This window comes from Pseudomonas sp. JQ36 (genome assembly GCF_053851495.1).
Window position 1 is genome coordinate 2342198 of sequence record NZ_CM132642.1, and the last position, 112721, is coordinate 2454918.

The 112721-nt window shown below is 59.6% G+C and carries 108 protein-coding genes and 4 pseudogenes (1 of these 112 cut by a window edge); 54 read left to right on the forward strand and 58 right to left on the reverse strand.

What is annotated here, in order from left to right; translation table 11 throughout:
- Window positions 1-295 precede the first annotated feature (295 nt).
- The 3 genes from ACS4NR_RS10285 (at window position 296) to ACS4NR_RS10295 (ending at window position 2981) form a co-directional block, all read left to right on the forward strand.
- Window positions 296-1204 carry a MurR/RpiR family transcriptional regulator gene (locus ACS4NR_RS10285; protein WP_007966905.1) on the forward strand — a complete coding sequence of 303 codons (909 nt, stop codon included), beginning with the start codon at window positions 296-298 and terminating at the stop codon, window positions 1202-1204.
- 62 nt (window positions 1205-1266) lie between these two features.
- Window positions 1267-1872, forward strand: a complete 606-nt coding sequence (locus ACS4NR_RS10290; RefSeq protein ID WP_456019981.1) for a glutathione S-transferase — start codon at window positions 1267-1269, stop codon at window positions 1870-1872.
- 2 nt (window positions 1873-1874) lie between these two features.
- Window positions 1875-2981: a DNA alkylation repair protein gene (locus ACS4NR_RS10295; protein WP_456019982.1), complete on the forward strand. Its 1107-nt coding sequence runs from the start codon at window positions 1875-1877 to the stop codon at window positions 2979-2981.
- 159 nt (window positions 2982-3140) lie between these two features.
- On the opposite strand, the gene ACS4NR_RS10300 is transcribed toward ACS4NR_RS10295, so the two are convergent.
- From ACS4NR_RS10300 to ACS4NR_RS10315, 4 genes are all read right to left on the reverse strand, one after another.
- Window positions 3141-3509, reverse strand: coding sequence for a hypothetical protein (locus tag ACS4NR_RS10300; protein ID WP_083387108.1), 369 nt, complete (start codon window positions 3507-3509; stop codon window positions 3141-3143).
- Window positions 3510-3815: 306 nt separating this feature from the next.
- Window positions 3816-6752: a KAP family NTPase gene (locus ACS4NR_RS10305; RefSeq protein ID WP_456019983.1), complete on the reverse strand. Its 2937-nt coding sequence runs from the start codon at window positions 6750-6752 to the stop codon at window positions 3816-3818.
- Between the two features lie 45 nt (window positions 6753-6797).
- Window positions 6798-7658: an SEC-C metal-binding domain-containing protein gene (locus ACS4NR_RS10310; protein WP_456019985.1), complete on the reverse strand. Its 861-nt coding sequence runs from the start codon at window positions 7656-7658 to the stop codon at window positions 6798-6800.
- On the reverse strand, window positions 7658-8050 hold the full coding sequence (locus ACS4NR_RS10315; RefSeq protein ID WP_456019987.1) for a hypothetical protein: 393 nt from the start codon (window positions 8048-8050) through the stop codon (window positions 7658-7660). Before ACS4NR_RS10315 ends, ACS4NR_RS10310 begins: the two co-directional genes overlap by 1 nt.
- A 568-nt stretch (window positions 8051-8618) precedes the next feature.
- Here ACS4NR_RS10315 and ACS4NR_RS10320 point away from each other — a divergent pair.
- The gene (locus ACS4NR_RS10320; protein ID WP_456019988.1) at window positions 8619-9059 is read left to right on the forward strand and encodes a GNAT family N-acetyltransferase; all 441 of its coding nucleotides are present in this window, start codon (window positions 8619-8621) and stop codon (window positions 9057-9059) included.
- A gap of 185 nt (window positions 9060-9244) precedes the next feature.
- Here ACS4NR_RS10320 and ACS4NR_RS10325 read toward each other — a convergent pair whose 3' ends face one another.
- The 7 genes from ACS4NR_RS10325 to ACS4NR_RS10355 form a co-directional block, all read right to left on the reverse strand.
- Entirely contained in the window at window positions 9245-9904 is a 660-nt protein-coding gene (locus tag ACS4NR_RS10325) for a DUF2931 family protein (RefSeq protein ID WP_456019990.1), read from the reverse strand.
- Between the two features lie 11 nt (window positions 9905-9915).
- Window positions 9916-10572, reverse strand: coding sequence for a DUF2931 family protein (locus tag ACS4NR_RS10330; RefSeq protein ID WP_456019992.1), 657 nt, complete (start codon window positions 10570-10572; stop codon window positions 9916-9918).
- Between the two features lie 10 nt (window positions 10573-10582).
- On the reverse strand, window positions 10583-11239 hold the full coding sequence (locus ACS4NR_RS10335; protein WP_456019994.1) for a DUF2931 family protein: 657 nt from the start codon (window positions 11237-11239) through the stop codon (window positions 10583-10585).
- A gap of 11 nt (window positions 11240-11250) precedes the next feature.
- Window positions 11251-11907 (reverse strand): DUF2931 family protein, encoded by a 657-nt coding sequence (locus tag ACS4NR_RS10340; protein WP_456019996.1) that lies wholly within the window; start codon window positions 11905-11907, stop codon window positions 11251-11253.
- An 11-nt stretch (window positions 11908-11918) separates the two neighbouring features.
- Window positions 11919-12575 (reverse strand): DUF2931 family protein, encoded by a 657-nt coding sequence (locus tag ACS4NR_RS10345; protein WP_456019998.1) that lies wholly within the window; start codon window positions 12573-12575, stop codon window positions 11919-11921.
- Window positions 12575-14116 (reverse strand): phospholipase effector Tle1 domain-containing protein, encoded by a 1542-nt coding sequence (locus ACS4NR_RS10350; protein ID WP_456019999.1) that lies wholly within the window; start codon window positions 14114-14116, stop codon window positions 12575-12577. The genes ACS4NR_RS10345 and ACS4NR_RS10350 overlap by 1 nt, the downstream gene beginning before the upstream one ends.
- 140 nt (window positions 14117-14256) lie before the next feature.
- Window positions 14257-14619 carry a DUF6124 family protein gene (locus tag ACS4NR_RS10355; RefSeq protein WP_202369866.1) on the reverse strand — a complete coding sequence of 121 codons (363 nt, stop codon included), beginning with the start codon at window positions 14617-14619 and terminating at the stop codon, window positions 14257-14259.
- A 506-nt stretch (window positions 14620-15125) separates the two neighbouring features.
- Here ACS4NR_RS10355 and ACS4NR_RS10360 point away from each other — a divergent pair.
- Window positions 15126-15665, forward strand: a complete 540-nt coding sequence (locus tag ACS4NR_RS10360; protein ID WP_095136509.1) for a thioesterase family protein — start codon at window positions 15126-15128, stop codon at window positions 15663-15665.
- A gap of 237 nt (window positions 15666-15902) precedes the next feature.
- Here ACS4NR_RS10360 and ACS4NR_RS10365 read toward each other — a convergent pair whose 3' ends face one another.
- The 11 genes and pseudogenes from ACS4NR_RS10365 to ACS4NR_RS10415 all read right to left on the reverse strand — a co-directional run bounded on the left by ACS4NR_RS10365 (window position 15903) and on the right by ACS4NR_RS10415 (window position 21825).
- A complete protein-coding gene (locus tag ACS4NR_RS10365) occupies window positions 15903-16382 on the reverse strand; it encodes a GNAT family N-acetyltransferase (RefSeq protein WP_456020001.1) in 480 nt (159 codons plus the stop codon).
- Between the two features lie 13 nt (window positions 16383-16395).
- Complete coding sequence (locus ACS4NR_RS10370) at window positions 16396-16611, reverse strand: DUF4287 domain-containing protein (protein ID WP_103484215.1); 216 nt, start codon at window positions 16609-16611, stop codon at window positions 16396-16398.
- Between the two features lie 237 nt (window positions 16612-16848).
- Window positions 16849-17427, reverse strand: coding sequence for a LysE family translocator (locus ACS4NR_RS10375; RefSeq protein ID WP_456020003.1), 579 nt, complete (start codon window positions 17425-17427; stop codon window positions 16849-16851).
- 68 nt (window positions 17428-17495) lie between these two features.
- Window positions 17496-18335: a helix-turn-helix domain-containing protein gene (locus ACS4NR_RS10380; RefSeq protein ID WP_456020005.1), complete on the reverse strand. Its 840-nt coding sequence runs from the start codon at window positions 18333-18335 to the stop codon at window positions 17496-17498.
- A 72-nt stretch (window positions 18336-18407) separates the two neighbouring features.
- The gene (gene arsH, locus ACS4NR_RS10385) at window positions 18408-19106 is read right to left on the reverse strand and encodes an arsenical resistance protein ArsH (RefSeq protein ID WP_456020007.1); all 699 of its coding nucleotides are present in this window, start codon (window positions 19104-19106) and stop codon (window positions 18408-18410) included.
- 12 nt (window positions 19107-19118) lie between these two features.
- Window positions 19119-19589, reverse strand: a complete 471-nt coding sequence (locus ACS4NR_RS10390; protein ID WP_456020008.1) for an arsenate reductase ArsC — start codon at window positions 19587-19589, stop codon at window positions 19119-19121.
- A 25-nt stretch (window positions 19590-19614) separates the two neighbouring features.
- Complete coding sequence (locus ACS4NR_RS10395) at window positions 19615-19962, reverse strand: metalloregulator ArsR/SmtB family transcription factor (protein WP_134786699.1); 348 nt, start codon at window positions 19960-19962, stop codon at window positions 19615-19617.
- Between the two features lie 201 nt (window positions 19963-20163).
- Window positions 20164-20301: pseudogene (locus ACS4NR_RS10400) on the reverse strand (LysR family transcriptional regulator); the annotation flags it as partial.
- A gap of 121 nt (window positions 20302-20422) precedes the next feature.
- Window positions 20423-20560, reverse strand: a pseudogene (locus ACS4NR_RS10405) (LysR family transcriptional regulator); the annotation flags it as partial.
- 122 nt (window positions 20561-20682) lie between these two features.
- Window positions 20683-20820: pseudogene (locus ACS4NR_RS10410) on the reverse strand (LysR family transcriptional regulator); the annotation flags it as partial.
- Between the two features lie 120 nt (window positions 20821-20940).
- Entirely contained in the window at window positions 20941-21825 is an 885-nt protein-coding gene (locus ACS4NR_RS10415) for a LysR family transcriptional regulator (protein ID WP_456020010.1), read from the reverse strand.
- Window positions 21826-21958: 133 nt separating this feature from the next.
- Here ACS4NR_RS10415 and ACS4NR_RS10420 point away from each other — a divergent pair, with 133 nt between their 5' ends.
- Window positions 21959-23626: a GMC family oxidoreductase gene (locus ACS4NR_RS10420; RefSeq protein ID WP_456020011.1), complete on the forward strand. Its 1668-nt coding sequence runs from the start codon at window positions 21959-21961 to the stop codon at window positions 23624-23626.
- A 127-nt stretch (window positions 23627-23753) separates the two neighbouring features.
- Window positions 23754-25376: an MFS transporter gene (locus ACS4NR_RS10425; protein WP_456020013.1), complete on the forward strand. Its 1623-nt coding sequence runs from the start codon at window positions 23754-23756 to the stop codon at window positions 25374-25376.
- A 148-nt stretch (window positions 25377-25524) separates the two neighbouring features.
- Here the strand turns inward: ACS4NR_RS10425 and ACS4NR_RS10430 are convergent, their stop codons facing one another.
- Complete coding sequence (locus ACS4NR_RS10430) at window positions 25525-25893, reverse strand: DUF427 domain-containing protein (protein WP_041073381.1); 369 nt, start codon at window positions 25891-25893, stop codon at window positions 25525-25527.
- Window positions 25894-26174: 281 nt separating this feature from the next.
- On the reverse strand, window positions 26175-27581 hold the full coding sequence (locus tag ACS4NR_RS10435) for a serralysin family metalloprotease (protein WP_456020014.1): 1407 nt from the start codon (window positions 27579-27581) through the stop codon (window positions 26175-26177).
- 277 nt (window positions 27582-27858) lie between these two features.
- Here ACS4NR_RS10435 and ACS4NR_RS10440 point away from each other — a divergent pair, with 277 nt between their 5' ends.
- From ACS4NR_RS10440 to ACS4NR_RS10450, 3 genes are all read left to right on the forward strand, one after another.
- Window positions 27859-29790, forward strand: coding sequence for a DNA topoisomerase III (locus ACS4NR_RS10440; protein ID WP_456020015.1), 1932 nt, complete (start codon window positions 27859-27861; stop codon window positions 29788-29790).
- A 173-nt stretch (window positions 29791-29963) separates the two neighbouring features.
- On the forward strand, window positions 29964-30467 hold the full coding sequence (locus tag ACS4NR_RS10445) for a GNAT family N-acetyltransferase (RefSeq protein ID WP_456020016.1): 504 nt from the start codon (window positions 29964-29966) through the stop codon (window positions 30465-30467).
- 511 nt (window positions 30468-30978) lie between these two features.
- On the forward strand, window positions 30979-31308 hold the full coding sequence (locus ACS4NR_RS10450) for a hypothetical protein (RefSeq protein WP_456020017.1): 330 nt from the start codon (window positions 30979-30981) through the stop codon (window positions 31306-31308).
- 185 nt (window positions 31309-31493) lie between these two features.
- On the opposite strand, the gene cynR is transcribed toward ACS4NR_RS10450, so the two are convergent.
- Window positions 31494-32372 (reverse strand): transcriptional regulator CynR, encoded by an 879-nt coding sequence (gene cynR, locus ACS4NR_RS10455; protein WP_456020019.1) that lies wholly within the window; start codon window positions 32370-32372, stop codon window positions 31494-31496.
- 120 nt (window positions 32373-32492) lie between these two features.
- Between cynR and cynS the strand changes: the two genes are divergently transcribed.
- The 3 genes from cynS to ACS4NR_RS10470 all read left to right on the forward strand — a co-directional run bounded on the left by cynS (window position 32493) and on the right by ACS4NR_RS10470 (window position 33951).
- Entirely contained in the window at window positions 32493-32960 is a 468-nt protein-coding gene (gene cynS, locus ACS4NR_RS10460) for a cyanase (protein ID WP_047597616.1), read from the forward strand.
- Window positions 32961-33042: 82 nt separating this feature from the next.
- Entirely contained in the window at window positions 33043-33279 is a 237-nt protein-coding gene (locus tag ACS4NR_RS10465) for a DUF2790 domain-containing protein (protein ID WP_253151808.1), read from the forward strand.
- A 12-nt stretch (window positions 33280-33291) separates the two neighbouring features.
- The gene (locus ACS4NR_RS10470) at window positions 33292-33951 is read left to right on the forward strand and encodes a carbonic anhydrase (RefSeq protein WP_456020020.1); all 660 of its coding nucleotides are present in this window, start codon (window positions 33292-33294) and stop codon (window positions 33949-33951) included.
- A gap of 128 nt (window positions 33952-34079) precedes the next feature.
- On the opposite strand, the gene ACS4NR_RS10475 is transcribed toward ACS4NR_RS10470, so the two are convergent.
- The 3 genes from ACS4NR_RS10475 to ACS4NR_RS10485 all read right to left on the reverse strand — a co-directional run bounded on the left by ACS4NR_RS10475 (window position 34080) and on the right by ACS4NR_RS10485 (window position 39204).
- Window positions 34080-35582: an aldehyde dehydrogenase family protein gene (locus tag ACS4NR_RS10475; protein WP_456020022.1), complete on the reverse strand. Its 1503-nt coding sequence runs from the start codon at window positions 35580-35582 to the stop codon at window positions 34080-34082.
- Between the two features lie 179 nt (window positions 35583-35761).
- Window positions 35762-36670 (reverse strand): glutaminase B, encoded by a 909-nt coding sequence (glsB, locus tag ACS4NR_RS10480; RefSeq protein WP_027611723.1) that lies wholly within the window; start codon window positions 36668-36670, stop codon window positions 35762-35764.
- Window positions 36671-37587: 917 nt separating this feature from the next.
- The gene (locus ACS4NR_RS10485; RefSeq protein ID WP_456020024.1) at window positions 37588-39204 is read right to left on the reverse strand and encodes a L,D-transpeptidase family protein; all 1617 of its coding nucleotides are present in this window, start codon (window positions 39202-39204) and stop codon (window positions 37588-37590) included.
- 149 nt (window positions 39205-39353) lie between these two features.
- Here ACS4NR_RS10485 and ACS4NR_RS10490 point away from each other — a divergent pair, with 149 nt between their 5' ends.
- Complete coding sequence (locus ACS4NR_RS10490; RefSeq protein ID WP_095136538.1) at window positions 39354-40067, forward strand: murein L,D-transpeptidase catalytic domain family protein; 714 nt, start codon at window positions 39354-39356, stop codon at window positions 40065-40067.
- Between the two features lie 72 nt (window positions 40068-40139).
- Here ACS4NR_RS10490 and ACS4NR_RS10495 read toward each other — a convergent pair whose 3' ends face one another.
- Window positions 40140-41549 carry an MFS transporter gene (locus ACS4NR_RS10495; RefSeq protein WP_456020026.1) on the reverse strand — a complete coding sequence of 470 codons (1410 nt, stop codon included), beginning with the start codon at window positions 41547-41549 and terminating at the stop codon, window positions 40140-40142.
- Window positions 41550-41652: 103 nt separating this feature from the next.
- Here ACS4NR_RS10495 and ACS4NR_RS10500 point away from each other — a divergent pair, with 103 nt between their 5' ends.
- Window positions 41653-42540, forward strand: coding sequence for a LysR family transcriptional regulator (locus ACS4NR_RS10500; protein ID WP_456020027.1), 888 nt, complete (start codon window positions 41653-41655; stop codon window positions 42538-42540).
- On the opposite strand, the gene ACS4NR_RS10505 is transcribed toward ACS4NR_RS10500, so the two are convergent.
- Window positions 42537-43157: a cell wall hydrolase gene (locus tag ACS4NR_RS10505; RefSeq protein WP_095136541.1), complete on the reverse strand. Its 621-nt coding sequence runs from the start codon at window positions 43155-43157 to the stop codon at window positions 42537-42539. The two genes, ACS4NR_RS10500 and ACS4NR_RS10505, sit on opposite strands and share 4 nt — an antisense overlap.
- A 199-nt stretch (window positions 43158-43356) precedes the next feature.
- On the opposite strand from ACS4NR_RS10505, the gene ACS4NR_RS10510 reads away from it, so the two are divergent.
- Window positions 43357-44208 carry a CAP domain-containing protein gene (locus tag ACS4NR_RS10510; RefSeq protein WP_456020029.1) on the forward strand — a complete coding sequence of 284 codons (852 nt, stop codon included), beginning with the start codon at window positions 43357-43359 and terminating at the stop codon, window positions 44206-44208.
- 28 nt (window positions 44209-44236) lie between these two features.
- On the forward strand, window positions 44237-44437 hold the full coding sequence (locus ACS4NR_RS10515; protein WP_456020031.1) for a hypothetical protein: 201 nt from the start codon (window positions 44237-44239) through the stop codon (window positions 44435-44437).
- Window positions 44438-44781: 344 nt separating this feature from the next.
- On the opposite strand, the gene ACS4NR_RS10520 is transcribed toward ACS4NR_RS10515, so the two are convergent.
- The 5 genes from ACS4NR_RS10520 to ACS4NR_RS10540 all read right to left on the reverse strand — a co-directional run bounded on the left by ACS4NR_RS10520 (window position 44782) and on the right by ACS4NR_RS10540 (window position 51224).
- On the reverse strand, window positions 44782-45240 hold the full coding sequence (locus ACS4NR_RS10520) for an REP-associated tyrosine transposase (RefSeq protein ID WP_456020384.1): 459 nt from the start codon (window positions 45238-45240) through the stop codon (window positions 44782-44784).
- Window positions 45241-46227: 987 nt separating this feature from the next.
- Complete coding sequence (locus tag ACS4NR_RS10525) at window positions 46228-46383, reverse strand: DUF2474 family protein (protein WP_081730198.1); 156 nt, start codon at window positions 46381-46383, stop codon at window positions 46228-46230.
- Window positions 46370-47386, reverse strand: a complete 1017-nt coding sequence (gene cydB, locus ACS4NR_RS10530; protein ID WP_456020032.1) for a cytochrome d ubiquinol oxidase subunit II — start codon at window positions 47384-47386, stop codon at window positions 46370-46372. Before cydB ends, ACS4NR_RS10525 begins: the two co-directional genes overlap by 14 nt.
- A gap of 3 nt (window positions 47387-47389) precedes the next feature.
- Window positions 47390-48793 (reverse strand): cytochrome ubiquinol oxidase subunit I, encoded by a 1404-nt coding sequence (locus tag ACS4NR_RS10535; RefSeq protein ID WP_097090370.1) that lies wholly within the window; start codon window positions 48791-48793, stop codon window positions 47390-47392.
- A gap of 106 nt (window positions 48794-48899) precedes the next feature.
- A complete protein-coding gene (locus tag ACS4NR_RS10540) occupies window positions 48900-51224 on the reverse strand; it encodes an FdhF/YdeP family oxidoreductase (protein WP_400762394.1) in 2325 nt (774 codons plus the stop codon).
- A gap of 357 nt (window positions 51225-51581) precedes the next feature.
- Between ACS4NR_RS10540 and moaA the strand changes: the two genes are divergently transcribed.
- Together moaA and ACS4NR_RS10550 are read left to right on the forward strand one after the other, a co-directional pair.
- A complete protein-coding gene (gene moaA, locus ACS4NR_RS10545; RefSeq protein ID WP_095136547.1) occupies window positions 51582-52580 on the forward strand; it encodes a GTP 3',8-cyclase MoaA in 999 nt (332 codons plus the stop codon).
- Between the two features lie 35 nt (window positions 52581-52615).
- Entirely contained in the window at window positions 52616-53515 is a 900-nt protein-coding gene (locus ACS4NR_RS10550) for a bestrophin family protein (protein WP_145595373.1), read from the forward strand.
- Window positions 53516-53683: 168 nt separating this feature from the next.
- Here the strand turns inward: ACS4NR_RS10550 and ACS4NR_RS10555 are convergent, their stop codons facing one another.
- Window positions 53684-54889 carry a molybdopterin molybdotransferase MoeA gene (locus ACS4NR_RS10555; RefSeq protein ID WP_456020385.1) on the reverse strand — a complete coding sequence of 402 codons (1206 nt, stop codon included), beginning with the start codon at window positions 54887-54889 and terminating at the stop codon, window positions 53684-53686.
- Window positions 54886-55425, reverse strand: coding sequence for a molybdenum cofactor biosynthesis protein B (gene moaB, locus ACS4NR_RS10560; RefSeq protein WP_115985047.1), 540 nt, complete (start codon window positions 55423-55425; stop codon window positions 54886-54888). The genes ACS4NR_RS10555 and moaB overlap by 4 nt, the downstream gene beginning before the upstream one ends.
- Window positions 55426-55710: 285 nt before the next feature.
- On the opposite strand from moaB, the gene ACS4NR_RS10565 reads away from it, so the two are divergent.
- From ACS4NR_RS10565 to ACS4NR_RS10600, 8 genes are all read left to right on the forward strand, one after another.
- The gene (locus ACS4NR_RS10565) at window positions 55711-56610 is read left to right on the forward strand and encodes a LysR family transcriptional regulator (protein WP_095136550.1); all 900 of its coding nucleotides are present in this window, start codon (window positions 55711-55713) and stop codon (window positions 56608-56610) included.
- A 244-nt stretch (window positions 56611-56854) separates the two neighbouring features.
- Window positions 56855-57688 carry a formate dehydrogenase accessory sulfurtransferase FdhD gene (gene fdhD / locus ACS4NR_RS10570; protein WP_456020033.1) on the forward strand — a complete coding sequence of 278 codons (834 nt, stop codon included), beginning with the start codon at window positions 56855-56857 and terminating at the stop codon, window positions 57686-57688.
- Complete coding sequence (moaC, locus tag ACS4NR_RS10575; RefSeq protein WP_027611706.1) at window positions 57685-58170, forward strand: cyclic pyranopterin monophosphate synthase MoaC; 486 nt, start codon at window positions 57685-57687, stop codon at window positions 58168-58170. Before fdhD ends, moaC begins: the two co-directional genes overlap by 4 nt.
- Entirely contained in the window at window positions 58167-58418 is a 252-nt protein-coding gene (locus tag ACS4NR_RS10580; RefSeq protein ID WP_027611705.1) for a MoaD/ThiS family protein, read from the forward strand. Before moaC ends, ACS4NR_RS10580 begins: the two co-directional genes overlap by 4 nt.
- 2 nt (window positions 58419-58420) lie before the next feature.
- Complete coding sequence (moaE, locus tag ACS4NR_RS10585; RefSeq protein WP_456020034.1) at window positions 58421-58882, forward strand: molybdopterin synthase catalytic subunit MoaE; 462 nt, start codon at window positions 58421-58423, stop codon at window positions 58880-58882.
- Window positions 58883-59123: 241 nt separating this feature from the next.
- Entirely contained in the window at window positions 59124-60467 is a 1344-nt protein-coding gene (gene chrA, locus ACS4NR_RS10590; protein ID WP_456020036.1) for a chromate efflux transporter, read from the forward strand.
- A gap of 478 nt (window positions 60468-60945) precedes the next feature.
- Entirely contained in the window at window positions 60946-62310 is a 1365-nt protein-coding gene (locus tag ACS4NR_RS10595) for a glutamine synthetase family protein (RefSeq protein WP_456020038.1), read from the forward strand.
- A gap of 147 nt (window positions 62311-62457) precedes the next feature.
- On the forward strand, window positions 62458-63741 hold the full coding sequence (locus ACS4NR_RS10600; protein ID WP_456020040.1) for an NAD(P)/FAD-dependent oxidoreductase: 1284 nt from the start codon (window positions 62458-62460) through the stop codon (window positions 63739-63741).
- A 372-nt stretch (window positions 63742-64113) separates the two neighbouring features.
- On the opposite strand, the gene ACS4NR_RS10605 is transcribed toward ACS4NR_RS10600, so the two are convergent.
- Window positions 64114-64899 (reverse strand): DeoR/GlpR family DNA-binding transcription regulator, encoded by a 786-nt coding sequence (locus ACS4NR_RS10605; protein ID WP_456020041.1) that lies wholly within the window; start codon window positions 64897-64899, stop codon window positions 64114-64116.
- A gap of 251 nt (window positions 64900-65150) precedes the next feature.
- A complete protein-coding gene (locus tag ACS4NR_RS10610; RefSeq protein WP_177416196.1) occupies window positions 65151-66044 on the reverse strand; it encodes a LysR family transcriptional regulator in 894 nt (297 codons plus the stop codon).
- Between the two features lie 84 nt (window positions 66045-66128).
- On the opposite strand from ACS4NR_RS10610, the gene ACS4NR_RS10615 reads away from it, so the two are divergent.
- Window positions 66129-66905 (forward strand): NAD(P)H-dependent oxidoreductase, encoded by a 777-nt coding sequence (locus ACS4NR_RS10615; protein ID WP_258675059.1) that lies wholly within the window; start codon window positions 66129-66131, stop codon window positions 66903-66905.
- Between the two features lie 89 nt (window positions 66906-66994).
- Here ACS4NR_RS10615 and ACS4NR_RS10620 read toward each other — a convergent pair whose 3' ends face one another.
- On the reverse strand, window positions 66995-67513 hold the full coding sequence (locus ACS4NR_RS10620; RefSeq protein ID WP_443535892.1) for a transporter suffix domain-containing protein: 519 nt from the start codon (window positions 67511-67513) through the stop codon (window positions 66995-66997).
- 130 nt (window positions 67514-67643) lie between these two features.
- On the opposite strand from ACS4NR_RS10620, the gene ACS4NR_RS10625 reads away from it, so the two are divergent.
- Genes ACS4NR_RS10625 through ACS4NR_RS10635 form a run of 3 tightly spaced genes read left to right on the forward strand, consistent with a single transcriptional unit; the run spans window position 67644 to window position 71317 of the window.
- Window positions 67644-69197 (forward strand): efflux transporter outer membrane subunit, encoded by a 1554-nt coding sequence (locus ACS4NR_RS10625; protein ID WP_456020043.1) that lies wholly within the window; start codon window positions 67644-67646, stop codon window positions 69195-69197.
- On the forward strand, window positions 69190-70308 hold the full coding sequence (locus ACS4NR_RS10630) for an HlyD family secretion protein (protein WP_456020044.1): 1119 nt from the start codon (window positions 69190-69192) through the stop codon (window positions 70306-70308). The genes ACS4NR_RS10625 and ACS4NR_RS10630 overlap by 8 nt, the downstream gene beginning before the upstream one ends.
- A complete protein-coding gene (locus ACS4NR_RS10635) occupies window positions 70298-71317 on the forward strand; it encodes a DUF2955 domain-containing protein (RefSeq protein WP_456020045.1) in 1020 nt (339 codons plus the stop codon). The genes ACS4NR_RS10630 and ACS4NR_RS10635 overlap by 11 nt, the downstream gene beginning before the upstream one ends.
- Here the strand turns inward: ACS4NR_RS10635 and ACS4NR_RS10640 are convergent, their stop codons facing one another.
- The 3 genes from ACS4NR_RS10640 to ACS4NR_RS10650 all read right to left on the reverse strand — a co-directional run bounded on the left by ACS4NR_RS10640 (window position 71318) and on the right by ACS4NR_RS10650 (window position 73309).
- Entirely contained in the window at window positions 71318-72337 is a 1020-nt protein-coding gene (locus ACS4NR_RS10640; protein ID WP_456020046.1) for an AbrB family transcriptional regulator, read from the reverse strand.
- 144 nt (window positions 72338-72481) lie between these two features.
- On the reverse strand, window positions 72482-72904 hold the full coding sequence (locus ACS4NR_RS10645; protein ID WP_456020047.1) for an HD domain-containing protein: 423 nt from the start codon (window positions 72902-72904) through the stop codon (window positions 72482-72484).
- Between the two features lie 15 nt (window positions 72905-72919).
- On the reverse strand, window positions 72920-73309 hold the full coding sequence (locus ACS4NR_RS10650; RefSeq protein ID WP_456020048.1) for a hypothetical protein: 390 nt from the start codon (window positions 73307-73309) through the stop codon (window positions 72920-72922).
- Window positions 73310-73475: 166 nt separating this feature from the next.
- Between ACS4NR_RS10650 and ACS4NR_RS10655 the strand changes: the two genes are divergently transcribed.
- Complete coding sequence (locus ACS4NR_RS10655) at window positions 73476-73907, forward strand: hypothetical protein (RefSeq protein ID WP_456020049.1); 432 nt, start codon at window positions 73476-73478, stop codon at window positions 73905-73907.
- A gap of 67 nt (window positions 73908-73974) precedes the next feature.
- On the opposite strand, the gene ACS4NR_RS10660 is transcribed toward ACS4NR_RS10655, so the two are convergent.
- Window positions 73975-74388, reverse strand: coding sequence for a hypothetical protein (locus ACS4NR_RS10660; RefSeq protein WP_095136569.1), 414 nt, complete (start codon window positions 74386-74388; stop codon window positions 73975-73977).
- A 603-nt stretch (window positions 74389-74991) separates the two neighbouring features.
- Between ACS4NR_RS10660 and ACS4NR_RS10665 the strand changes: the two genes are divergently transcribed.
- The 3 genes from ACS4NR_RS10665 (at window position 74992) to ACS4NR_RS10675 (ending at window position 77653) form a co-directional block, all read left to right on the forward strand.
- Window positions 74992-75279: a fructose-bisphosphate aldolase gene (locus ACS4NR_RS10665; RefSeq protein WP_336838801.1), complete on the forward strand. Its 288-nt coding sequence runs from the start codon at window positions 74992-74994 to the stop codon at window positions 75277-75279.
- Window positions 75280-76012: 733 nt separating this feature from the next.
- Window positions 76013-76453, forward strand: a complete 441-nt coding sequence (locus ACS4NR_RS10670) for a hypothetical protein (protein ID WP_456020050.1) — start codon at window positions 76013-76015, stop codon at window positions 76451-76453.
- A 519-nt stretch (window positions 76454-76972) separates the two neighbouring features.
- On the forward strand, window positions 76973-77653 hold the full coding sequence (locus ACS4NR_RS10675) for a hypothetical protein (RefSeq protein WP_456020051.1): 681 nt from the start codon (window positions 76973-76975) through the stop codon (window positions 77651-77653).
- A 116-nt stretch (window positions 77654-77769) separates the two neighbouring features.
- Here the strand turns inward: ACS4NR_RS10675 and ACS4NR_RS10680 are convergent, their stop codons facing one another.
- The 4 genes from ACS4NR_RS10680 to ACS4NR_RS10695 all read right to left on the reverse strand — a co-directional run bounded on the left by ACS4NR_RS10680 (window position 77770) and on the right by ACS4NR_RS10695 (window position 83188).
- The gene (locus ACS4NR_RS10680; protein ID WP_007957093.1) at window positions 77770-78318 is read right to left on the reverse strand and encodes a cupin domain-containing protein; all 549 of its coding nucleotides are present in this window, start codon (window positions 78316-78318) and stop codon (window positions 77770-77772) included.
- Between the two features lie 410 nt (window positions 78319-78728).
- A complete protein-coding gene (locus ACS4NR_RS10685; protein WP_456020052.1) occupies window positions 78729-80012 on the reverse strand; it encodes an NAD(P)/FAD-dependent oxidoreductase in 1284 nt (427 codons plus the stop codon).
- 51 nt (window positions 80013-80063) lie between these two features.
- Complete coding sequence (locus ACS4NR_RS10690; protein WP_456020053.1) at window positions 80064-81554, reverse strand: aldehyde dehydrogenase; 1491 nt, start codon at window positions 81552-81554, stop codon at window positions 80064-80066.
- Between the two features lie 257 nt (window positions 81555-81811).
- On the reverse strand, window positions 81812-83188 hold the full coding sequence (locus tag ACS4NR_RS10695; RefSeq protein ID WP_025111315.1) for a glutamine synthetase family protein: 1377 nt from the start codon (window positions 83186-83188) through the stop codon (window positions 81812-81814).
- 282 nt (window positions 83189-83470) lie between these two features.
- Here ACS4NR_RS10695 and ACS4NR_RS10700 point away from each other — a divergent pair, with 282 nt between their 5' ends.
- From ACS4NR_RS10700 to ACS4NR_RS10720, 5 genes are all read left to right on the forward strand, one after another.
- Window positions 83471-84232, forward strand: a complete 762-nt coding sequence (locus ACS4NR_RS10700) for a gamma-glutamyl-gamma-aminobutyrate hydrolase family protein (RefSeq protein WP_027611688.1) — start codon at window positions 83471-83473, stop codon at window positions 84230-84232.
- Between the two features lie 368 nt (window positions 84233-84600).
- On the forward strand, window positions 84601-85743 hold the full coding sequence (potA, locus tag ACS4NR_RS10705) for a polyamine ABC transporter ATP-binding protein (protein ID WP_041073459.1): 1143 nt from the start codon (window positions 84601-84603) through the stop codon (window positions 85741-85743).
- On the forward strand, window positions 85740-86654 hold the full coding sequence (locus tag ACS4NR_RS10710) for an ABC transporter permease subunit (protein WP_095136576.1): 915 nt from the start codon (window positions 85740-85742) through the stop codon (window positions 86652-86654). Before potA ends, ACS4NR_RS10710 begins: the two co-directional genes overlap by 4 nt.
- Window positions 86651-87523: an ABC transporter permease subunit gene (locus tag ACS4NR_RS10715; protein ID WP_456020054.1), complete on the forward strand. Its 873-nt coding sequence runs from the start codon at window positions 86651-86653 to the stop codon at window positions 87521-87523. The genes ACS4NR_RS10710 and ACS4NR_RS10715 overlap by 4 nt, the downstream gene beginning before the upstream one ends.
- Before the next feature lie 167 nt (window positions 87524-87690).
- A complete protein-coding gene (locus ACS4NR_RS10720) occupies window positions 87691-88788 on the forward strand; it encodes a polyamine ABC transporter substrate-binding protein (protein ID WP_027611685.1) in 1098 nt (365 codons plus the stop codon).
- 242 nt (window positions 88789-89030) lie between these two features.
- Here ACS4NR_RS10720 and thpR read toward each other — a convergent pair whose 3' ends face one another.
- Window positions 89031-89570 (reverse strand): RNA 2',3'-cyclic phosphodiesterase, encoded by a 540-nt coding sequence (gene thpR / locus ACS4NR_RS10725; protein ID WP_456020055.1) that lies wholly within the window; start codon window positions 89568-89570, stop codon window positions 89031-89033.
- A 105-nt stretch (window positions 89571-89675) separates the two neighbouring features.
- Between thpR and ACS4NR_RS10730 the strand changes: the two genes are divergently transcribed.
- The 3 genes from ACS4NR_RS10730 to ACS4NR_RS10740 all read left to right on the forward strand — a co-directional run bounded on the left by ACS4NR_RS10730 (window position 89676) and on the right by ACS4NR_RS10740 (window position 91102).
- Complete coding sequence (locus ACS4NR_RS10730) at window positions 89676-89870, forward strand: PIN domain-containing protein (RefSeq protein ID WP_115985073.1); 195 nt, start codon at window positions 89676-89678, stop codon at window positions 89868-89870.
- A 96-nt stretch (window positions 89871-89966) separates the two neighbouring features.
- Window positions 89967-90269: a transposase gene (locus ACS4NR_RS10735; protein WP_225595758.1), complete on the forward strand. Its 303-nt coding sequence runs from the start codon at window positions 89967-89969 to the stop codon at window positions 90267-90269.
- On the forward strand, window positions 90266-91102 hold the full coding sequence (locus ACS4NR_RS10740; RefSeq protein WP_456018684.1) for an IS3 family transposase: 837 nt from the start codon (window positions 90266-90268) through the stop codon (window positions 91100-91102). Before ACS4NR_RS10735 ends, ACS4NR_RS10740 begins: the two co-directional genes overlap by 4 nt.
- A 267-nt stretch (window positions 91103-91369) precedes the next feature.
- On the opposite strand, the gene ACS4NR_RS10745 is transcribed toward ACS4NR_RS10740, so the two are convergent.
- Together ACS4NR_RS10745 and ACS4NR_RS10750 are read right to left on the reverse strand one after the other, a co-directional pair.
- Window positions 91370-91723 (reverse strand): DUF1428 domain-containing protein, encoded by a 354-nt coding sequence (locus ACS4NR_RS10745; RefSeq protein ID WP_456020056.1) that lies wholly within the window; start codon window positions 91721-91723, stop codon window positions 91370-91372.
- Window positions 91724-91725: 2 nt separating this feature from the next.
- A complete protein-coding gene (locus ACS4NR_RS10750; RefSeq protein ID WP_456020057.1) occupies window positions 91726-92805 on the reverse strand; it encodes a hypothetical protein in 1080 nt (359 codons plus the stop codon).
- Between the two features lie 316 nt (window positions 92806-93121).
- On the opposite strand from ACS4NR_RS10750, the gene ACS4NR_RS10755 reads away from it, so the two are divergent.
- Window positions 93122-93394, forward strand: a complete 273-nt coding sequence (locus ACS4NR_RS10755) for a hypothetical protein (RefSeq protein WP_456020058.1) — start codon at window positions 93122-93124, stop codon at window positions 93392-93394.
- Window positions 93395-93439: 45 nt separating this feature from the next.
- Here ACS4NR_RS10755 and ACS4NR_RS10760 read toward each other — a convergent pair whose 3' ends face one another.
- A complete protein-coding gene (locus ACS4NR_RS10760; RefSeq protein ID WP_041073476.1) occupies window positions 93440-93646 on the reverse strand; it encodes a hypothetical protein in 207 nt (68 codons plus the stop codon).
- 242 nt (window positions 93647-93888) lie between these two features.
- On the opposite strand from ACS4NR_RS10760, the gene ACS4NR_RS10765 reads away from it, so the two are divergent.
- From ACS4NR_RS10765 to paoC, 4 genes are all read left to right on the forward strand, one after another.
- Window positions 93889-95643 carry an L-lactate permease gene (locus ACS4NR_RS10765; RefSeq protein ID WP_456020386.1) on the forward strand — a complete coding sequence of 585 codons (1755 nt, stop codon included), beginning with the start codon at window positions 93889-93891 and terminating at the stop codon, window positions 95641-95643.
- Window positions 95644-96070: 427 nt separating this feature from the next.
- Entirely contained in the window at window positions 96071-96694 is a 624-nt protein-coding gene (paoA, locus tag ACS4NR_RS10770; protein ID WP_456020059.1) for an aldehyde dehydrogenase iron-sulfur subunit PaoA, read from the forward strand.
- A complete protein-coding gene (locus tag ACS4NR_RS10775) occupies window positions 96691-97647 on the forward strand; it encodes an FAD binding domain-containing protein (RefSeq protein WP_456020060.1) in 957 nt (318 codons plus the stop codon). The genes paoA and ACS4NR_RS10775 overlap by 4 nt, the downstream gene beginning before the upstream one ends.
- A complete protein-coding gene (gene paoC, locus ACS4NR_RS10780) occupies window positions 97644-99839 on the forward strand; it encodes an aldehyde oxidoreductase molybdenum-binding subunit PaoC (protein WP_456020061.1) in 2196 nt (731 codons plus the stop codon). Before ACS4NR_RS10775 ends, paoC begins: the two co-directional genes overlap by 4 nt.
- Before the next feature lie 95 nt (window positions 99840-99934).
- Here paoC and ACS4NR_RS10785 read toward each other — a convergent pair whose 3' ends face one another.
- Complete coding sequence (locus ACS4NR_RS10785) at window positions 99935-100351, reverse strand: (R)-mandelonitrile lyase (RefSeq protein ID WP_456020062.1); 417 nt, start codon at window positions 100349-100351, stop codon at window positions 99935-99937.
- Between the two features lie 196 nt (window positions 100352-100547).
- Between ACS4NR_RS10785 and ACS4NR_RS10790 the strand changes: the two genes are divergently transcribed.
- The gene (locus ACS4NR_RS10790) at window positions 100548-101441 is read left to right on the forward strand and encodes a LysR family transcriptional regulator (RefSeq protein WP_443535912.1); all 894 of its coding nucleotides are present in this window, start codon (window positions 100548-100550) and stop codon (window positions 101439-101441) included.
- A 360-nt stretch (window positions 101442-101801) separates the two neighbouring features.
- Here the strand turns inward: ACS4NR_RS10790 and ACS4NR_RS10795 are convergent, their stop codons facing one another.
- Entirely contained in the window at window positions 101802-102761 is a 960-nt protein-coding gene (locus tag ACS4NR_RS10795; RefSeq protein ID WP_456020063.1) for an aldo/keto reductase, read from the reverse strand.
- Window positions 102762-102873: 112 nt separating this feature from the next.
- Between ACS4NR_RS10795 and ACS4NR_RS10800 the strand changes: the two genes are divergently transcribed.
- The 3 genes from ACS4NR_RS10800 (at window position 102874) to ACS4NR_RS10810 (ending at window position 105842) form a co-directional block, all read left to right on the forward strand.
- Window positions 102874-103647, forward strand: a complete 774-nt coding sequence (locus ACS4NR_RS10800) for an alpha/beta hydrolase (protein WP_456020064.1) — start codon at window positions 102874-102876, stop codon at window positions 103645-103647.
- A gap of 288 nt (window positions 103648-103935) precedes the next feature.
- Entirely contained in the window at window positions 103936-104802 is an 867-nt protein-coding gene (locus tag ACS4NR_RS10805; RefSeq protein WP_456020065.1) for a CAP domain-containing protein, read from the forward strand.
- Between the two features lie 608 nt (window positions 104803-105410).
- On the forward strand, window positions 105411-105842 hold the full coding sequence (locus ACS4NR_RS10810) for a nuclear transport factor 2 family protein (RefSeq protein WP_456020066.1): 432 nt from the start codon (window positions 105411-105413) through the stop codon (window positions 105840-105842).
- A gap of 167 nt (window positions 105843-106009) precedes the next feature.
- Here ACS4NR_RS10810 and mqo read toward each other — a convergent pair whose 3' ends face one another.
- The 3 genes and pseudogenes from mqo to ACS4NR_RS10825 all read right to left on the reverse strand — a co-directional run.
- The gene (mqo, locus tag ACS4NR_RS10815) at window positions 106010-107656 is read right to left on the reverse strand and encodes a malate dehydrogenase (quinone) (RefSeq protein ID WP_166497826.1); all 1647 of its coding nucleotides are present in this window, start codon (window positions 107654-107656) and stop codon (window positions 106010-106012) included.
- A 447-nt stretch (window positions 107657-108103) separates the two neighbouring features.
- Window positions 108104-108967, reverse strand: coding sequence for a methyl-accepting chemotaxis protein (locus ACS4NR_RS10820; protein ID WP_456020387.1), 864 nt, complete (start codon window positions 108965-108967; stop codon window positions 108104-108106).
- Window positions 108962-109717, reverse strand: a pseudogene (locus tag ACS4NR_RS10825) (MCP four helix bundle domain-containing protein); the annotation flags it as partial. The pseudogene ACS4NR_RS10825 and the gene ACS4NR_RS10820, both read right to left, overlap by 6 nt.
- A gap of 186 nt (window positions 109718-109903) precedes the next feature.
- Between ACS4NR_RS10825 and ACS4NR_RS10830 the strand changes: the two are divergent.
- Entirely contained in the window at window positions 109904-110218 is a 315-nt protein-coding gene (locus tag ACS4NR_RS10830; protein ID WP_025111286.1) for a DUF2388 domain-containing protein, read from the forward strand.
- A gap of 69 nt (window positions 110219-110287) precedes the next feature.
- Window positions 110288-110710 (forward strand): hypothetical protein, encoded by a 423-nt coding sequence (locus ACS4NR_RS10835; RefSeq protein ID WP_166497828.1) that lies wholly within the window; start codon window positions 110288-110290, stop codon window positions 110708-110710.
- On the opposite strand, the gene ligD is transcribed toward ACS4NR_RS10835, so the two are convergent.
- Window positions 110711-112721, reverse strand: partial view of a DNA ligase D gene (gene ligD, locus ACS4NR_RS10840; protein WP_456020067.1) — the 3' portion only. It continues 608 nt past the right edge of the window; the window shows 2011 of its 2619 coding nt (coding positions 609-2619); its start codon lies beyond the right edge, outside the window — the gene reads right to left on this strand; the stop codon is at window positions 110711-110713.

Below are 112721 nucleotides of genomic sequence, written 5' to 3' on the forward strand. Positions count from 1 at the left end.
GGGCGGCAGTCTAAGGCCCGTTTGAGGCCTCAGCAACTGTAAATACCGGGAATTTGTCCGACAACAGCCGTAAACAGCTCTGACACAGGCTTCATGGCGGTCATCGGAGTGCGTTTATAGCAAGAAATTCAGTCGAGCGGCTGTATATAGAAGACAAACGGCTAACCGCTGGTGCCTCATCGCGAATTTTTCTTCGCCCGGTGCATCGTTTCAGCCAAGCAGAACCCCAAAAGCCCTCCTAACATCAGGCACATCCCAGCACTTTGTGTGATTTGATCAGCCCGAAGGATAACTTATGCCCCGCCCCGATCTGCCGGCCAACGACGAGCGCCCCCTCGCCAGCCCCCCGATCAATGCCGAGCGTCTGCTGCAACTGATCACCGACGAATACGACACCCTGCCGCGCCAACTCAAGCGCATCGCCAGCTACATGAGCCAGCAAAGCGACCGGATCATGGTCGATCGCATCAGCGACATCGCCCGGGAATGCGAGGTGCATCCGTCCGCCATCGTGCGTTTCTCGCAGCGCTTCGGTTTCAGCGGCTTCAGCGAGATGCAGGCACTGTTCCGCGCCGCCTACACCCACAAAGCGTCGCCGGTGCACAACTACCAGCAACGCATCCGCAGCATGATCGCCAACCAGTCTCAGCAAGCCAGCGACGGCGACCTCGCCCGCGAATGCATCGACGCCACCCGCTCCGGCATCGAACGCCTGGGCCGCGAACTCGACGACGTCGCGTTCGAAAAAGCCGTCGACCTGATCGTCAACGCAGACAACATCTATGTGGTCGGCGTACGTCGCTCCTTCGCCGTCGCCGACTACCTCGTTTACAACTTGCAACACACTCACAAGCGCATTCACCTGGTTTCCGGGCTGGGCGGCAGCTATCGCGAGCAGATGCGCAGTGTGCGTAGCGGCGATTTGGTCATCGCCATCAGCTTCACCCCCTACGCCAAGGAAACCCAGCACTGCCTGCGCTACGCCCGCCAGCAACAGGCCAACACCCTGATCCTCACCGACAGCCACCTCTCGCCTTTGGCCAAAAACGCCAACAGCCTGCTGCTGGTGAATGAGGGCAGCGCACTGGCGTTTCGTTCGCTGAGTGCGACCTTGTGTTTGTGTCAGGCGTTATTTGTGGCGGTGGCGTATCGGCTGGAATTGAATGTGGACGAGATTCACGAACAAGCCGGTTTTGACGACTGACATTTACCTCAGGCTCGGCTAGGTTATGCCTTCCCCACCGGTTCGACTTGAAGGAACGCGTCATGAAACTGATCGGCATGCTGGACTCCCCTTACGTGCGCCGCGTGGCGATCTCCGCCAAACGCCTCGGCATCGACCTCGAACATGAGTCAGTCTCGGTGTTCCGCCACTTCGAGCAATTCCAGCAGATCAACCCGGTGGTCAAGGCGCCCACGCTGATCCTCGATGACGGCGTTGTTCTGATGGACTCCACCCTCATCCTCGACTACCTCGAAGCCGCCAGCGGCAAAAGCCTGTTGCCAACTGACCTTAAACAACGCGCCCACGCCCTGCGCCTGATCGGCCTCAACCTCGCCGCCTGCGAAAAAGCCGTGCAGCTTTACTACGAACGCAACCTGCGCCCGGCCGACATTCAATACCAGCCGTGGGTCGAACGCGTCGAAGGCCAACTCGCGGCCGCCTTCACCGCCCTCGAACAGGAACTGGAAAAAACCGGCCTGCCCACCGACGGCACCCTCACCCAAGCCGGCATCAGCCTCGCCGTCGCCTGGAGCTTCACCGACCTTGTCGTCCCCGACCAGATCGACACCCGCCGCTACCCGCACATCGCCCAATACACCGCGTACGCCGAAACCCTCGAAGCGTTCGTCAGCACCCCGATGACCTGACCATGAGCACCACCGACACCACCACCCCGGCGTTAAAGGAAATCTTCAACGCCGAGCGCCTGCAACACATCGCCAGCGAAATGAGCGCCGTGTACCCGGCATTCAAGGCCAAGGCATTTCTCAAACACGCCAACCAAGGGCTGGCCGAACTGTCGGTGATGCAACGCATGGCTCGCGTCAGCGAAAGCCTGCACGCCGTGCTGCCACTGGACTACGAAGATTCCCTCGAAGTCCTGCGCGAACTCGCCCCCCGCCTCAACAGCGGATTCGTCAGCATGTGCCTGCCGCACTACGTCGCCAGCTACGGCGGCCACGCCTTCGATACCTCGATGCAAGCGCTGAAATACTTCACCACCTTCGGCTCCTCCGAATTCGCCATCCGCCACTTCCTGCGCAGCGACCTCGAGCGCTCGCTGGAACTCATGCACGACTGGACCCAAGACCAAAACCACCACATCCGCCGCCTCGCCAGCGAAGGCACCCGCCCCCGCCTGCCTTGGTCATTCCGCCTGGAAGCCGTGCAAGCCAACCCGCAACTGACCGCCGGCATCCTCGATCGGTTGAAAGCCGACGAGAGTCTGTACGTGCGCAAATCCGTAGCGAACCATCTGAATGACGTGACCAAAGAGCATCCGGAATGGGTGCTGGACACGATTGAAGGCTGGCCACTGGAGAACAAACACACGGCGTGGATTGCCAAGCATGCGCTGCGCAGCTTGATCAAACAGGGAGATCTGCGCGCACTGACGGTGATTGGTGCGGGGGCCAAGGCAGAGGTTGAGTTGCTGGATGTGCGGGTTGAGCCGGCGGTGGTGAGGCTGGGAGAAGCGATTACGTTGTCGTTTACGGTGAAGTCGACGGTGGCGCATGAACAGCGGTTGGTGATTGATTATGTGATTGACTATGTGAAGGCGAATGGCGGGGTTTCGGGGAAGGTTTTTAAATTGAAGACGGTGGAGTTGGCGGGGTTTGGGGAAGTGGTTGTGGGGAGACGGCAGGTAATTCGGGATTTTACGACGCGGAAGCATTTTTTGGGGCGGCATGGGGTGAGGGTTTTGGTGAATGGGGAGGTTTTGGGGAGTGCTGCGTTTGCTATCGTCGCTGATTGATACCACCAACAGATTCCGTTGATCTGGCGGGACTAGGGCTGATAGGGAATTACGGATGGGGGCTGCTTTCGGCCAAAAGCAGTCGTTCACGGGAGACAGCTATCGACCCACAGCAGTAATCTGAACCGCATTGATCTAAAGCAATGCCTCCTGCCCATTCTAAAATCGTGATGGCAGTTCATTTCCGGCCTGGGCATCCGAAAAGACCTCATCTGGATCTGCCTGACACCAATATCTGAAAAGTAGGCGAGGCTCGATATTTCCGAAATATTGATCCACGATGCTCTCGGGGCGCACGACCAATTTAGGTTCTGGCCATTGCTGGGCTAAAACACCTAATGGTTTGCCAGATGAATAAACAACCCAAGTGGCCTTGCCTCCACTGATACGAGGTAGGTAGTCCATATCTTGTATCACTTCGATCAAGGTGCGCAGTGTTGCTGATTGATCGAGTGTGATCGATATTGCATGACTTTCCAGATCATCTCCCGCATGAACGCTATCTCGATCAATGGCAACTACCAACATGACTGCTCCTTTTAGTGGTGTGCTTTCACCAGATCGATCAGCGTAGAGACATCAGCGGCTAGCTGTCGAGTGCGCTTCTAGCCGAAACCTGCCGTACCAGGCTACCGCTTTCGGCCAGAAGCGGACGTTCGCACGCAAGCGCTACCGGCCAGAAGCAGCCGTCTGAACACATCCTCCAGCCGCTCCGACTAGAGGTAGGTCGGGAATAGTCTGATGCGTTGGAAAAAGGCAGACTTAAACGCCCAGGGCTATGACCGTTGGTTATATTCCGTCCACGCAGAGTAGCGGTGCTGGTTGTTAGTCCAGCTATGCTGAATCCTTCTCATCGACAATGCCATCAAGGACTTTGAACACTCCATTTAAATCGTCGGCATAGGAAGCGACATAGTTCGACGTCACCACCGTCCGGTTGGACATTTTTTCAGCTTTTGCACGGACAAAAGCCCCATGCTCTCTCCAATACTGGACAAAGCTTTCAAAATCGAAGCATCCGATTAAACCGTTTCTAGCGGCCACGAAGCCATCACCAGGCTCTGCCTCGAAATACGAGTTACTGAGGTTGGAGAGGCAATAGTCAAGGAAGTGATAGGCGTTATCTTCATCAACCTTAGGATTGAAGCAGAAACCGAATACGTAATTATTAACTAGTCTTGATATGCCGTAATTGCCCTCAACACCTGCTTCATTGTAGTAACCACAACCGATTCCAGAGCCATTCGGTCCTTGGGTATTGCACAACTGGTATATCACAAAGCTTTTTACGCCTGAGCGGCTGGCGAGTATGTTGCTGGCAATTGCACTTTTAAATGTCGGATCATATTTATCATTTAGCAAAAGTCCCGCCGTATCAAAATTTTCCGTTGGAATCGCATCAACTGCAGCGTAAAAATTAACTTTTCTATCAATGTAGTTGGCTTTAAATTTGGAATATATTATCTGGGAGATCCTTCTCATACCCATGATTGCCAATCCTCCCACTGCTCCTGAGGTTTTTGCGTCCGGGTAATCAAACACTATGAGTGCTCTATGAAGATTATACAATTGGCCTTGGCGATCTGCCGAACATTGAAGCCTGAATAGCATTAGGTCATTCCAGCCCAACGCACCACGGTCTTCGCTGGCAAGCCGGTCGAGCAGACCTTTGCTCTCGTACTCTCCCTCACCAAAAATTCGACGAGCTATTTCTCTAACATTTTCATCAGAGTTTTCGAGGCGCTTGCCACCCATTCCACTCCACCCAGCTCGATCTAAAAGCCTCAAGAGTGCGTAGATCGATCTATGCCGTAAACTTCTGTCAAACCAGCCGATAGAAGCATATCGGGGGAGGTATTCAACTAAGGTATTAATGGCATCTTCGGCTGCAATATCGTTTAAGTTAGAGGAGCTATTGACGAGCAATCTCCAGAACTGATCATGGGCTCGTTCATAAACAGCTAGATTAAAGTTGTTTGATGAAAGGATGGCATCGATTTTTTCACCACCCATAACTGCGGTGACAGATTTTTGATACAGTGCGAACGTGTCCTGGGGTTCAGGGGTGGCAAATCTGACGATGAGCTTGAGATAGTTTTCTAGATTTCGAGATTCTTCATGGTTAAAGCATGCGCGACTGGCTCGTACTGATTCCTCTATATCGGCGCGTGCCGGGAGTTCCAGAGTTGTCACGTCGAAGAGCTGACGTAGCAGGAAAGCTTGAGCCGGCTCCTTCTCTAATAGGCCCGAGAACTCTGGTGAGTTTATGAAGTAGTCTGATTCAGCATTTCTCTTCACCGAGTAGCGGCCGGATCTACCCTCTGTCTCTTCTGCATAAATCATCCGGAAGGTACCTGGGTAGAACAAATTTAGCAATACAAGATTAATTAGATCGACTTTGTTGAAATCTGTGCGTGATAAATCACTGCGTTCCATCTGTAGTATAAGCAGAGCGTTCACGAAACGTTTTACCTTCCGAAGATTACCAACAAAAGGTAAATAGCTCGCTGCGTTATCTCCCTCAAGAATATTCGCTAGCTCGCTGAGTACAGCACCAAGTTGTACCATTGTGTCAGAAGGCACCGATGCAAGTTTCTGCTCTTCATTACGCCAATCCCTTGTCAGGAAATTCCGTATGGAAGTGATATCGACAAATAAACTGAGCTTCACAGTGACAAATTTTTCTAGGAACTCACGGGCGCGCGAAGTTTCTTCCTGAGCTCCTGCTAGAATTTCAGTATCGTAGCAAAGTATAAAGGCGGCCTGTGATAATTTAAATGTTCTACGGGTTGCGAACAAAACAGAGTTGGCGGTTTTTGCATCTAGGCGGTCAAGATCATCGATGACGATAATAACGCGTCGACCTATCCTCCGAAGCACAGTATCAATATCATCTAAAAGCTCATCAAGGGTTTCTTGTGAGGGTTCGACAGCAAGCTTGAATCCCAAGAAGGATATATCTGCTTTACCTTTTATCAGGCGTGAGTACCGCGTAGCCGCAGGCCTAAACTCCGGAGCATAGGCTTCTCGCTGAATGGTTGCCGATAGTTCCTTGATTAGTCGATCAGTAAGATCTGGCTCAGAAGCAAAGCGAAGTGGTTCGAAGCGGCAAACAATTACTTCTTTAGAATTTTTTTCCCAGTGCCGGGCTGCTAGGTTTATGAAACTCGTTTTACCTACGCCCCAAGGCCCATCAATGCCAAACACTAGACCTGGATGCGCATTACTTGCCATCACTGTCTTCGCGAATGATTCGGCTTGAGACTCACAGCCTAATGCATCCTCATTGTTATGCTGTATTTCATCGTCTGCTAAAAAATATAGTTGGGAAGAGTCTTTTTGAGTATCGGAAAAATAGGCTTGAATTAGTGGAGACACTAATATCGTACAGAGCAGCGTTAGAATTGCTGGTGTCCAGTAAGGATCTGCACTTTGGATGGCCTTGTGGAATATTTCAAGCTTCAAAGATAGGAGTTCGTTAGCATATGCGCCGACTACAATTGATAAAATCATATCAGCTCTGCCGCTGCGAACTATGCGAGCAACATGTGACATTCCTCCTCGCCTTAATACATACATAAAGCAAATTAACACTATGCTGGAGATAAACGAGGCTGTAGCGAAGAAATTTACATTGATCAATTCTGGGGAAAAGTTATTACCCAGATAGGTTGATACCCTCCAGACTTCTGCCAGTAGAAATCCCACCACTGATGTTCGAAGAAACACCATGAATTCTGGCATTTTCATCTCTGGCTTCGCCTTTGCCATTTTTACTCCTAGTGTATCGTTTTGTTGCGGTAGATTTTTGTCCAGCTAAAGCTGGGATGCTTGGTTTTCAAGCAACGCCGCAAGAGTAATATCCATATGGAGATGCGACATTTGCTCTGATTTTATGCAGCATTTTTTATATTTTTTTCCGCTGCCGCAATAACATGGCGAGTTTCGCGGAGCTCTTTGATGGTCCGGATCTATACGAATTTTCTCATTGAGGTGGACTTTCGCGAAACCCAATGGGCCACATTTTTTGGCATTAAACTCTAGAATTAACAATCGGAGCAGGTTGAATTCCTGCCTAGAGTCGTCTTGTGCTAAGACCAGACGTTTGTTCTTGGGGTTGGTAACGATCGCTAGATGGTCAATTCTTTTTATATTTCGTGCGATGGCAATTGCCATTTCCCCAGAATATAGCTGACCTTTAACATGTGGACAGCTATCACTATCAATGTTCTGAGAGCATATACTGCACTCAAAATACTCAACAACAAATCCGCAGCTTGAGAAATATTTGTAGGGGTAAACCTTCTCTACAGATAGTAGTTGTCGAGTTATGAACCGGAGGAAGATGTTCTCATCTTTATAAAACCGCTTTAGTTGGCGCAGGCAGTCGAAAGCGTCTTGAAGTTTGCACCAAGAGTCGTAATATTTTTCCGCCTCAACAAACTTCCAGTACGAAGCTAGGCTTTTTAGCAACTCGAAGAATACGTAATAAATGAAACAGTTATTTCTCGCAGAGTCTTCGGTTATGCTGGTTTTATATTCGTTGATTTTAGCCTGTGCTTCGCCCGCCAACTTCAGTGCGTCATCATAATTTCTGGTAGATATGTGTATTAGCATATCTGCAGTGGCCTTATGGGTACTGGGGAGCTCATCAACAAGAAGATTTAACCCGTACATTAAGGAGATTCCATGAATTTATTAAGGTCAAACTTTTTTATGCTGGCCTTCAATGCGTCTGTGGATCCCTTGAATTTGAATTCCTTCGTCACAGATCCATCTTGATAAAATGCGCTGAGCTGGACCTCATCAGACTCGCCCTCCAAGCGACTACTGGTGTAGGTTTCTAAATATTGAACTACAAGCGCTAGATAATTTTGCAACGACATATCGCTGGCTAAGCTGACCAGGGGCATGATGTATGAGTAGTCGTGGAGATCAAATATCGTCGCATCCTGTGGCGTTACTACCTCAATCTCAGGGTAGTTAATATTGAGCCATTTTTTGAAAGAGCCTGCCTCAACGGCAAGAGCACCTTCGTAACACCGGTCGGTAATAAATTCAATTTTCATATGCAGACACCATTTTTGGATTAATCACGCTGGAATTTCCCCAATTATTAGGCGCAAATTAAGCACTTGATTTCGATGTAATCGTAGCTCTCGAAAAGAGCTGTGGATCATAATCCTTGATTCAAACCAATCTCACTTATCACGGGCACTGAATCCTTGCGCCCTTCATGAATGCAAAATGCTACTACGTACAGAGGGTTTGCGAAATCGTCTCCAACGAAACTTATATCCGCGAAAATCATCAGCTGTGGGGTTGTGCCTCCTTGGATAGCCGACTCGGACGGAGCTGTAACAGGTAGGCCGGTGTTGGCGCATCAGGTGCTGCGCTGGAGCCGCCGCCCCCCCGGTCACACACACCTCTTTTGGGGAAAAATGATGCCCGACGATCGATCGCTTGGGGCTGCTTGCGAACGTCCGCTTATGGCCGGAAGCAGCCCCTCATGACGTACTGCTATAACCACTTGCCGTTTGTGACCTTCCGCAAGAGGTTATACCAGCCAGCCCATGCCGCTAGAAACGGCACTCGACTTGCATGTCACTCTGTTTAAACGCGACATAAGGGAATGAAATGAGGAAGGAGTGGCGTACAACCGGTAGCATTCACGAGAAGGATCTGCGTGCTGTATCTGATGGCGTCATACAACACGGGCAGAACTTGTCGCGCGCACATGGCGGAAATGCCGATCCCATAGCCTGCACGCTGATGGATGATGAGACCTTAGTTGGCGGTGTCACAGGTCGAACTGAGTTTGGCCGTCTTTTTATCAATTACCTATGGGTAGATGCTCCATGGCGCGGGCAAGGCATCGGAACCGAGCTATTGCACAGGCTTGAGGCACTTGCTCTGGAGCATGGATGCCATGAAGCGCTCATTGAGACCCTCGATGACAGCGTGGCGCACTGGTACAAGCGGTGCGGCTACCGACTTGTCGCACATCTTCCTCAGTACTGCGGACCTTGGAATCGCCACACGCTTTTGAAAGACTTGAAACCGGATCGCGATTACTGACTAAGGGCTTTCAAGATGTATGAGCCGTCTCAATCCTGCTTTTGGCCAGTAGCGGTCGTTTGTGAGCGTCCGCTAATGGCCGAAAGCGGACCTTCGCTGAACCCGACATTGACTCGGTAGCTGTCAAATATGGTTACTTAGAACAACGCCGCTGAAGACAGACAAGAGAAGTGTCTCCTGCCTGTCTACTGCCAACTCCCGTACGGTATGCCGAATTTATCGATATACCGCTTGGACTTTTCGCTGACGGGATACGCATAGCGCCCATGGTTCTTACCTTGACTAGGCCCTAGCGGTTCAACCTCTGCCTGTGCTCTGGCGACTTTGACAGGGCGGTGGCACTCGTCCCGAACGAAAACTTGTACAACGCCCCCTGGGGCCAATCCCAGATAAATAGATGCGCTGTAGCTGGCCTGTTCCTCCGGTGTTTCCGGGCACCGCTGACTGACCGATTGCGCCATCATCTGCCTCGCCTCTTCAGGCACATCCACCCAAACCTTATAGGTCTGCGGCTCGACGATGGATTGCCAGCGCACGTAAATGCGTTTGGGCAAGTCAGCGCCAATCACTGGTTTCGCAGCCGCGCCTACCGCATGCCAACCGCGCGCGGACTCTTTGCCATTCTCTGATTCGCCACCAGCGGCTGTGCCTCCTCCCGTCCGCGTGAATAGCTTGCCGTTTATGTCTTCGACGGCACTGTCCTCAACCCAAACTTTCATGTAATAGGGTTCGGTGAACGCAAGCTCCCACGAATTGGCTTTCGGGTCGCTTTTTACGGAAAGCGGGGAGGCAGACTGGCAGCCGCTCAGTAACAACACGCATACCGCCACAATGCTTAGCTTCATTGGTTTACCGTTTACCAACTTCCGTAAGGGATACCGAATTTTTCGATATACCGTTTGGACTTTTCGCTGACCGGATAAGCGTAACGCCCTTGGGTTTTACCTTGGCTTGGTCCTAGCGGTTCGATTTCAGCTTGGGCTTTAGCCACTTTGATTGGATGGTGGCAGGAGTCTCTAACCCACACTTGTACGACACCTCCGGGAGCCAATCCCAGGTAGACCGAAGATATATAGGTAGATTTCTGGTCCGGGGTTTTCGCACAGCGCTGGTTGACCGAGGTCAGCATCAATTGTCTGGCTTCTTCGGGTATGTCCACCCATGCGCGATAGGTCTGAGGCTCCACGATGGACTGCCAGCGAACAAAAATTCGTTTTGGGAGATCAGCGCCTACTACTGCTTTGGCAGATGCACCCACTCCGTCCCAACCTCGGGCCGATTCTGTACCGTCTTCAGGCTGCCCGCCCGATGCGATTCCACCGCCAGTGCGTAGAAACGTCTTGCCCTTTATGTCTTCCACGGCGCTGTCTTCAACCCAGACCTTCATGTAATTAGGTTCGGTAAAACCGAGTTCCCACCATGGAGATTTAGGGTCGTTCTTTGCTGAAAGCGGATCGTTGGACTGGCACCCGCTGATCAACAGAACACAAAGTATCGTTGTAAGTAGTTTCATCAGGTGACGGTTACCAACTCCCAAACGGAATGCCGTACTTGTCGATGTAGCGCTTGGCCTTCTCACTCACCGGATAGGCATAGCGCCCGCCATGCTTCCCCTGCTCCGGGCCTAGCGGTTCAAGTTCGCCCTGGGCATGAGCGACTCGGATCGGTCGGTGGCATGAATCTCTGACCCATGCTTGAAGCACCCCGCCCGGGGCCAGCCCCACGTAAAGCGAAGCCATGTATCGAGCGGTCCTTTCAGGAGTTTCCGGGCAACGCTGGTGCGTTGAATCCATCATCAATTGCCTCGCTGACTCTGGAATTTCAATGAAACCCTTGTAGGTTTTCTGCTCTGATATGGATTGCCAACGGACGAAGATGAGTTTGGGAAGATCGGCACCGGTTACCGGAATACCGGAACCACTGACCGTCCCCCAACCACGGGCTGACTCCGTGCCATCTTCTGGTTCACCTCCGGCGGCGGTGCTTCCGCCTGCCTTGAAAAAAGTCCTGTTATTGATGTCCAGGACTGAGCTGTCTTCTACCCAGACCTTCATGTAATCAGGTTCAGTGAAAGCCAGCCCCCACCAATCGGATCTCGGATCATTCTCGGCTGAAAGTGGGTCCGTAGTCTGGCATCCAGCTACCAGTAGAACGCTCAAAATTAATATGAATTGCTTCATTCGCGGACGGGTTACCAACTCCCGTACGGAATGCCGAATTTCTCGATATACCGCTTAGACTTTTCGCTGACGGGATAGGCATAGCGCCCTTGGTTCTTACCTTGACTAGGCCCCAGCGGTTCGACCTCTGCCTGTGCTCTGGCGACTTTGACAGGATGGTGGCATGAGTCTCGAACCCAGACTTGCACGACACCACCGGGCGCCAAGCCCAAGTAGAGAGACGCGTTATAGCGCCCCTCTTGTTCAGGTGTTTTGGCGCAGCGCTGGTTGACGGACTCAAGCATGAGTTGCCTGGCTTCCTCTGGGATATCTACCCAGACCTTGTACGTTTGCGGTTCAACAATTGATTGCCAACGGACATAGATCCGTTTGGGAAGATCCGCACCAACAACACTTTTTCCGGTGCTTCCCACGCCGTGCCAGCCTCGCGCCGATTCTGTTCCGTCTTGAGGTTGACCACCTGACGCCGATCCACCTCCGGTGCGCAGGAACGTTCTCCCTTTAATGTCTTCGACCGAAGTGTCCTCAACCCAGACTTTCATGTAGTTGGGCTCAGTGAAGCCTAGCTCCCACCAAGGAGATTTGGGGTCGTTTTTGGCTGATAGCGGATAACTTGACTGGCAGCCGCTCATCCACAAGGCACAGAGTATCGTTACGAATTGCTTCATTGGCTTAAGGATTACCAACTCCCGTACGGAATGCCGAATTTCTCGATATACCGCTTGGCCTTTTCGCTGACAGGGTATGCATAACGCCCTTCGTTCTTACCCTGACTCGGCCCTAATGGCTCGATCTCGGCTTGCGCCCGAGCGACCTTGACCGCGTGATGGCATGAATCTTTAACCCAAGCCTGCACAACTCCACCGGGAGCGAGTCCCAAGTAGACCGATGCCATAAACCGGGCTTCTCGGTCAGGCGTTTCCGGGCATCGTTTGTTGGTGGATGACACCATCAGTTGCCTTGCCTGCTCTGGGATATCTACCCAGGCTTGCCAGGTTTTCTTTTCGACGATCGATTGCCATCGAACGTATATGCGGACGGGAAGACCGGCCCCGACCACTCGCTTCCCGCTGCCATCAACGATGGACCATCCACGGGCTGACTCGGTGCCATCTTCAGGCTCACCACCCGCCGCAGAGCCTCCATTGGCTTTGAAGAAAACCTTACCGGTGACGTCCTGGACAGAACTGTCTTCCACCCAAACCTGCATATAGTCAGGCTCAATGAAGGCAAGTTCCCACCATTCGGACTTGGGATCGTTTTTGCCGGATAGCGGGTCAGCAGACTGGCAGCCAGTCATGAACAACACGCAAATCAGGGTGACAAGTAATTTCATTACCAGAGCGTCCAGTCAGGTACGTGGGGGTGTTGCACACGAATCGAGTCGGTCGTAGGTGCGTTGATATAGACGGCTCTTACACCACTGCCATCTCTGCGACCCAAGGGATGGTTCCAATTTGCCGAGGTGTGAATGTACTTCAGCTTCAGCATCTCATCTTCTTGGGGAGTGACGCTGTAATCACCTGCCAAAAAACGATCACATAATGCTTGAAGCTCTGAGGGAACGGCCAGTTCAGGTGTCTCTGGGATGTCCTTAAAGCGGACGCCCTTCTCTTTCGCCAACTTGTGCATCACTCGCAAATAGACCCTGGACAATAGGCCGCTCACGGGGCGTTTAAGTTGCAGAGCGGCATAAATGCGTTTCATGCGTGGGCCGAAATCGTTTTTCGCTGTACCGGTTAAAAGAAGAGGATCAGGGGTGACGACCTCCAGCATTTCCGCAGGCCACCCTTTGGCAAGCCATTGTTCTCTGATTGTCACCGCGTCACGGTAGATCGAAGTAGAAGCCACCTCTGTGTATTGGGGTACCTCGAGGGTTTGCATTGGGCTGACTAGAACATCCTCTAGGGCATCTTCAAGGTAACCGCCGCCAATATCGGAGTGGACACCCGGCAGAGTAATCTCAAGATGATCAGGTTTTACACGACTCAAAGCGAAGTTGGCGCGACATTCATCGCGGGCCGTTAGCTGAACAACATCAGTGAAAAAGCGCCGGTCCAGATACAACTTTATTCCCGTCGCCACTGGGCTTTGGATGTTGCCCAGATTGGACCAGCCAGCAACTGAAGGTACGGTGTCGAACAGACCAATAAAGCCCATGTTGATACTGCTTTTGTATTGGTCATTGAAGGTTGAGCTGAAATCTCTGGCGTTGCTACGCAACACCTCCCCGAGAGGACCTTGCTTACCGCGTGCAATTTCGTTGGCAAAGTGTCGTGCGGCGGCAGCCCCCCGACTGAACCCGAACGTGTCGAACGTCAATGAGGTAATTTCGCTATTGGGGTGGCTAGCCAACAGCCCCTCAATACGCAGCTTGATTTCTGAAAAAGAGAATTGCACACGACCGGCTACACCTGTTTCACCTCGACCAGTGCCTGCACCGAACTTGCTGTCTTCTTGGCCCGAACGGGTACCGATGCCTTCGATATACACCACGCGGAAAGCTTGCTTTTGCGCGCCATCCCCTTCGGCGCCTTGAGGGGCGTAGTACAAGTCACTCAGTTTTTGCACATTGCTGGTGTCATTGCCGTAGCTGCTGTCCGGGTCTTTCATGAACGGCTTGCAACTGGCGTCAATATCTTTAGCAGCAATGGGATGATGTGCACCGCAGAGCAACCCGGCGGCAGCATTGTTGGCGTTGTTGCCTGTGCCGTCGAAGAAAACTCCAATACGCAGTGCAATGCCAGTTTTCTCACGCGCCGATGAAGGCTCTTTCCCATACTTCTCATACTCAGCCCAACGCTGGGCGTGAATATCGACGGGTTTGGCTTCTTCGTAGCGGTAGTTTTTCGGGGGGTTGGGAACGTAGCCACTCAATCCTTGATTCCTTGTTCTGATCCTTGAAGAACGGGCCGAAGGGTGCCAGCCGAGGCTTGGGGGCGCAAGGCGTGGCCGTGTGCCAGCTCGGTTGGGATTGCCGGGTGCGACGAGGATTTTGGCTCGTCGCACCGGGGTGGTCAGTGGGCGATTTCGACGTTGTCGAGGGCCTGATTTACGGCGAGTTCGCCGAGCATGACGACCTGGGCGATGCCCAGTGCGGTTTTGCGGTGGGAGGTGTCGAGTGTGGCGGCGAAGTTGTTGAGCATTTCGCTGGCGGAGCCGAGGGTTTCGCTGGCGTTGGCGAGCAGGGATTCGGTGTCGCACTTCGGGTTGGCGAGGTACATGGGTTCGGGTTTGTGGGGGCTGGCCATGATTTGGCTGGCCGGGGACAGGTAATGGTCGAGGGCGCGTTCGGCGGCTTCGTGGAGTTTTTTCGAATCGAGGGATTCGTAGGGGGATGCGAGGTCGGTTTCTGGCGGGTTGGGTGTTGGTTTGATCATGGTGAAGCTCCTACGTCAAAAAAGGGAGCCATCACTCTCGCTACCAAACGAGGGTGGCGGCCATGCGCAGGTTGGTAGACCGGGACGTAGAAAACCGGCGCGCCCGAAGACGCCCTGTGCATGACCACCATAAAGCCGTGTCGGACAGACACTGCAGATCATGATGCTTATGCAATCTACGAGACTCAGGGCTACCAAACCCGATCACTGTTTTTCAGTGACCGACAGACGATAGAACCCGCGCCCTAGACGCACAAGCCGGCGGATTCTGGCGTACTCGTAGGCGATGGCGCAAGGCGTTGTAGGGCTTCGGTGGTAACCGTAGGCTTCATATAAACATCCCGAATATTTCCTGTTTATCCGTTGATTGAACGGGCTACCGATCCAGCATCAACCCCGCAATGATCGGAATGCACTGTTCCGTTCAAAAAAGTCATTTACGCACCTACCTCGCCGTCGCCCGGCTCGCTAGAGTGCAGCGCTCTTTTCAACTGGCTGACGTACTGATGAATCTGTGGTTTCGACTGCTCTGCATGCTTTTTCGCCGCCCGTGGCGCAAGCCGGTCAACGCGCTGGAATCCACCGTGATCCGCATGCGCGTGTGGCCGCTGGATCTCGATTTGAATCGGCACGTCACCAATGGTCGCTACTTCACCATGGCTGACGTCGGGCGCATGGATTTTGTGTTGCGCAGTGGCGCGTTTCGGGTGGCGTTGCGCGCTAAAGCGTTGCCGATCGTTGGCGATACCTGGGGTAAATTTCGGCGTGAACTGAAGCTGTTTGAAGCGTTTGAAATCCACAGCCGGATGCTTGGCTGGGACGACAAATGGAGCTTCATGGAGCATCGCTTCGTGAGCAAGGGACGGGTGATTGGTGTGGTGGTGATGCGTGGGCTGTTTCGTTCGGCGAAAGGCACGATTGCGCCGGGTGAGTTTGTCAGGGAGTTGGGGCTGCCTGAACAGTCGCCGGAGATGCCGGAGTGGTTGACGTCGTGGTCGGCGAGTTGCGATCTGATGAGCCGTCAGCTTAGGGGTGAGGAGGTTTGAGTCATCGGGTGCCTGGATGATCGTGTTTATGGATGCAGCGCGGTGTCGTTTGGGCTGGCGTCTGCGCGAGCAAGCCCGCTCCCACAGGTTCGCGGTCAGGCTCGGGAACTCGTTTTGACTGGGCTGGCGTCTTCGCTAGCAGGCTAGCTCCCACAGGTTCTGCGCAAGGCTCGGGAGTACGTCTGGCTGGGCTGGCGTCTTCGCGAGCAAGCTCGCTCCCACAGGGATTGAGGGATGCTAATGTCGATGGCGGGTCATATTGATCAGCGCCACACGCCTGCCGCCCGGTGCCGCGCGTTCTTCGATGGAGAACGGCACGAAGCCGAGTTTCGGGTAGAGCAGCAACCCTGCGGTGTTTTCGTTGAAGCAGGACAGCTGCACTTCCCTGGCCTGATACTTTTCAAAGCCGACCGCGGTCATGGTTTCGACGATGTAGCGCGCGACGCCCTGGCCACGGGCGTAAGGCGCGACGATGACGTTGCCGATGCAGCAGACGCCGTCGTGCTCGGCACGGTAGAAGTTGGCGAAACCGACGAACTCGCCGTTGGCCAGAAAAGCCGTGGAGTCGAAGCGCTGGCTGATCGCGGTGTGCATTTGTTCTTCCGTCAGCGGGTACTGCGCTTTCGGGAACATGAAGTACAACTCTTGGACGCCCTGCGGAAAGCCGCACAGGGTTTTGACGTCGTCGGCCGTCACTGGCCGGTGGGAGAAATTCATCGCTGCCCTGCCCTCACTGTTTGCCTGCGGCCAAATGGTGCGCGACCAGCGCGTTGGCATGGCCGTGGCCCATGCCGTGTTCTTCCTTGAGCCACGCCACCAGTTCCATGTGTTTCTTGTCGGTGATGCCGGCGAGCAGGTTCAGCCAGTGATCGATGGGCTGGCCGTACTTTTTTTCGATGGAGGGAAAGTACGACGCCGGGCCTTTTACCTTGTTGTCTTCGCTCATGCTGCAAGCTCCCTTGGGTCACGACGGAGGGTCGGCGACGCTCCTTGTCGGCATGCCATAGAGTGGACGCGAAGTGTGATTCCGGCAACCGCCTCGTAGGGCCGAATACACCACAAAATCTGTAGGAGTGAGCCTGCTCGCGATGGCGTTTATCCTGCGCCATCAATGTGGCTGGATTACCGCTATCGCGAGCAGGCTCACTCCTACAAGAACCGAGTTCGGCAACCCGCGCTCAGCTCAGCCATGCAACAGCGCAGTTGCCGATGACACCACCAGCAACACCGCCAGAATCCGGTTCAGCCACTGCAACTGCGCCGGATTACTCAACCAGCGCGCCGCACCGCGACCGAGCAATGCCCACAGCGCCAGACACGGCAACGACACCAGAAAGAACGCCAGGCACAACGCGTTCAAGCCCTGCCCTTGCGCGGTAAATACGCTGATCACGGCGATCGCCATCATCCACGACTTGGGATTGACCCATTGCAACAGCGCGGCGCCGAGCAGGCCCAGTTCGGGTTTTTCCTCGCCGCAAGCGGGATCGATGGCAGTGGCCGGCGCCGTGAAGATCTGCCACGCCAACCAGAGCATCCAGCCCATCCCCAGCGCACTGATCACCGGGCGCACGCCGGGCAGCATCAGCGTACTGGCGCCAGCGCCGGCCACCCACACCAGTGACGCAGCGCCCGCCCCCGCACCGAGAATGATCGGCAGGCATGGCCGCCAGCCGCGTCGGGCGCTGGTGCTGAGGACGATCAGGTTGGTCGGCCCCGGAGTGATCGAGGCAACGAAGGCAAAGAGGATGAACGCAAGCATGGCACGGCCCTGTAGAAAGTCAGGGCCTACTGTGATGGCTGAGCAGCGTGGTGGTCTTGAACGTTTGTTCAGCGTCGAAACGTGCCAATGGCGCGCTGCTGATAGGCGCCCGGCGTGATGCCGTAGGCACGCACGAACCAGCGGCCCAAATGGCTCTGGTCGGCGAAGCCGAGGCGGCTGGCTACGTCCACTGGCTGCATGCCGGCGGCGAGCATCTGTCGGCCACGGCTGAGGCGCAGCTGGATCAGCCACGCGTGCGGCGCGAGTCCATAGGCTGCCTTGAACGCGCGGGTCAGGCGAAAGCGGTCGGTGCCGCAGACGTCGGCCAGGGTTTGCAGGCTGATGTCTTGCTCGTGGTAGGCCACCAGGTAATCGCGTGCCTGCCGGGCGATCAATGGCGCACGGTTGGCAGCGGTCGGTTGCGGTCGCCGGTACAGGTGAATCGCCAGTCGTTCGAGCAACGCATCCAGCGCCACATCGCGCACCATGCGCACGTCCTGCTTATGCAGCGCATTGAAGGCAAACAAGGTGGCCCGGGCCAGTTCGGGATCATCGTTGAGCACACTGCCGATTCCCGGCAAGCCGCTGCCGTAACTGCCCAGATGCAAACCGTCCAGCGCCTGCTCCAGCCATGCAGGTTGCAGATAGAGCATGCGATAGGTGAAGCCGTCCGGGCTCGGCGCATCGCCGTCATGAATGTCGCCGGGCTCAAGCATGAAGACCTTGCCCGGCGTGCTGTCATGCCGCACGCGACGGCTGTTGAAGCGCTGCACGCCTTGCTCGGTGAAGCCGATCAGGTAGGTTTCGTGCCAGTGCGGATCGTAGGCGTGCGCGTGCCCGGCGAAATGCGCGTGCAGGGTTTCGATGCCGGTTTCCCGGTCGCGGGCAAGGTCGATCCAATTGCTCATGGCGTGCGTACAGTGGTGGGCTGGGGCCAGTAATCCACAATTGGCGCGTTGAGGCTAGAACGTTTGTGCATTTCAGATCGAGCGCTGATTGACCCGCGCCATCAACTGCTCGGCGCTTTCCTTGCGTTCGGAGTAGCGATCCACCAGAAAATCCTGACGCTCGCGCAGCAGCACGGTGAACTTCACCAGCTCTTCCATCACATCGACCACGCGATCATAGAACGGCGAAGGTTTCATCCGCCCCGCCTCGTCAAATTCCGTGAACGCCTTTGGCACCGAAGACTGATTGGGGATGGTGAACATGCGCATCCAGCGCCCCAGCACGCGCAGTTGATTGACCACGTTGAACGACTGCGAACCGCCGCAGACCTGCATCACCGCGAGGGTTTTGCCCTGGGTCGGACGCACCGCGCCGAGCTCCAGCGGAATCCAGTCGATCTGCGCCTTGAACACCGCCGACATCGCGCCGTGGCGTTCCGGCGAACACCAGACCTGACCTTCCGACCACAGCACCAGCTCGCGCAGTTCGTGGACTTTGGGATGGTCGACCGGGGCGTCATCCGGCAACGGCAAACCGGACGGATTGAAGATGCGCGTCTCGGCGCCAAAGTGCTCCAGCAAGCGTGCGGCTTCCTCCACCAGCAGACGGCTGAAGGAGCGTTCGCGGGTCGAGCCGTAGAGCAGCAGGATGCGTGGTTTGTGTTCGTGCGAAGGTGATGTGATCCGGCCTTCGAACAGGCTGTGATCAAGATTGGGCAGATGCTCTGACATACGTCCTCCGGCTCAGAGGGAGCCGATGCGATCCAGTTCGCGCTGAAGCTCAACGCGGCTGAGTGATTTGAAAGGAAGACCGAGGAAGGTTGCACAGCGGCGCTCGATGATCGCCAGCGTGGCACGGAACGCGGCATCCACTGCGGCCTCGTCACCCGTCACATCGGAGGGATCTTCCAGCCCCCAATGGCATTTGATCGCCGGCCCGAAGTACACCGGGCAGGTTTCGCCCGCTGCCTTGTCGCAGACAGTGATGACGATGTCCGGCGGGTTGCCTTCAAAGGCGTCGTTGCCTTTGCTGTACAAACCGTCGATCGCGATACCGGCCTGTTGCAGCGTCGTCAGGCTGCGCTGCAGCACCTGGCCCTTGGGGAAACTGCCGGCGCTCACCGCCTCGAAACCCTCGCGCGCCAGATGATTGAACATGGCTTCGGAAAGGATGCTGCGGCAACTGTTGGCCGTGCACATGAACAGGACACGCATGGATAGCTCCGGGGATATTTGAAATTCAGCAGCACGCGGTTTCGCGGGCAGGACGGCCGTCCATGTTGTGCAGGCGACAGGCATTGTCCTTGAGCCAATCGGCGTTGGCCGTCGCGGTGACCTTGAGGATCTGGTGAACCCAATCCGGCAGCTCCGGGTTGAGCCGGTAATAGACCCACTGGCCCTGACGGCGATCGAGCAACAACCCATTGCTGCGCAGTTGCGCGAGGTGGCGGCTGATTTTCGGCTGACTGTCGTCGAGGGCGCACATCAGCTCGCAGACACACAGCTCGCCCTGCTCGGCAATCAGCAAGGTGGCGCGGGCACGGGTTTCATCGGCCAGGCTTTTGAACAGTTCGGTGGGGGTGAGCATGGGGGTACGGGTTCGAACATATGGAAAACCGAATATACGGATATCCATATATTATTCAACCCCGAATTCAAGCCACACCACAGCACCCCCTGTGGGAGCGAGCTTGCTCGCGAAGGCGTAGTGTCAGTCGATATTTACGTCACAGACATACCGCCTTCGCGAGCAAGCTCGCTCCCACAGGGGGATTTGTGTGGGGCGGGACTATCCGCGTAACAGGCCTTGCTCCGCTTCGCACAACCCCACGACATAATCCCAGACCACCCGCAGCCGTACCGACTTGTGCAGCTCGCGCCGGGTGCTGATCCAGTAACTGCGCTCGATGCTGTCATCCGGCAACAACCGCAGAACCCTGTGGGAGCGGGCTTGCTCGCGAAGGCGTAGTGTCAGTCGATTCCTATGTCACAGACATACCGCCTTCGCGAGCAAGCCCGCTCCCACAGGGGATTTGTGTGGGGCTGGACTATCCGCGTAACAGGCCTTGCTCCGCTTCGCACAACCCCACCACATAATCCCACACCACCCGCAGCCGCACCGACTTGTGCAGCTCGCGCCGGGTGCTGATCCAGTAGCTGCGCTCGATGCTGTCATCCGGCAGCAACCGCAGAACCCTGTGGGAGCGGGCTTGCTCGCGAAGGCGTAGTGTCAGTCGATACCTATGCCACAGACATACCGCTTTCGCGAGCAAGCCCGCTCCCACAGGGGGATTTGTGTGGGGCGGGACTATCCGCGTAACAGGCCTTGCTCCGCCTCGCAAAGGCCGACGACATAATCCCAGACCACCCGCAGCCGTACCGACTTGTGCAGCTCGCGCCGGGTGCTGATCCAGTAGCTGCGCTCGATGCTGTCATCTGGCAGCAACCGCAGAACCCTGTGGGAGCGGGCTTGCTCGCGAAGACTTAGTGTCAGTCGATTCCTATGTCACAGACATACCGCTATCGCGAGCAGGCTCACTCCTACAAGGGATTTGTGTGGGCTGGACTATCCGCGTAACAGGCCTTGCTCCGCTTCGCACAACCCCACCACATAATTCCAGACCACCCGCAGCCGTACCGACTTGTGCAGCTCGCGCCGGGTGCTGATCCAGTAGCTGCGCTCGATGCTGTCATCCGGCAGCAACGCCACCAGATCCGGATCCGACGCGGCCATGTAGCAAGGCAGCACGGCAATGCCCAATCCCGAGCGCGCCGCTTCCTGCTGGGCGATGACGCTGGTGCTATGGAACACCACGCGCGGGCTGCGGCAGAAGCTGTTGAGGAACATCAGTTCCTGACTGAACAGCAGATCATCGACATAACCGATCCACGCATGCCGCCCGAGGTCTTCGCGGCTGCGCAACGGCGGTGCGTTGTCGAGGTAGCGTTGGCTGGCATAGAGCGCCAACCGATAGTCGGTGAGCTTGCGCGTGACCAGCATGTCCGCCGCCGGGCGCTCCAGATGGATGCTGATTTCCGCCTCGCGGTTGAGGATGCTGACGAAGCGCGGCACGGCGACCAGTTCCACTTCCAGCCCCGGATAGCGTTCGAACAGGCCGATCATCCGGCTGGCGAGAAACTTGATGCCCAGCCCTTCGGTGACGCCGACGCGGATCTTGCCCAGCGGCGCGGTGGACTGGGTGATTTCTTCCTGGGCCAGCAGTGCGACGTTTTCCATGGCTTCGGCGTGCTTGAGGAGCGCCTCGCCTGCCGGGGTCATTTCATAGCCTTGGGCGTGCTGGACGAACAGCGCGGTGCCTAGGCTTTTTTCGATGGCCTCGATGTGTCGGGCCACGGTGGCGTGAGTGGTGTTCAAGCGCCGGGCAGCGGTGAGCAGGCGGCCGCTGCGTTGCAACTCCAGAAAGAACCGCAGGTCATTCCAGTCGAACATGGGGTGTCCTTGTCAGCTATGGTCAATCCGGGCTGTTTGAAAACGCACAGCGGCTGCGCAAAAACTAACATTCTTTTAACGAAAGCTAACAACTAGAGTGTCCGACAATAAAAACAAAAAGCGAGGTCAGGGAATGCAGACTTCCCTTGAGGAATACGACTACATCGTTGTCGGCGCCGGCCCTGCCGGGTGCCTGCTGGCCAATCGACTGTCGGCGGATAAACAGCAGCGGGTGTTGCTGCTCGAAGCCGGCGGACGCGACAACTACGCATGGATTCACATCCCCGTGGGTTACCTGTTCTGCATCGGCAACCCGCGCACCGACTGGTGCTTCAAGACCGAAGCGCAACCCGGCCTGCAAGGCCGCAGCTTGAGCTACCCACGCGGCAAAGTGCTCGGTGGCTGCTCCTCGATCAACGGCATGATCTACATGCGCGGTCAGGCCGGCGACTATGACGGCTGGGCGGCCGAGGGCAATCCGGGCTGGGCCTGGAACGACGTGCTGCCGCTGTTCAAACAGAGCGAAAATCACTTTGCCGGCGCCGCTGAATTTCACGGTGCCAAGGGTGAATGGCGGGTCGAGCAACAGCGGCTGTCATGGCCGATTCTCGACGCGTTTCGCAGTGCCGCCGAACAGAGCGGCATCGCCAGCATCGACGATTTCAATCAGGGCGACAACGAGGGTTGCGGCTACTTCCAGGTCAACCAGAAGGCCGGGGTGCGCTGGAACGCGGCCAAGGCCTTTCTCAAACCGATTCGCGAGCGGGCCAATCTGACGGTGTTGACCGGGGTTGAAGTGGATCGCGTGCTGCTGGAAAACGGCCGTGCGTCGAAGGTCAGCGCGCGTCACGAAGGCCAGGTGAAAAGCTTCAAGGCGCGCAAGGAAATCATCCTCTGCGCCGGTGCCGTCGGCTCGCCGAGCATTCTGCAACGCTCCGGGATCGGCCCGCGTCCGTTGCTGGAACGTCTTGGCATCGGGGTGATTCATGAGCTGCCGGGGGTCGGCGGCAACCTGCAGGATCACCTGCAACTGCGCCTGATCTACAAACTGCAAAACGCCCGCACACTGAATCAGATCGCCGGCAGCGTGTGGGGCAAGATGGGCATGGGTCTGCGCTATCTGTATGACCGCAGCGGGCCGTTGTCGATGGCGCCGAGTCAGCTCGGAGCGTTTGCCCGATCCGGGCCGGAGCAGACCTCGGCGAACCTTGAATACCACGTGCAGCCGCTGTCGCTGGAGCGTTTTGGCGAGCCGCTGCACAGCTTTCCGGCGTTCACCGCGTCGGTGTGTGATCTGCGTCCGCAGAGCCGTGGCCGCATCGACATCCGTTCGGCAGACCCTCAGGAAGCACCGCTGATTCAACCCAATTACCTCAGCCACCCCGAAGACCTGCGCGTGGCCGCCGACGCGATCCGCCTGACCCGACGCATCGTCAGCGCCCCGGCCCTGCAAGCGTTCAAACCGGTGGAGTATCTGCCCGGCGACAGCCTGCAAAGCGAAGAACAACTGCACGAAGCGGCGGCGCGCATCGGCACGACGATTTTCCATCCAGTCGGTACCTGCCGCATGGGCAATGACGCTGAAGCGGTGGTCGATGCGCAACTGCGCGTGCATGGCGTGCCCGGCCTGCGCATCGCCGACGCCTCGATCATGCCGCGCATCACCTCGGGCAACACCTGTTCGCCTACGCTGATGATTGCCGAGAAGGCGGCGCAGCTGATCCTTTCAGGACCTGTACACATCCCCAATGTGGGAGCGGGCTTGCTCGCGAAAGCGGAGTGTCAGTCCCCCATGATTTGACTGACATAGCCCCTTCGGGAGCAAGCCCCCTCCCACAGGAATCAACAGCAGATTCAAGGCATCACGCAGTACCCGGACACGCAACATCAGTGGAACAACAAAAACAATCACTGTGAGGGATACCGATATGTCAGAACACGTTCAGCCGCTGGACGCCGTGCGCAGCGCGGAGACCAGCCCGGATACACGCAAAGTCATCTTCGCCTCGTCCCTGGGGACGGTGTTCGAGTGGTATGACTTCTTCCTCTACGGCGCACTCGCGGCGGTGATCAGCAAGCAGTTTTTCGCCGGGGTCAACGACACCACCGCGTTCATCTTCGCGCTGATGGCCTTCGCCGCCGGGTTTATCGTGCGGCCGTTCGGGGCGCTGGTGTTCGGTCGGTTGGGGGACATGATCGGGCGCAAATACACCTTCCTCGCGACCATCATCCTGATGGGCGTCGCCACGTTCTGCGTCGGCCTGTTGCCGACCTACGCCAGCATCGGCATCGCCGCGCCGATTATTCTGGTGGTGCTGCGCATGCTTCAGGGCCTGGCGCTGGGCGGTGAATACGGCGGCGCTGCGACCTATGTGGCGGAACACGCGCCAATCGGCAAACGCGGTTTCCACACCAGCTGGATTCAGTCCACCGCCACCCTCGGTTTGCTGCTGTCGTTGCTGGTGGTGCTCGGTTGCCGCTACTTCACTGGCGATCAGTTTGAGGTCTGGGGCTGGCGCATTCCGTTCCTGCTGTCGATCGTGCTGCTGGGCATTTCCACCTGGATCCGCCTGAGCCTGCACGAGTCGCCGGCGTATCTGAAAATGAAAGAGGAAGGCAAGACGTCCAAGGCGCCGATCCGCGAATCCTTCGGCAAATGGGAGAACCTCAAGGTCGTGCTGATCGCGCTGTTCAGCATCAACGCCGGGCAAGCGGTGACCTTCTACGCCGCGCAATTTTACGTGCTGTTCTTCCTCACCCAGTTCCTGAAAATGGACCCGGCGGTGGCCAACAGCCTGCTGATCATCAGCGTGGTGATCGGCGCGCCGTTCTTCATCATTTTCGGCTGGCTGTCGGACAAGGTCGGACGCAAACCGGTGCTGATGCTCGGCCTGCTGCTGGCGACCGCGCTGTACTTCCCGATCTTCAAATCCCTGGCGCATTACGCCAACCCGGCAATCGATCAGGCCAGCCGTCAGGCGCCGATCACCGTATTGGCGGATCCGGCGACCTGCACCTTCCAGTTCGACCCGGTGGGCAAGGCCAAATTCGACAGCCCGTGCGACAAGGTCAAGACCTTCCTGGTCAAGCAGGGCCTGCCCTACACCAGCGCCGCCGCCCCGGCCGGCAGCGGCGTGCAGGTGAGCATCGGCGACGTGAAAATCGACGGCTATGACGAATCGGCCCTGCGCGGCGCGGTGACCCTCGCCGGCTACCCGCAACAGGCCGACCTGCAGCAGATCAACAAGCCGATGATCGTGGCGCTGATCGTCGCACTGATCATCATCTCGGCCATGTGCTACGGCCCGCTGGCGGCGCTGATGGTCGAACTGTTCCCGACGCGCATCCGCTACACCTCGATGTCCCTGCCGTATCACATCGGCAACGGCTGGTTCGGCGGTTTCCTGCCAACGGTGTCGTTCGCGCTGGTGGTGTACACCGGGGATATTTTCTATGGGCTGTGGTACCCGGTGCTGATTACCGGGGTCAGCCTGGTGGTGGGGATGATTTGTCTGCGTGAGACGAAGAATATCGATCTCGATAAGAACTGAATCTGAAACATGATCCTTTGGTAAAAAATCTGTGGCGAGGGGATTTATCCCCGATGGGGTGCGTAGCGCCCCCCGTGAAAAAGGGGACTACTACGTAGTCCATCGGGGATGAATCCCCTCGCCACAATTGAATCTCCTCAGCCAAGAATCAGGCATCAGCCTTGATCACCTCAAACTTCACCTGATCCGGATAAAACGCCACGTAGTCACGAATCGGCGCGACCGAGACTTTCGGATTTTCGTACGTCCACACCGCATTCGCCGCCTCGTGCCCCGGTATTTGCAGGCTGAAGTAATTCGCATCGCCCTTGTACGGGCAATAACTGGTGTGGTCGGTGCGGGCGAAGTATTTCTCGTCGATGTCCTCGCGGGGCACGTAGTACACCGGCGGGTAGTTGGCCTCATGGAGCACCAGCACATGCGAGGACGCCGCGACCTGGATGCCGTGGAATTTCACCAGCAGGCAACCGGGGAGTTCTTCGAGGGTGATGACGGGGTTGAGGCCGGTGGTGCTCATGGGGGTTTCTCCTGAATACGGCGCAGAGACCGGTTCAGGTATAGCCCATCTGTTGAGCAGGCGATGATTTTGCAGCCGAACGGCCAAGGCCCCTCACCCCAGCCCTCTCCCGGAGGGAGAAGGAGCCTGCCGAGGTGTCTTTCGTTCTACACCGACCTGAAAGTGCTTCATCGATTATGGATTCAGCGAAGTGCTATCAGGTCGATGCATGTTTTCAGCATCCCCCGATCGGTCCCCTCTCCCACCGGGAGAGGGTTAGGGTGAGGGCTACTCTTCTGGCATCAAACCACGATATCAGTCGCCACCGCCTGCCCCACCACACCCACGGCAAAGTCAACCTGCCCCTGCCCGGTCAGATCGACCAGCAGCCCGGTCTGACCGTTCTGCGCGTAGTAAGTCAGGATCGCATCGCCCGCATGGCCGGTGAAACTGCTGACGAAGTTCAGCGTGGCCGCACCCGTGGCGAAACCGGCGATGCCCGAGAGGTCGATCTTGTCCAGGCCGCTTTTGAAATCCATGATCCAGTCCGGCTGGTTGTCGGTCGAGTCGCTGGCAGCGCCGAAGACGAAGGTGTCTGCGCCCTCACCGCCCCACAGCACATCCGCGCCGCCACCGCCGTAAAGGATGTCGTTGCCGGCTCCGCCGAACAGATGGTTGACTGCCGAGTTGCCGATCAGCAGGTCATTGCCTGAACCACCAACCGCGTTCTCCACGGTCACGCCATAGGCAATCGACACGTTGCCGACCAGACCGCCAACGTCGGAGAACGAACCTTCATTGAGGTTGATCTTCTGGTTCTGGGTGAAGCCGGAGAAGTTCAGCGTATCGTTACCGCCACCGTCCCATACCGAGAACACCACTTTCGACGCCGCCGATGTAGCGCTGTAGAAATCGCGGCCGGCGTTGGAGCCGAAACCGTAGGTGGTGTCATCGGCGCGGGTTGCATAGTTGGCGCCGTAGAGTTTCTGCACCGCGACGATATCGTCCAGCAACGGTGCCGAGGCGTAAGCGCCGCTGCCGTCCTTGCTGAAGTTCTGGTCGGTGTTGGCTTCGCTCCAGTAGCTCATCAGGCTGTAACCACGGGTGTCTTCGGCGTACTTGGCGTCGTTGTAGGTCGGGCTGCCGTTGCCGGCGTTGTAGGCGCCCGGGTGCGACAGGCCGAGGGTGTGGCCGATTTCGTGGGTCAGGGTCTGACGCCCGTAGTTGTTGGTGTCCGGGGTCTTGTTGACCTGATATTGATTGTTGATCAGGTACCACGACTGGCCGTCATAGCTGCCGCCGCTCGGCAGGTAGGCGAACGCCGCGCCGCCGGTGCTGACGTCGTAGTTGCCGAAGGTCATGTGGCCGTCGCCGCCATTGCCCTCGGTGAAGGTCACCTTGGCCACGTCGGCCCAGGATTGCATGGCCAGCACGGCTTGAGCCTTCTGCTGCGCGCTGAACTGGCTGAAGTTGCCGAGGTTCGGGTTGTAGTTCGCCGGTTTCTCGGTGAGGAAGGTGTAGGTCAGGGAAATTTTGCCGTCGCCGTTCTTGTCGTGCCACGACAGGTTTTTGCGCAGGATTTCGTCGGCTGCCTGATCAGCGGTGAACGACGGTTTGCCGTTGACCAGGCCGACGCCACGGTCGTACAAGTGGCTGAAGGCGTTCACTTCGTCATAGGCGCTGCTGGATTTTGCTTTGGCTTGAGCCATGGTGGGACTTCCTTGTTTCAGAGTTGGCAGTACGCGTCGAGCACGGCAATCCACGGCGAGATCGTCCGCTCACTCGCGTTTCTAAGAAGCCCGGTGAACCTGACACGGGCGTCAACTGCCCTGCCAATCGATTTCTCGATAGCCGCGCGCGACGTCCCGGTAATACCGGTCATCTCCGGCAATGTTTTGATCTGTATATCCATACAGATAAAAGTTGCCCCGGGCGCCAACTGCGGCCATTCTGTGCACCTCCAGGAACTGAACGACGACGGTGGTTATGCGGCTGTACCTCTGTGAAAAACCTTCCCAGGCCAAAGACATTGCGGCCGTGCTCGGCGCAAAGCGTCGGGGCGACGGCTGCTGGCTGGGAACGGACGTCACAGTGACCTGGTGCATCGGCCACCTGCTGGAAACCGCGCCGCCGGATGCCTACGACGCGCGCTACAAGCGCTGGGTGCTGGCGGATCTGCCGATCATTCCCGACAAATGGAAAATGACCGTCAAGCCGCGCACCGCCAGCCAGTACAAGGCGGTCAAGCGCCTGCTCGGCGAGGCCAGCGAACTGATCATCGCCACCGACGCCGACCGTGAGGGCGAAATGATCGCCCGGGAACTGGTCGAGCACTGCCGCTATCGCGGGCCGATCCGTCGCTTGTGGCTGTCGGCGCTGGACGAAGCGTCGATCCGCAAGGCTCTGGCCGCGATGAAGCCGGGGGCGGAAACATTCAGCCTGTATCACTCGGCGCTGGGGCGCTCGCGGGCGGACTGGCTGATCGGCATGAACATGAGTCGCCTGTTTACGCTATTGGGCCGGCAGTCCGGTTATCAGGGCGTCCTGCCGGTTGGCCGGGTGCAGACGCCGACACTGCGGCTGGTGGTGGATCGCGACCGCAGCATCGCCGATTTCGTGCCGGTGCCGTACTGGGCGATCGATGTGCAACTGCTGCACGACGGCACGCCGTTCACCGCGCAATGGCGTGCGCCCTCCGACGTTTGCGACGATCAGGATCGCTGCCTGAATCAGGCGCTGGCCCAACAAGCGGCGACTGCAATCAGCAATGCCGCCAGTGCGCGTGTGGTGAAGCTGCGCACCGAACGCATGCGTGAAGTGGCGCCGCTGCCGTTCGACCTCGGCACCCTGCAGGAAGTCTGTTCGAAGAAACTCGGTCTCGGCGCCCAGGAAACCCTCGACATCGCCCAGGCCCTCTACGAAACCTACAAGGTCATCACCTACCCGCGCAGCGATTGCGGTTTCCTGCCGCTGAGCCAGCACAGCGAAGCCCCGGGAATACTCGCCGCACTGCGTCAGGCCGACCCCAGCCTTGACGCGCTGAACGGTCACCTCGACCCGCAGCGCCGCTCACGGGCGTGGAACGACGCCAAGGTCAGCGCCCACCACGGCATCATCCCCACGGCGGCAGCAAAAAATCTCGAGCGTCTGAGCGGCAAGCACCGGGCGGTCTACACCCTGATTCGCGCGCGCTATCTGGCGCAATTTCTGCCCAACCATGAATACGATCGCACCCAGGCCGATTTCGATTGCGCCGGCGAAGCGTTGCGCGCGGTCGGCAAGCAGATCATCGAGCCGGGCTGGAAACGCGCCTTGCCCGAAGCTCTGGCCCCGGCCAAGGGCCGCGAAGCGCCAGCTCCGCAAACCCTGCCGGTGCTGAGCCAGGGTATCGATTGCGCCGTGGCCGGCGTGAACCTCAAGGATCTATGGACCCAGCCGCCGAAGCCCTACACCGAGGGTGATCTGATCAAGGCGATGAAGAACGTCGCCAAACTGGTGGAAGATCCGCTGCTCAAACAGAAACTCAAGGACACCACCGGCATCGGCACCGAAGCCACTCGCGCCTCGATCATTCAGGGCCTGCTGGATCGTGGTTATCTGGTGAAGAACGGCAAGGCGCTGGCCGCGACTGCGGCGGCCTTCAGCCTGATCGACGCCGTACCCCGGGCGATTGCCGACCCCGGCACCACCGCCATCTGGGAACAGGCGCTGGACATGGTGCAGAGCGGCGAGATGAGCCTGGAAGAGTTCGTCACCAAACAGGCGGCGTGGATGAGCAAGCAGGTTACACGCTGTTCGGCGCTGAGCCTAACCATCAGCGGCCCGCCACCTGCCGGCAAGGCTGCGGCGCCGTGGAAGAAGAAACGCAAATCGACCCGAAGCAAAACTTCTGGCACCACACAACGCAAAACAAAATAGGCTTTTGTGGCGAGGGAGCTTGCTCCCGCTCGGCTGCGTAGCAGTCGCAAAACCTGCAACTTTGGTCTATCTGAAACATCGCGATTGCAGGTTTTAGGGCCGCTTCGCGCCCCAGCGGGAGCAAGCTCCCTCGCCACAGGGTTCTTAAGTCTCCCTTTTGGAGTTCATTGAACATGCCCACTATCGAACTGCGCCCCGCCCACCGCGACGAACTGCAAACCATCGAAAACCTCATGCAGTTCTACATGTACGACTTCAGCCAATGGCTACCACTGAAACTCGGCGAACATGGCTTCTTCAGCATTCAGCAGAAAGACGATTACTGGCGCAATCCCGCTACCCAACCGTTCCTGATCCGCGTCGACGGTGAACTGGCCGGCTTCGTGACCGTGGATGACGACACCCACACTGAAGGCGCGCAACACAACATCGGCTACTTCTTCCTCACTCGGCGCTTTCGTGGCAAAGGCGTCGCGCAGTTTGTCATCTCTGCCCTCTTGAGCCGTCTGCCCGGTCAATGGCAGATTTTCCACATCGACGCCAACCTGCCTGCGCAGCGCTTCTGGGCCAGGTTGATCCCCGAATTGGCTGGCGGCGCCTTCACCCGCCAGCAGCGCGCCGTGGACGGTTATCCCTGCACCTTCTACGTCCTGCGTGCCCCTGCATCCGTTGCCTGAACGGAACTTTTCTCATTCCAAAACAGCTTTGTCCGACAATATGTAGTGAACAAAAATAATCACTACAAAACCGTTGACGGCACCGTTTTGCTTTTGCATGATGAAGACGTTCCCCGATCGGGAACATCGGTAACACGCTTGAGCAAACTCGTCTGACCGCCGAGTTGTTTTTTCCGGATACACGCTGCCCACAAGGCAGATTGAAGAAGCTGACCTGGCCTGAACGTCCAGTACAAGGACGAGAAGCGCTGGCGAAAATTCTCAAGACGCTTGTGGTCGACCCTGAAAATGTCGTCAAGGAGCCTCCCGGTTTTCGCTGCTTCTCCTCGTTGTGACGCTATTGCGTAGCAGTTATTCAACACGACTACATGCAACAGACGCATGACCCCGTACTTCACACGGGCGACCGCTGACGTCCTGGTTTCGGTGCCAGGGATCAACTAACCGATGGGCTACCTGTATTAGCGAATCAACTTTGAAAGATCACCAGACTGGTCAAGGGGCAAACATCATGAATCTGAACAATCAACCTACTATCGAAGAACTGGCTCGTATGTTCGCTGCGCAAAAAGACAGCCACGACAGCCACATTCTCTGGATCAGCAAGTCGGGTCAGGTGCATATCGACTGCCTGTCGCCCCATGCTGGTGAAGAAGAATTCGATCGCAGCAACCAGAACCTGCTGGCCCGCCTGAAGATGTACCGCCGCGGCCACGGTTATGTCGGCAAGAAAGCTGCGGCCGATAAAGACTTCATCGGCAATGTGCTGCAGACGCTGAAACAGGCGTGGGATTCGATGCAGAACGAGAATGAAGTTCGGGTGATTGACCGGTTCTGCTGATTTACAACTTCAATAAATAAAAGGGCCTGCTTCCAACAGAAGCAGGCCCTTTTATATCCGCAATTCACCACACAATCCTGTGGGAGCGGGCTTGCTCGCGAATGGGCCGGGTCAGTCGACATCTATTCAACTGATAAACCGCTTTCGCGAGCAAGCCCGCTCCCACAGGGGGACTGCGTCGTTGATCAGATTTTTGTTTCCAGTACCAGATTCATGAACGCCACCGCCGCCGCACTGTGGTAATTATTGCGGCGCCGCAACAATGCCGCCCCACGCTGCGGGGCTTCGTTCTCGACCCGCAGTCGGCGCAACACCCGGTCTTCGCTGGCAATCGCTTCGGGCAACATCGTCGCCATCGGCGAATGGCGCACCACTTCCAGTAGCGTACTCACCGAGTTCACCTCGATCCGCACCTGTGGCGTGATTCCGTGCTGACGAAAGTATTCATCGATCGATAAGCGCGTGATGAAGTCCGGCGCCAGTAAGGCGAAATCCAGTTGGGCAAGATCGCTCGCCGTCAGCACCGCGCTGCTGTCGTACAGCGGATGCTCGCGCCCGACCATGATCCCCAGGGTTTCGGTAAACGCCGGGATGCACTCGAGGTCCGGGTGGCGCACCGGAGTAAAGGCAATCGCGATATCCAGCGAATCGTCCGCCAGCCCCGCCTCGATGTCGTCCATCGACAGCTCGAAAATCTGCAGATGGATCCCCGGGTAGCGCGCCGCAAAATCACGCACCAACGGCCCGACCAGATAGGCCATGAAGGTCGGCGTCATGGCCAGCCGCAGGCTGCCACGGGACAGATCCTTGACGTCATGCAACGCCCGCTTGCCCGCCTCCAGCTCCACCAGCACGCGCCGCGCGCATTCGATGTAGGCCTCGCCGGCATCAGTGGGTTTAACGGTGCGCGAGGTGCGGTCGAACAGGTTCACCCCAAGGGATTCTTCCAGTTGGCGGATCTGTTGCGACAGGGTCGGCTGTGACACGTGCAACGCCTCCGCCGCCCGGGTGAAGCCGCCGTGATCGGCCACGGCCAGCAGATATCGCAAATGTCGCAGCAACATGGGATTCACCATCTATAGGCAGGACTTATGCAAAGCATTGTATATCGGTCTTGGACGCTATTGATCAATCGGCAGAAGATGGCTCCCACACAGCAAGCCAACCTTGAAAGGAGTGACACCATGCAACAGTCCCACGCCTACAACGATGCCAGCCTGGCCCTGACCACGCGCATTCTCGACATCAAGGCCCGCAAGAATCTGTCATGGCAGGATCTTGCCGATGGCACCGGCCTGAGCCTGGCCTACGTCACCGCTGCCCTCCTCGGCCAGCACCCACTGCCACAAAACGCCGCGCAAGTGGTTGGCGACAAACTCGAACTGGACGCCGACGCCGTTGCCGCCCTGCAGATCATCCCGCTGCGCGGCAGTCTCAGCGGCGTGCCGACCGACCCGACCATCTACCGCTTCCACGAGATGATCCAGATCTACGGCACCACCCTCAAAGCCCTGGTTCACGAGCAGTTCGGCGACGGCATCATCAGCGCCATCAACTTCAAGCTCGACATCAAGAAAGTCGAAGACCCGGAAGGCGGCTCCCGCGCCGTGGTCACCCTCGACGGCAAGTTCCTGCCGCTGCGTCCGTTCTGATACACCCCGGCCCGCACCCCGCGTGCGGGCCCATCCAAACTGAATTGCCAAGTCGTCACCACATCTGCCTGGAGGCTGCCCCATGCACAAAATTCTGTTGACCCTGACCCTGCTCGCCGGCCTTGCCGCCCAGGCCCAGGCTGATGAAGAGGCCATTGCCTACCGCTACGGCATGACTCTGGATATTGCTGAAGTCGTGAGCATCACCCCGGTCGCCGACGTCTGCGGCGTTGTACCGGTCGAGATGACCTACCTCGACAGCCACGGCGCAAAACACATTCTTCAATACAGCGAATTCGGCACCGGCTGTTCGAACTGAGAGGACAACACCATGAAAAACCTGATCGAAGGCTTCCTGAAGTTCCAGAACGAGGCGTTCCCGCAACGCACCGAGCTGTTCAAGCACTTGGCGACCACTCAAACCCCGGGCACCTTGTTCATCACCTGTTCCGACAGCCGCGTCGTCCCGGAACTGCTGACTCAGCAAGAACCCGGCGAGCTGTTCGTGATTCGCAACGCCGGCAATATCGTGCCGTCGTACAGCCCGCATCCGGGCGGGGTGTCGGCAACGGTGGAATATGCGGTGGCGGTGCTGGGTGTGACTGACATCGTGATCTGCGGCCATTCGGATTGCGGCGCAATGACCGCGATTGCCCAGTGCAAATGCATGGATCACCTGCCTGCCGTCAGCGGCTGGCTGCAACATGCCGAGTCGGCAAAAGTGGTTAACGAAGCGCGGCAGCATGCCAATGACGCGGCGAAGTTGAGTTCGATGGTGCGGGAAAATGTGATCGCGCAACTGGCGAACATTCAGACCCACCCGAGCGTGCGCCTGGCCCAGGAGAAAGGCCTGCTGAACCTGCATGGCTGGGTGTATGACATCGAGACCGGCTCGATCAATGCGCTGGCGGCGGATCGCCGGACGTTTGTGCCGTTGGCTGAGCAGCCGGCGACTTGCGCCATTCAGGCAAACACCAGTGCAGCCGCCTGAAGGAGAACAGTGCAACCCTGTGGCGAGGGAGCTTGCTCCCGCTGGGGCGCGCAGCGGCCCTCGCTTATTTGGGTCTGCTGCGCAGACCAGCGGGAGCAAGCTCCCTCGCCACAGGTTTAGTGTTCAGATCAGCGTTTTACGCTGAGGTCGATCTGGGTCATGCGACTACGAACCGTGAACACGCCATCCCCCGAAAGAATCGCACTGCGCGCAAACAAGCGCCCGCTTTCCCAGTTCGAAAGCCCCAGTTCCGGCTTGTTCAGCGCGTACTGACCATCGACCCAACGGGTAATCCCGTTACCCACAAACGGCGCGTTCACCGCGTTGTAAAAACGCTCTTGCGCAGCGGCATCCTCGCTGATCAGCGACACCGTGAACTGTGGGCTGTAACGATTGAACAGCGCGATCGCCTGATCCAGATCGTCGACGATCATCAGGCTGACTTCCGGGGTTTCTTCCCATTCCCACTCGCGGCCCAGCTCGGATTCCGTCAGCGTTTCGGCCAGGGCTTCGGTCTGATAACCCTCGGCGCGATAGACCTCGACCGTCGCGTTCTGCCACTCGGCCGGCAGGTAACGTTCGCTGCCTGCGACGATGTGCAATTTGCAGCCCTGACCGCGTGCGGTACCGGCCTGCTGCAGCGCATCGAGAAACAGCGGCACCAGTTCGGTGGCACGCTCGCGTTGAATCAGGCAGACGTTCAGCGTGTTGCAGACTTTGCGATCCAGTGAGTTGCGCACCACGGCGGCGAAGCGCGTGGCGTCGGCGTCACGATCCGCAATCAGCCACGCGCCGCCAGTGCCGTGCAGGCTGACCGCCGTGCCCGCCTGCTGGGCGATGCTACCCAACTGGCTGACCGCACGCCCCGAACCCCGGGCCACCGCCAGCGACAAACGCCGGTCGGCGAACATCGCCCAACCGGCGGCGTGATTGACGCTTTCCACCAGCGACACCGCACCCGCCGGCAGACCGGCCTCGGCCAGCGCCGGGTTCAGGGCGTGAGTGACGATTGCTTGCGCGGTGCCCAATGCGTCGCTACCGATGCGCAGTACTGCGGTGTTGCCGGTGCGCAGTACGCCGGCGGCATCGGCAAACACGTTCGGCCGTCCTTCGAACACGAAAGCCACAATGCCCAGCGGCGACACCACTTGCTCGACCTTCCAGCCATCGTGTTCGACGCTGCTGATGACCTTGCCGCGCGTGGCTGGCGCATCCCGCCAGGCGCGCAGACCGGCGATCATGTCGCGGCGCATGCGTTCGTCGGCGAGCAGTCGAGTGGTCGAGCGACCACGGGCCTTGGCGCGTTCGATGTCGGCCAGGTTCGCCGCTTCGATCAGAGTCCAGCATTCCGCGGTTTCGAGGCGTTGCGCGAACAGATCGAAGAAGTGGCTGATGGCTTCGTCGCTCACCGCAGACAATGCGCTGAACGCGGTTTCTGCCCGTTCGATCGCCACCGCAGCCGCTTGTTGATCGGCCACCGGAATCAGCAACAGCTCGCCACTCACCTGCTCGACCAGCAGGTGGTCACCGGGCTGAAACCGCGCCGCCAGTTCGGGGCTGACCACGGTCACGCGGTTACCAGCGAAAGGGATCGGCGTGCCAGCGACTAGACGTTCGAGCGCAAGAGACATGAAGCGGATTCACCATATGAGGGGCGGCCGGAAAATGTATAGGAACAGCGCTCTCCCAGGCAACACAAAACCCTTGTAGGAGTGAGCCTGCTCGCGATAGCGGAGTGTCAGACGCAGTCATATTGAATGACACACCGCTATCGCGAGCAGGCTCACTCCTACAGTTACTGCGGTGCTTTTTAGAACACCGACCAGCCAATCCGCGAACTGAGCATCTCCAGCGCCGCCATTCCCGCCAGCGAGTTGCCGGCAGCGTTGAGTTCCGGCGACCACACGCACACGCTGAACTGCCCCGGCACCACCGCGACAATCCCGCCACCGACTCCGCTCTTGCCCGGCAGACCGACACGATAGGCAAAGTTGCCGGCCTCGTCGTACAGACCGCTGGTGGCCATGATCGAGTTGACCTGCTGGGTCTGGCGTCGCGTCAGGATCTGTTCGCCGCTGTGTTTGCAGAAACCATCGTTGGCAAGAAAGCAGAACGCGCGGGCCAGATCGATGCAGTTCATGCGCAACGCGCAGTGGCTGAAGTAGCTGCGCAGTACCGCTTCCACGTCGTTGTGGAAGTTGCCGAACGATTGCATCAGGTACGCCATGGCCGCGTTGCGGGCGCGATGCTGGTATTCGGATTCGGCGACCTTGCCGTCGACGATCACCTGCGGATTGCCCGACAGACGCCGCACGAAGTCACGCATCGACAGGGCCGGCGCGGCGAAGCGTGACTGGTTGATGTCGCAGATCACCAGCGCCCCGGCATTGATGAACGGATTGCGCGGACGCCCGCGTTCGAACTCCAATTGCACCAGCGAGTTGAACGGCTGGCCGGACGGCTCGTGACCCAGGCGCTCCCAGATCGCCTCGCCGGAATGCTCGATGGCCTGCACCAGGCTGAACACCTTGGAAATACTCTGCACCGAGAACGGCGTCTCGGCGTCGCCGGCGCAATACATTTCGCCGTCGTTGCCATACACGGCGATGCCCAGCTGATTGGCCGGCACGGTGCCGAGGGCGGGAATGTAGTCAGCCACTTTGCCCTGCCCGATCAGGGGCCGGACAGCGTCAAGAATCTCGTTCAACAGCGCTTGCATGCCGGGTTCCGAAGTCTCGCCCCATGGGATTGCGGGGACACTGGGGCTAGACGCCGCGCAACTGCCACGAATCACACTAGCTATCCCAGGGGGCTGTGGTGGATGAAGAATTCAGGGCTGGCCACGATCAAGGGTGGGAGTGAGCTTGCTCACGAAGTGGTCGGCACAGTCAGCATTGATGTTGGCTGACCTGACGCTTTCGCGAGCAGGCTCACTCCTACAGGGGGCTGTGGTAGATAAAAGATTCAGGGCTGGCCACGATCAAGGGTGGGAGTGAGCTTGCTCACGAAGGGGTCGGCACAGTCAGCATTGATGTTGGCTGACCTGACGCTTTCGCGAGCAGGCTCGCTCCCACTGGGGGCTGTGGTGGATGAAGGATTCAGGGCTGGCCACGATCAAGGGTAGGAGTGGGCTTGCTCACGAAGGGGTCGGCACAGTCAGCATTGATGTTGGCTGACCTGACGCTTTCGCGAGCAAGCCCGCTCCCACAGGGGGCTGTGGTGGATGAAGGATTCAGGGCTGGCCACGATCAAGGGTGGGAGTGAGCTTGCTCACGAAGGGGTCGGCACAGTCAGCATTGATGTTGGCTGACCTGACGCTTTCGCGAGCAAGCCCGCTCCCACTGGGGGCTGTGGTGGATGAAGGATTCAGGGCTGGCCACGATCAAGGGTGGGAGTGGGCTTGCTCACGAAGGGGTCGGCACAGTCAGCATTGATGTTGGCTGACCTGACGCTTTCGCGAGCAAGCCCGCTCCCACTGGGGGGACTGTGGTGGATGAAGGATTGGGGGCCTGCCGCGATCAGGGGTGGGAGTGGGCTTGCTCACGAAGGGGTCGGTACAGTCAGCATTGAGGTTGACTGAACTGACGCTTTCGCGAGCAAGCCCGCTCCCACAGGGGGCTGCTGCAAATCCGGGATTCAGTGTGCCCCGTCGAGGCCGGCGAGCAGCGCGCTGTCGCGGCTGTAGATATCCGGCGCATAACGCACCTGCCCATCCTTGCCGACCTGCGCTGTCCAGTAGGTCATCAGGATCGGCACCGGTGCCGACAGGCGGAATTCGTGGGTGCTGCCGGTGGCGAGCAAGGTGTCGGTGCGGGTGCGTTCCGCCGGGGTCAGCAACAGATCGCGCAGTTGCATCGGGTGCTCGACCCGCACACAACCGGAGCTGAAGGCGCGCGGGCCTTTGTCGAACAGGGCCTTGCTCGGCGTATCGTGCAGGTACACGGCGAACGGGTTGGGGAAGCGGATCACCAGTTGCCCCAGCGGGTTACGCGGCCCCGCTTCCTGGCGCAGCATGATGTTGCCGGGGTTGTCCCAGTCGATGTCCGCCGCGGCCAATGGCTGGCCATGGGCGTCGAGCACTTGCAGGTTCTGCCGGCTGAGGAAGGTCTGATCCTTGCGGATCGCCGGCAGCTTGTCTTCTTTCCAGATGGTCGGCGGCACGGTCCAGGTCGGATTCAGGGTCAGACGCGTAACCCGGGATTTCAGCAGCGGGGTCTGCCGCTCGGCGCGACCAACCTGAGTACGGGTCTGCCAGACCGGCACGCCGCCCTGGTACAGGGTCAGTTCGGCGGCGGCGACGTTGACCAGCAAACCGTCGGGTTCCATGTCCTGGGCCAGCCAGCGGAAGCGCTCAAGGTTGACCCGCAACTGCTCGCGGCGGGTCAGCGGGCTGATGTTGAGCTCGGCAATCGTCCCCGGCCCGACCACCCCGTCGGCCTGCAACGAATGGTTGGTCTGAAAGCTTTTCACCGCGTCCACCAGCACCCCCTCATAGGCATTGCCGGGCGTACCAATGGCGTCAGTCAGATAGCCTTCGTTGTACAGGCGCTGGGCCAGTTCCGGCACGCGCTTGTCTTCCATCGTCGGGCGCAGCAACGGGCCGTTGCCCACCGACTGCCAGTGCGGCAAGGCTTGCAATCGTTGGCTGGCGTAGAGGTGGCGCAGGCTCTGGTATTGCGCCAGACGTGGCCGCGCCAGATCGAACGCGGTCTTGATATCGTGCAGACCGGGCACAGCGATCGCCAGCAATTCCGCCTGACGATCACGCGGGGTGTCATCGGAATGCCACAGCGGCTCGAAATGCGACTGCAACAGACGCCCGTAATGCAAGTCCTGCAGGGCTTGCAGGTAATAGCGACTGATATCGATATCGGCGCACAGCTCGCCGTCCTGCGGCGGATTGACCGCTACCGGGTAGCGCTTGGGATTGAGGCCATCGTCGGCCAACAGCTGCAATTGCCCTTGCAATGCTGGCAATCGCCCGGACTCACTGGCCCACACGGGCAGCCAGTCCTGCTGCTGATAAAACGCTTGCAACTGCGCCAGCGCCGGACCACTCAAGTGCCCAGCAATCGCCGGACACGCCTGAGGCAAACCGATCAATACCGCCTGCAGCGGACTTTGCGGCTCGACCGGCATTTGCGCCGGCGGCGTCGGCAAGGTCTGCAACGGCGGCAATGGTTCATCGGCGCAAGCGACAAACGGCGCAGCGAGCAAACAAATGCTCAAGTAGCATGCGTACTTTTTGAACAACTGCTTTACTCCAATCCATGGCCGTCTGAATGACGGTCAACCTTACAACAGGTGCGCTGAACAGTCAGGCCCGAATCTGGGGTCTGAGGGTATGACTGGAAGTCAGGAGCCAAAGTGCCAAATAAGTAGCAAGTGAGGACACTTTATAAATGTTGACGTTTTTGCGCCGACTTCTGCTGACCACCGCGACCCTCGTCGTCGTGAGCAGCCCAGCTTTCGCCGCCGGCAAACCATCGCCGGTGCTCTTCACCAGCCTCGCGCACGCCGCGCCGGAACTCAATCCCCAGGCGCTAAAAGGTGCCTTGAGCGCCATGCAATGTGCGGTCAACAATGGCGCCAAACCGTCGCGGCACCTGGCGATCATCGATTATTCGCAACCCTCCACCGCCCGCCGGCTGTGGATCTTCGACTTGAGCAGACAGAAACTGGTGCTGCGCGACCTGGTCGCCCACGGCTCCAATTCCGGGGAAAATTTCGCCACCCAGTTCTCCAACCGCGAAGGCAGTTACCAGTCCAGCCTCGGTCTGTTCCGCACCCAGGAAAGTTACAAGGGCACTCACGGATATTCGCTGCGCATGGACGGTCTGGAGCCGGGCTTCAATGACCTGGCCCGCGACCGGGCGATCGTGATTCACGCCGCCGATTACGTGAATCCGCTGTGGAGCAAGCGTCAGGGCCGCATCGGGCGCAGCCAGGGTTGCCCGGCAGTCCGCCCGCAAGTGGCCAAGCAGGTGATCGACAAGCTAAAGGACGGCCAGTTCATGTTCTCCTGGTACCCGGACCAGCGCTGGCTGAAATCCTCGCCGTACCTCAACTGTCAGCCACAGCAAGTGGCGAGCATCTTGAATACTCACGCCAGCTAGGATCCTGTAGGAGCTGCGGCACGCTGCGATCTTTTGATGTTGCCTTTAAAAGATCGCAGCGTGCCGCAGCTCCTACAGGGATTTGTTTCCGTCAGCAGCGCTTTGGCTGGGCTGGCCGCTTCCACGGGTGATCCGGGTTCGGCTGATGATCAGGGCAACGACCATCAACGCCGCCGCAACCCCGAACGTGCTGTGCAAGCCGCTGCCGATGACCTCGGCCGGGGCTTGCGTCGGGTCATCCGTAGCGAAGGCGAACACCGCGCCCATGACCGCCGCGCCGGTGATCAGCCCCAGATTGCGCGACAGCCCGAGCAGGGCCGACACCACACCGCGCTGATCCTGACTGACCGTGGCCATCAACCCGCTATTGTTGGCCGCCTGAAACAACGCGTAACTGCTGGCAACCACAGCCATCGGCAGCAGATACGCCACCAGACCGAAACTCATCGGCAACAACGCCAGCAAGCTGCAACCGCCGGCCATCCCGAGCAACGCCCCCGGCACCACCCGCCGCGCACCGAAGCGATCCACCAGACGCCCGGCCGGCACCCCGCCGCACGCGGCCAGCAGCGGCCCGACCGACAACGCCAGGCCAACCACGCTGCTGCCCAGTCCCAGGCCCCGACTCAGGTAAAACGGCCCGACCACCAGTGTGGTCATCATCACCGTCGTCACCAGCAACGTCAGCGCCAGGCTGCTGCTCAGACGCGCGTCGGCAAACAATGACAGGCGAATCAGCGGCGCCGTGGCTTTCATCTCGACCGCGACAAACACCCCTGCCCCGCACAGGCTGACCAGCAGCAACATCAGCGTATAGCCATCGAGCGTCATCGCCAGCGCATAAGCGGCCAGCGTCAACACCAGCACCACGGTGCCGAGGTAATCAAACGCGACTGCCGATTTCGCCGGGCGATCGGCCGGCAGATAACGAAAAACCAGCCACGCATTGAGCAGGCCCAACGGCACGTTGAGGACAAAGATCGACGGCCAGCCGACATGCGCAATCAGCAGACCACCCAGCGATGGCCCGAGGCTGGTGCCGGTGGCCGACATCGTCGCCAGCAGGCCCATCGCACTGCCCGCCCGCGCCTTGGGCACCGCATCGGCCACCAGCGCCACCGTCAAGGCAAACATGATCGCCGCGCCAAGACCTTGCACGGCCCGCGCGCCGATCAACCAGCCAAGCCCCGGAGCCAGTGCGCAACACAACGAAGCGCTGGTAAAAATGCCGATCCCGATCAGCAGCAATCGCCGCCGCCCGAACACATCGCCCAGACGTCCGACGCTGACAATCAACGTGGTGACCGCCAGCAGGTAAGCCAGCACGATCCACTGCACCTGTTGAAACGTCGCCTCGAATGCCGCGGCCAGCGTCGGCAACCCGGCGTTGGCGATGCTGGTGTCCAGCGACGGCATCAACATCGACAGCGCCAGACTGGTCAGCGCCCAGCGGGCTTGAGGGGGCAAGGGGGATCCGGGCATCGGGCGCTCCTGGTGCAAAGGTCAGACGGCATAGCCTGAGTCTCGACACGGCAAGGCGCAAGACGCATGCTTTGCACTTGATACCTGCATGGAACGCCATGTCATGAGCACACCGGATCTGAACCTGTTGATCACCCTCGACGTGTTGTTGCGCGAAGGCAGCGTCGCCCGCGCCGCGCAAATTCTGCGCCTGAGCCCGTCGGCCATGAGCCGTGCCCTGGCGCGGCTGCGCGAAACCACTGGCGATCCGTTGCTGGTGCGCGCCGGGCGTGGCCTGGTGCCGACCCCGCATGCGCTGGAGTTGCGCGAGCGGGTCAGTGGTCTGGTGCAGGCAGCCGAGGCCGCCTTGCGTCCCGCCGAGATCCTCGACCCCGGTCAGTTGCAGCGCACCTTCACCCTGCGCAACACGGACGGTTTTGTTGAAACCTTCGCCGCCGCACTGCTCGCGCGCATCGCAGAAGAAGCGCCCGGCGTGCGCCTGCGTTTTGTGCAGAAAGCCGACAAGGACAGCACCCTGCTACGCGAAGGCCGGGTGGATCTGGAGACCGGTGTGGTCGATGACAGCACCGACCCGGCGCTGCACAGCCGCATCCTGTTTCAGGATCACTGGATCGGTGTGGTTCGTGAGGGCCATCCGTTGAGCTCGGGCAAGATCAGCAGCAAACGCTTTGCCGGCGGCCAGCACATTCTCATCTCACGCCGTGGGCGCAGCAGCGGCCCGGTCGATGAAGCGCTGCTCGCCGCGGGGCTGACGCGGGACATCGTCACGTCATTCGGCGGCTTTTCTGCAGCGCTGACACTGGTTCGCGAATCGGACCTGATCGCCACGGTTCCGGAGCGTCACACCAGCAAGCTGCGCATGGGCCTGCACAGCTTCGCCCTGCCCTTCAGGATGCCGCCGATCAGCGTGTCGATGCTCTGGCACCCGCGCATGGACGCCGACCCGGCACACCGCTGGTTGCGCAATTGTGTACGGGAAGTCTGCGTCTAACGCGCATCGCCACCGGCCGGTTTGTAGAACCGGAATTTGCCGACCGCGGCGGTCTTTCGGTATTCCCTGGCCCAGCTCGGATGCACGTTGCGATCATGAAAGTACAGTGCGCCATCGGTGCGATCCGGCAACTGGCGGTTGAGCGCCTTGCCGGCGATGTCCTTGGCCAGAGTGTATTCGGCGTCTTCCTTGACCTGATCGGCCTTGCCGTCGCACCACCAGGAAAACTGGCAGCTCTTGGTTTCCGACCCTTGCTTGACCACTGCGCACACGGTGTCGGGGAAGCCGTCATGGCCGAGGCGGTTCATCACCACGTTGGCCACCGCCTCCATTTCCAGCGTATCGCGGCCCTTGGCTTCCCAATAGATACTGCGCGCCAGACAGGTGATCGGATCGTCCAGCGGCGCGGTGCCGGCGGGGTCAACCGCCTGCACTTCGGTGGGGGTGATCGCTTCGGATTTGGGTGCCGGCGCCGCGCTGACTTTGTCGGCGGCCTTCTCTTCCAGCACTTGAGCCTTCTCTTCGGCCTTGGCCTTGATCGGCGCCTGTTCGGTAGCGCTCACAACGCCGGCCATAAGGGTTAATGCGAAACAGCCAGCCAACCATTTCAATCCCATGTCTGTTCTTCCGGCAGCGCCCGTTCCGGGCAAGGTGTTTCGTGGGGGAGACGCCCGGTTCCCGGGGCCTTCGGAGAGTGTAGACGGCAAATTTCGGCGCATTGTTCCGCAGAAAAATCCGCACGATGAAGAAAAAGACATTGCACTGACCGGGGGCCTTTCGCGCATCATGAGCGCACTCAGCTCAAGGGAGATTTCCATGCGCTTCATGCCATCCGTTTTGCGTTTCGCCGCGCTGGCCGTGGGGCTGGCCGTGGCCGCCTCGGCCGTGGCTGCCGACGAGTCGCAACTGATCGAGTCGATCAATGCCTACCGCAGCCAACCGCAGCGTTGCGGCACCCAGGCGTCCAGTGAACTGCCACCGCTGTCGGCCGACCCACGGCTGAGACTGCCGGCCGCCGGTGCAGTCGATCTGCAACAGGCCATGGCCAGCGCCAGCTACCCGATGGTCAACGTGCAGGCGATCACCCTCAACGGCCCACGGGATGCGGCGTCGGCGATGAAGGCGATTCAGGAGAGCTTCTGTCAGGTGGTGCTGGATCCGCAGTTCGTCGATGTCGGTGTCAGCCGCGCCGATCGTGACTGGCGAATTGTGCTGGCGCGACCGTTGCTCTCGGCGAAGCTTGGCGATGCGCAGAGCGAAGGCCAGAAGTTGCTCGAACAACTCAACGCGGCCCGCGCCCAGCCACGTCAATGCGGCGGCCAGCCCTTCGCCGCCGCCGGACCTCTGACCTGGAACGCCACATTGGGCAGCATTTCCCAGGATCACAGCCGCGACATGGCCAACAACAACTACTTAGACCACAAGGACCGCGACGGCCGCACACCCGGTGACCGCGCCGAACTGGCCGGCTACAGCGGGCAACTGGTCGGCGAAAACATCGCCGCCGGCCAAGACACCGTGGGCAAGGTCGTCGACGGCTGGCTCGCCAGTCCCGGCCACTGCGCCAACCTGATGAACCCGCAATACAAAGAACTCGGCGCCGCCTACGCGACCGATCCAAAGAGCAGCGCCGGGATTTACTGGACCGCGATGTTTGGGGCGCAGTAATTCCCCTTCAGAAACCACCGCAGATCCAATGTGGGAATTGCTGCTGGATGAAGGTTTCGGGCTGTCCGCGATCAAGGGTGGGAGTGGGCTTGCTCACGAAGAGGTCGGCACATTCAATATCGATGGCGACTGGCCTGACGCCTTCGCGAGCAAGCCCGCTCCCACAGGGGTAGTCAGTGCATCAGGGATTTACGGCTGGCCGAAATCACAGGGGATTGCTGTTGGATGAAGGATTCGGGGCTGGTCGAAAATCAAGGGTGGGAGTGGGCTTGCTCACGAAGGGGCCGGCACATTCAATATCGATGGCGACTGAGCGGACGCCTTCGCGAGCAAGCCCGCTCCCACAGGGGTAGTCAGTGCATCAGGGATTTACGGCTGGCCGAAATCACAGGGGAATTGCTGTTGGATGAAGGATTCGGGGCTGGTCGAAATCCAAGGTGGGAGTGGGCTTGCTCACGAAGAGGCCGGCACATTCAGCATCGATGGCGACTGAGCGGACGCCTTCGCGAGCAAGCCCGCTCCCACAGGAATCGCGTTTATTCTGATGTAACGCGGTGAATGCGCATCCTGAGTTCAAACCCAGACCGCGTCCCATAGCGGGTAGTCACCGAGTTTTTCCACCAGTCCGGCCCGCAGTGGATTAGCCACTACATAGCGGGCCAGTTTCACCAGATCCTCCTCTCGACGTAACGCATGGTCATGAAAACCTTGCTGCCAAAGGCATCCGGATCTACCGCTCGCTGTGTTGACTGAACGAGTACTCAGGGATTTGACCTGGCACATCAATTGGCCAAGTGTTCCTTTTTGCAATTGGATCAGCCAATGAAAATGATCGGGCATAACCACCCATGCCAATGTGTCGGCAAATCCCTCTTCCTGCGCCTGCCTGAACTGATGCACAACCAATCGACCGAGCCCGTAATCCTTGAACACTGGTTCTCGCCCCAAGGTATTGGCGGTTAGCAGGTAGATCTGATTTTCTTCGCAATGACGGCCGGTTCGCAGGCGATGTGATGAATAACGTTTGGGCATTCCTTTGCCTTGTCCATGGTTGAATTCAGAAAAAGCTAGATCAGCCATCACAGTGCGCCGAACATGTTTGTTGGCAGGATGTGTCTGCACACCAGAAAAAGGGTGGGAGTGGGCTTGCTCACGAAGAGGCCGGTACATTCAGCATCAGTGTCGACTGAGCGGACGCCTTCGCGAGCAAGCCCGCTCCCACAGGGGATTGCTGCTGGATGAAGAATTTGCGGCTAGCCGAAATCCAGGGTGGGATTGGTGGTGGATGAAGGTTTGGGGGCTGGCCGCAATCCAGGGTGGGAGTGGGCTTGCTCACGAAGGGGCCGGCACATTCAGCATCGATGTCGACTGAGCGGACGCCTTCGCGAGCAAGCCCGCTCCCACAGGGGATTGATGCTGGATGAAGAATTTGCGGCTAGCCGAAATCCAGGGTGGGATTGGTGGTGGATGAAGGATTGGGGGCTGGCCGCAATCCAGGGTGGGAGTGGGCTTGCTCACGAAGAGGCCGGCACATTCAGCATCAATGTCGACTGAGCGGACGCCTTCGCGAGCAAGCCCGCTCCCACAGGGGATTGATGCTGGATGAAGAATTTGCGGCTAGCCGAAATCCAGGGTGGGATTGGTGGTGGATGAAGGATTGGGGGCTGGCCGCAATCCAGGGTGGGAGTGGGCTTGCTCACGAAGAGGCCGGTACATTCAGCATCAGTGTCGACTGAGCTGACGCTTTCGCGAGCAAGCCCGCTCCCAAAGGGGATTGCTGCTGAGTGGAAGATTTGCGGCTAGCCGAAATCCAGGGTGGGATTGGTGGTGGATGAAGGATTGGGGGCTGGCCGCAATCCAGGGTGGGAGTGGGCTTGCTCACGAAGGGGCCGGCACATTCAGCATCGATGTCGACTGAGCGGACGCCTTCGCGAGCAAGCCCGCTCCCACAGGGGACATCAGTGATGTTCAGAATGCGGGCACAAAAAAACCGGAGTCATGGCTCCGGTTTTTCTGTTGTCAGTGGGTTCTCATCCCCGCTGCATACATCGCCAGTTTCAGCACACTCGCCACCACCGCGAGCGATACCACGCTGCCGAACCAGATCAGCAGCAACCAGCCCAGGCGCTTGTACCAACGGCTGGTTTTGACCTCGCGCGAATCAATGGTAGCCATCGCCAATCCTCACTTTGCCGCGGAATACGTAGTAGCTCCAGAAGGTGTACATCAGGATCACCGGCAGGATGAACAGTGCGCCGATCAGGGCGAACAACTGGCTTGAGGGCGGTGATGCCGCTGCCCACAGGCTCACCGAGGGCGGGATGATGTTCGGCCAGATGCTCAGCGCCAGGCCGATGTAACCGAGCAGCATCAGCACCAGAGTGAACACGAACGGCCAGTGGGTATGACGCTGACGCAAGGTGCGCAGCAACCCGAACAACGCCAGCAGCGCCAGCGCCATCAACCCGGCGAATACCATCAGGTGTCCGCTGGTCGACCAGCGAGTGGCCAGCTCCGGGTGCAACTTCAGTGTCCACGCACCAATCACCACCACCATCGCCGTCAGCAACCAGGCCAGCGGACGGGTGAACAGACGCATCCGCGACTCAAGCATGCCTTCGGTCTTGACCAGCAACCAAGTGCTGCCCAGCAACGCATAAGCCACCACCAGACCGATGCCGCACACCAGCGGAAACGGCGCCAGCCAGTCCAGGCCGCCACCGGCAAACTGCCGATCCACCACGGGAATGCCCGACACGTACGCGCCGATCGCCACACCCTGAGAGAACGTCGCCAGCAGCGAACCGCCGATGAACGCCTTGTCCCACCAGTGGCGCTTTTGCGGCGACGACTTGAAGCGAAACTCGAACGCCACGCCACGGAAAATCAGCCCGCAGAGCATCAGGATCAGCGGCAGGTACAGCGCCTCCAGAATCACCCCGTAGGCCAGTGGAAACGCGCCATACAACGCCGCACCACCGAGCACCAGCCAGGTTTCATTGCCGTCCCAGACCGGGGCGACAGTGTTCATCATCACGTCGCGCTCCTGCTCATCCGGGATCAGCGGGAACAGGATCCCCAGACCCAGATCGAAGCCGTCCATGATCACGTACATCATCACCCCGAAGGCGATGATCACACCCCAGATCAACGAGAGATCGATACCTTGAATACCCATGACTCAATGCTCCTTCATCGGCGCGGTAGCCGCCGAAATAGGCCGGCGCGGGGTCTGCAACTGATCGCCCTCCGGCGGATGTTCGTGATGGGGCTGCGGGCCCTTCTTCACCAATTTCATCATGTAGCCGATGCCCACGGTGAACACCGAGCAGTAGATCACCACGAACAGCAACAGCGAGGTGCTCATCTGCGCCACCGAGTGGTGCGACGCGGCGTCATGGGTGCGCATCAGGCCGTAAACCACCCACGGCTGACGCCCGACTTCGGTGGTGATCCAGCCGGCCAGCAACGCGATCAACCCGCTTGGCCCCATCAGCAACACCAGACGCTGGAAGCCGCGATGCTGATAGAGCCTGCCGCCACGGCGCAGGGCCAGACCGAGCACACCGACGAGGATCATCAACATGCCCAGCCCGGCCATCACGCGAAAGCTCCAGAAGATGATGGTCGAGTTCGGCCGATCCTCTTTCGGGAAGCTCTTGAGCGCCGGAATCTGCTTGTCGAGGCTGTGGGTCAGGATCAGGCTGCCGAGGTAAGGGATTTCCAGCGCGTACTTGGTCTTCTCCGCCTGCATGTCGGGGATGCCGAACAGCACCAGCGGCGTCGGGCCGTTGTCGGCGTTTTCCCAGTGGCCTTCGATGGCGGCGATTTTTGCCGGTTGATGCTCCAGGGTGTTCAAACCATGGGCGTCACCGACCACTGCCTGGATTGGCGCTACGATCAGCGCCATCCACAACGCCATGGAAAACATCCTGCGCACCGGCGCGGTATTGTTGCCGCGCAGCAAATGCCAGGCCGCCGACGAGCCCACGAAGAAGGCCGTGGCGACGAACGCGGCGATCGCCATGTGCGCCAGACGGAACGGAAACGACGGGTTGAACACGATCGCCAGCCAGTCCAGCGGCATCACCCGCCCATCGACGATTTCAAAGCCCTGCGGCGTCTGCATCCAGCTGTTGGAGGCGAGAATCCAGAAGGTTGAAATCAACGTGCCGATAGCGACCATCACCGTGGCGAAGAAGTGCAAGCCACGACCGACGCGGTTCCAGCCGAACAGCATGACCCCGAGGAAACCCGCCTCAAGGAAGAACGCCGTCAGCACCTCATAGGTCAGCAACGGCCCGGTGATGCTCCCGGCAAAGTCGGAAAACCCGCTCCAGTTAGTGCCGAATTGATACGCCATGACCAGCCCCGAGACCACGCCCATGCCGAAGTTGACGGCAAAAATCTTCGACCAGAAGTGGTAGAGATCGCGGTAGGTGTCGTCACGGGTTTTCAGCCACAGGCCTTCGAGTACCGCGAGGAAACTCGCCAGGCCGATGGTGATCGCCGGGAAGATAATGTGGAACGAAACCGTGAACGCGAATTGAATTCGCGCCAGGTCCAGTGCCTCCATGTTAAGCATGATGATGTCCTCATCCAGGCTGAAAAGCGGCAGCACGTCGCCGGGCCACCGCCAGGCGCGAACGCCTGCAGCCAGTCAAATTGCCAGTGTTTTTATAGGTTGCGGGTCAGGCCAGCGATGACGGGATCAGGTTGCTGACCTTGGCCGCTTCGAGGCGGATCGCGACGAATTTCGAGGTCGGCGTGTAGGTCCGGTCGCCGTAGCTTTCCAGCGGAACCAGCGGATTGGTTTCCGGGTAGTACGCCGCAGCCTGACCGGGCGGAATGTCGTAGGCGATCAGGGTGAAACCGCTGACCCGACGCTCGCGCTCGTCATCCCACAGCGCCACCAGATCGACCTTCTGCCCCGGTTCAAAACCGAGGCGCTGGATGTCCTGCTCGTTGGCGAAGATCACGTCGCGCATGCCGTAGACCCCGCGATAACGGTCGTCGAGGCCGTACAGCGTGGTGTTGTACTGATCGTGCGAACGCATGGTCTGCAGGATCAGATCCGGTTTGACCGGCAGGTTGCGCACGCCTTCGCTGATCAGGTGTTCCGGCAGCACGCACGGGGTGAACTGGGCTTTGCCCGACTCGGTGTTCCAGACCCGATCCGAGGCGTCGTTGCCGAGGTGGAAGCCGCCCGGGGTCAGCAGTTTTTCGTTGAAGTTTTCGAAACCCGGAATCACGTCGCCGATCAGGTTGCGGATGCGCCCGTAGTCGCCCACGACCCACTCCCAGTCGATTGGATGCTTGCCCAACGTGGCCGCAGCAATCCCGGCAATGATCGCCGGCTCGGACTTCAAATGCGCCGACTTCGGCTTCAGTTGGCCGAACGACAAGTGCACCATGCTGAAGGTGTCTTCCACGGTCACGCCTTGCGGGCCTTCGGCCTGGATGTCGATGTCGGTGCGACCGAGGCACGGCAGGATCAACGCGTCGCGTCCGGTGACCAGATGGCTGCGGTTGAGCTTGGTCGAGATGTGCACGGTCAGGTCGAGTTTGCGCATCGCTTCGTGGGTGCGCGGGGTGTCCGGCGTGGCTTGGGCGAAGTTGCCACCCAGACCGATAAACACCTTGGCTTCGCCCCGCTCCATCGCACCGATCGCCATCACCGTGTTGTGGCCGTGCATGCGCGGCACTTTGAAGTTGAAGCGTTTTTCCAGGGCGTCCATCAGCTCCTTCGGCGCCAGTTCATTGATGCCCATGGTGCGGTCGCCCTGCACGTTGCTGTGCCCGCGCACCGGCGACAGACCGGCGCCCGGACGGCCAACGTTGCCGCGCAGCAGTTGCAGATTGATGACTTCCTGCAGGGTCGGCACCGAGTGCACATGTTGGGTCAGGCCCATGGCCCAGCACATGATCACGCTTTTGGCGCGGCCATACATGCGCGCCGCCAGTTCGATGTCGTGCAGCGGCACGCCGGACTGTTCGAGGATGTGCTCCCAACTCGTGGCGTCGACCTCCGCCAGATAGCTGTCCAGACCTGAAGTGTGCTCGGCAATAAACGCATGGTCGAACACCGGTTCGCCACCGCTGGCCTGGGCTTCACGCTCCCACTGCAGAAGGAATTTGACCATGCCGCGAATCATCGCCATGTCGCCACCCAGGGCCGGGCGGAAGTACGCGGTGTTGGTCGCTTCCCAGCCGTTGCTGAGCATCTCGATCGGGTTCTGCGGGTTCTGAAAACGTTCCAGGCCACGCTCTTTCAGCGGGTTGATGCACACCACTTGCGCGCCGCGTTTCACCGCTTCACGCAGTGGTTCGAGCATGCGTGGATGGTTGGTGCCTGGATTCTGGCCGATGACGAAAATCGCGTCGGCGTGGTGCAGATCCTCGTAGACCACGGTGCCCTTGCCCACGCCCAGCGTCTCGCCCATGCTCACCGCACTGGCTTCGTGGCACATGTTCGAGCAGTCCGGGAAGTTGTTGGTGCCGTAGGCGCGGACGAATAACTGATAGAGAAACGCCGCTTCATTGCTGGCCCGGCCCGAGGTGTAAAACTCGGCCTCGTGTGGCGATTTCAGGCCCTTGAGGTGTTCGGCGATCAGCGCGAAGGCGTCTTCCCAAGTGGTTTCCACATAGCGGTCGACCCGCGCGTCGTAACGCATCGGGTGGGTCAGGCGGCCCTGATATTCAAGCCAGTAGTCGCTCTGCTCGGCCAGGCTCGATACCGTGTACTTGTTGAAGAACGCCGGGTCGACCAAACGCCCGGTGGCCTCCCAGTTCACCGCTTTGGCGCCGTTCTCGCAGAATTTGAGCATGCTCGCACCGGGCGCTTCACCCCACGCACAGCCCGGGCAGTCGAAGCCGCCGTTCTGGTTGGTCTTGAGCATGGCGCGGATGTTTTTCAGGGCGTTTTCACTGCCCAGCCAGCTTTTGGTCAGGCTGATCACAGCCCCCCATCCGGCAGCGGCACCCTTGTAAGGTTTGTAACGATCGACTTGTGACATGGGACATCTCCATGACGATGCACACAGGCATGAACCTGATCTTGGTTAAACAGCGACGGCCGACTTTGCACAGCAATAAAGCGGTCGTTTCAGTTGCCGGAGCAAGGATATGAACCGTTACAAAACATTGTCTAATCGCTATTTATGACCACACTATCGAAACCCTCTATCACGGTGAAAAACCCTTTATTTACGGGGTGTTGCGAAACTAAAGCGGTAACTTTCGAGCGAAAATAATTGATCATCGACGCGCTCAATCAAGCGTTCATAAACAGTGATTGGACGAGATCTGAAGTTGCCCATAATCTGCGCTAACCGGTTCCGTCAATGCGGACTTCCCACTCCTGCGAGGCTGTCATGTCAGAGCGTGTCTTGATCGATGGTTACAACCGCCGCGTCGACTATCTGCGCATGTCGGTCACCGACCGCTGCGACTTCCGCTGCGTCTATTGCATGGCCGAGGACATGCAGTTTCTGCCGCGTCAGCAAGTGCTGACGCTGGAGGAGATTTATCAACTGGCGCAGAGCTTCGTGGCGCTGGGCACGCGCAAGATTCGTCTTACTGGCGGTGAGCCGCTGATCCGCCCGGGCGTGGTCAAGCTGTGCGAGCAGATCGCCGCCCTGCCCGGCCTGCGTGAGCTGTGCATGACCACCAACGGTTCGCAACTGGGCAAACTCGCCGCGCCGCTGTTCGACGCCGGGGTCAAGCGCCTGAACATCAGCCTCGACAGCCTCGACCCGGATCGTTTCAAGCAAATGACCCGTACCGGTGATCTGGCACAAGTGATCAACGGCATCGATGCCGCGCGCAAGGCCGGTTTCACCCGAACCAAACTCAACGTGGTGGTGATGCAGGGGCGCAACGACCAGGAGATCAACGATCTGGTGAGTTTCGCCATCGACCGCCAGCTCGACGTCTCCTTCATCGAGGAAATGCCGCTGGGGATCATCAGCGAACACAGCCGCGCGGAGTCGTTTTTCTCCAGCGCCCAGGTGCGCGAGAAAATCGCGGAGCGCTACACCCTGATCGATTCCGCCGAATCGACCCAGGGCCCGTCGCGCTACTGGCGGCTGGCCGAGGCGCCGGATATTCGCCTGGGCTTTATCTCGCCGCACAGCCACAATTTCTGTGGCACTTGCAACCGGGTGCGGCTGACTGTCGAAGGGCGCCTGCTACTGTGTCTGGGTAACGAGCATTCGATGGATCTCAAAGCCGTGCTGCGCGCTCATCCGGGGCAACCTGAGCGGCTGGAGAAGGCCATTATCGAGGCGATGAAACTCAAGCCGTATCGGCACAATTTCGAAGTGAACGACGACGTGCAGGTCGTGCGCTTCATGAACATGACCGGCGGTTGAGCCGCCCTCACCCTGCGTAACCGGGATCGCCCAGCATGATCATCAGACCCAAGGTCAACCAATTCGCCATCCTCTTCACCCTCAAGGGTTCGATTGCCAAACGTATCGCCCTGCGCACCTTGATGGTCACCCTGCTGGCTTCTGCCATCGTGCTGATTGAAATGCTCCATCCGAGCAACTTCACCAAGGTCAACGCCACGCCGTTCACCCTGCTCGGGCTGTCGCTGTCGATCTTCATGAATTTTCGCAACAACGCCTGCTACGACCGCTGGTATGAGGCGCGCAAGGCCTGGGGCGATGTGCTGGTACACATTCGTTCGGTGATTCGCGAAACCCATGTCATCCGCGAATCGGCGCAGCGCAAGCCGTTGCTGCTCAACCTCTGCGGTTTCGCCCATGCGCTGAATGCGCGGTTGCGCCGGGAAAGCGAAGCGGCGGCCAGCAGCAAGTGGATCACCCCGCAACACGATGCACAAGTGCCGGACTACAGCGGACGGATTCTGCAGCAGGTCGGCCAGCAGTGTTCCGATCTGCATCAAAGCGGTGAACTGACCGAGTGGCGCTACATGCTCTTGGCCAATCACCTGACCAGCCTGACCCAGGCACAAGCGGTGTGCGAGCGGATCAAGAACACCCCGCTGCCCTTCCCCTACACCTTGCTGCTGCACCGCACGATCTACCTGTTTTGCATTCTGCTGCCGTTCGCCATGGCCGAACCGCTGGGCTGGCTGACACCGCTGTTCACGGCGATTGTCAGCTACACGTTTTTTGGCCTGGATGCGATTGCCGATGAGCTTGAAGACCCGTTCGGCCGCGACGAAAACGATTTGGCGACCGATTCATTGGTGCGCACCATCGAGCGTGACATTCTCAGCGAACTGGGCGAAACCGACCTGCCGCCGATGTTGCTGCCGGTGGACTTTGTGCTGAGCTGAGCTCGCTCTCCTCACCACACAAATACCCTCTGTAGGAGTGAGCCTGCTCGCGATAGCGGTCTTCCAGTCAATGAAGATGTTGACTGTGCCGCCGTCATCGCGAGCAGGCTCACTCCTACAGGTTTGAGGTACACCCGCAGAATGGATAAACATCACGGGTTTGATTTGTCAGAACAGTTCGCTGAAGGGAATGAAACGCAGCGGATCGCCAATGCCGTGGGTGCTGTTTTCCGACACCTCCACCAGCCCATCGGCCCAGGTCGCACCGAGCAAAACGCCGGAACTCTGGTTCGGATACAACACCGCACTGCCCGCCTCCAGCCGCACCCGCAGATACTCTCGACGGCTGCCCGCCTTGCTCCAGGCGAACCCGGCACTCACCGTAAAGCTCAACGGCATGACCTCTTCCACGCCTTGAATGCGCAGCAGATACGGCCGCGCCAGCAGGCCGAAAGTCACCAGCGCCGAGGTCGGATTGCCCGGCAGGCCAATCACCGGCACGCTGCCGAAATGCCCCACGGTCAGCGGTTTGCCAGGCTTGATCGCCAGTTTCCACAGCAGCGGTTTGCCGTCCTCGCGCAGCACCTGCCCGAGGCAATCGGCATCGCCGGCAGACACCCCACCGGTGGTGAGAATCAAGTCAGCCGCCACTTGCAGCTGCTCAAGTTTGAGCCGCGTCTGCGCCGGACGATCCGGGAGGATCCCGGCGTCGATCACCTCGCAGCCCAGCTCGCGCAGCCAATGGCCGAGCAACACGCGGTTGCTGTTGTAGATGCTGCCGGGACGCAGCGGCAGGCCCGGCTCGACCAGTTCGTCACCGGTCGACAGCAGCGCCACGCGCGGGCGTCGCACCACATGCAACTTTGCCAGACCCTGCCCGGCGGCGACCGCCAGTTCGAACGGCCCGAGACGTTTGCCGGCGCGCAGCAGGATGTCGCCGACGCGATTTTCCTGCCCCTGCGCACGAATGTTCTGCCCCGCCTTCAACGGCTGTAAAAAGCGTACGCGGCCGTCCTCCAGCACTTCGACGTTCTCCTGCATCTCGACGCAGGTAGCGCCGGGCGGCAGCGGTGCGCCGGTAAAAATCCGCGCGCAGGTGCCGGGCAACAGCGCGTCCGGTGCCAGACCGGCGTAGACCTTCTGCGACACCTTCAACGGCTGACGATGCAGATCGGCCAGGTTCAAGGCATAACCGTCCATGGCACTGTTCGGCCATGGCGGCAGGTCGAGTGTCGCCACCAGATCACTGGCCAGCACCCGCCCGCGCGCCTCGTCCAGCGGCAGAGTTTCGCTGTCGGCCAGACGTTGCTCATCGGCCATACCCAGCAATTGGTCGAGGGCGTCCTCGACCGGCATCAACGCTGCCTTGCTCATCCGCGCGGCCCACAGGCGGCGACTGGTTTGAGGTGCGGTACGAAGTTGCATGGGCGATGACGATTATCCAGTTGCTCGGCGAGGATGCCTTCCCACGCGGTGCGGCAGGCACCAGTGGAGCCCGGCAGGCAGCACACCAGCGTGCCGTTCGACAGCCCGGCCAGCGCGCGGCTTTGCACGGTGGAGGTGCCGATATCGAGAATCGAAATGGCGCGGAACAACTCGCCAAACCCGTCGATCTGCTTGTCGAGCAAACAGGCCACCGCTTCCGGCGTGCTGTCGCGTCCGGTGAAGCCGGTGCCGCCGGTGATCAGCACCACCTGAATGCTGTCGTCGGCAATCCAGTGCGCGACCTGGGCGCGGATCTTGTACAGGTCATCCTTGAGCAGATTGCGCTCGCTCAGGGTATGACCGGCCTCCAGCAAGCGGCTGACCAGCAATTGGCCGGACGTGTCGCTCGCGTAATCGCGAGTATCGCTGACCGTCAGTACGGCTATGTTCAGGGGGACAAACAGGGCATCCGCTTTCGCACTCATGGGAATCTCCGGCAGTAGTCAATCAGATTGCCAAGCAGCCTAAGTGCCACTTATGAGTACTGTCTAATCACTCTGGCCAACCACATTATCGAGCTGCTCTATCGGCGCCGTTGACCTTGGCCAACGCCTTTGAAACCATGGGCGATAGAGCTGATCGATAGGCTTTTCAATTCTTCCGATTGGACTCAGATACAAGCAGGTGAGATCGTCGCACCTCGCGTTTTTCGTGCGCTGCGCGCATCTGCGTCAATACTCAATCCAATTTCTCAACGAGCAGGTGCCTGCGTGGACATCAAACAACTCAAGTTCCTGATCGCACTGGACGAAACCCGACACTTCGGCCAGGCCGCCGCCCGGTGCCACATCACCCAGCCGACCCTGTCGATGCGTCTGCGCAATCTGGAAGATGAGCTGGATCTGGTGCTGGTCAATCGCGGTCAGCGCTTTGAGGGTTTCACCCAGGCCGGCGAACGGGTACTGGCCTGGGCTCGCACACTGCTGGCCGCGCATGACGGTCTGTTCGCCGAAGCGGCGGCGTGCCGCGGGCAACTGGTCGGTAGCTTGCGCCTGGGGCTGGTGCCACTGAGCAATTTCAACCCGGTCAATTACATTCAGAGTTTGTCCGGGACCTATCCGGAGCTGAAATTCAGCCTGTCGTCGGGGAGTTCCGACGAGATCATCGCTGGCCTGGGCAACAATCAACTGGACCTTGGCGTGTGTTATCTGGACCACGTCAACCCGAACTATTTCGACTTTTTCGAGATCGGCGAAACCCGCGTCGGCCTGCTTTACGACAACCGCCACTTCCATTTCGAAGGCTCGGAAATGAGCTGGGAAGACGCCGCCGAGCTGCCGCTGGGGATGATCACCACCGGCATGCATTACCGCAAATCCATCGACCTGAGCTTCCGCAGTCGCGGGCTCAATCCGCAGCCGATCCTGGAAAGCGATTCGACGTATCAATTGCTGCAGGCGATTCACCAGGGTTTCTGCTGCTCGATCATGCCACTGGACAGCGGGCTGGAAGAGCCGATCGAACACCTGTCGTTCATGCAATTGCCGGATGCCAGCGTGCTGGCGCCGCTGGGGCTGGTGATGCGCAAGACCGAGCCGCGTTCGGCGATTGCCGAAAAGTGTTTTGCCGAGGCGCGCAAGTTGTTCGGGGTTGAGTTGCCGGTTGCTTGAGTGACCTCTCCAGACATTGATGCTGGCTGTCAGACCGTCTTCGCGAGCAAGCCCGCTCCCACAGGTTGAATGCATTTCAAAGGTGGGAGCGGGCTTGCTCGCGAAGAGGCCCGCCCGACCAACACAAAACCCCGAGGTGAATCGGTCATCGACCAGCCCGATCACCAGATCAGAACAAGCGATTGGACGCACTTTTAACACCCCCGTAGCCTGAACCCACTTCAGCGCTTCGGGACTTTTCAAGATGCTCTGCCACGTCGAATCCAACACCGAACCCAACGCCCCCGCACCGCAACCATCACAGGTGGCGTTTCGCGAATACCTGCCGCACGCCCCGCTCTCGCACGTCGCCCTGGCCGCGGAAATTGCCCTGGCGATCACCTTCAATGGCCTGAGCCAGGCGGTGATGATGGTCTCGCCCGGCAACCTTGAAGATTTCATCCGGGGCTTCAGCCTGAGCAACGCGATCATCGACAGCGTCGACGAGATCTACGACATCCGCTTGAGCCATTTCGATCAGGCCTGCCAGGCCGATGTGCAGATTTCCAGTCGCGCGTTCTGGGCACTGAAAGATCATCGTCGGCAGATGGCCGGCACCAGCGGCTGCGGCATCTGTGGCGTCGAGGCGCTGGAGCAGGCGTTGCCGCAACTGGACATTCTGCAACCCTGCGCGCTGCCGCCGGCCGCGCATTTCGACGGCATCCGCCAACGCATCGAACAGGCCCAGCAACTGGCCCGCAGCAGCGGCGCCCTGCACGCGGCGCTGTACTTCGATGCCAGCGGTGAGGCGCTGTTGTGCCGCGAAGACATTGGCCGGCACAACGCCCTCGACAAGCTGATCGGCGCGATGCAAATCGCTGACGTCGATGCGCGCCAGGGCTTCGTGGTGGTCACCAGCCGTTGCAGCCTGGAGCTGATCCACAAAGCCGTGCGCGCCCGCCTCGGCACCCTTGTCAGCCTGTCCGCCCCCACCGCGTTGACCGTGCGCTGGGCGCTCAGGCATCGGCTCAATCTGATCCACGTGCCGCACCGCAACGCCCCCCGAATCTACAGCCCGATCCAGGAGCTTATGCCATGAGCAACACCCTTACCCACCTCGACGATCAGGGCCGCGCCAACATGGTCGACGTCAGCGACAAAGCCGCGACTCGCCGCGAAGCCACGGCGCAAGCCTGGGTGCAGATGCGCCCGGAAACGCTGCAGATGATCCAGGCCAACGGTCACCCCAAGGGCGACGTCTTCGCCGTGGCGCGCATCGCCGGAATCCAGGCGGCCAAACGCACCCACGAACTGATCCCGTTGTGCCACGCGCTGTTGCTCAGCTCGATTCACGTTGAACTCAAGGCCTGCGAACCGGACCGCGTGCAGATCACCAGCACCTGCCGCCTGACCGGCCAGACCGGCGTTGAACTCGAGGCCCTGACCGCCGCCAGTGTCGCGGCGCTGACCATCTACGACATGTGCAAAGCGGTGGACCGGGCCATGGTCATCGGCGACATCCGCCTGCTGAGCAAACAGGGCGGCCGCTCCGGACACTTTCAATGGGAGGACGCGCAATGATCCTGATCAACTACTTCGCCAGCTACCGTGATCGCCTCAATCTGGGCGGGGAAAAAATCCCTCTGAGCGACGACCTGAACTGCATCGAGGACGTACGGCAGATGCTTATGGCTCGCGGTGAGGAATGGCGCGAAGTGCTCGGCGCCGGCAACCTGATGTGCGCGTTGAATCAGGAGCTGTGCCAACCGAGCGCGGCGATCGAAGACTTCGACGAGATCGCGTTTTTCCCACCGGTCACCGGGGGCTGAGCATGACGGTTCGAGTCCAGTACAAAAGCTTCGACGTCGGCCAGTTGACCGCCGACCTGCATGCGCGCAATCCAAGGGTCGGCGCAATGGTGAATTTCATCGGCTATGTGCGCGATCTGAACATCGGGCAGAGCGTGAACGAGCTGTTCCTCGAACACTATCCGGGCATGACCGAAAAGGCCCTCGAACAGATCGCCGACGAGGCACGCGAGCGCTGGCCGCTGCTGGGAGTGGAGATTGTGCATCGGGTCGGCGCACTGGCGGTCAGCGAGCCGATCGTGTTTGTTGGCGTCAGCAGCAAGCACCGGCACATGGCGTTCGAAGCCTGTGCGTTCATCATGGATGTGCTCAAGACCCGCGCGCCGTTCTGGAAGCGCGAGACCACGGCGCAGGGTTCGCACTGGGTCGAGGCGCGGGAGAATGACCAGAATGCGGCGCTTCGCTGGAGTCTGGCGCATGCCTGAAGAGCAAAAGCCCCTCACCCTAGCCCTCTCCCCCGAGGGAGAGGGGACAGATTGGGGAATATTGAAGAAATTCACCGAATTGAAAGATTGGCCCTGAATCCATAATCGACTCGATCTTTCAGGTCGATGGATAACGCCAGACACCTCGGTCGGCCCCCTCTCCCTCTGGGAGAGGGCTGGGGTGAGGGTTGAAAGTCTGATTAGATAGCCACTCCGCCAGGATTAAACTCCGGAGTTTCGTTTGAGCACAGTGCCCAACAACCTGCCCCGCCCCGCTCCCGTCACCCTGCGCCAGGCCTGGCGCTTCTGGCTCAAGCTCGGCTGCATCGGTTTCGGCGGCCCGGCCGGGCAGATCGCGATCATGCATCAGGAACTGGTCGAGCGCCGGCGCTGGATCTCCGAGCGGCGCTTTCTGCACGCGCTTAACTACTGCATGTTGCTGCCCGGCCCCGAGGCGCAGCAACTGGCGACCTACATTGGCTGGCTGCTGCATCGCACCTGGGGCGGGGTGATTGCCGGGGCGCTGTTCGTGCTGCCGTCGCTGTTCATCCTGATTGCGCTGTCGTGGCTGTACATCGCGTTCGGCGATGTGCCGGTGGTCGCCGGGATCTTCTACGGAATCAAACCGGCGGTGACCGCGATCGTCTTGCACGCGGCGCATCGCATCGGCTCGCGGGCGCTGAAAAACAGTTGGCTGTGGGCGATCGCCGGAGCGTCATTCGTGGCGATTTTTGCCTTCAATCTGCCGTTCCCGCTGATCGTCCTCGGCGCGGCATTGCTCGGCTATTTCGGCGGACGCCTGGCGCCGCAGCGCTTCGACAATGGCGGGCAGCGCGGCAGTGCCAAATCCTTCGGCCCGGCGCTGATCGACGACGACACGCCGACACCCGACCATGCGCGATTCAGCTTGCCGAAGCTCTGGCGTTTGCTGTTGGTTGGCGCGGCGCTGTGGTGTTTGCCGATGGGCCTGCTGACCGCGTTGTTCGGCTGGGACGGCACGTTCACGCAGATGGGCTGGTTCTTCACCAAGGCCGCGTTGCTGACCTTCGGCGGCGCTTACGCGGTGTTGCCCTACGTCTATCAGGGCGCGGTCGGGCACTACGGCTGGCTGACGCCGACGCAGATGATCGACGGCCTCGCCCTCGGCGAAACCACGCCCGGGCCGCTGATCATGGTGGTGGCGTTTGTCGGTTTCATCGGCGGTTATGTGCAGCCGGCGTTCGGTGCGGAACATGCATTCGCCGCCGGTGCACTGGCGGCGACGCTGGTGACCTGGTTCACCTTCCTGCCCTCGTTCCTGTTCATCCTCGCCGGCGGGCCGCTGGTGGAATCAACGCACAACGAATTGAGGTTCACTGCACCGTTGACCGCCATCACCGCAGCAGTGGTCGGGGTGATTCTCAACCTGGCGTGTTTCTTCGCTTATCACGTGTTCTGGCCCAACGGTTTTGCCGGGCACGCGGATCTGTTTTCGATCGGGCTGGTGCTGCTGGCGGCACTGGCGCTGTTCATTTTCAAGCGTGGAGTGATCGAAGTGTTGATCGTTTGCGCCCTTGCCGGGCTGGGCTTTCACCTGCTGCGCTGAGCGGCGGCCAACGGTACAAGGGCGCAATCAGCGGTTTACACGCCCGCGGATTGCCCCTTACTATCCGGGCACACCGGTCGGCGGGCCTGCCCCGCCACCGACGTTTTCCGCCAACGGAAACACGCGTTATGAGTACGTCACCACAACAACCAGAAAGGTTGAACGTCTCCGCTGTGTGCGCCCTCTGTCACAGGGGCCGCGCATGAATCGCATCGTCAATCTCCCCATGGCCCTGCGCCGTTCCAAGCTGCGTCACTCCGCACGCCCGCCGGATATCGCCTGCTGACTCTCTCAGTCAACAAAAACTTTGGATGCATGACCTGTAGTGAGGGGATTTATCCCCGATGGACTGCGCAGCAGTCCTCACAGGTTCTGTGTCACGTCTGACTGATCTCCATTTGATATCCCTGCCGGGACGCCTTCAATGCGCCCGGCCCGAATCTGCGCGCCTGTGCGGCGCCATCGTGAGTGATTGACCATGAAATTCGCAGCCATCGAAGACGCACGCCTGTTCCTGGAACAGAACCCCGATATCGACATGATCGAGCTGTTCATCCTCGACGCCAACGGCGTGCCGCGTGGCAAGCTGTTGCACCGCGAGGAACTGCTCGCTGTATACGAAAGCGGTCGCCCGCTGCCCAGCACCATTCTCGGCCTGACCGTGCAGGGCGAAGACGTGGAAAACTCTGGGCTGGTGTGGGACGTCGGCGACATCGACTGCCGCGCCTACCCGCTCGAAGGCAGTCTGGTGCGCCTGCCGTGGCGGCAGATTCCGACCGCGGCGGTGCAGGTCAGCATGCACCCGACTGAGGGCCTGCCGGCGAGCATCGCCGACCCGCGTCATCTGTTGATCAAGGTGATCAACGGCCTCAAGGCCGAGGGTTATCACCCGGTGATGGCGTGCGAGCTGGAGTTTTACCTGCTCGACGCCAAACGCGATCACAACGGCCGTCCGCAACCGGCGCTGGACGCCGACGGGGGCCGACCGCGACACACTCAGGTCTACGGTTTGCGTGAACTGGAGCAGATCGAACCGTTCCTCGCCGACCTCTACGGCGCCTGCAAACTGCACGGCATTCCGGCGCGCACGGCGATCTCGGAATATGCGCCAGGCCAGGTGGAAATCACCCTCGAACACGGCGACGCATTGCTCGCGATGGATCAGGCGGTGCGCTACAAACGTCTGGTCAAAGCGGTGGCGCACAAGCACGGCATGCAAGCGACGTTCATGGCCAAGCCGTTCGATGATCTGGCCGGTACCGGCATGCACATGCACGTCAGCCTTGCTGATGGCGAGGGGCGCAATCTGTTTGCCGCCGAGGATCCGGCGGGCACCCCACTGCTGCGTACGGCGATTGGCGGCATGCTCGCCTCGCTGCTCGATACGCTGCTGCTGTTCTGCCCCAATGCCAACTCCTACCGCCGCTTTCAGGCCAACAGCTATGCGCCATTGGCGCCGACCTGGGGCGTCGACAACCGCACCGTCAGCCTGCGCGTACCGGGCGGCCCGGCCAATACCCGGCACATCGAACACCGTATCTGCGGCGCCGATGCCAACCCGTATCTGGCGGCGGCAGCGATCCTTGCCGGGATCCATCGCGGGATTCGCGAGGATCTGGATCCGGGCGCACCGGTCGAGGGCAACGGCTATGCGCAGGCCAAGGAACTGCTGCCGACCGACTGGCTGACGTCGCTGCAGGCGCTGGAGAATTCTGCGTGGGCACGGGATGCCCTGGGCCAGGAGTTTCTCGGGGTGTATCTGGCGGTGAAGCGCGCCGAGTACCGGCAGTTCATGGCCGAGGTGGGTGAGCAGGATTGGCGTTGGTATCTGACCGAAGCCTGAAGCCTCACCACTAACCCCTGTAGGAGTGAGCCTGCTCGCGATAGCGGTGTGTCATTCAGCAATAATGTGTCTGACATGGCCTCATCGCGAGCAGGCTCACTCCTACAGGGGACCGCGTACAACCGAAGAATTTGTGTGGACACCGATATGACCCAACGCTGCAATTCCTATTACACCGCCACCCTCAACCAGGACACCGACTACCCGACCCTGCAGGGCCGGCACCAGGTTGATGTGGTGATCATCGGCGGCGGTTTCACCGGCGTTGCCACCGCCGTCGAACTCGCCGAAAAAGGCCTGAAAGTCGCCATCGTCGAGAGCCACAAGATCGGCTGGGGCGCCACCGGGCGCAATGGCGGACAAGTCACCGGCAGCCTCTCCGGCGACGGTGCGATGCGCAAACAGATGCGCCCGAAGCTCGGCGATGAAGTAGACGATTTCATCTGGCACCTGCGCTGGCGCGGGCATGAAATTATCCGGCAGCGGGTCGAGAAGTACGGCATCCAGTGCGACCTCAAACACGGCCATCTGCACGCCGCCTACAAGCCAAGCCACATGGACGGTTTGCGCAAGGATTACGACGAAGCCGTGCGCCGCGGCCTGGGTGATGAAGTCAGCCTGCTAGACCGCAGCCAAGTGCGCGACCTGCTGCAAAGCGATCTCTACCACGGCGCGATCAAGAACACCCGCAACATGCACCTGCACCCGCTCAACCTGTGCATCGGCGAAGCGCGGGCGGCGCAAAGCCTCGGCGCCTTGATCTTCGAAAACAGTGAAGTGCTGGAGATCATTCACGGCAAGAGCCCGGGTGTGCGCACCGCACACGGCCAGATCGATGCCAATCAGGTGATGCTCGCCGGTGACGTCTATCACAAACTCGAACCGGGTCAGCTCAAGGGCAAGATTTTCCCGGCCATGGGTGGCATCGTCACCACCGCGCCGCTGGGTGATCTGGCGCGGCAGATCAACCCCGAAGACCTCGCGGTGTACGACTGCCGTTTCGTTCTCGACTACTACCGCCTCACGGCTGACGGTCGCCTGCTATTCGGTGGCGGCGCCAACTACAGCGGCAAGGATTCACGGGACATCGCCGCCGAACTGCGCCCATGTATCGAGCAGACCTTCCCGGCGCTCAAAGGGGTGCAGATCGACTACCAGTGGAGCTGCGCGATGGGCATCGTGATCAACCGCATCCCGCAACTGGGCAAGCTCTCGGACAACGTCTGGTATTGCCAGGGCTACTCGGGCCACGGCATCGCGACGACGCACATCATGGGCGAAATCATGAGCCGCGCGATCACCGGGCAAATGGAACAGTTCGACACCTTTGCGCAGTGCCAACACATCCGGGTACCGATGGGGGATTGGCTGGGCAATCCGTTGCTGGCGGCGGGGATGTGGTATTACCAGATGCTTGAAAAGTTGCGTTGATCGCACTGGCCCCATCGCGAGCAGGCTCACTCCTACAAGGGAAACGCGTTCCAACTGTAGGAGTGAGCCTGCTCGCGATGAGGCCATCAGCCTCAGCACAAAATCTCAGTCGGGCAACTGCCCCCTCCATTGAAATGCACTCCAAATGTGGGAGCGGGCTTGCTCGCGAAGAGGCAGCAGCCTCACTACATATCTCAGTCCGGCAACTGCCCCCCCATTGAAATGCACTCCAAATGTGGGAGCGGGCTTGCTCGCGAAGAGGCCAGCAGCCTCACTACAAATCTCAGTCAGGCAACTGCTCCCACATTGAAATGCATTCCAAATGTGGGAGCGGGCTTGCTCGCGAAGAGGCCAGCAGCCTCACTACAAATCTCAGTCAGGCAACTGCTCCACCACAATCCCCAATCGCCGATAATCCTCGACGCTCCCCGACGCCAGGTGCCGCTCCGTTATCAGCGTATGCAGGCGCGTACATGCAGCCACCACAAACGGCTCCACCGCCCCCAGCTTGTCCGCGGTGGTCACCGCAATCACCCGCGCCGCGCTGTCGAGCAGCGCCTGTTTCACCGGCACTTCATCAAAATGCAGCGAGGTGACGCCCACCTCCGGGTGAATCGCACAGACGCCGGTAAACGCCAGATCCGCCTTGATCCCGGCCAGCATGCGCACCGCCTCGTGCCCGCTGGCCGACATCGTGCGCGGGTTCAGTTGCCCACCGGCCAGAATCACCTTCACCCCCTTGTATTCCGACAAGGCAATCGCTGTCATCGGCGCGGCGGTTACCGCAGTGATCTGGATATCCGCGCGCAACGAGCGCGCCACCTGCAGCGCGGTCGAGCCGGAATCGAACAGCACAATCTGCCCGTCCTCGACCTTTTGCGCCGCCAACTGCGCCAGACGCACCTTCACCTCATCAGTCTCATCCAGCCGGGTGAAGTAATCCTTGCCGCTGTCCTTGGGCTTTGGCAGCGCCCCGCCATGCACGCGCTGCACCAGCCCGGCGTTGTCCAGCTCGGCGAGGTCGCGGCGAATGGTGTCTTCGGACACGGCGAAGTGCTGGCTCAACTCGGAGGCCATGACCTTACCGTCGCGTTCGAGGATCAGGAGGATTTTCTGCCGGCGCAGGGACGGGAGTTCGGTGACCGAATGATCGTGCATGGTTTCGCCTGTTTATGCTTGTAGTTGCAGGTTTGCCGAGACTAGCGAAAGCCTCGGGCCAACACAAACCGGCCGGCATCAATTGTTTCGATCATTGGAATCAACATGCCGAATTTTTTCTTTGCATTCAGCCTGTTCAGAATGGCCTCACTTTAAAAAGGCTCAGGATGAACAGCTGATGAATCTCAATTTTGCGTTTGCGTGCATGATCGTGGTGTCTTTTGCGATTGCGTTGGGCCACGCCTGATCCGTCACACCGACGCCGCCAGATGCTCACGCAACCATTTGTGTGCCGGATCGCGATGCGCGCGCTCGCCCCAGAACATCGCCATTTCGTAGCCCGGCACCGGCAACGGCGCATCGACTACCTGCAACGCCGGGTTGTCGCGAACCAAGCGTGACGGCAGCATCGCCACCAGATCGGTACTCGCCAGCACCGACATCACCATCAGAAAATGCGGCACCGACAGCACCACTTTGCGCGCCAGACCAACCTCGGCCAGCGCCTTGTCAGTTACCCCAAAAAAGCCCCCGCCCTCGCGCGACACCATCACGTGTTCCAGCGCACAGAACTGTTCGCGGGTCGGTTTACGCTTCAAACCCGGATGACCGACACGCCCGGCCAACACGTAATGCTCGGTGAACAGCACCCGTTGATGCAGATCCAGCGGCGCCTCTTCGGTGATGTGCAGCGCCAGGTCAAACACGCCCTGCTCCGCTTGCCTGGCCAACTGCGCCGGCATCAGATCGAGCACCGCGAGCCGCGTGCCCGGCGCCTGAAGGCGCAAACCACTAAGGGCTGGCAGCACCACCGTCGATTCGCCGTAATCCGTCGCCGCGACTTTCCAGACATGCCTGGCCTGCGCCGGATCGAAGGCACTGGCCGGGGCCACCGCGCGTTCCAGTGCTTCCAGCGCCTCGCGCAACGGCTCGCGCAATTCATCGGCCCGCGCCGTCGGGCGCATGCCCCGTGGTCCCGGCAGCAACAGCGGGTCGCCGAAGATCTCGCGCAGCTTGGCCAGGTGCACGCTCACCGACGGCTGCGACAGGCTCAACCGCTCTGCGGCGCGGGTTACGTTGTGTTCTGCCAACAACACGTCTAGGGTCAACAGCAAGTTGATATCCAGACGTCGTAAATTATTCATGGCTATACCTGACATATCAGACATTCATTTCCAATATACCGATCAAGGATTGATCCTGCCTGCATTCAACCAAGGAGTTGCAACATGAATGTGCTACTGGTCTACGCCCACCCCGAACCTACTTCGCTCAACGGCTCGCTCAGGGACTTCACCGTCCAGCGTCTGCAAGCCGCCGGTCACACCGTGCAGGTCTCCGACCTGTATGCGATGAACTGGAAAACCACGATCGACGCCGATGACGCCCCCGGTCGCGATGAAAGCCGACCATTCCACGCCTCGATCGATTCAAAACTGGCTTACCAACAGGGCCGGCAGTCGGCTGACATCGCCCGCGAGCAGGAAAAACTATTGTGGGCCGACGCGCTGATCCTGCAGTTCCCGCTGTGGTGGTTCACCATGCCGGCGATTCTCAAAGGCTGGGTCGAGCGCGTGTATGCCTATGGGTTTGCCTACGGTGTCGGCGAGCACTCCGATGCGCGCTGGGGCGAGCGCTACGGCGAAGGCAAGATGAAAGGCAAACGCGCGATGCTGCTGGTCACCACCGGAGGCTGGGATTCGCACTACAGCCCGCGCGGAATCAACGGGCCGATTGATGATCTGCTGTTTCCGATTCAGCACGGCGTGCTGTTCTACCCCGGTTTCGACGTGGTGCCGCCATTTCTGGTGTACCGCGCCAGCCGCATGGATCAAGCGCGGTTTGCCGAGACCTGCGAGGCGCTGGGCACGCGTCTGGATGAGTTGTGGAGCACGCGGCCGATTGCGTATCGGCAGCAGAATGCCGGGGATTATGAGATTCCAGCGTTGACGCTCAAGGATGATATCGCCCCGGGTGAGGAAGGCTTCGCCGCGCATTTGCGTTGATGCCTGGAAAAGATCGCAGCCTTCGGCAGCTCCTACACAGGAATCAGGTTTTCCCTGTAGGAGCTGCCGAAGGCTGCGATCTTTTGCTTTCAGACAGACACCACCCGTGCCGTGCGCACGAACAGCGCATGCGCCTTGTCCCAGAAATTGCCGCCGAGCACAAAGAAACTGCCGATGAACATCAGGTCACCCAGCAGTTGCAGCTGCCACAGATTGGGGCGCAATCCCGGCCAGAAATTATCGAAATACGGTTCCAGAAACGCCGTCAGCAGCGGCAGCCAGAACATCACCACGCCGATCCGGTGCCGCATCGGCCCGACCTGATCGACCGGGGTCGGAATGATTCCCGACACATAACTGCCGATCTTGCGCTTGAGTTCGGCAAACCCGGCCTTGCCCATCACCGCGATCACCAACAGCAACAGCACCTTGTTGCTGATAAACAGCACCCCGGTCAGCGCCGCGACTTTCGAGCCGGGTACATCGAGGCTGGCCGCCAGTGGCACCATCAGCCACGAGCCGAGCATCACGCAAATGATTGCCACGCCGGCCTTGAAGCGCCAGGTGGCAGGGGTGCTCGGTACAACCGAATCCTGTGAGGTGTCCATGGTTTCGTACCTTTTGATCGAGGGCGCGAGTGGTTGAGGAGCGCTTGAAAAGCGTAGCAGCAGAATCGCCCGATCAACCCGCCATCTGCCGTCTATGCTCCAGTGATATTTGCGACCCGGGACACGCGCAATGCCTGCAACCACCGCCCTGCTGACGCGGCCCGGCCACCTGTTGTTGCTCGGCGCCTTGAGTTTGAGCGGTTGCGTACGTCTGGGGCCGGACTTCCAGCCGCCGGGCGAGGCCTGGAGCAAGCAGTGGAACAGCGCCGCGCTGGAGCAGGCCAGTGAACGCGCCGAGCAACCAGACCTGCGCCAGTGGTGGCAAGTGTTCGCCGACCCGGTGCTCGACCGCCTGATCGCCGAAGCCGATGCGCACAACAGCAGCCTGAAAATCGCCGGGCTGCGGGTGCTCGAGGCCCGCGCACAATTGGGTATCGCCGAAAGCGCCCGCTATCCGCAACTGCAGCAGCTGGGCGTCGACAGCCTTTACGTCGACCGTCATCAGTCCGGTGGCAACAACCCGCAGAACCGCCAATTCTGGCAACACAGCGCAGCGTTCGATGTCGGCTGGGAGCTGGATTTCTGGGGCCGTTTCAGCCGCGCCATCGAGTCGTCCGATGCCAGTTACTTCGCCGCCCAGGCCAACTACGAAGACGCTCTGGTGTTGCTGCGCGCGCAAGTCGCCGACACCTATTTTCTGTTGCGCACCACCGAAGCGCGGCTGCGGGTCGCCCGGGAAAACGCCGCCCAGCAGAAACGCAATTTCGAGATCACCGAAAAACTGTTCAACAGCGGCCAGACCGCCGAACTCGATCTGCAACAGGCGAAAACCCAGTACCTGGGCACGCTGAGCAGCATTCCGGTGTTCGAAGATCAGTTGCTGCGCACGCGCAACGCGCTGGCGGTGCTGGTCGGTCAGCCGCCCGGTGGCGCGGCGCTGCTGGCTGAGCAAACGGGGTTGATTCCGCTGGTCGATCGCGCGGTGTTGCAAGACGTCCCGGCCAACCTGTTGCTGCGCCGCCCCGATGTGCGGGCGGCAGAACTGAACGTGGCTGCGCAATCAGCGCTGGTCGGGGTCGCCGAAACCGATCTGTACCCCTCGCTGACTTTGCTCGGCAGCATCGTCTGGTCCACCGACACCCTCAGCGCCACCCCGCGCAGCCTCGACCTGATCGGCGGCCCGAGCTTGCGCTGGAACCTCTTCGATTACGGGCGGATCCGCAACAACATCCGCGTGCAGGACGCACGCCTGCAGCAACTGATCGAAGCCTACCGCGACAAAGTGCGCCAGGCCGCGCGCGAGGCCGACGATGCCGCCAGCGGGCTGAGCAAAGCGCTGCAGCGCGAACGTATTTTGCGTGAGGCCGAAGGCGCGGCGCGGCGTTCGCTGGTGCTGGCCAACACGCAATACCGCGAAGGCTATTCGGACTTTCAACGGGTGCTCGACGCCCAGCGTGCGCTGCTGGAGTTGCAGGACAACTATCTGGTCAGCCGCAGCGACGCGGTGAGCAACCTGATCGCCCTGTACAAGGCCCTCGGTGGCGGCTGGCAAAGCAATGCACCCCAAGTCGATGAGCCCACCCGACAACAGATGCAGCAGCGCACCCACTGGGGCGACTTGCTCACCGCACCGCCCGCCCCACCGGCGTATCCCCTTCCACCGCAGGTAAGCCCTCATGACTAACGCCACGCCTCCCGCGCCCGCCCCGGTTCAACCTGACCCGGCGAAAAAAGGCATCCGCTGGGTGCTGCTGTTGATCGTGCTGAGCCTGGCATGGTACCTGCTGGCCGACCGTTACACGCCCTACACCCAGCAGGCGCGGGTCGGCGCATTCGTGATTCCGGTAGCGGCGGAAGTCGCGGGGCGGGTGATCAAGGTCAACGTGCGCAACAATCAGGACGTGAAGGCTGGCGACATCCTCTTCGAACTCGATCCACAGCCGCTGCAGATTGCCGTCGACCGCGCCCGGGCGGATCTGGAAAACACCCGTCGCACAGTTGGCGCCAGCACCGCAGGCATCGCTTCGGCCCAGGCGTCGCTGCGTGCAGCCCAAGCCGATGAACTCAAGGCGCGCCAGGACAATCGCCGGCTTGAAGGCTTGTACAAAGAAGATCCGGGCACGGTGTCCGTACGACTTCTTGAAGTGTCCCGGGCCAACCATACAGCGGCGGTCAGCAAGGTCGCCGCCGCTCGGGCCGAAGTGCTGCGTGCCCAGGAACAGGAAGGCGGCAACACCGACACCAACGCCAAACTGCTCAGCGCCGCCGCCACGCTGGCCAAGGCTGAACTCGATCTGGCCAACACCCGCATCGGCGCGCGCTCGGCGGGACTGATCACCGACCTGCGCACCGACGTCGGCCAGTTCGCGGCTGCCGGCAGTCCGGTGATGACACTGATCACGATCCAGGACGTGTGGGTCAGCGCCGACCTCACCGAGAACAACCTCGGCCGCGTGCAACCCGGCACCCCGGTGGCGATCGTCCTCGACGCGCTGCCCGGCGAAGTCCTCGACGGTCGCGTGCGCAGCGTCGGCTATGGCGTGAGCGTCGGCCAGACGCCTGCGCCCGGCACCTTGCCAAGCATTCAGAACAGCCGCGACTGGCTGCGCCCGGCGCAACGTTTTCCGGTAATCATCGAGTTCAGCGACGAGGCGAAAAAGCGCCTGATCGACAGTCGCGCGATCCGCGCCGGTGGGCAGGCGGAAGTCATGGCCTTCCCCACCGAGGGCAATCTGCTCAACCCACTCGGGCGGGTGTTTGTCTGGTTAATGAGCTGGCTGTCGTATGCCTACTGAGCGCAGCGTGCCGGCGCAACGGGCCTTGCGTCTGGCGTTCGGCACGGCGTTGTGCACCGCTGCCAGTTACGGTTTCGCCTTGCCGCTATCGTTTCTGTCGCCAGTGCTCGCGGTGTTGCTGCTCGCCAGCATGCCCCGGCCATTGCCAGTCAAAATGGCGCTGATACTGACTTTGGTCGCCGCGCTTACCACCAGTCTCGGACTGTTGCTGGTGCCGTTGCTGCGGTATTACCCGGTGTGCGGCGTGCTGCTGATCGGTGTTGGGCTGTTTCTGGTGTTCACCTACGGTTTGCGCGGCGGCAACGTGCTGATCATGACGTTCCTGGTGATCGGCATGACCATGATCTCTGCCGCCGGCTTCGCCTCATTCGAGCTGGCGATGGCGGTGATCGGCGCACTGGTCAAGGGCCTGTTGCTGGCCGTCGTCATCGTTGGCCTGAGCCACGTCCTGTTCCCGGAACCGGCCAACAGTCCCGCGTCACCACCCGCCCCCGCCCTGCCCGCCGAAGACGTGCCCCGCGTAGCGTTGCGCGCAACATTGATCGTGCTGCCGACCTTCCTGCTGGTGCTGATCGACCCCGCCAGCTACCTGCCGATCATCCTCAAAGCCGTCAGCCTCGGCCAGCAAAGCACCACCACCCGCACCCACCATGCCGGGCGCGAACTGCTCGGCTCGACCTTGCTCGGCGGACTGCTGGCGGTGCTGTTCTGGTGTGCGTTGAGCCTGTTCGTACACCTGTGGATGTTCTTTCTGTGGATGCTGCTGTTCGGGCTGTTGGTGGCGCGCAAACTCTATCGGTTGCACCCGACGCAACTCACCCCGGGGTTCTGGCTCAACACCCTGATCACCATGATTATCCTGCTCGGCCAATCCGTTGAGGACAGCGCAGCGGGCAAGGATGTCTACAGCGCATTTGCGGTGCGCATGGGGTTGTTCATTCTGGTGACGCTGTACGGCACGTTGATGATGCATGTGCTGGTCGCGCACCGGTCCGGCGTCAACGCGTAATCAGCTTTGTTCCCGTACTCGCCGCATCTGCACCAACAACGCCGGCGCAAAGTGCAGCAGCACCATCCGCGCCAAGTGGTGAGTGAGGATGAACACCACATTCAGCCCGCCGGCAAACGCGACAATCGCAATCGTCTCGATCGCCCCCGGCATGTACGCCAGCCACAGCGACAGCGGATCACTGCCCAGCCACCGCGCCGCCACTTCGGCAAATGCCGCCGCCACCACGATCATCAAGCCAACCGATACCAACGCCGTGCGACCATGCCGCCCCAGCTCCGCAAGGCCAAGCCCCTGAAAACGCGAGCCGATCCGCACGCCAAGAATCAGCGCCGCCAGATTCAGGCTCCAGTCCGGCATGTGAAAGCCATGCAGCCATCCCGATTTCACAAACACCGCCGTCAGCAGAATCGCCGTCAACATGAACGGCGCCGGCACGCCGATCACCAAAAGCAGTCGCCCGATAACGACGCTCAAGCCGATCAGCGCCAGCACGGTCAACGCCATGCCCGTGCTCAGCGGAGCGTTTTCAACCATTGCCACCGAGGCCTGCCCGGGAATCAAAAAGCTCACCAGCAGCGTGATCAACAGCAAGCGCATCAGGTGCACGATGATGACCTTGCTCGAAGCCTTTTCCGACTCCAGCAAATCGAACACTGCCGCCAGTGCGCCGGGGTACACCGCGAGTAGCGCATCGGTGCGATTCCAGCCTGCGCCGCGAGTCAGCCACCATCCGGCGAGGGCGATCTGTACAGTTAGGCATAGAAGCAGGACGCCGAGGCTTGGCAACATCGCCGAAGCCGTCGCACTGTCCCACGCTTCGAACATCAGCCCGGTGGCGATGCCCAGCGTGACCTGGATGTAGCCCAAACCATAAGGCGTCGCGGGGGCAAACCCGAACTTGGTGGCGACCAATGCGGTGACAAGAATCGCCCCCAGCAACAGGCCATGAGGAACACCGCTGACCTGCAACGCAGCGCCGACAGCGGCCGCGATCAACAAACACAGAATCGATTTCATATTCTTCGCCTTCCTGGCTATTCAACTGACCCGACATCAATCCCCTGTAGGAGCTGCCGCAGGCTGCGATCTTTTGATCTTGATCCTAAAAAACAAAATCAAAAGATCGCAGCCTTCGGCAGCTCCTACAGGGGGTATTCGTTCTTACGCGCGCAACCGCCCGATCGCCCGCCGATACTTCTCGATCCGCTCCAGATCCTCCCAACTTGGCGAGGCAATCCGCGACAGGTCGCTGTTCTCTTCCAGATCCGCCAGCTTGACCACCCGTCCGATCGGGTTCTGCGCCGCGCGGTCGACGAAATCCTCGTAGGACTCGCCCGGCACTTTGGTCACGGATTCAATAGCGCTCAGAACCTCTTCGCTGAAACCTTCCTTGCGCAAATCATCGAGGCTGATGCCGCAATCCTCGACCACATCGTGCAGCACGGCGACGATGCGTTCTTCCAGTGTGCTCATGCGCAACATGACTTTCAGCGGATGCAGAATGTACGGCGCACCGCCCTTGTCGACCTGCCCGGCATGGGCGGTGGCAGCGATGGCGATAGCGCGTTCGAGGGTCTGGGTCATGGGAGTCTCCGTGGGTTAAACGCCGTATCGGCCGCCGACGTGGATGTTGCGTTTGAGCCAGTTGCGGATCGCTTCAAGCCGTCCGGTTGGCTTCGCAGGCCCGGAATGACGTTGAAGAATCAGCGAGACCACGGTGGACTGATCGGCATTTGGATGGGCATCGATCAACTCGGCAACCCACGCGCAGTCAGCCTTCCTCAGGTGTTCACGCCACTCGCCCGGCCAAGCATCCAGCTCATTCAGCGCCAACCATCGCGCACCGCCGTGTTCCATGTGCCCGCCGGACATCGACTGCTCGAAACAGAAAGGCGAGTCTGGCTTTGCAGGATCGATGTGAAACAGATAGATGTCGTGGAATGGATGCTGCGAGGGGGTCGCGTTATTGCGGCTGCCAATTTCGATCATGGGCAATGTTCCAATCCTTGGGCGCTGAATGTTTCCGATTGTTTCGCAGTGTACGCGATAGGAGCAAATCAAAAACCCGATGGAACCTCCCTCCTCCACGCCGTCTCGAAACTATAAAGCGCCAACATCATCGATCAGACCCGGCGCCGTTGAAGAGGAAACCCCGATGAACACTCGCTTCCTGCTTCTGATCGCCACCTTCGCCGTCATCCCCACCTGCGTCATGGCCGAGGGCTGCGATGTCCAGACCCAATCCTCCAGCGCCTCGGTCCCCGCCGTGGAAACCCACAGCTGCTACGAATACGAAGGCATGCCCGTCAACTCAATCGACTGGTCGTGCAGCAACGAAAGCAAAGACATGCTCAGCAGCACTAAAACCAAGGTCGAACATTGTGCCGACCACTATCAGGCCACGTGTATCGCCACGATCACCCAGGAATCCCTGGCCAACCCGCACTCCACCAGCAAAGACAAAAAAGCCAAGGCGCTGAACATCCCCGACAACGCCCAAGTGACCACCTATTACTACGACGTGGAGCATCTGCCGCAGGCGCGGATTGATTGCGAGAACGGGGGTGGGCATTGGAAGGCGAAATAACGGCGTTCGAGCGCGCATGAAAAAGGGACACCGATGGGTGTCCCTTTTTGCTCTAAATGGTGGGAAATCAATGCTTCATGGCTTCACACTGATTGCGCAAGTCCGAATTCCGGATGCTCGAACAAGTGCTGCCCTTCTTCGCCTCACAAAATGCACGCTGATCGCTGTCATGGATGCTGGAGCAAGTACTGCCTTTTTCAGCCTCACACGTAGCGCGCAAATCCGAATCACGAATGCTCGAACAGGTGCTGCCCTTTTTCGCCTCGCAGTAAGCGCGCTGGTCGCTGTCGCGAATGCTCGAACAAGTACTGCCCTTCTCCGCTTCGCAGGACGCACGCAAATCACTGTCCCGGATTGAGGAGCAAGTACTGCCTTCCTGCGTGGCCTGGCAATAATTGCGCTGATCGCTGTCACTGATGCTGGAACAACTGGCAAACGTGTAACCGCTGAACATCAACAACATCGCAAAAATCAGTTTCATCTCACACTTCCTTGGCTTGCCAGGAAACAGCCTGGCACTGGTTTATCCGTTTCAAATGAGCGTCGCGACACGCCATCAAATTGACATCGTTTTTTAGGAAAGTTCCGGGGCGGGGATGAGGGCTGGATTTTGGGATCTGAAAACATCGTAGGAAATGACCGCGCGCATTGAGGGAGCTTGTTGTAACTCGACTGCGAAGCTGCACCAAACTCGGCAGGTTATTTTTCCCGGATACGCCGCAGGCCTTGATTTACGTGGGTTGCACCGCCGAACTGAAGCCAGCTCTTTAGCTAAACGTGGTGAGTTCGTGCCCTACAGGCTGATTGCGGCAATGGGAATCGGTGCCTAGAGTGGGTCTGTCGCTGAACGAATTTGGCGATAGGGTTTCGCAGCCCTGACGATACGTGTAGTAACCTGACGCCCCCCAAAACGGTGGCGGTCGCAATCGCGCCCGACAACCGCACAATGGTGGCTGTGTGTGGGAGATCTTCGGGTCTGCCGGGTTCCTCGTATCCTCGGTCTGCGAACCCGCACATGGCTACCACCCTTCGACTCGCAGCGAGCGGCAGTAGCTCTTCTCACAGATACGAGGAAACTTTACTTATGCCGATGGATAAACCGCTCCGCAATTACGCGAATATGTCCCACCCCGCCACTGAGCAGCCCGTCCTGTTCGTAGATGCCGACGCGCCACTGAGTGACCTCCACGCCTGCGTCAGCGAGCGCCTGAATGCAGTCCTCAAATATCTGGACCTCATGGCCTGCGTCCACTTCCCCGATCATGCTGAACACGACATCAGTACCGTCACCACCATCGCCAGGATCATGGTGCAGGATGTGGCTGATGTGTTGCGGGTGATAGAGAAGCGGGAGACTAAGGGCCTTAGTTAGGACTGATAACGCTCCAGCAACAGAAATCACGCCTCTTTTACGAGTTTGCTCAGGGCGAATTCTCCATACCGCTCAGGAACCACCTTTCCTTTCTCAGAACTGACTGTGGAATTCGGGATATCAATTTGATAGCTTCGATGCCAGCCATAGGCCATCAGCAGTTCGGCAAGCAGCAAATGCCGAGTATTTAGTGACTCAAGGCTGTGATTTTTCTAACTAATCCTCGAAAAAGTAAGGAAGAAAAAATGACAGACAGACGACCTATTAATCCCAACGTGAACGTTCCAAAACCTGGCGGTGGTGAACATCCCCGCTCTAGGAACAACGATGGCCAAATCCGCGACAAGCGCAGTGATGCGGGCAAACCAAAGAAAAAATAAATATAAAGATGACAGATTATTAAATTAGATCTGTCAACTTTTTTGTCTAGAATCCGAAAACAGGGACATAGCATGTTATTTCCTCAAGATATAATAGAAACACTTGCAAATTGCGCATACTGGGCAGACAAAGAAATCCGCAGCGAACTAAGCGACGGCATTATAGAAACTGAGAACGACTACACGTCAAACTTAACAGGCGCTTTAAGACGAGAAATAAACTCTAGAAACATAGAAAACCTACGTGCCACAGTAAAAATTCTAAGCCCGACCCTAGAAAGGGAAAACGGAGCAGACGCCTGTATAATATTTGAGAATACCACTCACTTTAAAGTTGGAATATTTGAGGCTAAATGGCCTCGATTAAAACACACAAAGACTACTGGGACTCTATTCAAAAAAGAACGAGGCAATCCCACTTTCACGACCAGCTAACTAGACAATCGATGCAAGCACACGTGCTTGCCGTTTGGGAAATGTTCTATTGCGAATATTCGTACGGAAAACAGCCTAACTTCATGGAGGATGATCTTTCCACCTGCGTTTGGCATTCAGATGCGTTAACAGCATCAAACTCTAGAAGCAGCAACACAACACCATGGACTGATATAGAGCTACAAAAATTACTTTCCGCTCACAAAACCAACCTTCCAGATATTGTTAGACAAATCTGCGAATGTACTCAAGGGCAATTACTACAAAAAAAATCGCACAAAAATACTTTCGAAGACTTTGGACTACCGCAAACAGCACTTATTATTTCTTACAACGCAGACTTCAACGACAAGTCATAAAGATCGATCACAAATGGCCAACCCAACAAGTCACTTCACCAACAATCAAGACTAATATCCCACTTCCACAAAGCATTGCCTAAGAGGTTAAAATGAAAGAATCGCAGACTACGCCCTCAATAGATGGATTCGTGTTAAATCTAGCGGAGCTAAAAAGTGGAGATGTAATTCTAGAGGCTGGATACAAGCCACATAGCGAGGCCATAAAAATAAAAACAGGAAGCCACTACTCACACGCAATGATATTTCTAGAAAACTCAATATTCGAATCAACCATGTCTGGCTCAGTATTCACAAGAGTTCCAAATAGATTCTACGTAAAAAACGAAAAAGACCTGAAGGTAATTCGTCACAAGACAAGTTTATCGAATGAATCACTAGAATTTATAACCATGCATGCAAGAACCAGTATCGGAACTTCATACAGCATTTCCGAGGCAATAATATCATCTAAAAAAAACCGACCCTCGACCAAAAAAAAACAACAGCCAATTTTGTTCGCGCTTTGTAGCCGAATGTTTGAACGCCGGAGGAATAAAAGCAGTAGACAACATACATTACTGCACGCCGGCAGAGCTTGAAGACTCCGGTGAATTTAGCGAAGTCCAGAATGCCGTTAAAAAAGCAACACCTGAGGAAATGAAGCATGCCACTTCAGGAAAGTTGCATCCAAAACATCAAAAAGCAACCGTAGAATGGATAAAAAAAGCAAAAAAACTATTAAAACCAAATAACAACAAAGTCCAAACATCTGGAGATATATTTCAAGCCATACTCGACACAAAAAATTTAAAACTTGATCGAGCAGTCGCAAAGGCAATGATCGAGAGCGGCTATACAGACAACTACAACGACGACAAGGAAATAAATACGTATAGATACGACGCTGAGGAATTTTCCACACGGCTCAAGAATGGCGACATATCCATTGAGGAGGAGGTCAGAAAAGAAATATCCATATTTCGACTACAAATGAAGAATATAAAAATAAGCAGGCAAAACGTAAATATTACACTTGGCACCTACCGAACACTAAAACTAGAATACGAAATATGTAAAAACATTCTCGAAACAGTCAAAAACAGAATGGATATTCTTATAGAAGCGTGCGAAACCAACAAAATATTCTCACCCAGCATAGACATTGCCAAGAGAATTTCTAATGAAATCGAAAGCGAAATTATTCAAAAAACAGAATAATTTCAACTTAGCACAGGTATAGATGCCTATAACTACAGAGCCGCTAACGCATCGCGGCTCGACCAACTTTAGACGTATAGCTCAAGACAAACACCTAATTAATAGAAGGTTTCTCCTCAAAAATTCGCCGGCGTATTCGCACTAATAATCTCCGCCTCATCCGCCCCAATATTCCGGAACTTATGCGGCAGCGTCGTCGGAAAATAATACCCATCCCCCGCACTCAACACGCTCACCTGCCCATCCACCGTCAACTCAACCGTGCCACGCGTCACCAACCCACACTCCTCGCCTTCCGAGTGAACAATCGGCTCTTCCCCCGAACTCGCGCCCGGCGCGTACTGCTCGCGCAGCAGGCGCATCTGGCGACTTGGGACCGAGGCGCCGATCAGCAGCAGGCGCAGGCCGTGGCGGCCGAGGTCGGGTTGTTCGTTGGCGCGGAAGACGTATTGGTGTTCGCGCGGGGGCTGGTCGAAGGTGAAGAAGTCGGCCAGGGACATCGGGATGCCCTCGAGCAGCTTTTTCAGCGAGCTGACGGAAGGACTGACGCGATTCTGTTCGATCAGGGAGATGGTGGCATTGGTCACGCCGCTACGCCGGGCCAGCTCGCGCTGGGAGAGTTTGTAGCTTTCGCGTACTAGTTTGAGTCGAGAACCCGTATCCATGACAGCCTTATGTGAGAACGACTTAAGGGCGATGGGGGTGGGTGGCGGGTGACGCGCCGGGGGCGCGGATCACGTTGCTCCCGTGTCCCGGAACCGTGAAAGGCGGCTATTAAATCACGTTTGCCGGTGTTGCTCAGCAGGTTCGATGGACGGTGCGGTAAAAGTCCTTCTGGCCTTGTTAATACGGCAACTGTGGGAGCGGGCTTGCTCGCGAAAGCGGTGTGTCAGGCGATATGTGTGTTGGCTGACAGAGCCCATTCGCGAGCAAGCCCGCTCCCACAGTTGGATCTCTTTTGTGTCAGTTAACTGGGTAGCGGTTGTCAGGCCGGCTCCCACGTTTGGACATCGGCGGTGTTGCTACAGCATTAAAAAACCGGCGGGGTCCTGGGGGCCGCCGCCGGGGAGGTAACTTAGATGCCGAAACGGTCGCGCAGCGAGTAGTAGACGGCGCCGAGGGCGGTCAACGGGGCGGAGAAGGTGCGGCCGCCGATCATTGGCATGTGCGGGAGTGAGGCGAAGGCGTTGAAGCGTTCGGCGTCGCCGCGGATCATTTCCGAGATCAGTTTGCCGGCCAGGTGCGAGCAGGTGACGCCGTGGCCGCTGTAGCCTTGCATGTAGTAGGCATTTTTCTCGATGCGGCCGAATTGCGGCATGCGTGACATGGTCAGCAGGAAGTTGCCGGTCCAGCGGTAGTCGATTTTCACGTCCTTGAGCTGCGGGAAGGTCTTGAGGATCTTCGGCCGGATCAGTTGTTCGATGTCATCCGGTTCCCGCGCGCCGTAGACCACGCCGCCACCGTACAGCAGGCGGTTATCGGCCGTCAGGCGGTAGTAATCCAGCAGGTAGTTGCAGTCTTCGACGCAATAGTTGTTGGTGATCAGGCTGCGTGCCTGCTTCTCGGTCAGCGGTTCGGTGACGACGATCTGCGAGCCGCACGGCATGCTCTTCGCGGTCACGCGGTTGTCCAGACCTTGCGGCAGGTAGGCGTTGCCGGCGATCAGCAGGTACTTGGCGCGTACCTGGCCTTTGGCGGTGCGCACAACGTTCGGTTCGCCGTATTTGATTTCCACGGCAGCCGATTGCTCGTAGATCTTGCCGCCCAGGCGCACGATGGCCGCTGCTTCACCGAGGGCCAGATTCAGCGGATGAACGTGACCGCCCTGCAGGTCCAGCAGACCGCCAACGTAGGCGTCGGAGCCGATTTCGCGACGAATGTCAGCGGCGTCGAGCATCTTCAGGTTCTGGTTGCCGTAGCGTTCCCAACTGCGCTTCTGCTCGGCCAGACCGTTGAGCTGTTTCTTGTTCATCGCTGCGAAAATGCCGCCCGGGCGGTAGTCGCATTGGATGTCGTAGTCCTTGATCCGCGAACGGATGATGTCGGCACCTTCGAAGATCATGCTGCCGAGGATTTCCGCCGTCTTGTCGCCGTAGCGCTCTTCGATCACATCGACGTCACGACTGTAGGAGTTGACCAGTTGCCCGCCATTGCGGCCACTGGCGCCGTAGCCGACTTTCGCCGCTTCCAGCACCGTCACCTTGTAGCCGGCTTCGGTGAGGAACAGCGCCGAGGACAGGCCGGTGTAGCCGGCGCCGATGATGCAGACATCGCACTCGACCGACTCTTCAAGGGTCGGGAAGTCGATGACTTCGTTGCGCGTGGCGGCGTAGTAGCTGTTGACGTGTTGTTGCTTCATTTTATTGTTCTCCGAGGGTCGCCCTTCAAAGGCGACCACCGCTGTAGAAAATCAGAGCTTGATCCAGGTCGCTTTCAGCTCGGTGTACTTGTCGAACGCGTGCAGCGATTTGTCGCGACCGTTGCCCGACTGTTTGAAGCCACCGAACGGTGCGGTCATGTCGCCGCCGTCGTACTGGTTGACCCAGACGCTGCCGGCACGCAGGCCACGGGCGAAGGTGTGCGCCTTGCTCAGGTTGCTGGTCCAGACGCCGGCGGCGAGACCGAAGATGCTGTCGTTGGCGATCTGCAGCGCTTCTTCAACGGTGTCGAAGGTGATCAGCGACAGCACCGGGCCGAAGATTTCTTCGCGGGCGATGGTCATCGCATTGGTCACGCCATCGAAGATCGCCGGTTGCACGTAGAGGCCACCGGTTTCTTCGAGGGTGCGCTGGCCGCCGGCGATCAGTTCGGCGCCCTGCTCGCGGCCGATGCTGATGTAGCGCAGCACGTTGTCGAGTTGGCGCTGATCGACCACGGCGCCGACAGTGGTGACAGGGTCAAGCGCGTGCCCCGGTTTCCACGCTTGCAGCGCTTCCACCAGCAGCGGGATGAATTGCTCGCGGATCGAACGCTCGACCAGCAAACGCGAACCGGCGGTGCACACTTCGCCCTGATTAAAGGCAATGGCTCCGGCCGCAGCCTGAGCTGCCGCGCGCAAGTCCGGGGCGTCGGCAAACACCACGTTCGGGCTCTTGCCCCCGGCTTCGAGCCAGACGCGTTTCATGTTGCTCTGGCCGGCATAAATCATCAGCTGTTTGGCAATCGCCGTGGAGCCGGTGAAGGCCAGCACGTCGACGTCCATGTGCAGCGCCAGCGCCTTGCCGACGGTGTGGCCGAAGCCTGGCAGGACGTTGAACACGCCTTTCGGAATGCCCGCGTCCAGCGCGAGTTGCGCGATGCGAATCGCGGTCAGCGGAGATTTTTCCGATGGCTTGAGAATGAACGAGTTACCCGCCGCCAGGGCAGGGGCGAATTTCCAGCTGGCCATGATCAGCGGGAAGTTCCACGGCACGATCGCGGCGACTACGCCGGATGGCTCACGGGTGATGAGGCCGAGTTGGTCGTGTGGGGTGGCGGCGACTTCGTCGTAGATCTTGTCGATGGCTTCGGCACTCCAGCGGATCGCGTTGGCGGTCGCCGGAATGTCGATGCTCATGGAGTCGCTGATCGGTTTGCCCATGTCGAGGGTTTCCAGCAGCGCCAGCTCTTCCTGGTGTTGCAGGATCAGATCAGCGAAGCGGATCAGGATGCGTTTGCGCTCGGCCGGGGCTTTGTGCGCCCACACACCGGAGTTGAACGACTGACGGGCGACTTCGACGGCGAGGTTGGCGTCGGCTTCATCGGTGCTGGCCACGGAGGCGAGAAAACGGCCGTCGACGGGGCTCAGGCATTCGAAGGTGGCGCCGCTGATCGCGGGGCGGTATTCACCGTTGATGAACGCGCGGGATTCGATGGTCAGGGACTGGAAGCGTTGTTCCCAGTCGTTGCGGGTGCTGGTCATGGTTGTGGCTCGACAAGGGGGAATTGGGGGTGTCGTATCTGGCTTGAGATAGCTGCCCTCACCCTAGCCCTCTCCCAGAGGTAGAGGGGACCGACCGAGTTGTCTCGGGAGTTGCGCCGACCTGAATGACCGAGTCGATTATGGATTCGGTAAAGCAGGTTCAGGTCGCAGGATTTCCCAAGCATCCCCGGTCAGTCCCCTCTCCCTCCGGGAGAGGGTTAGGGTGAGGGGCTCTTGGCTTTTGAGGGCCGAAACCATCACACCGTATGCAGATACCAGTTGTACTCAAGGTCGGAGATCGAGTTCTCGAACTCGGCCAGCTCGCTTTCCTTGCACGCGACGAACACGTCGATGTACATCGGGTCGATGTACCTGGCCATGACTTCGCTGTCGTCCAGCTCGCGCAGTGCGTCGCGCAGGTTGTTCGGCAGGCTCTGTTCGTTCTGCTCGTAGCTGTTGCCTTCAACTGGCGCGCCTGGCTCGATCTGGTTGGTCAGGCCGTGGTGAATGCCGGCCAGCACCGAAGCCATCAGCAGGTACGGGTTAGCGTCGGCACCGGCCACGCGGTGCTCGATGCGCACGGCGTCGGCCGAACCGGTCGGCACACGTACCGCAACGGTGCGGTTGTCGATGCCCCAGCTCGGCGAGTTCGGCACGTAGAACTGCGCGCCGAAGCGGCGGTACGAGTTGACGTTCGGGCACAGGAACGCCATTTGCGCAGGCAGGGTCTCCAGCACACCGCCGATCGCGTGTCGCAGCGCGGCGTTCTGCTCGGGATCCTCGCTGGCGAAGATGTTGTTGCCTTCTTTGTCCAGGATCGAAATGTGCACGTGCAGACCGTTGCCCGCCTGGCCCGGATACGGCTTGGCCATGAAGGTGGTGTCCATCTCGTGGTCATAGGCGATGTTCTTCACCAGACGCTTGAGCAACACCGCGTAGTCGCAGGCCTTGATCGGGTCGGAGACGTGATGCAGGTTGACTTCGAACTGCGCCGGGGCGCTTTCCTTGACGATGGCGTCAGCCGGGATGCCCTGCTCTTTCGCGCCTTCGAGGATGTCTTGCAGGCAGTCGACGTATTCGTCGAGATCGTCGATCAGGTAGACCTGAGTCGACACCGGGCGCTTGCCGGAGACCGGCGAACGTGGCGACTGCGGACGGCCGTTCACGTTGTCCTGGTCGATCAGGTAGAACTCCAGTTCGAACGCGGCGCAGATGGTCAGGCCCAGTTCATCGAACTTGCGCACCACGTTGGCCAGCACTTCACGCGGGTCAGCGAAGAACGGCTCGCCCTCGATCTCGTGCATGGTCATCAGCAGTTGTGCGGTTGGGCGCTTCTGCCACGGCTCGATGCTCAGGGTGCCCGGAATCGGGTAGCAGATGCGGTCGGCGTCGCCGATGTCCAGACCCAGGCCGGTGCTTTCCACCGTGGAGCCATTGATGTCGAGAGCGAAGAGCGAGGCCGGCAGGTTGATGCCTTTCTCGTAAACCTTGTGAAGACTGGTGCGTTCGATGCGCTTGCCGCGCACCACACCGTTCATATCCGCAATCAGAAGGTCGACGTACAAAACCTCAGGATGTTTCTTAAGGAATGCGTTTGCTTCGTTGAGTTGAACGGCACGCAGAGGGACCGACATGATGCACCTATTTAGCTGTTAATTATTATGTTCACCGCTGTTTCGCCGAGCCAGTCAATCCGAAAGGCAAAGTGAAGTCAATAGCGAACACCTGGCCGCTCAGCGTTTATTTTTCGGGCTTTTTTTAACACTCTCGTGCCAATGCAGGCGCCGCAAGGTCTGGAATCGTGAAGATTGGATGAGCGGCGTTTAGAATTTTTTACATGGCAGTTGTTAATTAAAATCAACGAGGCTAAGCTCCGGAAAAGCTCGTTCAAGTGTCAAACTTCGAGGTGAATAAAAATGGCATTCAAGCCATTGATCGGCGTTACTGCGTGCGTCAAACAGATTGGCCTGCACCCCTATCACATCAGCGGCGACAAGTACGTACGTGCTGTCAGCGTTGGCGCTCAGGGCCTTCCAGTGGTCATTCCTTCCCTTGGCAAACTGACTGAGATCGAAGACCTGCTCGGTCAACTCGACGGTCTGTTGCTGACCGGCTCACCCTCGAACGTGGAGCCCTTCCACTATCAAGGCCCGGCCAGCGAACCCGGTACGGATCACGATCCGGCGCGGGACGCCACTACCCTTCCTTTATTGCGTGCAGCCATTGCGGCGGGCGTTCCGGTGCTCGGCATCTGCCGTGGCTTCCAGGAAATGAACGTGGCTTTCGGTGGCAGCCTGCACCAAAAGGTGCACGAGCTGCCGGGCATGCTCGATCACCGTGAAGCCGACAGCCCGGACGTGGCCGTGCAATACGCACCGGCGCATGCCGTGAGCGTGTTGGCGGGCGGTGTGTTCGAAGCGCTGGCGTTGCCGGGCGAGTTCCAGGTCAACTCGATTCACAGTCAGGGCATCGACCGCCTCGCGCCCGGCCTGCGTGCCGAAGCGGTGGCGCCGGATGGCCTGATCGAGGCGATCTCGGTCGAGCACAGCCCGACCTTCGCCCTCGGCGTGCAGTGGCACCCGGAATGGCAGGTGCTGGACAACCCGAACTACCTGAAGATTTTCCAGGCGTTCGGCGAGGCCTGCCGGCAACGGGCGGCGCGACGCAACCAGCGCTGATTCAACCCAGGATTTCAAAACTGTTTACTGCCCCCACGGGGTCGGCGGCGGCGCGTGTGCGCATCCGTCATCCGTTAAAACAACAAACCGTAATAACAACAAGTACGACCCAGGCAGCCAGGACGGCGGCGCCGAACAAGCCCTCGGCAGCGCAAGGTCAGTCAGGCATGCGCAATTCCCCTGTAGGAGTGAGCCTGCTCGCGATAGCAGTAGACCAGTCAACAGAGATGTCGACTGAGATGGCCTCATCGCGAGCAGGCTCACTCCTACAGGGGGATATGTAATGACTGAAATTGCGCTTACAGGCTTGCAATCCACTTAAGCCAGGCCACATTGGCCCGGCGACTGAAACCTGTTGGGAGTTTCACATGGCAAACGCCTCCAGCACTTACCGGAAGGCACTTGAAGGCCACCAGCAACCGAAAAAGGTTCTGGTGAAGGTCGATCGAGTCACCAAGAAGTTCGACGAAACCACGGCAGTGGACGATGTGTCCCTGGAGATCCATCAGGGCGAAATCTTTGCCCTGCTCGGTGGCTCCGGTTCGGGCAAATCGACCCTGCTGCGCATGCTCGCCGGTTTCGAGCGGCCGACTGAAGGGCGGATTCTGCTCGACGGTGTGGACATCACTGACATGCCGCCGTACGAGCGGCCGATCAACATGATGTTCCAGTCCTACGCGCTGTTCCCGCACATGACCGTGGCGCAGAACATTGCCTTCGGCCTCAAGCAGGACCGTTTGCCGGCCAGCGAAATCGACGCCCGCGTCGAAGAGATGCTGCGCCTGGTGCACATGACCCAATATGCCAAACGCAAACCTCATCAGTTGTCCGGCGGTCAGCGCCAGCGCGTCGCCCTCGCCCGCTCTTTGGCCAAGCGTCCAAAGCTGTTGCTGCTCGACGAGCCGATGGGCGCGCTGGATAAAAAACTGCGTTCGCAGATGCAACTGGAACTGGTCGAGATCATCGAGCGCGTCGGCGTGACCTGCGTCATGGTGACCCACGACCAGGAAGAAGCCATGACCATGGCCGAGCGCATCGCGATCATGCACCTCGGCTGGATCGCCCAGATCGGCAGCCCGGTGGACATTTACGAAGCACCGGTCAGCCGCATGGTCTGCGAGTTCATCGGCAACGTGAATGCCTTCGACGGCACCGTGGTGGAAGACCTTGAAGGTCACGCGATCATCCACAGCCCGGATCTGCAGCAAAAGATTTACGTCGGCCACGGCGTCAGCACTTCGGTGCAGGACAAGTCGATCACCTACGCAATCCGCCCGGAAAAAATGCTCGTCAGCACCCTCAAGCCAGAGACCCGCTACAACTGGTCCGAAGGCAAGGTGCACGACATCGCCTACCTCGGCGGCCACTCGGTGTTCTACGTCGAGCTGCCCGGCGGCAAGATCGTCCAGTCGTTCATGGCCAACGCCGAACGCCGTGGCGCGCGTCCGACCTGGGACGACAAGGTCTACGTGTGGTGGGAAGACGACAGCGGCGTGGTACTGCGCTCATGAGAACCTTCAATCAGCAATTCCTGCGCCTGGTGCCCAGCGGGCGAAAACTGGTGATCGGCATTCCGTTCATCTGGCTGTTCCTGTTCTTCATGCTGCCGTTCTTCCTGGTGATGAAGATCAGCTTCTCGGAAGCCGCACTGTCGATCCCGCCGTACTCGGAGATCTACACCTACGCCGAACAGAAATTCCAACTGCTGCTCAACATCGGCAACTACACCCTGCTCGGCGAAGATGAGTTGTACCTGTCGGCCTACCTCGGTTCGCTGAAGGTCGCGGCGCTGAGCACAATGATGTGCCTGGTGATCGGTTTCCCGATGGCCTACGCAATCACCAAGACCGGCAAGGAAACGCAAAACGTCCTGCTGCTGTTGATCATGATGCCGACCTGGACCGCGATCCTGATCCGTGTTTACGCGTGGATGGGCATCCTCAGCAACAACGGTCTGCTCAACGCGTTTCTGATGTGGACCGGGCTCACCGACCACCCGATCGAGATCCTCAACACCAATACCGCGGTGTACATCGGCGTCGTCTATGCCTACCTGCCATTCATGGTGCTGCCGCTGTACGCCAACCTCGTCAAGCACGACGGCAGCCTGCTGGAGGCCGCGCAGGATCTGGGGTCGAGCAACTTCAACAACTTCTGGAAAATCACCGTACCGCTGGCCAAGAACGGGATCATCGCCGGCTGCATGCTGGTGTTCATTCCGGTGGTCGGTGAGTTCGTGATTCCGGAACTGCTGGGTGGCCCGGAGACGCTGATGATCGGGCGTGTGCTGTGGCAAGAGTTCTTCAATAACCGCGACTGGCCGGTGGCGTCCGCGCTGGCGGTGGTGATGCTGTTGATCCTGATTGTGCCGATTCTGCTGTTCAACCGCAGTCAGGCCAAAGAGATGGAGGCACGGGGATGAAACGCTTCGGTTTTTCCAAGTTCATGTTGATCTTCGGCCTGATGTTCATTTATCTGCCGATGCTGATTCTGGTGATCTACTCGTTCAACGCCTCGAAACTGGTCACGGTGTGGGGCGGCTGGTCGGTGAAGTGGTACGTCGGCCTGCTCGACAACACGCAACTGATGGGCTCGGTGGTGCGCTCGCTGGAAATCGCCTGCTACACCGCGATTGCTGCGGTAGCGCTCGGCACCCTCGCCGCGTTCGTCCTGACTCGGGTCACGCGCTTCAAGGGTCGCACGCTGTTCGGCGGTCTGGTGACGGCGCCGTTGGTGATGCCTGAGGTGATCACCGGTCTGTCGCTGTTGCTGCTCTTTGTGGCGATGGCGCAGTTGATCGGCTGGCCACAGGAGCGTGGCATCGTCACGATCTGGATCGCCCACACCACGTTTTGTGCCGCTTATGTGGCGGTGGTAGTCTCCGCCCGCCTGCGTGAACTGGATCTGTCGATCGAAGAAGCCGCGATGGATCTGGGGGCCAAGCCGTTCAAGGTGTTTTTCCTGATCACCATTCCAATGATCGCGCCGTCGCTGGCAGCGGGCGGGATGATGTCGTTCGCCTTGTCGCTGGATGACCTGGTGTTGGCGAGCTTCGTTTCCGGCCCGGGTTCGACCACGCTGCCGATGGAAGTGTTCTCGGCGGTGCGTCTGGGCGTGAAGCCGGAGATCAACGCCGTGGCCAGTCTGATTCTGCTGGCGGTGTCGTTGGTGACGTTCCTGGTCTGGTACTTCAGCCGCAAGGCAGAAGCCAACCGCAAGAAAGCGATTCAGGAAGCGATGGATCAAACGGCGAATGAGGCGTGGCAGCCGCAACGCGCCGTCACCGCCTAAGCAACACCGATGAACAACTGTGGCGAGGGAGCTTGCTCCCGCTTGAGTGCGCAGCGCTCACAAGATTTTTGGGGCTGCTTCGCAGCCCAGCGGGAGCAAGCTCCCTCGCCACAGGTTTTACGTACACCCGGGTTGTGTTTTTGAATAAAAAAAATGGAGTTTCACCGATGAAAATGTTTGGCAGGACTCTGCTGACACTGTCCTTAATGGGCGCAATCGCCACGGGCGTCCAGGCCAACGACAAGGTGCTGCGTGTTTACAACTGGTCCGATTACATCGCGCCGGACACCGTCAAGAAGTTCGAAGACGAGACCGGCATCCAGGTAACCTACGACGTGTTCGACAGCAACGAGACCCTCGAGGCGCGTTTGCTGGCGGGCAAATCCGGTTACGACATCGTCGTGCCGTCCAACAGTTTCCTGGCCAAGCAGATCAAGGCCGGGGTCTATCAGCCACTCGACAAATCGAAACTGTCGAACTGGAAGAATCTCAACCCGGTGCTGCTGAAAAACGCCTCCGCCAGTGATCCGGACAACGCCCACGCGTTCCCGTACATGTGGGGCTCGATCGGCATCGGCTACAACCCGGACAAGGTCAAGGAAGTGCTCGGTGCCAAGGCCCCGACCAACTCCTGGGACTTGCTGTTCAAGCCGGAAAACGCTGAAAAGCTGAAAGCCTGCGGCATCAGCTTCCTCGACTCGCCGACCGAAATGATCCCGGCCGCCCTGCACTACCTGGGCTACCCGGTGAACGACAAGGACAAGGCGCACATCCTCGAAGCCGAAGCGCTGTTCATGAAGATCCGCCCGTACGTGGCGTACTTCCATTCCTCGAAGTACATCTCCGACCTGGCCAACGGCAACATCTGCGTGGCGGTCGGTTACTCCGGTGATGTGCTGCAGGCCAAGGCCCGTGCGGTGGAAGCCGGCAACAAGGTGCAGATCGACTACAGCATTCCGAAGGAAGGCGCCGGCAGTTTCTACGACATGGTCGCCATCCCGCGCGATGCGGCGAACGTAGAGAACGCCTACCTGTTCATGAACTTCCTGATGCGCCCGGACATCATCGCCGAGATCACCAACAGCAACGGCTACAGCAACGCCAACTCGGCGGCGACGCCACTGGTGGACGAAGCGATCCGCAACGACCCGGGTTCGTATCCGTCGCAGGCAGTGATGGCGACGTTGTATGCGGTGCCGGATCAGCCGATTGCCACGCAGCGGATCATGACCCGCGGCTGGACCCGGGTGAAACTCGGTAAATAACCAAATACTCCTGTGGGAGCGGGCTTGCTCGCGAAAGCGTAGTGTCAGGCACAGATGAATTGACTGACCTGACGCCTTCGTGAGCAAGCCCACTCCCACAGGAGATAGGTGTCAGCTTGAAAGTTTATGGTTTCCCGTTCACGCAGCGCCTTACCACCGCTGCACCCTGCAATGAACGGCCTCACCTGGCTCCCTCGGCTCAGGTGAATTTCAGGCGCCCTCGGGCGCCTTTTTTTCTGCGCTCAATTCAGTGGCCAATCCTGCAGGATTCGATAGCGGCCCTTGTGCGATTCGAACAAGGCAAAGCGCTCGGCGCTCAGGAAGAATTCCGGCGGCGTGGTGGATTCCGGCTCTTCTGCCCGATATTCCCGAGCCAGGGTCAGGTGCGGGCGAAACTCGCGTGGCGATTCTTCGAAGCCGAACGGCAGCATCGCCTGTTCCAGCGCATACACCAGACGCAACAGGGCCGGCGGCGCCTGCTCCGGCGCCAGAGACAGAATCCCCGCCCGATGCCAGACCTGCAGACGATCCAGCACGATCTTCAATGGTTCACCCGGCGTGCGCACCTTGCCGGCGGCCTCGCAGACTTCATGGATCTGCGCCAGCGGCACGGCACCGAGGAACAGCAGCGTCAGGTGAAAGTTATCCGTCGGCACCGGTTTGCCGGTGCGCAGCCCCAGCTCGGCGCGCCACTGAGCGATGGCCTTGCGCTGCGCTGGTGGGCAGTCGAGGGCGAAAAACAGTCGCTTGAACGGTTCATCCCTGCGCGCATCATCGGTCATGGCCCTGCTCCTTCACTCGTCGAACGGCCGATTCTACACAGCCTTCCCTGACGACTGGCGACACCCGGCTATAGTTCAAGGATTGCCATCGAACCGGAGGCCGCCATGCGCGAGATCCTCAGCAAAGAACCGTGGTGGGCCCGACCACCCAGCCCCGGGCAGGATGAAAGCGAGCTGGAATGGGGCTGGCTGGTGCATTACAGCGAAGGTGAACCGCGTTTTGAATTCGTTCGCGAGCGACCCACGGAAGAAGAAATCCGCCACCGCAAAAGCTGTCGGATCACCCCCTCTGCAGAGTGACCACCACCCCATGTGGGAGCGGGCTTGAACTGGCCTAATGATTTTGGACACCTCAATCGGGCGCTATGATGGCGCCCAAATCTGAGGTGTTTGGATATGCGTAAATCTTATTCAAGTGAGTTCAAACTCAAGGCTGCCAGCATGGTGCTGGACGAGGGGCAGTCGGTTCCCGAGGTCTGTGCCAGTTTGGATATTGGCCCTACGGCCTTACGCCGCTGGGTCGATCAGGTTCGCAAGGAACGCTTGGGCTCGACTCCGGTGGGAGCCAAGGCGATCACCGCGGATCAGCGAGAGATTCAGGAACTTAAAGCCTTGCTCAGGCAAAAAGATCGGGATATCGAAATCCTAAAAAAGGCCAGTGCTCTCCTGCTTTTGGACGCCAAAGATCACTCTCGTTGATCTGTGAGCTGGGCGAGCAGTACGGCGTTAACGATTGCTGTCGTGTGTTCGGAATAAACCGCAGTAGCTTTTACGCATGGCGTCAGCGCCAAGGCAAAGTGAGCCCTAAGCGAGAGCAGCTCAAGGCCATGCTGGTCAAGCACCACAAGGCGTCGAGAGAGTCTGCGGGCGCTCGTACCTTGGCTAAACAGCTGCAAGCCGGCGGGCATGATGTCGGGCGGTTCATGGCTCGCAGCTTGATGCGAGAAGCAGGCATTGTCAGCCGTCAACGCCGGCGCCATAAGTACAAGTCACCCGGCGTGGAAGCGTTGGTGGCACCGCATGTGCTCAAACGCAAGTTTGATGTTACGGCGGTCAATCAGGTGTGGTGTGGGGACGTGACGTACATCAAAGTCGGCAAGCGCTGGCTGTATTTCGCGGCGGTTCTGGACTTGTTCGCTCGCCGGATCGTGGGCTGGTCGTTTTCGATGATCTCCGATGCCACGCTGACCTGCGAAGCCCTGCGGATGGCGATTGAACTACGCGGTCGCCCAAAAGACGTACTGTTTCACTCCGACCAAGGTTGCCAGTACACCAGCCATAAATTCAGAAATGAACTGCTGGAACATGGACTCCGGCAGAGCATGAGCCGTAAAGGCGAATGCTGGGACAACGCTGCGATGGAGCGTTTCTTTGGAAGTTTGAAATCAGAGTGGGTGCCAGAAGCAGGCTACGTATCGGAACACGAGGCCCGAGCGGATGTGCAGCGCTATGTATCGCGCTACAACATCACCAGGCCACATAGCTACAACGACTATCGGTCACCAGTCGCCAAGGAGAAGTTGGCGGCGTGAAACCTTAATCAGTGTCCAAGATTACTTGACCAGTTCAGCTTGCTCGCGAAAGCGGTGGGTCAGCCATGAAGATATTGGCTGTGCCGGCCTCTTCGCGAGCAAGCCCGCTCCCACAGGGTTTCGCAGGATGACGACAATCGCGGGCACGCCACAACTCCAGGGTTGGAGCGGGCTTGCTCGCGAAAGCGGTGGGTCAGCCATGAAAATATTGGCTGTGCCGGCCTCTTCGCGGGCAAGCCCGCTCCCACAATGGATTTGCGCTGGTCTTCAGGATTCAAGAATGTTTTTGAAGCCACCAAAGATCATGCGCTGTCCATCAAATCCCATCGGGTTGACGTCCGGTTGCATGCGCGGGTCTTCCATCATCTTTGCCATGCCGGCATCGCGGGTGGCTTTGTCGGGCCAGATCAGCCAGCCGGACGACACCGTTTCGCCGTCCTTGAGTTTTACCGCCATCGGAAATGACGTGACTTTGCCGTCCGGCACGTCATCGCCCCAGCACTGAACCACCTCCTTCGCTCCGTATTCCTTGAACAGTTTCGCGGCGATCTCACAGTGTTTTTTATACTGTTCGCGATTGGCATTCGGCACGGGTGCTACAAAAATATCGATGTAAGCCATGATCACTCTCCTCGCACGTTGGGTTCGATCTGTCGGGTAGTCGATTGTGGCGGCTGCCACTCGACACGATTCACACCCAGCCCGACCGACGGTTGCTGGCCCCCACCAAGGCTGCCTTCGACCTGTCCGGCGATATGCAGTGTTCCGGCCATGACCCCGGTGGTCGGGTTCTGCAGCAATTTCGCCCAAGCCTTGTCGAAGGTGCTGCCCAGGCTGCTGCGAATCAGCGCTTCGCTGTCCGGCCGGTCGTTGGCCTGGATAATGGCGCGGATGCCCATCACCCCCACGGAAATCATCGCCCCGGCCAATTTGCCCGCCGCAGCGGCCACTGCACTGGCGGCACCGCGCGGGGCCATTTCCGCCTCTAATCGTTGGCTCGCGCGTTTGGCCACGGGCGCCATGCCGGCGTCGGTCGAGCCGATGCCTTTCGCCCCACCGTCGGTGTGAATCCTGTCGATCAACGCGGCGTAGGCCGGCAATGTGTTCAGCGGCTCGGTGCTGATGACCTTGTACAGCGAGGCATCCCGCGCCGGCGGCGGGCCTAGGGCAATCGCCGGGACTTTCTGCAGACGCCCGTTGAGCTGCGCCACCGGCACGCCATAACGCTGGGCGATGAGCGGCATCTGCTGGGCCATCAGTTGCGCGTAGAACGCCGTGGCCTGACCGAGGATCGCATCCGGATCGATCTCCACCGCGACCGGCGCCAGCACCCTTTCCTGATATTGCTCAAGCAGATAGCGCGCCAGCCGCTTGGCCGAAGCGTCCTGCTCGCCGCCGGCACTGATCGTGTACCAACTGACCTTCATCGACAGCCATTCCTGGGTCCAGTAGCTGCTGAACCACGGAATGAAATTTTCTTCAGTTTGCTGATAGACGCGAGTGCGCCAATGTTCCATCGAGCCACGGGCAAATACTTTGACTTGCTCGGTCGATTGCTGCGAGGCACTGACGATGTCGCGGTCGATCTGCTGCCAGGTCGCCGGCGATACCACCACAGCCGGCGGCGCCACCGGGGCACGGGCCGAGGTGGCGCAGCCAGCCAGCAGACACAGTGCGGCGAGGCTCAGCGCACGCAGGTTCACGGTGGCGGAGTCCTTGAATGGAGGGAGACAGATTTGAGTATAGGTGCGGGGCTCAGGCCGTTTGTCGGTTGTGGCCGGACGGGCGCTCCCACTTTGAAATGCATTCAACCTGTGGGAGCGGGCTTGCTCGCGAAAGCGCTGTGTCAGGCAGCAACGAAGTCGACTGAAACGACGCATTCGCGAGCAAGCCCGCTCCCACAGGGGGAGGCATCAACCATCAACGCCGTCGATATTCACCATCGCCACGATTGCCTTCCGCCCGCCGCCCGGCGAAGGCACGATTCACCCATCCGAGACGCAACGAGGAGTACCCATCATGATTCGCACCATCACCCTCTCCGTGAGTTTCCCGGTGTTTGGCAACAACTACTACGAGCAGCAGGTTGTCTCGCGCAAGACGCAAGCGCTGCTGTTCAACGACGATTTCGACGATGTGCTGATGCCCGCCGCGAGCAATCATTTCAGCAATGAAGTGGTCGGCATCAACGATCAGTTCCGCTTTCTGAGCGACATACTCGCCACCCATTTGCTGGATCTCGAGGCCACCGCGCCTGCGCATTCCAGCGTCCGGGCGAGCGCTCATTTTTAATCGCCGAGGGCGTTCCCGTTGCGGGAACGCCCTCTTGGTATTCACTCAGTCATCATCACGATCACGGTAGTAACGGCGTCCGTCGCGGCGCCCGTCATCACGGTCATCCCAACGCCGGTCATGGTCGTAATAACGCCCGTGATCGCGGTCGTAATGCCGCCCGTGGCGGTGGTCATCATCAAAGTCCGCCACACAGCCTGCCAGCAATACGGCGGCGGTCACGGTCAGCAGCATCGTTGTAGCGCGCTTCATTCAACACTTCCCTAAAACCAAGGTCTTGACGACGGAACGGCTGTCGCTGCCCGCGCCTTCAGGACGCAGTGCGCGCAGCCGCTGATACGACCGGTCAAAAGGACTTTGATTCACTGCCCGGGCACGACCGTTGATCGGCCCGCCGCCTGCATCCGGGCAGCGGCGAAATGCCACCTATACTGCTGCTTACCGACTCCCACGCAATGGATCTGCGCCTCGATAACAACAAGCAGAGGTGGATCATGGTCTGGCAGCAAATTTACGACCCGTTCGGCAACACGCTGATCTCCACGCTCATGGCCGCGGTGCCGGTGGTGGTGATGCTCGCGGCGCTGGCGTTCTTTCACGTCAAGGCGCATCTGGCCGCACTGTTGGCGTTGGCTTCGGCCCTGCTCATCTCGATCTTCGCCTTCGGCATGCCGGCGAGCATGGCCGGTTCAGCGGCGTTGTTCGGTGCGGCCAATGGTTTGCTGCCGATCGGCTGGATCGTGCTCAACATCATCTTTCTGCATCGCCTGACCACCGAGAACGGCTCGTTCAAAGTGCTGCAGGATTCCCTGGCGCGAATCACCGATGACCGGCGTTTGCAGTTGCTGCTGATCGCCTTCTGCTTCGGCGCGTTTTTCGAAGGCGCGGCCGGATTCGGTACGCCGGTGGCGGTGACCGGGGCGATACTGATCGGCCTCGGTTTTTCACCCTTGGCCGCCTCGGGGCTGGCGCTGATTGCCAACACCGCACCGGTGGCGTTCGGCGCACTCGGCACGCCGATCATCACCCTGGCCAAGGTCACCGGACTGGACGAAATGGAGCTGTCGATGATGGTCGGTCGGCAACTGCCGTTTTTCTCGGTGCTGGTGCCGTTCTGGCTGATCTGGGCGTTTGCCGGGTGGCGCAAGATGCTGGAGATCTGGCCGGCGATTCTGGTGGCCGGGGTCAGCTTCGCGGTGCCGCAATTCCTCGTGTCGAACTACCACGGGCCGATGCTGGTGGACGTGATCGCCGCGCTGATTTCCATGGCGTGCCTGACGTTGTTCCTGAAAGTCTGGAAACCGGCGACCGTTCACACCTCGGCAGCGCTGTCCGGGCGGGTCGACAACTCGAAAGTCGAGGAAGAGAAAGTCACCGCCAGCGCAGCCTTCAGCGATCAGGCGCGCCCGGCGGTGATGCGTGCGTGGATGCCGTGGATCATCCTCACGGTGTTCGTGTTTGCCTGGGGCACTCAGGGCTTTAAAAACATGTTCGACACCCGTCCGGCGATTGATCCGGTCACGCAATCGGCCAGGCTCGATCCACAGGGCAAACCGCTGCGCGAGGCCAACCCGATTTTCGCTCCGGCCGTGACCTTCACCAATCTGCACCTGCAAATCGAAAAAGTCCCGCCGGTGGTCGCGGCGCCAAAAGCTGAAGAAGCGGTCTACAAGTTCACCTGGCTCACCTCCACCGGTAGCGGCATCCTGCTGGCGGCGATTGTCGGTGGTTTGCTGATGGGCTATTCGATCCCGCAACTGATCAAGCAATACCTGCGCACGTTGTGGGTGGTGCGCTTTTCGCTGATCACCATCGCCGCGATGCTGGCGCTAGGGTTTCTCACGCGTTATTCCGGACTGGACGCCACCATGGGCCTGGCGTTCGCCGCGACCGGGGTGTTTTACCCGATGTTCGGCACCCTGCTCGGCTGGCTCGGCGTTGCGTTGACTGGCTCAGACACGGCCTCGAACGTGCTGTTCGGCGGACTGCAACGGGTGACCTCGGAACAACTGGGCATCAGCCCGGTGCTGATGGCCGCAGCCAACAGCTCCGGCGGGGTGATGGGCAAGATGGTCGATGCGCAATCGATCGTGGTCGCCTCCACCGCGACCCGCTGGTATGGGCATGAGGGCGAGATTCTGCGCTACGTGTTCTTCCACTCGATCGTGCTGGCCATCCTGGTGGGCGGACTGGTGACGCTGCAGGCGTATGTGGCGCCGTTCACGTATATGGTGGTTGGCGGGCACTGATGTCGTTTGGGAGGGCCTCTTCGCGAGCAAGCCCGCTCCCACATTGAAATGCACTTCTGTGGGAATAAACCCTTTCCACATTTGGAATGCATTCCCCGTGGGACAAACCCATTCCCACATTTGGAATGCATTCCACTGTGGGAGCGGGCTTGCTCGCGAAAGCGGAGTGTCATTCAACCCATAGGCGAACTGTTCCGACGCCTTCGGGAGCAAGCCCCTTCCCACATTGATATGCATGCCCCCCAAATTTGGCTATGTGTCGATCAGATGATTGATGAGCCATGCGCATAACTCTATAGCGCAAATCCGCAAAAACCTTTTCCCCTCCGCGCAGGTCATTCCAAGAACGAGACCGGCAAACATGCTGGCGCGCCCGATTGGGCCCTTCAATCCCTGCCGTCCTGATAAGCCAGAGAGGAATCCAAGCATGACGATTTCCCGACGAAGATTCCTGATCCTCGGCGCGGTGACCGCCACCGAGTTTGCAATGCCCCCCTTCATTAGCCTCAAGGCCTACGCGGCCAGTCTGGAGCAACCCGCTATGGCCAAACTGACCATCAACGTCAACGGTAAAACCCAAGCCCTTGAGGTCGACAACCGCACCACCCTGCTCGACGCCCTGCGCGAGCACCTGCACCTGACCGGCAGCAAAAAAGGCTGCGACCACGGCCAGTGCGGTGCCTGCACCGTCATCGCCGACGGCCGCCGAATCAATGCCTGCCTGACGCTTGCGGTGATGCACGAAGGCAGCGAGATCACCACCATCGAAGGCCTCGGCATGCCCGACAATTTGCACCCGATGCAGGCCGCGTTCATCAAGCACGACGGCTACCAGTGCGGCTATTGCACGCCGGGGCAGATCTGCTCGGCGGTGGCGGTGCTCAAGGAAATCCGCGAGGGCATTCCCAGCCACGTCAGCCCCAGCCTGACCGAAGCCCCGCAACTGATTGCCAGCGAATTCCAGGAACGCATGAGCGGCAACATCTGCCGCTGCGGCGCCTACTCGAACATCATCGAAGCCATCACTGAAGTCGCGCAGGTGCCAGCATGAGAGCGTTCAATTACAGCCGCGCCGATTCCCCTGCCGCAGCCGCAGCGCTGGCGGCACAGGTCGAAGGCGCGAAGTTCATCGCCGGTGGTACCAACCTGCTGGACCTGATGAAACTCGACATCGAAACCCCGCTGCACCTGATCGACGTCAACCACTTGGGCCTCGATCAGATCGAAGCCACGCCTGAAGGCGGATTGCGCATCGGCGCGCTGGTGCGCAACACCGACCTGGCCGCTGACAGCCGCGTGCGCAAAGACTACGGACTGCTTTCCCGCGCCCTGCTCGCCGGGGCCTCGGGCCAGTTGCGCAACATGGCGAGCACCGCCGGCAACCTGCTGCAACGCACCCGCTGCCCGTACTTTTATGACGTCAATCAGGCCTGCAACAAACGTCAGCCCGGCAGCGGCTGCGCGGCGATTGGCGGGGTCAGCCGGCAATTGGGGCTGATCGGTGTCAGTGACGCCTGCATCGCCACCCACCCGAGTGACATGGCAATTGCCATGCGCGCCCTCGACGCGCAGGTTGAAACGGTGAAGCCGGACGGCAGCACCCGCAGCATCGCCATCGCCGATTTCCATCAACTGCCGGGCAACACGCCGAACATCGAAACCAGCCTCACAGCAGGCGAGTTCATTACCGCAGTGACCCTGCCGGCGCCGGTCGGCGGCACGCACATTTATCACAAGGTGCGCGATCGTTCGTCGTACGCTTTCGCGCTGGTATCGGTCGGTCTGATCCTGCAAAAGGACGGCAGTGGCCGCGTGGCAGTCGGCGGTATTGCGCCGAAACCGTGGCGGGTCGAAGACGCCGACGCGTTGCTGCCCAAAGGCGCAAAAGCCGTCAGCGAACGCTTGCTCGACGGTGCCACGCCAACCCACGACAACCAATTCAAACTGACCCTGGTCGAGCGCACGCTCGGTTCGGTGTTGGCGCAAGCGAGGGATGAAGCATGAAGTTCGACACGCCCGCCACCACCAATCCGATCGACCAGCTCAAGGTCGTCGGCAAACCCACCGACCGCATTGAAGGCCCGCTGAAAACCAGCGGACAGGCGCCATATGCCTACGAGCAGCACGAGGCCGTGGCGAATCAGGCCTACGGCTTCATGGTCGGCTCGGCCATCGCCAAGGGCCGCATCAGCCACATCGATCTCGACGCTGCGCAAGCGGCGCCCGGCGTGCTGGCCATCGTCACCGCCGCCAATGCCGGCAAACTCGGCAAGGGCCAATACAACGCGGCGCCGCTGCTGGCCGGGCCCGAGGTGCAGCACTATCATCAGGCCGTGGCGCTGGTGGTCGCCGAGACCTTCGAACAGGCCCGCGCCGCAGCGCAACTGGTCAAGGTCGATTACGTCGCGGCCAAAGGCGAGTTCGAACTGGCCAACGTGCGCGACCAGGGTGTCGAAGACGACGAATTGCCCGACGTCACCCACGGCGATTTCGACAAGGCCTTCGCCGCTGCACCGGTGCAGTTCGACCAGACCTACACCACTCCCGATCAGTCCCACGCGATGATGGAACCGCACGCGACCCTGGCCGCCTGGAAAGGTGATCATCTGACTTTGTGGACCTCCAATCAGATGATCGCCTGGAGCGTCGGCGATGTCGCCACCACCCTTGGCCTGCCCAAGGAGAACGTGCGCCTGATCTCGCCATACATTGGCGGCGGCTTCGGCGGCAAACTGTTCATCCGCGCCGACGCGATCCTCGCCGCCCTCGGTGCGCGCCTGGCCAACCGCCCGGTGAAAGTCGCCCTCGCCCGCCCGCAAATGGCCAACAACACCACCCACCGCCCGGCCACGATCCAGCGCATTCGGATGGGCGCCACGGCGGACGGCAAGCTCAGCGCCATCGCTCACGAAGGCTGGTCGGGTAATCTCAAGGACGGCAAGGTCGAAGTCGCCGCGCAGCCGAGCCAGTTGCTTTATGCCGGGGAACACCGCCGGGTGACCATGCGCCGGGCGCCGCTGGATCTGCCCGAAGGCAATTCCATGCGTGCGCCGGGTGAAGCGCCGGGGCTGATGGCGCTGGAAATCGCCATGGACGAAATGGCCGAGCAGCTCAAGCTCGATCCGGTGCAGTTCCGCATCCTCAACGACACCCAGGTCGATCCGGTGAAAACCGAGCGTCCGTTCTCCCAGCGGCGCCTGATCGAATGCTTGCAGACCGGTGCCGAGAAATTCGGCTGGAACCAGCGCAATGCTATTCCCGGTAGTCGTCGCGAAGGCCGCTGGCTGATCGGCATGGGCGTCGCCGCCGCGTTTCGCAACAACCTGCTGCTGAAGTCCGGCGCCCGAGTGCGGCTGGAGCGCGACGGCAAGGTCACGGTGGAAACCGACATGACCGACATCGGCACCGGCAGCTACACGATCATCGCCCAGACCGCGGCCGAGATGATGGGCGTGGGGCTGGCGGATGTCAGCGTACATCTGGGGGATTCGACCTTCCCGGTGTCGTCCGGCTCCGGTGGCCAGTTCGGCGGCAATTGCTCGACCGCCGGGGTGTATGCCGCGTGCATGAAACTGCGTGAAGCGGTGGCCGGCAAACTGGGCCTGAGCGGCAGCGACGTCGAGTTCGCCGACGGTCAGGTGCGCGCCGGCGGCAAGACCCTGTCGCTGCGTGATGCGGCAAAAGATGGCGTGGTCGAGGCCGAGGACAGCATCGAATTCGGCGACCTCGCCAAGCAGTATCAGCAGTCGACTTTCGGCGCGCATTTCGTGGAGGTTGCGGTAGATGCAGCGACCGGCGAAGTCCGCGTGCGGCGCATGCTCGCGGTGTGCGCGGCGGGACGAATCCTCAACCCGAAAGCCGCGCGCAGCCAGGTGATCGGCGCGATGACCATGGGCGTCGGCGCGGCGTTGATGGAAGAGCTGGCGGTGGACAAGCGGCTGGGCTTTTTCGTCAATCATGACCTCGCCGGATACGAGGTGCCGGTGCATGCCGACATCCCGCATCAGGAGGTGATTTTCCTCGATGAGACCGATCCGATTTCATCGCCGATGAAAGCCAAGGGTGTGGGTGAACTGGGGATTTGCGGCGTGAGTGCGGCGGTGGCGAATGCAATCTACAACGCCACCGGGGCGCGGGTGCGCGAGTATCCGATTACGCTGGACAAGATCCTCGATTCGTTGCCGGAAATGATCTGACTCGTCCACCCCCTGTAGGAGCTGCCGCAGGCTGCGATCTTTTGCTTGAGAAGCTAAAGTCAAAAGATCGCAGCCTTCGGCAGCTCCTACAGAAATCAGTGTGGATACTGCTCAGCACTCACCTGCTCCATCCACTCCACCACTTCACCCTCCAGCACCTCGGCAATCGCAATGTGCGTCATCGCCGTGGTCGGCGCGGCGCCATGCCAGTGCTTCACCTGCGGCGCAATCCACACCGTATCGCCAGGGCGGATATGCCGAACCGGCTGACCCCACTCCTGCACAAAACCTGAACCAGCGGTGACGATCAGCGTCTGACCCAACGGATGGCTGTGCCACGCCGTCCGTGCGCCGGGCTCGAAGGTCACCGTTGCGCCGCTGACGCGCGCGGCGTCGCTGCCTTTGAACGGCGCGTCAACACGCACAGTGCCAGTGAACCAGTCTGCCGGGCCTTTGGCTGAGGGTTGTGAACCGTTGGGGGTAACGGTGACGCCTGAGATATGTGCATTCATCACAAGACTCCAAATCTGCAAGAAACCTCCCTGTAGGAGCTGCCGCAGGCTGCGATCTTTTGATCTTGATCCTAAAAAACAAATCAATAGATCGCAGCCTGCGACAGCTCCTACAGGGAACTTGCGGCACTTTACCGAGCCGTACTCTTCAGATAATCGACTAGAATTCGAAAAAACTTATGCAGGACACTCATCAATGCTTCGAGAAAACGCCAGTGACCTGCTCGCCTTCCTCGCCGTGGCCCGCGAGCGCAGTTTCACCAAAGCGGCAGCCAGACTCGGCGTCTCGCAATCGGCGCTCAGCCATACCATTCGCGCCCTTGAAGCGCGTCTGGGCCTGCGCCTGCTGACCCGCACCACCCGCAGCGTCTCCCCTACCGAGGCCGGCGAACATTTACTGCAAACCATCGGCCCGCGCTTCGAAGAGATCGAACAGGAACTGGCGGCCCTGAGCAACCTGCGCGAAACCCCGGCCGGCCGGATCCGCATCAGCGCCACCGACCATTCGCTGAACTGGCTGTTGCGCCCGGTGCTCAAGGAATTCCTGCCGCAGTACCCGGACATCGCGGTCGAGGTGATTTGCGATTACGGTTTCGTCGACATCGCCGGGCAAGGCTTCGACGCCGGCATACGCCTGGGCGAAGACGTGGCCCAAGGCATGATCGCCACGCGCATCGGCCCGGACATGCGCATGGCGGTGGTCGGCTCCCCGGCCTACTTCGCCAACCGCACTCGACCGGAAACACCAAGAGATTTGACTGACCATGCCTGCAACAACCTGCGCCTGCCCACCAACGGCGGGCTGTACACCTGGGAATTCGAGAAGGGTGACGAAAGCCTCAAGGTGCGGGTGGCCGGGCAAGTCACGCTGAATGGCGTCTACCCGCTGCTCGACGCCGCACTGGATGGTTTCGGCCTCAGCTACATTCCGGAAAACATCGTCGCGCCGCATCTGGCCGACGGGAGCCTGCTGCAAGTGTTGGCAGACTGGTGCCCGACGTTTGCCGGTTACCACCTGTACTACCCGAGCCGACGGCAGGCGGCGCCGGCGTTTGCGCTGTTGGTGGAGGCGCTGCGGTATCGTGGGTGAAAAACCTGCCGGGACCTATCATTTTTTATAGCAACCCGCCGCCCCCCATTGATCTTTCGCTATTTTGATCGCGGCCTTCAGAGAGCTGGCGGTGACAGTAGTAATTTGCCCACGCTGCATTCCAAGACAGATGTATTCGGCACTCGCGGCGTACGCGCCCACTGACATCAACAGAAGGCATACCGCAACGCAACCGACGAGCCTGTTAGCTGAAACGTTCATGATCTGCCTGCTTTATTCAAGCCGGTGAATCTGCATGATCATGTGCTGGGGCCGCTCTTCCAACTGTCAGACCTGACAGTCTTTCAGACGCGTTCGCGATAAAGCTGCGCGTTAAAGCGTTCATCTGTCACAGACGGATCAGCCCAATAGCGCAATCAACTGGTGGCGCTGCGCATCGGTGAGCATCGGCCCGAACCCGGCGCCGGCGTTGTCAGCCATATAGCGTGGGTTGCCGGTACCGGGAATCACGCAGGTCACCGCCGGGTGCGACAGCAGGAACTTCAGCGCCAGTTGCGGCCAGCTGTTGACCTGCACGTCCGAGACCCAGGACGGCAACGGCTTGCCCTTGAGTCGGGCGAGCAACTCGCCACCGCCAAAAGGCCGATTGCAGATCACCGCCACCCCGCGTTCACGGCACAGCGGCAGAATGCGTTTCTCCACACCGCGATCATCGAGGGCGTAGTTGATTTGCAGGAAGTCGAGTTGTTCGGCCTTGAGCAACGCTTCGACTTCATCGTAGGCCGACGGCGTGTAATGGGTGATGCCGATATAGCGAATGCGCCCCTGTTCTTTCCATTCGCGCAAGGTTGGCAGATGGCTCTGCCAGTCCAGCAGGTTGTGGATCTGCATCAGGTCGATGCGCTCGGTGCGCAGCAGACGGAAGGACTGCTCCATCTGCGCGATGCCCTCCTCGCGCCCGCGTGTCCAGACCTTGGTCGCCAGAAACGCGGGTGAACGCGGTTCGTGGATCGCCAGCAGCTCGCCAGTGACTTGCTCGGCGCGGCCGTACATCGGCGAGCTGTCGATCAGCGTGCCGCCCTTTTTGAACAGCTCGTCGAGCACTGCTGGCAATGATTTGTAAGGCGGATCGCCGGGGGCAACGTCGAAGCTGCGATAAGTGCCCAGGCCCACCACGGGCAACAGCTCGGAGCTGGAAGGGATGGCGCGGGTCTGCATGGTCTGGTCTCCTGCCTGGCTCGGCGAAATGGCAGTCGGCGTGATGGCGGTGGCCAACGCCCGGTCAAAGGTCAGGACCGCCGAAACCCCGGCAGCCAGCATGAGCAAGCGGCGACGGGAGCAACCCTCAGTGTGGCTCATGCTGGTTCCCCTGCTGCGTGAATCTGTTGCACGTTGTGTGCGACGGCGCCCCGCCCAGTCCGCTGGACTACACTGCGACAGCGAACACCCGCGCCCCGTTAAAGTTAGTCGAATGTCCAGAAAGCTGATGTCACTCGTCGCCTTGCTCATCGCCCTCTACCTGTTGCTGTGCGGGGCGCTGTTCATTTTTCAGCGTTCGCTGATCTATTTCCCCCAGCCTGACAACGCCGTGACTACGGCAGATTCGCGGCTGAAACTGGCGATGCCGGAGGCCGATGTGTGGGTGACCGTCCGCGAACACGCCGGGCCGAAAGCGCTGATCTACTTTGGCGGCAATGCCGAAGATGTGTCGCGCAACCTGCCTTCATTCAGCGCAGCCTTTCCCGAGTACGCGGTGTACCTGCTGAACTATCGGGGTTTCGGTGGCAGCGGCGGCTCGCCTTCGGAAGAAGCGCTTGCCGAAGATGCGTTGGCGCTGTTCGATCAGGTGTACGCCAGCCATCCGCAGATTGCCGTGATCGGGCGCAGCCTGGGTTCCGGGGTGGCGGTGCGGCTGGCGAGTCAGCGCCCGGCGAACCAGCTAATACTGGTGACACCGTACAACAGCCTCGAAGAACTCGCCGTCCGCCAATACCCGTGGTTTCCGGTCAGATGGTTGCTGAAGGATCGCTACGAGTCAGGCCGCTATGCCGCGCACATTCAAGTGCCGACTCTGCTGCTTGCTGCCAGCGATGACGAGGTGATTCCACGGGACAGTACGCAGCGGCTGCTGACGCATTTCCCCAAAGGCGTGGCGACGCTGCGGGTGGTGCCGGATTCGGGGCACAACTCGATTTCCGAGCGGGTGCAGTATCTGCAGTGGATGGGAGATGTGCTCAATCGCTGATGGCTGTTTATTGCATTGTCTGGACTGGCCCCTTCGCGAGCAGGCTCGCTCCTACAGGTTTCGGGTGCGCTCACAGGTCTTGTATACGCCACGGACACTGTAGGAGTGAGCCTGCTCGCGATGAGGCCAGTCCTTACCATACAAAACCAGAGTGGCCCTGCCCTTCTTCGTCCCACCAAAAAAGCCAGGTAGCCAGCATGAACCAAGTGCAAAAAGCCCAGTCCTAGTGGCGCCGTATTCAGCGGCTACCCACTTCAGCACTGTCTTTTTCCCTGAGTCTGCCGTCCCATGCGCCATGTCGTTCGCTCATCACGCTTCGTTTCGCTGTGCCTGCTGATCCTTGCCCCACTATTCACCGAGACCTCCCACGCCAGCGAAGAGCGGCAACTGGCCGCCGCGATCAACGACTATCGCGCCCATCCGCAACGTTGCGACCGCCGCCCTGCCCAGCGCCTGGCGCCACTGTCGCTGAAATCGAATCTGGCGTTGCCGATCGGCTATGGCTACGGCGGTGGCTTGCGCGAGAGGTTGAAATCTTCGGGTTATTCGGCGGTAGCGGTGCGCAGTATCCGCATTGTCGGTGCCGAGGATGCTGAGGAAGCCTTCGAACAGCTGCAAGACAGCCACTGCTCCGCCCTGCTTGACGCGCAGTACGCCGACATCGGCGTCAGCCGCTCCCGCGGTGAATGGCAAGTGGTACTGGCGCGACCGGTGCTCGACAGTCGTGTCGGCGACAACCGCAGCGTCGGCAAGGCATTGCTTGCGCAGGTCAACGCCGCACGGGCACGCCCACGGATGTGCGGGCGCCAACGCTTCGCCGCCGCCCGCCCCCTGAGCTGGAACGCCGCGCTGGGAGCCGCCGCACAAGGCCACAGCAAAGCCATGGCCTACGGCAACTATTTCGCCCATCGCGACCCGGACGGCGATATGCCGGCAGATCGCGCCCGGGCGGCGGGTTATCGAGGTCGGCAGATCGGCGAAAATATCGCCGCCGGCCAGAGTTCACCAGGCAAGGCGATGGCCGGATGGCTGGCCAGCCCCGGGCACTGCGCCAACCTGATGAATCCGATGTTCACCCAGGTCGGCGCCGGGTTCGCCAGTGAGGCGCGCAGTGATGAGGGGGTTTATTGGACGATGGTGTTTGGTGCGCCTTGATTCGCTTGAGAGATTTTCAGTGACGCTACTGGCCCCTTCGCGAGCAAGCCCGCTCCCACACTGGATCTGTGTTGTTCACAAATCCATGTGGGAGCGGGCTTGCTCGCGAAGAGGCCGGTACATACACCCTCAATCGCTTGCGCCGCCTCCCGGTTCAGTCCAGTTCGGTTTGATGCGAGAAATTACAGCGCAGTAGAAACAATCGCGCCCTTCGACAAAAAAGGGCGCTGGAGTCTGGTGTAAAACGGCCGGGGTTCAGACCGGAGATATCGTCGCGAGCATTCCGATCAGAATGGTCAACGTCAGAAACCCACCGAGGAAAATCGCCATCTTGTTCATGCTGCTCTCCTTAATGTTGAGCTTGCGGTGCACCGGGCGCTTCGGGATGAAGGGCTGCCGCGTGTGACCGAACTGCCGGGCTATTCTGAGCGCCTGACTGAACCGGTTACAGAGGCAGATCCAGCAGAAAAATACGGATCAGATGCCAATCTGATCCGCTCCGCCCATGCTCTGGTATTCAGATCGGCACACAACAGTTCGTGATCCTCCGCTTTGAACTAGAGTGATTGCCGTCGCGCGAAGAACAACAACAATTCCAGGAGTGGTCAATGTCCGAACTGAACCTGCACGCCAACGCTGCCGAATCCCTGAAACGCTGGCACGAGATGATCCGCACCGGCAACCTCAAGGCCTTGCCCGAACTGCTCGACCCGAACGCGGTATTCCGCTCGCCCATGGCCCACTCGCCTTACCCCGGCGCGCAAGTGGTGACGATGATCCTCAGCACCGTATGCAACGTATTTGAAGACTTCAAATACCACCGCGAACTGGCGACTGCCGATGGTTTGAATGTGGTGCTGGAGTTCAGTGCCAAGGTGGGGGCAAAAGAGTTGAAGGGGATCGACATGATTCGCTTTGATGAAAGCGGGAAGATTGTCGAGTTCGAGGTGATGGTGCGGCCGTTGAGCGGCTTGCAGGCCCTCGGCGAAGAAATGGGCCGTCGGCTTGGCGCCTATCTGGCAAACGCAAAACAAGTGTAGGAGCTGCCGCAGGCTGCGATCTTTTTGACTTTGATTTTTCAAAAACAAGATCAAAAGATCGTCCGATCGCGGCCCGAACCTTCGGCAGCTCCTACAGGGGAGTGGCGCCACAAAAAAGCCCACTGACCATTACCGGTTCAGTGGGCTTTTGTGCATCAGGCGTCTAGTTACAGCGCCATGTCACGTGCAGCATTTTCCTTCGGCGCTTCAGCTTTTTCAGCTGCAGGTGCAGCCGGAGCAGCAGCCTGACCGATCACCGGTGGAGTCGGCAGTTCGAGGATCTTGGCGGTGTACGCCCACTCTTGTGCCACTTTGGCCGGATCGTTGTTCAGCTGAGTGCCGTAGCTTGGAACGATCTGGTGCAGCTTGGCTTGCCACTCAGGGGTGGCGACTTTGTCTTTGAAGACTTTCTGCAGCACGCTCAGCATGATCGGTGCAGCGGTCGACGCGCCTGGCGATGCGCCCAGCAGGCCGGCGATGGAGCCGTCTTGCGCAGCAACGATTTCGGTGCCCAGTTTCAGCACGCCGCCAGCGGCTTCATCACGCTTGATGATTTGCACGCGCTGGCCGGCTTGCCACAGGCGCCAGTCTTCGGCTTTGGCGTTCGGGAAGTATTCCTTCAGCGCGTTCAGACGGTCTTCATCCGACAGCATCAGTTGACCGGCCAGGTACTCGACCAGCGGGTATTCCTTGATGCCGACCTTGGTCATCGGCCAGATGTTGTGGGTGGTGGTGCTGGTCAGCAGGTCCAGGTACGAGCCTTCTTTGAGGAACTTGGTGCTGAAGGTCGCGAATGGGCCAAACAGGATGACGCGCTTGCCGTCCAGAACACGGGTGTCCAGGTGCGGAACCGACATCGGCGGTGCGCCAACCGAAGCTTTACCGTAGGCCTTGGCCAGGTGCTGCTCGGCGATGGCCGGGTTATCGGTCACCAGGAACGAGCCGCCGACCGGGAAGCCAGCGTATTCCTTGGCTTCAGGAATGCCCGACTTCTGCAGCAGGTGCAGAGCGCCGCCACCAGCGCCGATGAACACGAACTTGGCGTCGGTTTCGGTTTTGGTGCCGTCTTTCAGGTTTTTGTAGCTGACGCGCCAGGTGCCGTCTTCGTTCTTGGTGATGTCCTGCACTTCGCTGGACAGTTTCAGATCGAAGTTAGGCTTGGTCTGCAGGTAAGCGGCGAACTGGCGGGTGATTTCGCCGAAGTTCATGTCGGTACCCAGCGGGCTCCAGGTGGCCGCGATTTTCTGGTTCGGGTCACGCCCTTCCATCATCAGCGGGACCCACTTCTTGATCACAGCCGGGTCTTCGGAGTACTGCATGCCGGCGAACAGCGGGCTCGCTTGCAGGGCTTCGTAGCGCTTTTTCAGGAACTTGATGTTGTCATCGCCCCACACGAAGCTCATGTGCGGAGTGGTGTTGATGAACGAGCGAGGGTTCTTCAGAACGCCTTGCTGAACCTGCCAGGCCCAGAACTGACGGGACACCTGGAACGCTTCGTTGATCTCGACCGCTTTCGGGATCGTCACGTTGCCTTTGTCGTCTTCCGGGGTGTAGTTCAGCTCAGCCAGGGCCGAGTGACCGGTACCGGCGTTGTTCCAGCCGTTAGAGCTTTCCAGGGCGACGCCATCGAGGCGCTCGACCATTTCCATCGACCAGCTTGGCTCCAGCTCATTGATCCACACACCCAGGGTGGTGCTCATGATGCCGCCGCCGATCAGCAGAACGTCGACTTTCTTTGCTTCTGCAGCATTGGCGGACGACATCCCCATCGCCAAAGCCAGCCCGAGCAAGGCTGTGTTCACTTTCTTAAACATCCGTTGCACCTATGATAAAACGCCTTCCGCCCGCCGCTGTTATCTGTATGCGATCCGCTTTGATGACGCTCAGGCTCGCGTCGCAGATTCCGGCACACTTCAATTTTGACGGGTGGGCACACAAGGCCGACGTACCGCATCGACCTCAGTTAATGTCCCTTCTGAACTGACTTCTTATCATTATTGGCTTCAGCTACTTGAGCGACAGGGATTCCGTCAGCCCGCCCCAAAGGCAGGCAAACCGAATAAGGTCAAACCAAGTTGGCGCGAAGAATATCACGTCAGGGCAAACCCGCGCGTCTGTTCCCGACTTGAGAGTCTTTTTCCGCTTTGGACGTTATCGGCCGGTTTGGGCTGAACATGATCCCGAAACCTGTGATGGCTGGGCTGACCCCATCGCGAGCAGGCTCACTCCTACAGGGAATGGGGCTGCTCGCGATGGCGGCACTACAAGCGAAACCGATCCACCGACAACGCCAACGCCCCCGCCAGACTCGACAACTCATCGGTAGTATTGGCCGTCTGCCCGATCACCTTGCTGTTGCCCTCCGACATGCCCGCGATCATCTCCACCTGATGGGCGATTTCGTTGCTGGCATGACTTTGCTCGCCGATGGTGCGAGTGATGTCGTTGACCAGTTGCGTAGTGCTGAGGGTGGCGTCGAGGATTTCGCGTATCGCTCGTTCGACTTCAGCCGTCACCGCCATGCCCTTGTCGACCTGGGCCACGCCGGCCTCCATGCTGCTGACCGCCTCGCGGGTGCTGTGCTGGATGCGCGCGACCATCGCGGCGATTTCCTGGGTTGAAGCACTGGTGCGTGCCGCCAGGCTGCGCACTTCGTCGGCTACAACGGCAAAGCCCCGGCCCTGCTCGCCAGCCCGAGCGGCTTCGATGGCCGCGTTGAGCGCCAGCAGGTTGGTCTGGTCGGCGATGCTCTTGATCACCTGAATGATGTTGAAGATGCCTTCGGATTCCTGATCCAGCGTACGGATCACCTGCGCCGACTGTTGCGCCGAGCGGGCGATGTCGTCCATGTCGCTGACCACCTGATGGATCACCTGCCCGCCGCTCTTGGCCAGCGACTCGGCCTGATTGGCCATGCCCAGCGCGCGCTCGGCATGACGAGTGATTTCCTCGATGCTGGCGGTCATCTGGCTGGCGGCAGCGGCCATGGTGCCGGCGGCGGCGCTTTGCTGCTGACTGCTGTCGGCGACCTGATGGCAACCGTGACTCAACTGCTCGCTCATGCCGCTGACGCCATGGGCGTTGCGCCGCACGACGTCGATCATGGTGCGCAGGTCGCGCTGCATGGTCGCCAGGCTGCGGATCAGCGTGCTGGCCTCGTCCTTGCCGGGCGGTTCGCTGATCGGCTCGCTGAGGTTGCCGTGGGCGATGCTTTGCGCGATGTGGTTGGCGGACTTCAGGGGCCCCATGATGCTGCGGGTCACCCAGCGCCCCTGCGCCAGCAACAGCAGCAGACCGGCGAGCAACACCACGCCGAGGGCAATGTTGGCATTGCGAATGGCGCTTTCGGTGGCCTGACTGGTGTCGCGGGTATTGCTTTCGATCAGTTCGCTGAGCGCGGCCATCTGCTCTTCAAGCTCAGTGAAAGCAGTGTTGAACGTGCCCAGCTCCCGTTGCGCGCTGTCCGGATTGTCCAGTGCCAGGCCGACAATGCGCTCGGCCGCTGCAATGTAGGTGTCCAGGCTGGGTTTTATGTGTTCCAGCGCAGACTTGATCGTCGGGTTGACCGGCAATTTGAGGTTTTCTTCCTGCACTTCGCGAAAATGCGTGGCGTGCTCGCTGATCGAATCACGCACCTCGGCGGCCGTGCCGGTGCTTTTGCCCAGGCCGACCAGCATCGCCGAGTACACGTCGGCCCTCAGCGCGTCGTGCATCATGTCGGCTTCCATGTGATTGCGCAGCGCGGTCATGCTCACCGCGTTGTCGTTCACCGCCGCGGACATGCGCGTATTTCCCACATAGCTGACCAGACTCACGATCAGCGCCGTCAGCAGGCTGGTTGCTATCAGCAACAGCAAACGCAATTTGATCGACACCGTGGGTTCCTCCGTGAGGCGCGCCGAATGCGCCTGTCAGGATTTCAGTTAAGCTTATTTGTGCAGAAGTGCCGCTTCAGAGCGTTTCAGCAAGTATCCGCGCGTTCGACGGAACTCCGGCAAAGGTCGCACCTCTGAGATTATGTAGTCTTCCTTTTTGCTTCGCGCTTGTGGAGGAACACCGTCATGCGCAAGTTAGTGCTCGTTTCTTCTCTCCTGCTCTGCCTCCCTGTCGGCTCGGCGCTGGCCCGTGTCGATGCCGGCGATGTCGCCACCTCGGCGGGTGTTTCCGCCTCGCTGTACTCGACCTTCAAGGATCACAAAATGGTGATCCCGGCGCGCGACGACCTGTCAGCGTTCGTCGCCAGCGGCGGGGCCATCCGTGGGGTTTATCTGGAATCGGTGCTGCAACAGGTGCGTCACGACAACCCCGGCCTCAATGCCAGCGATGAAGATCTCGCCAACGCGATTCTGGTGCATTACGAAGGCCTGAATCAGTAATTGCCAAGGGACACAGCGGCCGATGGACGGCAGTTGAGGGCGCATAGGCAAAACCGTCTGACGGCCTCTATGATGGAGGCCATGACGACTCTTGCGCCTGCTGCGCCTTTGCGCTCACCCTGCCCGCCCGGCGCCTGCGATTGCGGGCGCGAATCGTTGCTGGAAACGCCCGGCACCGATCTGCGCATTCTGCGCCTGACCCGCGAGCAGGAAAAAATCCTCTTGGCACGCCTGGAACAACTCAAAGACCTCGCGGACTTGCGGCATCTACAACAGCGCATGCACGAGCAGTTGGGCCTGCGCGTGGAAGTTGCTCCGGGGTTTCATGAGGTGCGCAGCATGCTCGGCATCGAGATTCAGATCGAGGCACTGCCGGGGCTGTGCCGCAAGACGCGCAAGTCAATCCCGGCCGCGATTCGCCGGGGCCTGAACAACCACCCCGAAATCGCCTTCGAACTGCTCAACGCCCACGACTTGCTGCGCGACACCTGATCAGCGTTTCATCCCGACCCGTTTGCGCATCTCTGCGGTGATGCTTTGGCGGGTTTTCTTCATGTCGGCCCACGGCTCATCGCCGACATCGTTCAAGCGCTCATGGACATTGCTGATGTTCCACTGATTGCCGCCCTTGATTTCACCCACTTCTTCGCGAAACAGCGGTACCGACACCGGCAGGCCCTCACGGGTACGCGCGGCATAGGTACAAATAGTGGTGGCGCCCAGACCGTTGCGCAGGTAATCGATAAAGATTCGCCCGACACGATTTTTCGGCCCGGACACCGCTGAGAAACGTTCCGGCAACAGCTTGGCCATGTGACTGACGATCGCATGGCTGAAATCCTTGACCTCGTCCCAGCCATGCTTGCGGGTCAACGGCACCACCAGGTGAATGCCCTTGCCGCCACTGGTCTTGAGAAAGGCCTTGAGCCCCAGTTCATCCAGCACGGTGAGGGTCAGTGCGGTGGCTTCGACCATGCTTTTCCACGGCAGCGCAGGGTCAGGGTCGAGATCGAGGACGAAGCGGTCAGGCTTGTCCAGATCGACGGTGGTGGCGTTCCAGGTGTGCAACTCGACCGTGCTCATCTGCACTGCGCCGATCAAGGCTTCGGCGTTGTTGATCAACATCACCGGTTGCCCGGTAACGTCCTTGTCCAGCGTGGTGATGCCGGGAATCGCCAGGCGCTCGGCGTTTTTCTGGAAGAACAGCTCGCCGGCAATGCCGTCCGGCGCCCGCACCAGCGCAACCGGGCGATCCTTGAGCTGCGGCAGGATCCACTCGGCGACGCTGGCGTAATACTCGGCCAGTTGCATCTTGGTGGTGCCGCTGACCGCATCGATCACCCGGTCGGGGTGGGTGATGCGCACCTTGCCGCTGGCGAGGCCGAGCTGTGATGGCGCCGGTTCGGCTTTCTTCGGCTCAGTGGCTTTCTTTGATTCTGCAGTTTTCTTCGTCGAGGCAGCTTTTTTCGACGGGGTGGCTTTCGCTGAAGTCTTCACGGGTTTCGCGCGCTCCTCGGTAATTGACTTGGCCGGTTTGTCATTGCGCAGCCCATGGAACACAGCGTGGCGCACCGAACCGTCCTTGGTCATTTCGGCGAATGCCACTTCTGCCAACAGATTGGGTTTGAGCCAGTGCACACCTTTGGCCTCGAAGCCGCTGGGCGGATTGACCACGGCAGCCTTCTTCACCTGCAACGGCTTGAGCTGAGCGAGGATGCTTTTCAGTGTGGTTTCGTTGAAACCGGTGCCGACCTTGCCGGCATAGCGCAACTCGCCACTGTCGCGATCATGCAGGCCCAGCAGCAGCGCGCCGAAGGCACTGCGCGCACCTTTCGGATCGGTGTAGCCGACAACCACGAATTCCTGCCGATGCTTGCACTTGAGCTTGATCCAGTCGCTGCTGCGCCGCGACACGTAGGGCGAGCCGAGGCGTTTGCCGATCAGCCCTTCCATCTGCATCTGGCAGGCGCTGTTAAGCAACGCGTCCGGAGTTTCATCGAAGGCTTCGGAGAAGCGCAGCAACGGCTGTTCATGCCCACCGAGTACCGTGGACAACGCCGCGCGGCGTTCCTCGACCGGGACTTCGCGCAGGTCGACGCCGTTGAGATAGGGCATGTCGAACAGGTAGTACATGATGCTGGCGCTGCGCCCGGCTTCGAACGCGTTTTGCAGCGCCTGAAAGTCCGGCACACCGTGTTCGTTGGCGACTACCATTTCGCCATCCAGCCATGCCGATTCCAGCCCCAACTCGGCAAGCGCTTGCGCCTGTTGCGGCAGTTTGTGCGTCCAGTCGTGGCCGTTGCGGGTGAAGAGTTGCACCTGATCGTGATCGATGCGCGCCATGATCCGGTAACCGTCGAACTTGATTTCGTAGCTCCACTGTCCTTCGGGTGCGCTGTCGACCAGAGTCGCCAGTTCCGGTTTGAGCTGCGCCGGCAGTTTGGCCTTGCGCGCACCGGTGAGCGTCCCGGACCCCGCCTTGCGCGGTTTGGCCGGGGACTTC

Bases quoted from the DNA above. Each gene is read 5' to 3' on its own strand.
- fdhD (WP_456020033.1), top strand. From the start codon at position 56,855: ATGCTCTGCCACGTCGAATCCAACACCGAACCCAACGCCCCCGCACCG.
- ACS4NR_RS10730 (WP_115985073.1), top strand. From the start codon at position 89,676: ATGCGCGAGATCCTCAGCAAAGAACCGTGGTGGGCCCGACCACCCAGC.
- ACS4NR_RS10790 (WP_443535912.1), top strand. From the start codon at position 100,548: ATGCTTCGAGAAAACGCCAGTGACCTGCTCGCCTTCCTCGCCGTGGCC.
- ACS4NR_RS10445 (WP_456020016.1), top strand. From the start codon at position 29,964: ATGCCCACTATCGAACTGCGCCCCGCCCACCGCGACGAACTGCAAACC.
- ACS4NR_RS10755 (WP_456020058.1), top strand. From the start codon at position 93,122: ATGATTCGCACCATCACCCTCTCCGTGAGTTTCCCGGTGTTTGGCAAC.
- ACS4NR_RS10580 (WP_027611705.1), top strand. From the start codon at position 58,167: ATGATCCTGATCAACTACTTCGCCAGCTACCGTGATCGCCTCAATCTG.
- ACS4NR_RS10650 (WP_456020048.1), bottom strand. From the start codon at position 73,309: ATGATCGAAATTGGCAGCCGCAATAACGCGACCCCCTCGCAGCATCCA.
- ACS4NR_RS10500 (WP_456020027.1), top strand. From the start codon at position 41,653: ATGAGCACACCGGATCTGAACCTGTTGATCACCCTCGACGTGTTGTTG.
- ACS4NR_RS10335 (WP_456019994.1), bottom strand. From the start codon at position 11,239: ATGAAGCAATTCATATTAATTTTGAGCGTTCTACTGGTAGCTGGATGC.
- ACS4NR_RS10325 (WP_456019990.1), bottom strand. From the start codon at position 9,904: ATGAAGCTAAGCATTGTGGCGGTATGCGTGTTGTTACTGAGCGGCTGC.
- ACS4NR_RS10345 (WP_456019998.1), bottom strand. From the start codon at position 12,575: ATGAAATTACTTGTCACCCTGATTTGCGTGTTGTTCATGACTGGCTGC.
- ACS4NR_RS10550 (WP_145595373.1), top strand. From the start codon at position 52,616: ATGATCATCAGACCCAAGGTCAACCAATTCGCCATCCTCTTCACCCTC.
- ACS4NR_RS10795 (WP_456020063.1), bottom strand. From the start codon at position 102,761: ATGAGCCACACTGAGGGTTGCTCCCGTCGCCGCTTGCTCATGCTGGCT.
- ACS4NR_RS10715 (WP_456020054.1), top strand. From the start codon at position 86,651: ATGAAACGCTTCGGTTTTTCCAAGTTCATGTTGATCTTCGGCCTGATG.
- ACS4NR_RS10525 (WP_081730198.1), bottom strand. From the start codon at position 46,383: ATGGCTACCATTGATTCGCGCGAGGTCAAAACCAGCCGTTGGTACAAG.
- ACS4NR_RS10435 (WP_456020014.1), bottom strand. From the start codon at position 27,581: ATGGCTCAAGCCAAAGCAAAATCCAGCAGCGCCTATGACGAAGTGAAC.
- mqo (WP_166497826.1), bottom strand. From the start codon at position 107,656: ATGTTTAAGAAAGTGAACACAGCCTTGCTCGGGCTGGCTTTGGCGATG.
- ACS4NR_RS10800 (WP_456020064.1), top strand. From the start codon at position 102,874: ATGTCCAGAAAGCTGATGTCACTCGTCGCCTTGCTCATCGCCCTCTAC.
- ACS4NR_RS10470 (WP_456020020.1), top strand. From the start codon at position 33,292: ATGAAAAACCTGATCGAAGGCTTCCTGAAGTTCCAGAACGAGGCGTTC.
- ACS4NR_RS10605 (WP_456020041.1), bottom strand. From the start codon at position 64,899: ATGCACGATCATTCGGTCACCGAACTCCCGTCCCTGCGCCGGCAGAAA.
- ACS4NR_RS10380 (WP_456020005.1), bottom strand. From the start codon at position 18,335: ATGAGCAATTGGATCGACCTTGCCCGCGACCGGGAAACCGGCATCGAA.
- ACS4NR_RS10450 (WP_456020017.1), top strand. From the start codon at position 30,979: ATGAATCTGAACAATCAACCTACTATCGAAGAACTGGCTCGTATGTTC.
- arsH (WP_456020007.1), bottom strand. From the start codon at position 19,106: ATGTCAGAGCATCTGCCCAATCTTGATCACAGCCTGTTCGAAGGCCGG.
- moaB (WP_115985047.1), bottom strand. From the start codon at position 55,425: ATGAGTGCGAAAGCGGATGCCCTGTTTGTCCCCCTGAACATAGCCGTA.
- potA (WP_041073459.1), top strand. From the start codon at position 84,601: ATGGCAAACGCCTCCAGCACTTACCGGAAGGCACTTGAAGGCCACCAG.
- ACS4NR_RS10375 (WP_456020003.1), bottom strand. From the start codon at position 17,427: ATGCTTGCGTTCATCCTCTTTGCCTTCGTTGCCTCGATCACTCCGGGG.
- ACS4NR_RS10440 (WP_456020015.1), top strand. From the start codon at position 27,859: ATGCGGCTGTACCTCTGTGAAAAACCTTCCCAGGCCAAAGACATTGCG.
- ACS4NR_RS10835 (WP_166497828.1), top strand. From the start codon at position 110,288: ATGATGGAGGCCATGACGACTCTTGCGCCTGCTGCGCCTTTGCGCTCA.
- ACS4NR_RS10315 (WP_456019987.1), bottom strand. From the start codon at position 8,050: ATGAAAATTGAATTTATTACCGACCGGTGTTACGAAGGTGCTCTTGCC.
- ACS4NR_RS10655 (WP_456020049.1), top strand. From the start codon at position 73,476: ATGAACACTCGCTTCCTGCTTCTGATCGCCACCTTCGCCGTCATCCCC.
- glsB (WP_027611723.1), bottom strand. From the start codon at position 36,670: ATGCAAGCGCTGTTGAACGAGATTCTTGACGCTGTCCGGCCCCTGATC.
- ACS4NR_RS10615 (WP_258675059.1), top strand. From the start codon at position 66,129: ATGAATGTGCTACTGGTCTACGCCCACCCCGAACCTACTTCGCTCAAC.
- ACS4NR_RS10830 (WP_025111286.1), top strand. From the start codon at position 109,904: ATGCGCAAGTTAGTGCTCGTTTCTTCTCTCCTGCTCTGCCTCCCTGTC.
- ACS4NR_RS10555 (WP_456020385.1), bottom strand. From the start codon at position 54,889: ATGAGCAAGGCAGCGTTGATGCCGGTCGAGGACGCCCTCGACCAATTG.
- ACS4NR_RS10735 (WP_225595758.1), top strand. From the start codon at position 89,967: ATGCGTAAATCTTATTCAAGTGAGTTCAAACTCAAGGCTGCCAGCATG.
- ACS4NR_RS10515 (WP_456020031.1), top strand. From the start codon at position 44,237: ATGTGGGAATTGCTGCTGGATGAAGGTTTCGGGCTGTCCGCGATCAAG.
- ACS4NR_RS10285 (WP_007966905.1), top strand. From the start codon at position 296: ATGCCCCGCCCCGATCTGCCGGCCAACGACGAGCGCCCCCTCGCCAGC.
- ACS4NR_RS10510 (WP_456020029.1), top strand. From the start codon at position 43,357: ATGCGCTTCATGCCATCCGTTTTGCGTTTCGCCGCGCTGGCCGTGGGG.
- ACS4NR_RS10415 (WP_456020010.1), bottom strand. From the start codon at position 21,825: ATGTTCGACTGGAATGACCTGCGGTTCTTTCTGGAGTTGCAACGCAGC.
- ACS4NR_RS10620 (WP_443535892.1), bottom strand. From the start codon at position 67,513: ATGGACACCTCACAGGATTCGGTTGTACCGAGCACCCCTGCCACCTGG.
- ACS4NR_RS10490 (WP_095136538.1), top strand. From the start codon at position 39,354: ATGTTGACGTTTTTGCGCCGACTTCTGCTGACCACCGCGACCCTCGTC.
- ACS4NR_RS10720 (WP_027611685.1), top strand. From the start codon at position 87,691: ATGAAAATGTTTGGCAGGACTCTGCTGACACTGTCCTTAATGGGCGCA.
- ACS4NR_RS10300 (WP_083387108.1), bottom strand. From the start codon at position 3,509: ATGTTGGTAGTTGCCATTGATCGAGATAGCGTTCATGCGGGAGATGAT.
- ACS4NR_RS10430 (WP_041073381.1), bottom strand. From the start codon at position 25,893: ATGAGCACCACCGGCCTCAACCCCGTCATCACCCTCGAAGAACTCCCC.
- ACS4NR_RS10670 (WP_456020050.1), top strand. From the start codon at position 76,013: ATGGCCTCGATTAAAACACACAAAGACTACTGGGACTCTATTCAAAAA.
- ACS4NR_RS10680 (WP_007957093.1), bottom strand. From the start codon at position 78,318: ATGGATACGGGTTCTCGACTCAAACTAGTACGCGAAAGCTACAAACTC.
- ACS4NR_RS10295 (WP_456019982.1), top strand. From the start codon at position 1,875: ATGAGCACCACCGACACCACCACCCCGGCGTTAAAGGAAATCTTCAAC.
- ACS4NR_RS10475 (WP_456020022.1), bottom strand. From the start codon at position 35,582: ATGTCTCTTGCGCTCGAACGTCTAGTCGCTGGCACGCCGATCCCTTTC.
- ACS4NR_RS10660 (WP_095136569.1), bottom strand. From the start codon at position 74,388: ATGAAACTGATTTTTGCGATGTTGTTGATGTTCAGCGGTTACACGTTT.
- ACS4NR_RS10700 (WP_027611688.1), top strand. From the start codon at position 83,471: ATGGCATTCAAGCCATTGATCGGCGTTACTGCGTGCGTCAAACAGATT.
- ACS4NR_RS10535 (WP_097090370.1), bottom strand. From the start codon at position 48,793: ATGCTTAACATGGAGGCACTGGACCTGGCGCGAATTCAATTCGCGTTC.
- ACS4NR_RS10310 (WP_456019985.1), bottom strand. From the start codon at position 7,658: ATGTACGGGTTAAATCTTCTTGTTGATGAGCTCCCCAGTACCCATAAG.
- ACS4NR_RS10630 (WP_456020044.1), top strand. From the start codon at position 69,190: ATGACTAACGCCACGCCTCCCGCGCCCGCCCCGGTTCAACCTGACCCG.
- ACS4NR_RS10425 (WP_456020013.1), top strand. From the start codon at position 23,754: ATGTCAGAACACGTTCAGCCGCTGGACGCCGTGCGCAGCGCGGAGACC.
- ACS4NR_RS10320 (WP_456019988.1), top strand. From the start codon at position 8,619: ATGAGGAAGGAGTGGCGTACAACCGGTAGCATTCACGAGAAGGATCTG.
- ACS4NR_RS10390 (WP_456020008.1), bottom strand. From the start codon at position 19,589: ATGCGTGTCCTGTTCATGTGCACGGCCAACAGTTGCCGCAGCATCCTT.
- ACS4NR_RS10600 (WP_456020040.1), top strand. From the start codon at position 62,458: ATGACCCAACGCTGCAATTCCTATTACACCGCCACCCTCAACCAGGAC.
- ACS4NR_RS10290 (WP_456019981.1), top strand. From the start codon at position 1,267: ATGAAACTGATCGGCATGCTGGACTCCCCTTACGTGCGCCGCGTGGCG.
- ACS4NR_RS10625 (WP_456020043.1), top strand. From the start codon at position 67,644: ATGCCTGCAACCACCGCCCTGCTGACGCGGCCCGGCCACCTGTTGTTG.
- ACS4NR_RS10340 (WP_456019996.1), bottom strand. From the start codon at position 11,907: ATGAAGCAATTCGTAACGATACTCTGTGCCTTGTGGATGAGCGGCTGC.
- ACS4NR_RS10685 (WP_456020052.1), bottom strand. From the start codon at position 80,012: ATGAAGCAACAACACGTCAACAGCTACTACGCCGCCACGCGCAACGAA.
- cynS (WP_047597616.1), top strand. From the start codon at position 32,493: ATGCAACAGTCCCACGCCTACAACGATGCCAGCCTGGCCCTGACCACG.
- ACS4NR_RS10370 (WP_103484215.1), bottom strand. From the start codon at position 16,611: ATGAGCGAAGACAACAAGGTAAAAGGCCCGGCGTCGTACTTTCCCTCC.
- ACS4NR_RS10420 (WP_456020011.1), top strand. From the start codon at position 21,959: ATGCAGACTTCCCTTGAGGAATACGACTACATCGTTGTCGGCGCCGGC.
- ACS4NR_RS10695 (WP_025111315.1), bottom strand. From the start codon at position 83,188: ATGTCGGTCCCTCTGCGTGCCGTTCAACTCAACGAAGCAAACGCATTC.
- ACS4NR_RS10810 (WP_456020066.1), top strand. From the start codon at position 105,411: ATGTCCGAACTGAACCTGCACGCCAACGCTGCCGAATCCCTGAAACGC.
- ACS4NR_RS10520 (WP_456020384.1), bottom strand. From the start codon at position 45,240: ATGCCCAAACGTTATTCATCACATCGCCTGCGAACCGGCCGTCATTGC.
- ACS4NR_RS10805 (WP_456020065.1), top strand. From the start codon at position 103,936: ATGCGCCATGTCGTTCGCTCATCACGCTTCGTTTCGCTGTGCCTGCTG.
- ACS4NR_RS10785 (WP_456020062.1), bottom strand. From the start codon at position 100,351: ATGAATGCACATATCTCAGGCGTCACCGTTACCCCCAACGGTTCACAA.
- ACS4NR_RS10640 (WP_456020046.1), bottom strand. From the start codon at position 72,337: ATGAAATCGATTCTGTGTTTGTTGATCGCGGCCGCTGTCGGCGCTGCG.
- ACS4NR_RS10495 (WP_456020026.1), bottom strand. From the start codon at position 41,549: ATGCCCGGATCCCCCTTGCCCCCTCAAGCCCGCTGGGCGCTGACCAGT.
- moaA (WP_095136547.1), top strand. From the start codon at position 51,582: ATGTCAGAGCGTGTCTTGATCGATGGTTACAACCGCCGCGTCGACTAT.
- ACS4NR_RS10305 (WP_456019983.1), bottom strand. From the start codon at position 6,752: ATGGCAAAGGCGAAGCCAGAGATGAAAATGCCAGAATTCATGGTGTTT.
- ACS4NR_RS10355 (WP_202369866.1), bottom strand. From the start codon at position 14,619: ATGATCAAACCAACACCCAACCCGCCAGAAACCGACCTCGCATCCCCC.
- ACS4NR_RS10635 (WP_456020045.1), top strand. From the start codon at position 70,298: ATGCCTACTGAGCGCAGCGTGCCGGCGCAACGGGCCTTGCGTCTGGCG.
- ACS4NR_RS10610 (WP_177416196.1), bottom strand. From the start codon at position 66,044: ATGAATAATTTACGACGTCTGGATATCAACTTGCTGTTGACCCTAGAC.
- paoA (WP_456020059.1), top strand. From the start codon at position 96,071: ATGACGATTTCCCGACGAAGATTCCTGATCCTCGGCGCGGTGACCGCC.
- ACS4NR_RS10775 (WP_456020060.1), top strand. From the start codon at position 96,691: ATGAGAGCGTTCAATTACAGCCGCGCCGATTCCCCTGCCGCAGCCGCA.
- thpR (WP_456020055.1), bottom strand. From the start codon at position 89,570: ATGACCGATGATGCGCGCAGGGATGAACCGTTCAAGCGACTGTTTTTC.
- ACS4NR_RS10360 (WP_095136509.1), top strand. From the start codon at position 15,126: ATGAATCTGTGGTTTCGACTGCTCTGCATGCTTTTTCGCCGCCCGTGG.
- ACS4NR_RS10710 (WP_095136576.1), top strand. From the start codon at position 85,740: ATGAGAACCTTCAATCAGCAATTCCTGCGCCTGGTGCCCAGCGGGCGA.
- ACS4NR_RS10765 (WP_456020386.1), top strand. From the start codon at position 93,889: ATGGTCTGGCAGCAAATTTACGACCCGTTCGGCAACACGCTGATCTCC.
- ACS4NR_RS10465 (WP_253151808.1), top strand. From the start codon at position 33,043: ATGCACAAAATTCTGTTGACCCTGACCCTGCTCGCCGGCCTTGCCGCC.
- ACS4NR_RS10505 (WP_095136541.1), bottom strand. From the start codon at position 43,157: ATGGGATTGAAATGGTTGGCTGGCTGTTTCGCATTAACCCTTATGGCC.
- ACS4NR_RS10760 (WP_041073476.1), bottom strand. From the start codon at position 93,646: ATGAAGCGCGCTACAACGATGCTGCTGACCGTGACCGCCGCCGTATTG.
- moaC (WP_027611706.1), top strand. From the start codon at position 57,685: ATGAGCAACACCCTTACCCACCTCGACGATCAGGGCCGCGCCAACATG.
- ACS4NR_RS10645 (WP_456020047.1), bottom strand. From the start codon at position 72,904: ATGACCCAGACCCTCGAACGCGCTATCGCCATCGCTGCCACCGCCCAT.
- ACS4NR_RS10365 (WP_456020001.1), bottom strand. From the start codon at position 16,382: ATGAATTTCTCCCACCGGCCAGTGACGGCCGACGACGTCAAAACCCTG.
- ACS4NR_RS10690 (WP_456020053.1), bottom strand. From the start codon at position 81,554: ATGACCAGCACCCGCAACGACTGGGAACAACGCTTCCAGTCCCTGACC.
- moaE (WP_456020034.1), top strand. From the start codon at position 58,421: ATGACGGTTCGAGTCCAGTACAAAAGCTTCGACGTCGGCCAGTTGACC.
- ACS4NR_RS10745 (WP_456020056.1), bottom strand. From the start codon at position 91,723: ATGGCTTACATCGATATTTTTGTAGCACCCGTGCCGAATGCCAATCGC.
- ACS4NR_RS10540 (WP_400762394.1), bottom strand. From the start codon at position 51,224: ATGTCACAAGTCGATCGTTACAAACCTTACAAGGGTGCCGCTGCCGGA.
- ACS4NR_RS10665 (WP_336838801.1), top strand. From the start codon at position 74,992: ATGCCGATGGATAAACCGCTCCGCAATTACGCGAATATGTCCCACCCC.
- ACS4NR_RS10395 (WP_134786699.1), bottom strand. From the start codon at position 19,962: ATGCTCACCCCCACCGAACTGTTCAAAAGCCTGGCCGATGAAACCCGT.
- cydB (WP_456020032.1), bottom strand. From the start codon at position 47,386: ATGGGTATTCAAGGTATCGATCTCTCGTTGATCTGGGGTGTGATCATC.
- paoC (WP_456020061.1), top strand. From the start codon at position 97,644: ATGAAGTTCGACACGCCCGCCACCACCAATCCGATCGACCAGCTCAAG.
- ACS4NR_RS10330 (WP_456019992.1), bottom strand. From the start codon at position 10,572: ATGAAACTACTTACAACGATACTTTGTGTTCTGTTGATCAGCGGGTGC.
- cynR (WP_456020019.1), bottom strand. From the start codon at position 32,372: ATGTTGCTGCGACATTTGCGATATCTGCTGGCCGTGGCCGATCACGGC.
- ACS4NR_RS10595 (WP_456020038.1), top strand. From the start codon at position 60,946: ATGAAATTCGCAGCCATCGAAGACGCACGCCTGTTCCTGGAACAGAAC.
- ACS4NR_RS10820 (WP_456020387.1), bottom strand. From the start codon at position 108,967: ATGCAGCGCGACCTGCGCACCATGATCGACGTCGTGCGGCGCAACGCC.